Origin of the sequence: Leptospira broomii serovar Hurstbridge str. 5399 (assembly GCF_000243715.2) — a bacterium.
Lineage (GTDB): Bacteria > Spirochaetota > Leptospiria > Leptospirales > Leptospiraceae > Leptospira_B > Leptospira_B broomii.
In genome coordinates this window covers 1,208,691-1,322,270 of record NZ_AHMO02000008.1, presented here as the reverse complement: position 1 = coordinate 1,322,270, position 113,580 = coordinate 1,208,691, and the positions used below count along the sequence as shown (strand labels likewise).

Genomic DNA, 113,580 nt, shown 5'->3' with positions numbered 1-113,580 from the left:
CCTTCTCGTATCCGGTATACGTACTTTTTTACAACATTCCATTTCCCAATCTTGGGAGATTTTTGCGGTTTCGAAAACCGCTTTAATTCTTTTATTGCCCGCTTATGCGTTTCTCTTGATTCGTTTGCTCTTTGAGCGTGTGCAAAAATTGGTTTCGAGAAAAAAAGCGTTATCGCCGCGAAACCTGGAAGAATCCTTCGGCGCCCTGCAGTCCGCATATCGAACTTTATCCATAGAAATTTATTCCGAACTGGATTCAGTAGGAGGCGGACCGATTTACCGCAAAAGTAAATTTCTACCGGCGTTAAAAGAATTAGAAGAAGCTACTGTGGGAATGCGTCGCTTATTGGAAAAACGAAAAATTACGGAGAATATTTTAAACTCCGGAGACAAAATCGATCGTTAAAATAGCTATTCGGTCGATTTGAAGAGATCTTTCACCGCGTCTTTAGCTTTTGATTGAGTATAATCTTCCCGATCGATCAGAATGAATTCCATTCCTTCTTTTTCAATTCGGGCCAGGACTTTTGCGATTTCTCCCGGGGCTTTTAGATTCGTGGCAAGATATTTAAACTTGGAGCCGCATTTAGGACAAGAACGATCCTTTGTATAGTTCAGTCCTAAATGTTTACAATTTCCGCAAGTTCCGTATAGATCATCGATTATTAGTAGGTGCGAAGTGACTTCGCTGACGCTCATCTTTTTCCAGACTCGAATGTATTTTCCGTCGTCCACTTGCATGGCTTTTATAAGTCCTTGAATCGACAATTAGTCAAGGGTTTTACGAACCGAATCGGAGATCATTGCGACCGCGATCTGGATCTCCTCTCCGGTAATACATAAAGGAGGTGCAAAGCGAATCGTATGATCATGAGTTTGTTTAGCGAGTAAACCTCGATCCAACAAATCATAGCATATTCTTTTAGCTACGGACCCTCCCGATTTTTCGGGCAAGAATTCAACGGCATTGAGTAGGCCTTTCCCGCGAACTTGTTTTATCTTATCAGGATATTCTTTATGCAGAATTTCCATCCCTTCCCGAAATTCAACTCCACGTTGTTCGGCATTCTCCGGAAGTTTTTCATCGAGGATAACTTGAACTGCGGTCTTTGCCACCGCTGATGCCAAAGGATTCCCGCCGAAAGTGGACCCATGCTCTCCTGGTTTCAAAGTCAAAATAACTTCATTGGAAGAAAGAACGGCAGATACCGGTAACGTTCCACCCGACAAAGCCTTTCCTAAAACGAGCAGATCGGGTTTCACGTTCTCGTGATCAGCGGCTAATAATTTTCCCGTTCGACCCAGTCCGGTCTGAATCTCGTCAAGGATAAGCAATACGTTTTTTTCTCGGCATAATTGAGAAATTTTCTTTAAATATCCGAAATCCGGCAGGATAACTCCTGCTTCGCCCTGGATAGGTTCGACCATAAATCCAGCTACATTAGGATCTTCTAATTCTTTCATTAATGCGTGAATATCGTTATAAGGTATAACAATAAATCCGGGAATAAATGGACCGAATTCTTTTCGACTATTCGGGTCCGTTGAAGCTGAAATTGCACCTAAACTTCTTCCCCAAAAATTACCCGTTGCGAAAACGATTTTTGCCTTATCTTGGGGAATTCCTTTTACTTGGTAGCCCCATTTACGAGTCAATTTCACCGCCGTCTCGGCGGCTTCTACTCCGGTATTCATGGGTAACATTCTATCAAAACCGAAGGTCTCGCATAAGAATTTCTCGGTGATACCTAATTGGTCGTTATAGAAAGCTCTAGAAGTTAATGTCAGCCTCTCGGATTGCGAGATTAAACTTTCGATGATACGCGGGTGGCAATGCCCTTGGTTTACCGCACTGTATGCAGATAAAAAATCGAAATATTTCCTTTCTTCGGTATCCCAAAGGTAAATTCCTTTTCCTCTTTGTAATACGACGGGAAGGGGCTCATAATTGAAGGCGCCGAACTTTCTTTCCAAGTCAATATATGATTGTGCGGATTGCGTAGGCATCGATACCTATTTCTATCTTATACATGAAGCTACAAGGAGATTTCGAGATTTCCCTTGACTTTTGAATGACGACGCAATGAAAATTAGCGTATGAAAAATTTTCTTTCTTACATGAGAAGATTAATGTCGCTTAGCGCCGGTCTTATGTTCCTTTCATCTTGTTTATATACTAATATTAAATCTCCAGGATGGTATTATTCTCAAAGCTATACGGATGTTCGTGGAATGGAGCCCGTAGGACGCCTTACGGGAACATCATGTGGAACGAGTTGGTTATGGTTGGTTTATACCGGCGACGAAAGTTATGAAAGTGCCGTTCAAAATGCTGTTAAAGATAGGGCGGACGTGCTTTTCGACGTTCAGACCGATTACAGTTATAAGTCATTCGTATTCGGGTTGTATTTTGAGAAATGTACCCGTGTATCCGGAATCGGAGTTAAGCTTCCACAACGGTTATTGAAAAAGGAATGAACCTTTTGTCTCCACGAACGGTCTTTGCGTATTTACTACTGCTCATTCTGGAACTATTGAATTTTACTTCATGTATTCAAACAGGCGGTACAAGAACTCTGACTCGTAGAAACCCCGAACCATATCCGTCCGGTTTAGGTATTCCCCCCGAAAATGAAGTGAAGTTGAACGGCTTTCACTTTCGGGACCCTTCCATTCATTATGGTGCAGGTTCGACTGCGTTGAAAACAGGCGGTTTCGATGGATGGGTTAGAGCTACTATTTCCTTTCCGTTTAAGGATATGTTCCACACGTCTTTAGAAGGATGGGATTGGTCGGAGTATCGAATCGTTCGATTTGAAGGAGAGAGCAAAGGATGCCAAACCGGAATCCGATTGGTATTGCCTCTTAAACAAGGATCGAGGGATAGTTATATACCGGTTAATTTCGTTTTCGGCCCTACTAGCTTTTATGAAGAATTGCAAGGTAAGATGAAAGAAAATTCGATCGAGGCACTTTTTGATAGTCGCCTCGATTTGGAGAATACTGCATACTTATTCGGAATTTTTCGAAGGAAATGCATTCGGTTTCGCAGTTATGGAATTCAAAAATTCTAAAAATCTTCCGTTATTTTTGGCAGCCTTTTTCGGATTCACCGGGGTTGCGTTCGGTGCCTTTGGAGCTCATGGATTAAAATCGATCTTAAGTCCGGATTTACTGACCATCTTTGAAACCGGGGCGCGTTATCAACTAATCCATTCCGTCGTTTTAATGATATTATCGCTTAGTAATAAATGGAGCGAATCGAAAGAATTAAGAATCGGATATTGGCTAATACTTTCCGGAATTTTAATATTCTCCGGTTCGCTTTATACATTATCAATTACAGGAATTAAAATTCTGGGAGCAATTACTCCACTCGGAGGAATTGCTTTTCTTCTTGGATGGGGATTCTTGGGTTATAGCGGAATAAAAGGACGATGAACTTCGGGCCAAAAAGTCAAATTTGGCCCTCGATTTTACTTTGTTATATGAAAGTTAAAATTGGAATTTCCGAATTTTCCATAAAGTCGTAGCCAGATCGGAAGAAGCATCTCTGTCGATCGAGCGCCGGTAATATCCCCTAAGTCTAATATATTCTTCCAGCCGAAGTCTTCGGATAGTATCTTCGCGACCGTCGCTTTTGCGGCCGCGTCGTTTCCCGAAATGAAAACATCGTGGTCACCTTTCACCAAACTAGAATCTACCATGAGATTACAGTTCATCGTGTTTAACGTTTTAACCACGGACGTCTCGGGAAATTCTCTTTGAATCGCTTCTCCTAAAGAATCAGTGTTGCTGATGAATAGAGACGGGGGCATACCGTTGGAGAAATCCAACGGATTGGCAAGATCTATAAGAATTTTTCCCGTAAGAGCTATCGATCCTGCTAACCGTAAGGCATCGACGGAGATATCTCCTTTTGTGCAGTTAAAAATAACCTCTCCGAATTCTGCAGCGTCCTTAAAAGTACCGTGCGAGGCATTGCTTCCCGCCGCTGCCACCCATTGAATAGCCTTTTCGTTCTTTGGGGTTCGAGAGCCCATTTTTACTTCATGATTTCTTTGAACCAGTTTATTTGCGATCGTATTGCCGACTATTCCGGTTCCAAGTATTCCGATTTTCATAGGTTTTTCCTTCCTGATTAGACCCGTAAGCTTTCTCAAATAATAAGTCGGATCGTTAAAATTCGTTATCGGTTTAGTAAATGTAAGGAATGGAAGAATGGAAAAAATCTGTATCTTAAAAAGAGCAGGAATCTGTAGCTTTTTTTATTATAGTCTTTTCGTATAATAAGCTCCATTCTTTATCGATTAAAGAGTTGTGATGGATTTTTCCTAACGAAGATAGAAAGGAGAACGATCGAATGAGCAAAATAGCGTACGAAATTTTTCAGGTAGATGCGTTTACGGATCGATTATTTTGCGGAAATCCTGCGGCCGTAATTCCATGGAAAGGGGAGTGGCCGAACGACCGGTTGTTGATTCAAATTGCTGCAGAAAATAATTTATCTGAGACGGCCTTCTTTCGCCCGACGAAGAAAGAGGGTGAGTTCGAGTTGAGATGGTTTACTCCCGAGGTCGAAGTTGATCTCTGCGGTCATGCTACTTTGGCGACTGCAGCAGTCATTTTCGAATATGGGACCGATTTAAAAATCGGAAATAGGTCGATTCTCCGTTTTCATAGTAAGAGTGGAGCGCTGGAAGTCGAGAGAGAGAACAAATTGTTTTATTTGAATTTTCCATCACGCCCTCCTAGTTCCTTGGATGTTAATCAGGAACTTTTAAAATGTTTTTCGTTAAAACCGCAATATTTGTTACAGGCAAGAGATGCCGTTTTTGTTTTCGAGAAGGAAGAAGAGGTTCGACAATTGGAGCCGGATTTTGATGCAATTAAACGAATCCCTTTTTTTGCGATCATCGCCACGGCGCCTTCCACATCGGGCAAAGAATATGATTTCGTTTCTCGATTTTTTGCGCCAGCGAAGGGAGTGCCGGAAGATCCTGTAACCGGTTCTGCCCATTGTACTTTAATTCCATATTGGGCGAAAAGATTACAAAAAAAGGATTTATCGGCTTTCCAAGTCTCCACGCGCGGAGGTCATTTAATCTGTGAGGATAGAGGAGACCGAGTTAGAATAGGTGGTAGATGCGTTCTTTATCTGAAAGGGAACGTTTTTCTTTAAGCTTTAGAATCGGATTAAAATTCGATCGAGGGGCGCTAAGACGGTCCTACGAAATAAAACCTTACGACCTAAATAGTAATTTGCGACTTAACTTTCGAGGAATCTTTTACCGTTTTCGAATTCCATTCATTAGCAATCTGACTAAGGTTTTCGCGGCATCTTTCGCGTTGTTTCGGGTTAAACCTAAGTTGTAAGTAAGTTGTTGTTCATTTATTAAAGTTGAAAAACCGTGAACAATCGACCATGCGGCGGAAGCCATTTCTACGGGAGGATAATCAGATACCTGCTCTTCATGGCAGGCTAAAACCGTCTCCCATAGTCTGAGAAAAGCCCCCTTACCAGCTTCTTGTAACTCCAATAGATCATCTTTGGGACCGAGATCAGTATGCCACATAGCTCTATAATATCCCGGGTTCTCCACGCAAAACGATACGTAGGCTATTCCAATTTTTTCAAGTCGATCGATCGAATCTCCGGGGATTGCAGTTGCTTCAGCCTCTAAAAAAGCTTTTGTAATCCCTATGAATCCGTCCTTTGAAATTTCCGCCAGAAGATCTCTTCGAGAAGGAAAATGGCGATATGCAGCCGCGTGACTGACTCCGGCTTCCCTTGCTATTTCGCGAATGGTAAAGGCGGAATCTTTACTCTCTTCTAATCTCTTTAAAGCTAGAGCCTTTAACGTTTCCGCTAAGTTACCGTGATGGTATGCGCGCTCCGGCTTTTTAGTCTTTTTTTTTGCGGGCATAAAAATTTCCTAAAAAAATGTTGACATCGGTAACATCAGGTGTTACCGATAGTAACATTCCTTAATGCTATCCGAATTGGGACAAGTATTTCCCATTTTCGTATTTGGGAAAATAGAGGTTAATATGTCTGTGGAGTTGGTTTTTACGGTTCTTAGTCGTTTTTCACTAGTAGGGTGGTTGTTACTTGCTATCTTACCGAATTTGAAACTCACTAAAGTCCTGGTTCGTAGCGGTTTATGGTCGGCAATACTTTCGGCCGCCTACTTCTTAATATTGGCGACTAACAGAGGATCGGACGGGAATTTTCAATCTCTTGCCGGAGTTGCTGCATTGTTTTCTAATTCTTGGGTTCTCTTAGCCGGTTGGGTACATTATCTCGCTTTCGATTTATTATTGGGAATTTGGGAAACGAAAGAGGCGGAATCGGTCGGACTTTCCCGATGGATTCTTATCCCCTGTCTGTTTCTTACTCTTATGGTTGGACCAATCGGTTTTTTAATATTCTATGTTATACGTATCATTAAAGGAGGATTCAATGTCAACTTATAGCATCGCCTTTCCATTATTGCGAGAGTCGGAAGATTTTCTTTCTACTTTAAGAAGTAATCGGCCTCTTTCCTTTTTCGGCGGCATCATCGGTATATTGGTGCTACCGGCATATTTCCTACTCATGGGATTTGATAATAGAACTATATCCGGGATTAATCCATGGATCAAACCGGTTAAGTTTGCAATTTCTATCTGGATCTTTCTTTGGACGATGGGATGGATTCTAGACTATCTGCAGGAATATCCTAAGTTTCGGGACCGAGTTGAAAAATACTTCGTCGTCGGAATGGGGGTCGAGCTCTTTCTAATCACTGTTCAAGCTGCGAGAGGCGTTCCGTCCCACTTTAATCAATCTACGATTTTGAATTCGATCATTTATGGCGTTATGGGATTGTTTATTTATCCGGTCATTCCTGCCGCCATCCTGATTGATCGTAAGTTTAGCAACCCGATTAAAGGATTAGATATTAGGTTAAAAACCGCGATTCGAATTTCATTATGGGTATTTGTCTTTGCATCTTTGATAGGCTCCTATATGACCGCGATTTTCTCGCATTCCGTCGGTGTATCCGACGGAGGCGAAGGTCTTCCGTTTTTGAATTGGAGTCGCAACGGCGGTGATATTAGGATTGCGCATTTTGTGGGAATTCATGCACTTCAGATCTTACCCTTATTTGCTTTGATAGCAATCAAAAGGGATTGGTCGCAAAAAAGCATCAAGTACGCGGGAGTCACTTTGGCTTTCTTGACTAGCGGGGTCTTTATGAATGCTTTGCTCGGCAGGCCCCTACTGTAGCGATGCGATACTATCGAGATTTACGATTTTACGTTGGAACGGATTAATTTGCTCGGAAATTTATCATTATATAATCCGGTTATTGCCTTTCCGTTCCAAAGTAAAATTTACCTTGTTTGCGAATTAACTTTCTAGTAATTAAACCTTCGGCTATGATTAGCAATCCCTGAGCTGCAGCATGCTTCTTTTCGATAGGCATATCTTGCTGCTTTGTCATAAGGTCATGGACAAAGGCTCTCCTTTTAGGTTCCAAAACCCCGAGCATCGAACCGCAAACTTTTTTATCACCAACCATAAAGGCTAACGCCAAAGTTTGGGGTGGTGTCTCGTTACAAAGGTAATGAAGAGCTAAGTTATCGAAAAAAGATAGTTCTTCGAACGATTTTAGAGTTAGTTCTTCGTCTTCTTCTTGGCTCATATATTACTCCTGTTCCTCTATCTTTGAAGAAAGATAATCTATTAAGTATTTTGCGTTTGGACCTTCGCCCGTTGCTTGACTGACGATCTCATCCGCTTGAAATTTTCTGCCTTTTTGATGAACGTTTTCGCGTAACCATCGAAGTAGCGTTGCAGTCTTTCCTCCGCGCAATTCATTCGGAAAATTAGGATGCTTGGATAGGAAACAGGAATAAAGTTGCGCTGCATAGATATTTCCTAATGTATAGGTAGGGAAGTATCCAAAAGCGCCGCTACTCCAATGGACGTCTTGAAGATAACCTTGGCTGTCATTTGGTACTTCAATTCCGAGTAATTCCTTCATTCCGGCATTCCAAGCTTCCGATAGATCTTGGAGCTTCAGTTCCTTTCGTAATAGCGCCCGCTCTAATCGAAATCGAAGGATTATATGCAGATTATAGGTGACTTGATCCGCTTCTACCCGGATAAGCGAAGGCTTTGCTCTATTCACGAATTTATACAACATAGCGAAAGGAAGATCTCTTTCGGAAATATTCAAGCCGCCGACAAACCTAGGATATACTGCCTCCCAAAACTCCCTAGATCGCCCTACTTGGTTTTCCCAGAGTCTACTTTGCGATTCGTGGAGTCCGAGTGAAGCGGAATCCTTTAATGGAGAATAAGCGCCTTCTATTAACGAAATTCCCGTTTCATAAAGCGCATGTCCTGTTTCATGTAGGACAGAATATACCGAGGAAAGGGGATCGTCTTCGTCATATCTTGTCGTTATTCGTTTATCAAAGGAGCCCAGCGAGGTGGAAAATGGATGAGCGCTTGCATCCAATCGGGAAATATTTTTCGGTAAACCGAGTAGTTCAGGCAATCGTTCGTTAAAAGGTTTCTGCAAGGAAACAGGAAATCTTCCTTTAAACGGAGAACTTACGTCTCTAGATTTACTAACGAGAGGAACGAGAGATTTACGAAGACTTTCAAACAGACTGTCTAACGATTCGGCCCTTGCACCTGCTTCGTAATCCTCCAATAAGGAATCGTAAGCTTCGGTTTCATAACCGAGATAATCCGTTTTTTGAAGAGTTAAATCCAGTAACTCTTGGAGTATTTGAATAAAAGCCGTTGAATCATTTTTTTTCCTTGCTTCGGTCCAAACCGAATGCGCTTGGCTAGTTAGCTTTGCAAACTTTTCTACCCAAGAACTTGGAACGGAAGACGCACGTTTTAGATCCCTGAACAAAAGTTCTAATTCCCTGCTTCGCAGTTCCTTTCCAGGGAGATTTCGTTTATTGTTTTCTTCGAAAGCTTTCTCCGCTAACGCTTTAAAAGTATCGATTGTAAATGCTTCGTGAGCCATTCCGGAAAGCAATCCGATCTGCTCAGCTCGCTCTTCTTGTCCTGCTTCCGGTAAGGTGACTTCCATGTCCCAATGGAGAACGCTCAAAATATTTCTAAGGTGACTGATTCGTTCGAACTCTTTTCGATACTTCCAAAAACCGGGGAGATCCTTCTCCCAATTTCCCAACTCAATTTCCCACATACAAAAATCATTCTTTTCGATTGACATCCTCCTAACCAACAAAAAACTATCCCTATCTTATCGCGGGCATGGTGTAATGGCTAGCACCGTAGCCTTCCAAGCTTCTAGTGAGGGTTCGAGTCCCTCTGCCCGCAAGTTTCTCACTTCAGCCCGGATCCTAAGATCTTTCCTTAAAAATACCCGCATCGCAACGATCTTCTGGACCCGCCGTCTTCGAATCGCCTACCGTTATACGGTTTGAATACTTTATAAAATAAACTTTAATGCGTGATCGCCGCTCAAAAATTGCGGGTCGTGCCAATCCCAAACTCGGGAGGGGTTTGCATCTATACTTTGTGGGCTTCTATTCCAGATAGTCGGACCTAAATCCGCCGATGCTCGAAAATGAAAAATAAAACTTAATAGGCAGGCGATAAGCCAGAAAGTTCGAACGGCTTTGTTCGATCGAATATGTTCAGAAAGTTGTAATACACCTTTTAAGGTAAACCATAGAAAGAATGGAATCGTTTCCGTTAACAATCTCGGCCCGATGGAATGACCTCCCCACCACATATCGAAGCTGGAAAGGAGAATCAAGTGCAGCGCCATGCAGATCAGAAATAGGATTGAAATAGGCGAATCCTGATCTTTGTTAATTCGTAGAATCCCTAGAATCGATAAAGCCAGGAAAGGCGACCAGATAAATAATCCTCTGTTGGGACTAAAAAGTAATCCGGCAAAAGCTTCTCCGAATTTTTCGAATCGGAAAATTCGAGCAGAATGATTCGAATAATAAGCCGGTAAAAAACTTTCATATATGTCAAAAGTATAATACATAAAAAGAAGAAAAACCGGGATCGCAGTAACAAACACCCAGACTACCTTTCTTCTCTCCCTAAGTAATAGAAAGAAAAATGTCGGAATGGAAACCAAAAGGGTGGTGGGGCGAACCCATATTGCGAAGCCGCAGATCAATCCGATCCAGAGCAGTTCTTTCTTTCCGTAAATTCCTCGAATTAGAATATACATTAACATCGTATTAAGTAGAAGCGCGCCGCTCTGCTGCCAAATGGCCCGACCCCCCGTCGACAATGTCGGGGTCGCAAATGCAAAGAGAATGGCGAAATAAAGCGCTTTTTGATAACCGAATTTCTTTTTAAATCCTAAGAAGATGAATACCGTTGCCAGAGCCATCCATCCAGCCGCGACGAACTTTCCCGCCTCGATAGAATGGTTTAATATTTCTTTCGAACCGTTTATTTGGGTCATCAGGAATAATTGCGGAATCGCTAGAATCGAAACTCCGATCGGAAAAATATTATACTCTTTACCTTTGAGATTTATTAAACCGTAATCCGTGAACTCTTTGCGCAAGTCCTGGAACTCATCCAAGTTGGTATCGCCATGTAGAATAATACTCATCCCGGTCGGGACGTTCCAAATCGTATCCGAACGTGGTGTAACCGGTAGTAGCACGTTTACAAAGAAAACGATAGAAAAGAGAAACGGAATGCTATTTTTTTTCATTTAAGAGTTGGTCGTTCTTTCAATCAATCAGAGAAACTTTAAATTAACAAATCGGTTAGGAAGCTTCTTTTTCCAGTCTATCGGCTGCAAACGCTTCTTCCAACTGCTTGACCGCATTCTTAGAAAATGCGATGAGCTCTTTTTCATTATGGCGAACTTTGTATTGTCCTAATAACATTTCTTCGTCGTAATCTCTAAATTTCTGCAGAATCGCTTCCACCTCCGACGGTAAGAAACCCAGTTCCATCAGGACCTCCCCACCTATCTCGAGTGACGAAGCAAACGTGTCCCTACGGATCGTCTCCACTCCCAGATCCATTAGATTAAAATAATGGGCTCTGTTTCTTGCGCGAGCGATGATCTGGAGATTAGGGAAATTTTTCTTCACGAGTTCCGCAATCTTTAGGGATAATTCCATATCCTGCACGGCCAGAATCAGAATATCAGCCTGGGCGGCTCCTGCCGAGACTAGCAGATCCAATCGACTTGCATCTCCGTAATAGATTTTGTGACCGAATTTACGTGCGGCGCTAACCTGCTCGGCATTATGCTCCAGTGCGGTGAATCCGATTTTATGCACGTAGAGCATCCTGCCGATGATTTGGCCGACACGACCGAACCCAGCGATGATGACTCGATTTCTCTCGTCGATTACATCTGCGGGCATTTCCTCTTCCTGATTGAAATAAGGGTCCAGTAGCTTTTCTTTTAAAATCGTAAAGAACGGGGTTAAAAGCATCGATATCGTAACGACTACGATGGAATATTCCGATATTTGTTTACTAAGAATTCCGAATTGAACTGCTACATTCAGAATAACGAAAGCGAATTCCCCGCCCTGAGATATATTTAACGATAAGTTTATAGCTGATTCGCTATTTAAATTATTGAATCTACCGATGATATATAGAATTAAGCCTTTGACGAACATTAAGCCGATTGCAATCCCTATTATAAAAAAAGGATCCATTGCTAGTATATTTACATTCATAGACATACCTACGGCCAAGAAGAATAGGCCAAGAAGTAATCCCTTAAACGGCTCCAAGTTAGCTTCCAGCTCGTGACGATATTCGGAGTCGGCTAGAAGCACACCTCCCAAAAACGATCCAAGAGCCATCGATAGACCGACCATTTCCATAGCTAAGGCGACTCCTAAGACGAGCAGAAGGGAAAGCGCTACGAAAATCTCATGGTTCCCGGAAGAAGCGATAATCCGAAATAAGGGTCGCGTCAGGTAACGGCCTCCCAAAACGACTAATAGAATTGCAAATAAGGCTAAACCGAATTTAGCAGAGTCAAAGGCGACCTGATGGTCTGTAACGGAATTATTCAGTGCAGCGAGAGGTAGGATCGCCATGACGGGAATTACGGCAAGATCCTGGAATAATAGGATGGCAAAGGCCGATCTACCGTGCGCAGTCGTTAACTGATTTTTTTCGGCCAAAGATTGGAGTGCAAATGCTGTAGAAGAAAGCGAAAGACTCAGGCCTAAAAGAGAAGAGGCTACCCATCCGATATGAAACGTCCATTCTATCAAAAAAGTTAATATACAGGATGTAATCGCGACTTGTGCAAAACCCATCCCGAAAACAGGTTTTCGAAGGACCCAGAGGGTTTGTGGGCGAAGTTCCAAACCGATTAAGAAAAGCAGTAAGACGACTCCGAACTCCGCAAAATGAAGTATTTCCGTTCCTCCGGTTACTAATCTTATTCCATACGGACCGATTAGAATTCCTCCGGCTACGTAACCGATGATGGATCCGATTCCTAATTTCTTAAATATGGGAACGCAAAGGACCGCCGTTGCTAATAAAATAATCGCCGTGATTAAAATGCTCTGCTGTTCCATTCGAAATTACCTCGTAATTCTTTTTTGTTCGGACGTATGGCGACTTCCGATTAATGGGAAGTGGATTTTTAATTTTCTAAAACTTAGAATATTCCGGTTATACATAAAAAATCTAGAGTTGTACCGTTAAAATATTAATGCTATCGTATCGACTTTAGGTTTAACTTAAGATTCTTTCTCGCAATAAAAATAAATGGACTTGATCCATTTATGAATAATTCTCGGAAACCTAAATCCGAGCGTTAGGCTGCGATCCCGCTTCGAAAAAATATGAACAATTTAAAAGTATCCATTGCGATCTGTATCTTCGGATTTTTCGTTCTCGGTTCTTCTCTTTATTCTGAGGAAAATCAGAAGGTTATTTCTTCGCAGGACTTAAAAATTTCAGAGAAAAAGGAAAATGTTCCGTCTGAAACGAAGGAGACGGATTCTAATTCTTCAAAGGAACTTCAAGTTGAAGTAGAATCTGAGAAGAAACCGTCTCTTACCGCGAAGGATATTGCAAATTTGTTTCCTTTGAAGTTAGGATTTTTCGTAGATAGTTACTACAATGCAAGCTTTAATCGGCCAAATTCCAAGGAAGCTTCGTACACTACTCAGGCAACGCGAACCAACGAATTCAACATCAATTTGGCGTATTTGGACGCTAATTTTGAAACGAATAAATATCGGGGACGGTTCGCCGTTCAGTTCGGAACTTCCGTAGCGGCGAATTACGTCGGGGAAGGAACAACAGGTAAAACGAGTAACGAATTTTCAGTTCGTAATATGCAAGAGGCCTACGGAGGTATCAAACTTGGTAAGTCCACGTGGTTGGATATGGGTATTTATTTTGGACACTTGGGATATGAATCCTGGGTCTCTCACGACAACTTTGTTTATACGAGAGCCCTTTCCTTAGATAACGTACCATATTACGTTTCCGGTGTTCGTTTAAGCGGAAAAATCACAGATAAATTGAAATACCAATTACACTTGGACAACGGCTATCAAGTCGTAACGGACAATAACAAGGACGTCTCCGGAGGATTTCGATTGGAGTGGACTCCAATGAAAAGCCTTATGTTTCGATGGAATACGTTTATGGGAAACGAGCTGCCGACCCCGATTCCAAAGGAAGTTCGTTATTATAATAATTTTATCGCGGAATGGAAACCTTCCGATACTTGGATAATCGCTTCGTCGTTCGACGTCGCATATCAGCGCAGAGCGGACGATCGCGACTTAATATATCTTCCCAACGGGCCGGCCTACTTAAATAGGGATAGTTCCGCTTATCGCCAACTATATGTCGGAAATCTTTGGGTGGCCTATCGATTTTTACCTGAATGGAGGATCGGCTCCCGTCTCGAAAGATATGTGGACCGGGAGCAGATGATCGTTCAAACCGGAACCGTACACGGTTTTCAAACCGGCGGGACGACGACGACTTTGGATTATATTCCGAACGAGACTTTTCTGGTTCGATTCACTTACCAGTATCGACTTTCGAGAGACTCAGTTTATCCCAGGGAAGCTAGTATGTCGAGACTGGACCGTCAATTTATATTCTCTCTATCCATCAAGATCTAATTTTTTCTTAAATCGACTATGTAGGCGTTTATTCACCGGACAACCGAACGATGAATAAATTTCGCTCGATTTCATTCTTTGAACTTTAGTCTAATCATTCATTTTTAATAATAGAGCCATTAAAAATCTCTCTACAAAGAAAAATAGATTGCAAAAAATTAAATTGTATACAATATAAATATATAAATCTGGAGAAATTGCACAATGGCGCAGAATCTATACGAATTAACCGCTACTTTGAATAGCGGAAAAGAAAAGAAATTGGAAGACTATAAAGGAAAAGTACTTCTTATCGTCAATACGGCGAGTGAATGCGGTTTTACCCCGCAATACAAAGGTCTTCAAGAAATGTACGACAAGTATAAATCGGAAGGATTGGAAATTTTAGGTTTCCCTTGCGATCAATTCGGTCACCAAGAGCCCGGAACCGACGATGAAATTCAAAATTTCTGTCAGGTAAACTTCGGAGTCCAATTCCCTCTTTTCAAAAAAATAGAAGTAAATGGCGATGGGGCGCATCCTGTTTTCAAATATTTGAAGAATGAAGCTCCGGGACTTTTAGGAAAAGCAATCAAATGGAATTTCACCAAGTTTCTCATAGATAAGCAGGGCAATGTGATTAAACGTTTTGCCCCGACTACTCCTCCGGAAAAAATCGACGAGAAAGTGAAGGAACTCCTTAAAAAGTGAGAGAGAATTCGTTAAGTCTAGATCGGCAGATATGCTTTCCGCTCTACGCGTCCTCTAGGGTAGTGACGGCATTGTACCGTCCTATCTTGGAGGAATTCGATCTAACGTACCCGCAATATATAGTACTTCTGGTTTTGTGGGAAGAAGACGGAATACCGTTAAAAGAAATCGGCGATAGACTATTTTTAGATTCCGGTACGTTAACCCCGCTGCTAAAAAAAATGGAAACGCAGGGACTTTTGACGAGAGAACGTTCGAGTGAAGATGAGCGCTCACTTGTCGTAAAATTAACGACTAAGGGACGAAATCTTCGCAAAAAGGCAGCGTGCATTCCCGAAAGACTTTTTGCGGAGTCCGGACTTACTCAGGAAAAAGTGACTAAATTAAAGCGGGAGTTGGATGAGTTTCTGATATTACTCACCGATAAGCTGGGAAATTCCGCGTGACAAATCCCTTTACTTGGTAAGAATTGATACGCTTTAAAGACTGCCTTAGAAAAGGCATAAAGGAGTGAAGAATGAAAAAAATTCTTTCCATGATCTTGTTTGTTTCAACGATTCTCTTTCTTGGCGCTTGCTCTTCCGAGGTAAAAAAAAGCGAACCGGCTTATCAACCAAATTCGGATCTTCGCACAGTAGAAGCTAGCATGATTAAAGAAGGCGATAAAAGGTTAAAAGCGGAAGCTTTACTGGGTACGCCGACTGTCGAGCAAAATACTCAAGACGGATCCCTTTTGGAATGGTATCTAGAATCGACTACTTATCAAAAGAATTCGTACAAGACTTTAGCCGAAAAACCTTCAAGAATTAACGACGATACCAAGTTCATTAGAGTGGTCGTCGATAAGAAAGGCGTTATCAAAAAATACGAATATAAACTTTAATTCGCGTTTTATACGTTCTATTTCAAGGAAGGTCGCTATACTTTGCGGCCTTCTTTTATTAAATATCGTCCTCTAATATATCTAAGCCCGTAAAGCCGATCAGAAAATCCAATAACTCAGCCACGTTAAATCCGATACGAATTCCGTACCGAGCTCCTACATAGAGTTCTAATTGAAATAAAAATGCCTTTGGATAATCGTCTTTATTAACGGGGTTTTCCGCTAAGAAGCTTTGAAGCGCTTCGTTCTTTTTATCCGGATCCAGATTTTCTATGTACTTTCGAAAGAACGCCTCTTTCTTTTGCTTTCGCCTTTCTTCTACGGGTATATTATAAAACTTTAGATATCGAATATCGAAGCTTTTCGCTTTTTGTCTTTCATCCAGAGTATCGATTTCCGAGTTCTCATTATTATTACCCTCTTCTTCCGGGAGCTCCGGAAATAATAATCCTGGATTAGCGTTACCCCCCTCGGGAGCTTGCACATCCACATCGGGAACTTTCGGAACTGGAGGCGCAGCTTTAATTCCTTTAGGGAGCGCATGAAATTTATCGCTTCCTAAGATCCCGAAAATGAGTTGTTGTGAACGATAGGATCCGATGCTGCCTCCTCGGATTCCGTATCCAGTCCCTAAATTCTTCTTTCCCGGCTCCGTTTCTCCTCCTTGAAAAACGAATCCGGCAGCTAAAGGACCGACTCTCACTCCGAGGCCATAACCCGGGTTTTCAACCCCGGCAGTGAATACGTCTTGAAGATCGTTCTTTCTTTGTGACCAGTATGTTGCACAATTGAAACAGAAAACGAAACTCAATAAAATCGGAAATAATCGGAAAGGAATTTTCATGAAGTAGGGACCGGAAAACGTTAAGAGCGGATCTTCCAATCCAAAGTATGGCTCTCGAACAAAACTCAGGTCTAATTGCGGAAAGGCAACCTGAAAACTCAAAATTGATTTATTGGTTTTCTTCTCCGAATCTTAAATGAAACTATCCCGGAAGTTAGAAATTTTGTTACGGAAAAAAATGATGAGCGAGATAGAAAATCCCGAAATCCTTTATCCAAATGTGGCAGTGTTTGGTGGAGGGCCGATGGGGGTTTTTCTATCTACCGTTGTTTCCGCAAAAGCAGATCGGGTCTTTTTGTGGTATGGGGATCGTAAAAAAGCGGAACGAATACAAAAAGAAAGATCAGCAGAACTTTTGGATGATAACGTATCTCTCCCGAATAATGTTACCGTGGTTTATGATACCGATTTTCTATCGACCGGATCGTGGGTTATCGTTTCCGCTGTCCCGTCTAGGCTGAAAGAAAACATAATCGACAGTATTTGCGCTTCCCTCTCTCCCAATGAAAATCATATAATTCTTTCTTTTACGAAGGGAATCGTTTCAAGTTCGACGCGACGGAAAACGGGGAGTATTACTTTTTCAGACTATTTACTTTATACAAAAGATAGACTGAATATTTCCAATCTTGAATACGCATCTGTAGCCGGACCTAATCTTCTTTCCGAAATGAGCAAAGATCAGCATAGTTTTTTTTCGGTTGCCTCGACAGGAAAAAGAGCTTCCTTTGTTCTGGAAGAATTATTCTCCGGTTCGCACAATCATACAAAAACTTACGACGATATACGTGCGGTTGAAATCATCGGCGTCTTAAAAAATCCTATTGCTATCGCTTGCGGTATTGCCAGCGGAATTCCCGAATGCGGAAGCAATTTTGAAGGCGAGTTAATTCGACTCGGATTCGCCGAAATTCTGGAATTATTGAAAGCATTGGAGCTTTCCACAGAATCGGCTATGGAATTTGGACTTGCCGATCTGATTACGACTTCGACGTCTCGCTCGAGCAGAAACCGAGCTTACGGCCAGAGATTCGTTCGTAAGCTGATATCCGGGGAAGATGAGCCGAATTTATTGGAGCGTCTAGAACTTTTTTTTAATCCGAAGGAGTTCATTCAAAAAGAGGTGATTCAAAGCGAGTCTCATGTGGAAGGTGCATATTCGCTATCCACAATTCTCGATTTAGCTAACGAGAACGGAGTATCGCTGCCGTTGTTCACGACGTTATTCGAAATCTTAACGAGAAAAGTTTCACCGACGCAAATCATTCGATTTGTATCGAAATCGACTAGTGACAAAATTCGGACGATCTCAAAATTTGCCGGCAAGCGCTCAGGTTTATCTTTAGCATCGGGTCAGGAGTTTCAATATGCCCTCAGGCGAAGAGTTCTCAGACATATAAACTCGCAGCCCGGAATGGCTGATCGTATTTTAAAACAAGCGGGTCTACAAATAAAAGGATTAGAAAAAAGATATGGCGAGGCTATTGAAAATAAATCAGGTACCGATTTGGCGCAACTTCCGAAAGAAATCCAACTTTGGAAAGAGGCCAATAGCGCCTACGAAACGAGAGGCGCTAGAGATTTAGAAAAGATCGTCGAATTTTACGTTTCGGAAATCGCCGATGATTACCGCCCATTTTTACGGGAGTCGCTTATACATTTGGTGGCTCCCGCTCGGTTTGCAATCGGAGGGTTTAAGCCTGGAGGAGGTCTTCCTAAGATCGGAGGATGTGTGAAAGAGGTTAAATCACTTGCATCCAGATATGATATTCTTTACACGCCGACTCATAGATCTCATTTGGATTCCATTGAAGTTGCGTTCGGGCTTAGATGGTTAGGATTACCTGTTCCAAGATATGCTGCGGATAAAAAAGTCATGGGAACACCAGGTCTGGCAAGAGTGTTAAAGGCACTCGGCGCCTATATGGTGGATAGGAAGAGAAATCGGAATCTTCTTTATTTGGATTGTTTGACTCAATATTCGACGATGATGCTGGAGGCTGGAATTCCAACATTAGTCTATCCTGAAGGAACTCGTTCTCGGACCGGCGGAATCATTCCTATAAAAACCGGAATTCTTTCCACATCCGTAGAGGCATTTAAGCATACCGGTAGCGAAGTTCTAGTAGTCCCCATCGTATTATCTTACGAGAATGTTCCGGAAGATATCGAATTTACCGGAAAGGAAGAGCATCTTTCGTTTAAGGATTTTTTGTTTAAGAGAACCGAAGTGTTTATGGATTTATGTGAACCGATTCCCGTTTCGAAATATATTCACGAAGACGATCCGACTTTATCCATATCGCTGGAAATTACGCGCTCATGGCAAGCGCATCATCGGATCCTACCTAATCAATTAATCGCTAAATTAATTATGGAAGAGGGTGGAGAGATCGGGTTGAATGATTTAAGGTCGCTTATTTCCGAGACGATTCTATCCCGTAAGGGAAATTATCTTACTAAGGATGTGGATGAAATTCTAAATCGTGGAATAAAAGTTTTGAAAGGCAGAGGTTTTATAAGCGTTGACCGGGATATTGTCGCAGCGAAAGATCGGGAACTTTTAGAATATTATGGAAATATGGTTCCCGATCCTACCTAATCTATTCCACCCGTATCTTGGAAGCTATCAGAACCGCCCTTTTTCTCAATGAAGATATGGATTCTTCCTTGTTCGAATAAGCTAAGGCGACTCCCATTCTCCTGTATTTTCTTGTTAACGGTTTGCCGAAAATTCTAAAATCGGAGTCCGGCATTTCGGCGGCGATATCCAATCCACTTACAACCGGAACGCTGCCATCTGTTTCGGAAAGGATTACGGCACTTGCTCCTTTCCGAACTAAAGCGATCTCTGGAATCGGTAAACCAAGAATAGCCCTCAAATGTAGCTCGAACTCGTTAAAGGTTTGAGTTCCTGCAAGAGTCACCATTCCGGTATCATGAGGACGCGGAGAAAGCTCCGAGAAATAGACTTCGCCCCTTGTCAGAAAAAATTCCACACCCCAAATTCCAAAACCGCCCAATTCTTTTGTGACTTTAGCGGCCATATCTTGGGCGACTTTTAATTGCGAATCGGAAATTTCGGCGGGCTGCCAACTTTCTTGGTAATCCCCTCTTTCTTGTCGATGGCCGATCGGGGGACAAAACAGAGTCTTTCCGGATTTTTGAGTTACTGTTAATAATGTTATTTCAGATTCGAACGGAATAAATTCCTCTACAATAATTTCCGACGCGCCTGCCCTTCCTTTCGTTTGCGACGCCGTCCAGGCATTTTCAATTTCCTCGACTGTGTGTATAACCGATTGCCCTTTTCCGGAAGAGGACATCAGTGGTTTAACGACACATGGAATTCCAAGATTTTGTACTGCTTGCTTTAGCTCATTTAAACTAGTAGCGTACGAATATTTTGCCGTCCTTAAATTCAGGGATTTTGCAGCTAAATCGCGAATGGATTTTCGATTCATAGTAAAATTCGCCGCTTTAGCGCTCGGCACGACATGAAATCCTTTCGATTCATATTCGTACAAGCGCTCCGTCCGAATCGCCTCGATTTCCGGAACGATGATATCGGGTTTGTGCTTTTCGACGATGCGATCAAGCGCCGATCCACCCAGCATATCGACGATCTCCCTTTCATGGGCGACTTGCATGGCTGGAGCTCCATCATAACTATCCACAGCGATTACGTATTGCCCGAGTCGTTGGGCTGAGATGACAAATTCTTTTCCCAGTTCGCCTGAACCGAGAAGGAGTATTTTCTTTTGCATAGGGTTGTGGAAAGGATTTCCGAGAGGCGGCAAGAAAGGGAAGGAAAAAATCAGCTTGAAATACGCTATAAGCCGATCCGGATCGATTTGCTATTTGGGATTTTGAACTTTCTTCTTAGTGCTAATTTGAAAATTTTTATATTCCACGAAATCTATATCTTTTCTATCCAAGCGAAAAACCCCTTGCGGTGAATGGAGGATTAGAGTATCTCCGATTTGAGTAAGAATTGCCCCGTTCAATTGGGTTTTATCCGTTTTATGGACCGTCTCGAGAACGTTGTAGAAATTATGAATTTCCATTTCTGATTCTAGATTTTTTGAAGCCGCTTCGGATTCGATTTTGGAAAAGGCCGAATTTAGTTTTTGTTCATGGTCTTTGCGAATCGAATCCTTTAATGACATCGAATCTTTTTTAGTATCGGAATTAAGAGTTTGATCGATGATTTCCTGGTCGACAGATACCAAAGTATCCAATTCTGCTTTTTCTTGCGGGCTAATTTCGATAGAATTTTTCGAATAAGACTTCACATACTCTTGTTCATCGAGTTCAAGAATCCCGTTATTGCCCTTGTTCAATTCGATGCGCGTTAATACTAGATGGACTAAATCTTCGAATTTCGGCTTTACGGTAGCTTCTTCGTTTTCAGAAATCACGACTTCGTTTTCGGATAAGAACTGTTGGAATTTTTGAAGCAAAGGTTTTCGAGCGATCATTTCTGGAGTAATCTCTTTGCTCATCGGAAGTTTAAGAGTCATTGCAACTAGACCTTCATAAACTTTGATTTTCGGGAGTTCCTCCTCTATGATTTCAAATGAAAATGCTGTTCCACGGACTGCGGCGATGGCGGTAGGCGCCGAAATTCTAAAGTTTTCATTGTTTCTTAATTTTCCTGCCCGGATCAAAACCCCTCCGGCACGAAGAACTAAGTTGATACCCGGCGACTCTTTAATTTGAAATGAGTCCAGCCTTAGTTTACTGAACGGTCTTACGCGAATGATATGGCCCTCTCCGGTTTGAATATCGATCGATCCCGAATTTGTTATGATTTCATCTTGGGGTTGAAGAACCGAGCCTGTCTGCAACGGCAATTGTTTAGTATCTCGATAGGCGTGGACAGGACCATTATGGAATACTACTACGGCGCCCGACTTTAGGTGTTTCCCTCCGATCCAGCTCTTTATTTTAGAACAAGATGATAGAATGATGAACGAAAACAAAATAATCGAGAAGAAATGAATGCGGAAATTCCAAAGTTTCATTTAGTAAGGACCCTTTTTATGTATTAAATAACAATCAGCCCGAGCGTTCTTCTTAGTTTTTCTTGGAAAACAGAACCGAATAATAAAAAATTGCCGAAATCGATTTCCGCCGTCTAAAGATGAAATGTACTGTTTTAGCACGGTTTATAAGTTATTCCTTCTTTGCGTCTTGCTTCTTTGCCCTATATTGGAAACAAGATCCGATTCAGTCCCTCAGCGAATCGTACGCTTTTCGGGGACTGCTTACGAATTGGAAACAGGTAAATTATTATATAAGGATATGCACGAGGAATTCTGGGAGAACGGTAAACATGCTCGTTCCATTGTTCAATATATTAATCCCGAAGGTAATATATTTGCCACTAAGCGAATTTCCTTCCTAAAAAACCGATCCTTACCTGATTTCAATTTAGAGGACTTTCGAGACGGCTATTTGGAAGGCGGCGAATTCGAATCAGGAACGAGAGTTCGATTATTTGCAAGGCGCAAAACGGGAGATCCTATTAAGGAGAAAGTTGTGGATGGTGGGGATTTATCCGCCCTGGACGGCGGCTTCGATTATTTTGTGGAGGATCATTGGAGCGAACTCTTGGCAGGAAAGAGAATAAACTTTAGAATTTTTGTCCCAGTCGAGTTAGATACATTCCGATTCTACGTGGAGAAAACGAAAACCGGATCGTTTAAGGGGAGATCGGCGCTTTTCTTAAGGATGAGGATCGAAAATTCGATTCTATCGGTCTTCATCAAGCCGATAGACTTGATTTACGATATCGAAAGTAAACGGATTATGGAGTATAAAGGAACTAGTAATATCAATAATGAAAAAGGAAAAAGTTATAATGTAAGAATCGTCTATGACTTTCGGTGAGAGTAATTGTAATTCGATTTAAGGCTAAAATCCGAGTCGCCAGTAAGCGATTCCAGATATTCCGATTTCGCGACTTAGTTTAATCCAATCCGTCTCGTCTAAAATCAAACTCGATATTTCGAATTCGTTCTCAACTATATAAATGCCGTCTTCTTTCCTCCCTAACTTTGCCATTCTAACCGAATCCAATTTTCGGCTGATTACTTTCGGTTTTGATCTTCCTTTCATCCAAGAATATCCGTAGAGAGGAAGTCCGAGCCAAATTTGATTCGGTTTATACGTTTTTCCGAGTAGGTCAATATTTTCTTTAGCCCAGGATAATCGAGTGACGGGGCCCGGCTTCGTTCTAGGGGAATGAAAGTCGTAGGCCATGAGAACCACTTCGTCGGCCAGGTTCGCGTGAAAAACATCTTTATGAAACTCCGCAAGTTCCGCCGGAAAATGAATCTGCGGGAAAAGGGCGAGAGTCAGGATCTTTCCTTTCTTTCGTAAGCTAGGTCGGAGGTCCATTAGCAAATTCTTAAACTCGCCGGATAAGGAAGAAGGTAATCCTTCCACATCTAAATGGATTCCGGCGTATGCGGGATGTTCGGAGAGAAATCCAAGTAGTGCCTCCTGCATCGCAAGTTTCTTTGCTGGGACGGTCAGTATCGAAGCGCCTGTTTTAGATTTGAACGCAATTAATGGGATCCAGCGAACCCCTTTGGAAAGTCCTAAAGTTAACAGTTTGTCGGGGGGATTCCTATATCGTAACTTTGCATCGCTTTGAATTATGGTACCTGTAAAACAAATAGTTACATTGGCGCGCAAATGCTCCTGCCAATACGACAAATCTTTGCTTTCTAAATCTTCCCCTAACACATAAATCCAGGTCGGCGAATGTCGTTCGGCAGATAGGGGACATAGAAAAAAGCTTAAGACGATAAAGATTGAAATATAAAAGAGCGAAAAGCGAATCATTTCTTCGTCCCGTAATATTAGGGAAACCTATTTAGGATTTTTCTTCAATCCGGATTGTCCGTTCTCCGATTTTATAGGAAGGACCGGAACGACGGGATTGGGAAGGATGCGAACGATGGCTCTCATAAACACAGGAACCGAGGAATTAATCCGAGACGGGTTAGAAAGACTCGGACTTCTATCCCCGGCTAAAAAGGCGGAAGTTTCATTTTACTCTTCTAGCCTCTTTGAGCTGTATTCGGTCAAGTTACAAGACGGTTCCAGAGTAGCCGTAAAAGTTATACCAAAGAAAGAAATGGCGGAATCCGAAGCTGAAGGTCTTGAACAACTTTGTCGCTTAGGTGTTCGCGTCCCGGAATGCTTTGGAACGGTGAATTTGGGGAAAGTTTCCCTTCTTGCCATGGAATTTATCGAAACCGGCTCTTCGACCGGGTTTCGAGACGATTTAATTGCTAGTCTTAAGAATTTGTACCGCGGTGAATTCGGGTCCTGGGGTTGGAAACGAGATAATTTTATAGGATCCCTTCCGCAGCGGAACGGTTGGTTTTCAAGTTTCGAAGAATTTTTCTGGCAAGATCGCCTAAAACCCCAAATAGAATTAGCGCAAACTAGAAAACTTCTCACAGAGAAAGATATAATCTCCATCCGAAAGGTTTTTGATAAATTTACGGAAGAATGGGGATTAAATCGAATTCAACCTAGAATGATTCATGGAGACTTATGGTCCGGCAACGTATTACAGGGAAAAAACGGGTACGCGTACTTGATCGATCCGTCCGTCGCATATTCTCATCCGGAACAAGATTTGGCGATGTTGCAGTTGTTCGGTAGTCCTATCAACTTGGATGATATGCAGGATATTCTTTCCACTTGCGGATTGGATGATCCTATGCATCTTAAAGATAGAATTCAATTTTGGCAAATTTATCCTATCTTAGTTCATGTTAATCTTTTCGGCGCATCTTACCTGACAAGTCTACGACATATTCTACGGTACTACGGTACGATTTAATACTTTTCTTGAAGGATTCTTCCCGTCATAGTCTTTGGGAGGAAGCAATAGATTTTCGGAGAAGATCCGTTTGACCAAATCAATAAAACCTGGGAAAACAGGGGAGCCTTCCTCTAAAGCAAAACCGTCCGAGTTGGAACCAAGAAAGGCTCCCTCTCAAAAACGAGCCATCCAACGTGTGCAAAATATATTGGATGTCGTGGCCTCTCTCTTGGACGAGGTCGGAGCGGAAGCCATCACGACGAATCTGATTGCACAAAAGGCCGAAATTCCCATCGGTTCCTTATACCAATATTTTCCGAATAAACATGCGATTTTAAACGCTGTCGGTAAGCGACATCTTGAGCGAGTCAATGCCATGTTCATGGGTTTTCTTTCGGTTGAAGTGGATGGGACCGGTTGGCCGGAACTGATAGACAATGTAATCGACGCGTTCGCTAATCTCTATTTAACCGAGCCCGGCTTCGTACCTTTATGGTCGAACATCAAGATGGATCCCGAGTTGGTCGAGATCGATCGGGAAAATAATCGCTATATTGCATCCAATGTTTCGAATTTATTTTCTCGGATCGTTCCCGGAATGAAGGAAAATCCGGAGGCGGAAATCATTTCCCGAATCATAGTGGAAGTGACCGATTCCGTTTTATCACGTTGGCTGCGGGAAAAGGAAGATCCTGTTCTTGCGGATAGCATTCTTAGAGAATTAAAGGTCATGTTGAAAGCATATTTGACTCATTATATCGAGGGAAGAACATCGTGAGAGCCTTTCTCTTCGAATTTCCGCTGACTGCGTTCTTTGTTTTGCTCATTACGATTTCTCAAGTCATACTGAACGCTTTCGTTCCGAACGAAATGCTTGAAGCTTTTTTCATTAGTCGTCCGGGAGAATTCTATCCTTGGAAGTGGATCGGAATGGCGTTTTTTCACGCGGATTTCACTCATTTGTTTTGGAATATGCTCTTTCTTTTTTTCTTGGGAAGGATCGTTGAATATAAAGTCGGAAAAGCAAAATGGCTTTTGTTTTTCTTCATGGGGGCTTTTGTTTCCGGATTTTTGGATTCGTTAGTAAGAGGGTTGTTTCTGAGCGATTCTAGTCCCGCAATCGGGGCTTCGGGAGCGGTTTCGGGATTAGCCGCTGTCGCAGCACTTTTATCCCCATTTTCGATGCGTATTCGAAAACGAAGCTATCCGTTTCCGATTTTTGCTCTTGCGTGGCTGATGGTATATTCGGATATAACGAATTTGTTTGCTAGGGATCAAGTAGCTCACTGGGCTCATCTAGGCGGATTCTTATCAGTGGTATTCGCGGCATATTTTCTGAATAATAAAGAAAGGCAGCAATTGCATACGGGATTCATATTAAATCTAGTGTTCGTGATTTTGCTTCTGATACTTGGATTTCTCGTGGGAGGAAGATAGTTGGAAACCGTTCAATTTTCAGCATTTGACTACAATCGAGACGACACTTTTTCGTTATCCGAATATCGCTTAGAAGGGAGCGAGAAAGACGGGTGGAAGATCTTCCGCAATAAAGACCTTTATCTTTCTCTCGGGAAAGGATATAAACTTCTTAAGACGAAACTTTGCGGAATATGTTCTACGGATTTAGACCGAAGATTTCTTCCATTCGCTCTACCGCAAATTATAGGTCATGAGGTATTAGCCTCCGACCCGATTACAGGAAAGAAATTCGTATTAGAAATTAATGATACTGTAGCGGCGAGAGGAGAGGAGGGAGATCCGTTTTGCAAACGAGGGCTTCAGACCCACAGCCCCACTCGCCAAGTATTAGGTATAGATCGGCTTCCCGGGGGATTCGGGAAATTTCTGTTAGCTCCCGTCGGGACCTTAGTGGAAATAGGAACTTTAGAAGATAGGGAGGCGATCCTGCTGGAGCCGTTTGCAGCCTCGTTGCATGGCGTGGAAGTTTCGTTGGAAAATTCATCCGATAAGCCGAATCGAATCGCTGTGCTCGGTCCAAGACGACTGGGATCGTTACTATTGGCGGGACTCGAGGTATATAGAAGACGGAACAATCTGGATTTTAAAATCGTCGCCATTCTTCGCAGAAGGGAACTGAAAGACACCTCGTTTGGAGTCGGTGCTGATGAGGTACTGGTCTTTCCCGGACTAAATACTTCGTCGAGAGGTTCGCTTAATAAAGGGGAACGTTATTACAAGGAGACCCCTGCAAACGCGGAAGAAGTCTCCTGGAATGATCTGCTGGATACTTTCGACATCGTATTCGATACGACGGGAGCAATCGACGGGCTGGAACTATGTATGGATTTAACTTGCAAGGAAATTCATCGCAAGACAACGAACGGACTAGGTTCTCTCGGAATTTCAAATTTAACTGAACTCGTAGTCGACGAACTCTCAATTTTACCGCTACAAAAAGGGTTTCAGAATCTTTCTTGGGGAGTGAATTCCGCACTTGAGACTTGGGTCTTTTTAGAAGATGGAATTCGACTCTCTAACGAAGAACAGGACTGGATCGATACTGCTCGAAAAGAAGGAATCCGATTCTATTCGGGTTCTATTCAGGAAGGAGAATCTTTTTTAGAGTCCCAAGAATTTACCGGGGATCTTCGTCGATTTGATTTTACAATTTTGAAATCAGCTTCATCGGTAGATTTAGCGATTAGGCCAGGTGCGAAGGAAGCTCCTTCTTTGCTCCGACCTAGAGGTTTTATTCTTATTCCTGTCAATTCCGGATTATCCGAATCCAATCCGTTCATTAATTGGGTTGTTCGTGGGGGAGTTTTGCGATCTAGCCGGTGCGGGGATTTTCGCAGGACTCTTTCTTTTCTAGGACCAGAGAAAGGTTTTTTGAAAAATGTTTCCGCTTATCTGCTTGGAGAAGAGTTTTCCGCTTCGGACCTTCCTAAGGCCTACGAAGAGGCGAGAAAACCGACCAATATAAAAGTGATTGTCAGACACGACCCATATTGACCGATTATATGCGGTCCCCTTGGAGGGGAAATTTTTGAACAAGCACGGTTTTTTCCAAATTACGCAAAAGGTTTTTTTAAGAAGGGGACCGGAACTTCTGATTCTAAGAGACCGGAAATCAGGTTATGGTGATTTGCCGGGCGGAAGAATGAATGAGGACGAGTTCTATGGAGATTGGCAGGAGAGTCTTTCTCGCGAGCTAACCGAAGAAATGGGAAACCGATGTGAAATTAAAGTTCATCCGAGACCGATCTTCGTGCACAAGCATCGAGTAAGCGACGGTAATCACCCATGTATCATCATCGCCTACCATGCCGAATTTTTGGGAGGGGAAATCGTTCTCTCCGACGAACATGATTATATTTCTTGGGTAAATGTAGAAACGTATGATCCTAGAGGGTTGTTTTTTGAATATATGTTGGATGCGATTTTATTGTATCAAAAGGAATATGCTCCTCTTTTACCGAACGGAAAATTAGAATTAGGGGGAAGGATCCTATGAATCCATTTTGGAGGAATGCAATCGCTTCTCTTTTCTTAATTCCGATTTTTCTCGGAATAGGTTGGCTCCTGTCGGGAAAGACTATAGGAGAAGGAGAATTTATCTCCGGCTTACCTCAGAGTGGGATACAGTTTTATTCTTCGGGATTTAATCGGAAATCGGGCAACATTCTCTTACTCCGACTGGAATTTAAACCGGAATATTATTCGAAGGAAGATCGCCTACGAACCTGGCTGGAAAAACCTCTTATTATCGCAAAAGAAAAGGACTTGTTGGATAAATCCACGGTCGTCGTCTACCCTCCGGAAATAGGAAATTATTTATTTCTGATGGGGCAACGCTCGGAAGTGTTTCAAGCGGATTCTGAAATCGGATCCTGGAAACGAGCGGTTTTCTTTACAAGAATTTCCTATGGCGGATTGAGAAACCGTTTATTGTTCGAGGACGAGATCGCTAATTTTCTCGCTAAGACTTCGGTCGAAAGATACCAGAGGATTTTCGCCACCCTTTCGAAGACTTACGGCGTTAATATCGTTGCCGGTTCGATCATACTTCCTTCTCCCAAAATAATGGAAGATCTTATTTCGATTTCTCCCGGAAATTGGGAAGAGCGGGCTTATCTTTTTACTCCGGATGGAAGGCTTTATAACGGTTCTTTAAAAAGAACCAAATTTAAGGATGGTTCTTTATCGTCTTATCTAAATTCCCAACCTAATAAGATCGAATCGGAGGTGTGGACGATTCCGTTCAATTTTGCCAAGATCGGCTTTCTGAACGGAGAAGAATTCGGATCTCCCGAGATGGAAGATATCGTAAAGAAAACTTTCGTTTCTCGCTGGATCGCCTTAGGATCTCCTACCGAGGAAGGAAAATTTAGGGAATGGATTTCAAAATCGAATTTCGAAACAAGCGGCGAGATCTCATTCTTCGGTACAGCGTGGGGACGAAAATTGCCGGGAACGAGTTTTATAAAAACTAGATACGGCAATCCCGAGCCTAAGGAAAGCGGAAAGGGAACGATCCTTTTGAATATCTATCTATAAAGAATTTTATTTATTTCGAACTTCTTCGTAGAGTTTCAAAAGCGTCCAGTCGTCATCCGTAAATTCCAGGCCTGTTAGATAGAGTCCGCCCACTTCCGTTTCACAAAGAATTTTTTCGGGATGAACGATCCACGTTCTTTCGCATAATAAGGGCAATACCTGGCTTTTTCTTAAAGGACCCCACAGATGTACCTTACCTGAGTAGTTGGATAAATACTCGTTCTTTGCGTTTAGTTTCCAAGGATTCGATTCTTTTCGACTTACCGTGAAGAGCTTGGTAACGCTCGGCTTTCCTTTACCGTATTGAAGTCTTCGCAAATGGAGCCGGCCGATCGTGCCGCCTAAATAAAACGCCGAATCACTCGGACCATAATAAAGTAACGGACTTATCACTTCTTGGTCGAGTTTATCCACACTTCGTTTATCAGGTTGAAAATAGTAGAGCGTATAGGATCCTGCATTTCCCGAAAACAACAGAAAATCCTTTCCGATCGGATATAAAAAGAATCTAGATTTTAGGTTCGGAAAAGGTGGAGCTATTTTCTCCTTGCTCAAAACAAGTTTTGGAGTTCTAGGCTCCACGGTTCGTTCTTCATACAACTGATTGTCTACGAAGTAAAAAATTTTAGACCCGTCGTCCGAGATTCCGCCTCGATTACGACAGGAAATCTGGGCGCCGGATTCGTAAAGTAGGGAATTGTCCGTTAGAGAAATTGCAAATAGTCGGCAACCCGTCGCCATCGGATATTCCGAAAGTGCAAATTTTGCATTAAGTGAAACCGCCATTGACGCCGGAATCTCATCTAGCTTTTTCGTTTCCGTTTTTCCTTCGGACAGATCTTTTACGGTCAGTTTATTATCTTCCACGTAGACCAACCGTTTTCGATCGTGCGAAAGTTCCACGATACGAACGGATTCGGGTTTTTCTTCCGATAGAATTTCATCATCCGATTTAGGATGCAGAAGATAGTTCTTTAATAGCTCCGTCGCTTTCTCGTATTTTTCCTCTTCCACAAGTCCTTGAATTTCTTCGATTAGACTTTCCTGTTTACTTTTGCAATTCGCGAGAATGAAAAGGAAAAAAAGAACTGGGATAAAAATTCTCCGCAATAAATCGGAATTGTTCATGCTGGTCAGGCTGTTTCCTCCGTCCAAGGTTCGTCGGAAGGAACCGAAATGATTTCTTTAGAAAATACTCGTTGTGCTCGGTCCGCGATTTTTTGCGTTTCGCTGTAAGAAAGACCTCCGGAAACGGCGGAACCTATTAGAGGAAGCCAAAAACTCCTCTTTCTGGCTTGTAGGGATTTTGAGCTACGCATCGCTGCTGCGGCTCGAAAAATTCCTTGGGTGAGTAATTCCCACGTAGCAGGTCTAACTAGTATTCTCGCCCCGACTTCTTTTAGGAAATTCCTGAAAAAGGAAGTTTTATCTTTAAAGAGACAGTACGCCATCAGCTCGGAACTAACTTGCGATTCTTTACCGTATAATGCGGCTATATCTTTTACAAGTTTACCTTGGATTCGAAGGACCAAAAAAATTTCAGGGGCAACCGTCACGGCTCCGATTCCGCCGGTCGGTAAAGAAAGAGCAGCGCTTGCTAAAGCGGTTTGGATCGAGGCCGTTTGGGTTAAGCTTTGTATAAAATCGGAGGGTTGGCCGATCGTCTTGGCGTATGGGCTTCTATATGAGTTTAACCCGGAAAGAAGTGAGAGGATTCGATCGGAAACCTCGGAAAGAAGTGAATTATAGTTTTCCATGGAAGAGAGTGGGGTAATAAGGCAATGGGAACCTGTTTCTATGTTAGATAGACTAGAAAAAATACAACAAAAATACCTTAAAATCTCGGATGAACTGACCACGGCGTCCAATCCGGAAGATTTAAAGCGACTTTATAAGGAACGGTCTCGTCTTACTCCTTTATTTGAAAAGATTTCAGAGTACCAAAAATTAATTCAAGATAGAAAAGAAGCCGAGGAACTCCTCAAAACGGAAAAAGATGGGGAAATGCGTTCGATGTACGAAGAGGAGAAACAGTCGGCTTCCGAACGAATCGAATCCCTTGAAAAGGAGCTGGAGGTCATGCTACTCCCTCCCGATCCGAATTCCGGCAAAAACATTTTGGTGGAAATACGTGCGGGAACAGGAGGGGACGAGGCAGGGCTTTTCGTTGCCGATCTATACCGCATGTATACCAAATACGCCGATAAACAGGGAATCAAACATGAAATTATCGATTCTTCCCCGACCGGAATCGGCGGGTTAAAAGAAATCGTTTTTGCCTTAGAGAACGAACGAGCTTACGATCTTTTTAAATTCGAAGCGGGAACTCATCGAGTCCAACGCATTCCTGCGACCGAATCCGGAGGACGAATTCATACAAGCGCCGTAACCGTCGCCGTTTTGCCGGAAGCAGAAGAATCCGAAATTAATATCAACGAAAACGATCTACGAATCGACGTCTATCGTTCTTCCGGATCCGGTGGGCAGCACGTAAATACGACGGACTCTGCAGTACGAATCACGCATATTCCGACCGGTATCGCTGTCGCCTGTCAGGACGAGAAATCGCAACATAAGAATAAAGCTAAAGCGATGCGAATTTTAAGCGCTCGAATCTTGGAAAAGCAGGCTGAAGAAAAGAAAGCTGCGGCAGATGCATTGAAAAAGCAGATGGTCGGAACGGGGGATCGATCGGAGAGAATTCGGACATACAACTTTCCGCAGGGGCGCTGTACGGATCACCGCATCGGCTTTACTAGTCATAACCTTTCTGGTATAATGGAAGGCGACCTAGATGATTTAATCGGTGCTTTAACGGAAGAAGATAGAGCCAAGCGACTGGCAGAATCTCAAGCTCATTGAGGAAAGTTCGGTTTATTGGGTTGAAGTTTCCTAGTTGGGGTTTGCGATGGTAAACGGATTATGTTAAAGGAAGTAGAAGAATCATTTCGAAGAATTTGCGGAGAAAGAATTCCGTTTTCCAATATTCACGCGGTATCGATGAGCCTTCCCCAGGTTCTCGACGTCGTAGGCTATGAAGAAAAGCGAGTCGAAACTCTTTCACGTTTAAAGGCGGGTTATCCTAGATTTATAGCCCACGCTTATGTCGAAAGGATTCTGGATTATAATCGGGAAACAAAAGGAATCGAGGGCCCTCAATTCATCCTAAATTCTCGAAAAGCCGCCGACCATATTATCAATCTTTTTAAGATAGAGAACGCTCTTATTTTCGAAGATGAAGGAATCGTTACGTTAAAGATTCCTGTCGGGAAGGAAAAAGAGGGCGAGGTGCTTTCTTTTATCCAACACACAGGATGTCTTGTTTCCTCTCGAAAAGCGGAGGACTATCTGTTCAAAAAAGGACTCATCGATTCCATCTTTCCTGAAGAAGCGCGCACGCAGGATGCCGAGAAACGAATTATCCGGGATCTCAAAAACTTATATCCGGGAAAAGGTTTGGAAGTCTTTCTCACTAATTCCGGTATGAACGGAATCTATACGACCTTCAAGGTTCTGGATGAGATTCGAGCAACGGAAGGGAAAGATCTTTGGCTTAGGCTCGGTTGGCTATATGTGGATAATATTCGAATATTGGAAAAGTATTCGCGGGGTTCTCATATCTTTCACGAAGTTGGAGATCTTACCGAGTTGGAAGAATTCCTAAAGAAAGAAGGAAATCGCGTCGCAGCGATTCTAACGGAGTCCCCAACTAATCCGCTAATCCAAGTTCCTGATTATCCTAAGCTTAAGGAATTACTCGCGCAATACGGAATCCCTTTAGTCGCTGATATTTCCGTAGCTGGATCGGCGGTCGTCGATCTAACGCCTTTTGCGGACGTGATTGTAGAAAGTTTGACTAAGTTCGCGTGCGGGCACGCGGACGTAATGATGGGGGCGATCTTTTTAAATCCTGTTTCGCCTTACTTTCGGCAATTGAAGGATCGATGTCCGAATTTTATCGAACAACCTTATGTTCGCGATATGCAACGTATGGCTTTCGAGGTGGAAGACTATCAGGAAAGAGTTACTGAGATCGGTAAGAATGCGGCAATTCTTGCGGAATTTTTCCAAAAGCATCCCAAAATCAAAGCCGTACATTGGAGCGGTTCTGAAGAAAATCACGGAAATTTCTCTAAAATTGCCCGGGACAAAAATCTGCACTGTGGCGTGATCACTATAGAACCGGGGATTCCTCTAGAGGAGTTTTATAATTCTTTGGAACTTTTAAAAGGACCGAGCTTTGGTACGGAATTTACATTAAATATGCTTTATATGTATTTGGCACATTATGAACTCGTTTCCACTGAATCCGGTCGAGGATTCTTGAAAGAAGTCGGACTAGATCCGAGTCTTGTGAGAATTTCGGTTGGGCGAGAAAACCCGGATCTTCTCATCGCTGAATACAAAAAAGCCCTAGGTGATTAAACTAGGGCCGAAATTTTTGAATCATTCCCGATTCAAAGAATCGCGAAAATAGCGGTTTAGACGGTCGAACGAATAAAAGTTTGAGTCGATTTCTCTTCCGATGGAAGTTGAAGAACCTTTCTATACAAAAAGGGAAATATCCCGAACTTTCCGATTCCTACTATGTAGATCGCGATGGCGGACGAAAGTCCGCCGATCAACCAACCTAGTTGGTGGATAAGTAAACTAGAAATAATCGCAAAACCGAGCGAACCCACGAACACCGTTGCAAAGAACGCCGCGGTTGATCCCGTCGCCGAAGGCGATACGATTATTGGAAGCTCCGAAGAAACGGAGGTTTCCCATCCTTCCCGTTCGATCTTTAGTAAGGAGACGATTAAAGTCGGGATTAGGATAATTCCCATTACATATAGAGTCATGGCAACATCCGATAAAAGCCAATGTTGAGCGGTTAACAAAGTCCAATTATTCTGGAAAGCATCCTTGGTCGGAGAGAAAAATCTCATATAACCTGATCCGTCCCACCCGTGAACGAGCAGGAAAAACATTCCGAAGTAACCGAGAGGAATTTGAAGATATGCCCAGAAGGTTTTTCCTGCTTTAAGGAGAGCCCAGACTACCCAAAAACCTAAAATTCCCTGTGAAATATTCGTTAAACCGAATAGAGCTACAAGCCAGCCAGGCATTCCTTTATCGCCTGCATGCATTGTTTCCCAACTAGTAAACTGCCAAACAAGGTATAACCCCGAAGGTGCGAATAGCAGCGATAAATAAAGAAGGTTCGCTATGAAATAAGTGTTATTCCAGAAAGAAACCGGCTTTTGCTTTTGGGAAACGGATGCCAGTGTTCCCGGGTTACTCTCTCCTTTCTGTAATTTTCTGATTTGCCTAGCGGCAGCTATAGCATAACCGGCTCCTAATCCGTACGACCAAAAAACGTCTACTTGAACCATTTCAATTGCCTCCAAAAGGAATTAAATAAGAATGACATGTCATTCAGTTTTGTCAATGAGGAAATCGAAAATTTAGAGGGTAGGATTTGAAAAAGGAGAAATTAAAGTAAAATCGACTTTACCGACTATTCTCAAAAGACTTACATGTAGCCATTGGATGGGTTAGCTTAGTTAATGAGGTAATCCTGTGAATCGAAAGAAAATATTTGAAATAAAGAAACTTCTCCTTACTTTTCTTTTGCTACTTGGTTCGTGTCGATTTTTGGGTGTGGGCTCCATTCCCTTAGATGAATTGAAATCTAAGTACGCGAATTCCGAATCGAAGTTTGTCCAAATCGACGATCTTAACATCCATTATAAGGATGTGGGAAACGGCCCTGTTATCGTTTTGTTGCATGGAGTTTGTTCGTCTCTCCACACTTGGGACGCATGGAATGAGAAACTAAAGCACAAATATCGCGTCATAAGACTTGATTTACCCGGACACGGATTGACCGGGCCCAATTCGGATATCAATAAACTGGATCTTGCGGAAGCCGTTCAAACTCTAAACAAGTTTTTGAAAGCGTTAGAGATAGATAAGTTTTATTTGGTCGGTAATTCTATGGGCGGTTATATATCCTGGAATTATGCCCTTCAATTTCCGGAAAAAGTTCAGAAATTAGTCTTAATCGATGCAGCCGGATACGCGCAACCATTACCTCCTATGATTGCGTTCGGAAGTCATCCTTTAGTAAGTCCTTTTGCAAAGCATATTCTACCTAAATTTCTGATAGAATCGAGTGTGGAGCAGGTATACGGAGATAAGAGTAAGGTCACTCGGGAAATCAAAGATAGATATTCGGACTTGTCGATGAGGGAAGGTAATCGCAAGGCATATAATTACTTCTTCGTACTTGCTCGAGAAAAATTTACGAATCCGAAGTTGTCGGTAGGAATTAATCGAATCAAACAACCTACCATGGTGATGTGGGGAACGAAAGACGAATGGCTTACTTTCGAATATTTCGGAAATTGGAAACAGGATTTACCCGGAGCAAGATTCGAAGTATATGAAGGTGCGGGGCATATTCCTATGGAAGAAATTCCGGATAGGACTGTAAAGGATTTCGAGGATTTTATCGCCTCTAAATAAGAAACCGCCAGAACTATGAAGAAGTACCGGACGAAAAGACCCTCGTTCGGTACTTAATTTTTTTTCATCCCTTCCAGCATAAGCTTAGGCATCTCTTCCATCCAACGTCTTGCGAATTTGGGATCCTTGCCGGATGAGACGCTGATCCGAATACCTTCAAACATCATCGCATTAATCGCTTGGGATGCGATTCGAGTATCCAAGTCTTTTCGGAGAAATTCTTTACGGACTCCGTTCTTCAAATAAAGTTCTGTCAGTTTTGCGCTCTTATCGATTCCGAGTCGGACCTTTCTTTGAACCGCTTCATCTAAACCCATCGCATCGAAAAAAACGATTTTTCCTAGTCGAGGATCGTTACCGAAAAGCAGAAAAAATTTCTCACCTATATTGAGAATTTGCTGTCGATATTCCTCGAGGGTGTTGGATTTTTCCGGGCTTTCGTTTCGAACCACTTCGATCATTCCGAATAAAATTCTATCCACGATTGCATGGAGAATATCGAGTTTATTTTTGAAATATCTGTAACAAGTCCCGTGGCCGATATTTAATTTTCCGGCGATGTCGGCAATTCCAGCTTCATGATACCCCTTTTCGGAAAATACCTCTAAGGCTGCTTCTAATATTTGTTCCCTCCGTGCTTCCGCACGATTTGCAATCGAACTAGGGGGCTTTGCTTTCATTGCAATCCTTACTCGTACGAAAGCGAGAGGTGTGCAAGGACTTTTCTCTTCAAGGAATTGCGAACCGAATTCTGAAACTCGTTCCTTTACCCGCAGAACTTGAAAAGTCTAATTTCCCCTTTAGTTGGCGCGTTAAAACTTGTACTAATGTTAATCCGAAAGATGGACTTTCGAACGGATCTAAGTCGCTAGGTAAGCCTAGTCCATTATCCGAAACTTCCAGAATTCCGGTTTCCTTTTCTTTTCGGATTCTTACTGTAACCATTCTTTCTCCCGACTCGGGCCGGAGCCCCGAGGGAAAGGCATATTTAAAACAATTTGTGAGGAGTTCGTTTAACACTAGCCCGAGCGGGATCGCGATGCTTACCTCCAAGTTTAAGCGTTCCATCTCCATTTTTAAGGATACTTCGGGCTCGACCTTATAGGCTGCGCGAATTTTTCCCGATAAGCGTTCCGCATATCCTGAAAATTCTATATCTCCTAAATCTTTAGATTGGTATAACTCGTCATGAATCAACGCCATTGTTTGAATTCTATGCTGGCTTTCTGCAAAAGCCTCATGAATTTTCGGGTCGTTGACGTATTCGGCCTGTAGGCTGAATAAACTTGAAATCGCTTGCAGATTATTCTTTACCCTATGGTGAATTTCCTTTAGCATTACGTCTTTCTCGCGCAATGAAGCCTTTAATTGTCGTTCGGCTTCCTTCTTTCCGGTGATTTCTTCGGCCGTTACGATTACGGACGAAAAAGTTTTTTCAAATTCCGGGGGAAGAGACCAACGCAAAGTCGCTTCGAATTTCGTTCCGTCGCAGGAAATCAAGAACGTATCGTACTCGAAAATTCTGGATCCTTGTCGAATGCAGTATAAAAGTTTAATAAATTCCTTGGACTCTTCTACGTTATAAATGCTTCTCGATGCGGAAAACGCCTCCTGCTTGGATTTGGCACGAAACATTTTTACCGATTCACGATTTGCGTCGATAACTCTTACGGATCGAGAACATTCCCTCACAAAAGATAAATTCCTGGAAAGAAATCGATAAAATTCTAATTTCCCCATGACTGGAAGAGAATCTAAAAGCGCCTTCACTTGGCTGTAATCGCATTCGAAAATTGCGATAGGTACGTTTTCGAAAAGGCCTTTATATCTCGCCTCGGTTTTCCCCAGCGAGACGTTGGATTTTCTCAATTCCTGCGTTCGATCGTTGATTAATTTCTCCAGTTCTCCGTGAGAAAGAATTAGTTGTCGTTCGGCTTCTCTTCTTTCTCGAACCACCGATAAGACTAATAAAGACGTAATAGAAAGAGCAGATAAAAAGCTTTGCAATAGAAGTAAGGACGTTTCCCGGGACGAAGCTAAGAATTGGGAAGATCCGTGAAAAGCGCCGAAAATCGCCAGGCCTGAAATTAAGGTAAGCGATAACGAGGACTCACGAATTCCGAACTGAAGCGAGGACCAAACGACCATAGCGATGAGCAAGTACGAAATGGGAAAATCAACTTCCAACGTGTGAATACGAAAGACGTTAAAAATTACGGCGGCGAATAAAAGTAATAGAAGTATAACCGGGAAAGTTTCCTTCAATGTACTTTTTTTAAGATAGGATCGTTCCGGTTTCAGCCATGCAAGGAAGAATGGAAAGTATAAGAAAACGCCTAACGAATCTCCAAGCCACCAAAAGATCCAAGTCGAAGGAATTGCCGTTGCGGGAACGATTCCCAATAGATAGAGTCCGGTGTTTGCAACTGACGCACTAACAGTGCAGACTAGGGTTTCAAACCATAGAAAGCGAATTACGAAGGACGTCTTTTGCGTAAGATCGATATTGGGTATAAATTTATGATAAAGAATTGAGCCGAGGAAAGCTTGAGTGCCGCTCCCGAATCCGATAATTATGGCTCCCCAGAACTCCGGCGCAAAAGGCGTGGACAAAATAATACCGGATTTGATTGAGATATTATAGAAAAAAGATCCAAGCATTACGCCGAATGCCGCCTTTCGTCCGAACAATATCAACGCAGCAAGTGCCCAACCGGAAGCAGGCCAAACGGGGGATGCATATCCCGAATATGCTGCCGTATAAAAACCTATGTGAGCGAGAAGGAAGTATATAAAGGCGGTAAATAAGATTCTTGCTACCGACGAAAATATCTTACTTTCTTTGTGGGATGTGAAAGGTTGAAGAGAAATCATTTCGCTTTATTTACCGGACTTCTTTCTAAAAAAAGGTATTTAACCGTCTCACTATGAATTGGCGCGAGCGTAATCATTTCCAACCTTTTGTATTTCTTGGGAAAGGCTTTTCTCCGGAAGAAAAACCTATTATAATTTTTCCGAGAGAAGTCCTTACTACTAATCGACGAAGTCAAGTACGTAAAATCCTCCGAGAAATTGATTTAAAGGTCTTAAGCGGGTTACAGGCGGTCGGTTGGCTCTCGTACGAAGCCTCATCCGTCTTTTTGCATGACGATCAATGTGTGGAAGACCGGCATTTCGACTCTCCTTTAATATGGTTTGGAATCTTCGACGAATATCAGACCTTAGAAGAGGATGATTTGGTCGAATGGATGACTTCTTTTAATAAGGAAGGTTACTTTCTAAACTTCAAATCTTCTTTGGATTTTGACGAATTTGAAAATTCCGTTCTGGAGATAAAACAATTCCTTCAAAAGGGTGACGTATATCAAATTAATTACACGTTTCCCTTGAACCTTACTCAATCGGGTTCTTTAGGGAAGCTTTTCTTCGATCTGCGGAAAGCGCAGCTCGTTCCCTACGAAGCTTGGTTTAGTGTCGGAAAATCTGATTTAAATAATATCGGGCACGATATCTTATCTTTCTCTCCCGAGCTTTTCTGGAGCCGTAAAAACCGGGAAATTCGGACGTTTCCGATGAAAGGTACGAGACCAAGAGGGGAGACAAAAGAAGAGGACCTTCGTTTAAGAAAAGAACTGGCTGATTCTCCCAAAGATAGAGCCGAAAATTTAATGATCACAGACTTGCTTCGAAACGACTTGGGAAGAATTTCCGAATTCGGTTCGGTGAACGTTCCTAGACTCTTTTCGATCAAAGAATATTTTACCGTTTTTCAGATGGTAAGCGAAGTGCAATCGATTCTACGAAAGGAAATAGGCTTATCGGAAATTTTCGAGGCTCTTTTTCCCGGCGGTTCCATTACGGGGGCTCCTAAATTAAAGGCGACTGAAATCATCTCCGCTTTGGAAGGAGAGAGGGGTATTTATACCGGCGCTATTGCGCTTCTTTCACCAAACGGTGAAACGGTTTCTATTCCGATCCGTACTTTGGAGTTTGTGGAACGAACTTCGGGAATACGAAACGGAAGGTTAGGTATAGGAGCCGGAATAACGATCGATTCCGATCCGCAAGAAGAATGGAACGAATGCTGGGCCAAAGCAAGGTTTATGACGGAATCCTTAAATTCTATCGGAGGAAATTTTTCTCTTTTTACTTCGATGATTGCAAAGAGGGGAACTATTTATTTTTTACAAGATCATAAAGAAAGGATGAGTGTATCCGCACGAGAATTGGGGTTTCCGTTTTCAGAAGAGATTTGGAACGAATCGATCGCGGAAATTAGAAAGAAAAGCGAAATGGAGAATAAAAAAAACTTTCGTATTCGTATGATCTTAGATGCGAAGGGCGGACTTTCAACGGAAATAGAGCCGGTTGGAGAAAATAAAAAAGAAGGACCGATCTTAATTTCGGGTAAAACCTTGGAGAGCGAACCGTTGAGTAAACATAAAACGACCGTTCGAGAAATTTTCCAAGAGGCGAATCATAAGGCGGTCGAGGCAGGATATCTGGACGTCATTTTTATGAGCGATAAAAGGATTCTCTTAGAAGGGGCAATACATTCCATTTTTTTAAAAATCCAAGGAAAATGGTTCACACCGTCGTTGAAATCCGGTATTCTCCCTGGCGTTTATAGAAAGAAATTATTAAGTAAACTGAAAGTCACCGAAGCGGATCTTTTGTTGGAAGATTTTGATCGCGCGGATCAAGTTATCTTAACGAATGCCGTTAGAGGAATACGGAGAGTGACGAGGATAGATCGGGAATGAGAATTTTTTTGGGTATTTCCGTTCCTGATCCGACGCGAGATGTCCTGGCCGGAATCTGTTACGGGTTGGAGGGAGCCCGTTGGGTTTCTCCGGAAAATTTTCACATTACTCTCGTTTTTTTAGGTGAGATTTCTTCCGATAAGGTCGAACAAGTGCATGAAATTTGTGCGAGTATCATCGTAAAACCTTTCTCAATAAGTCTCCAAGGGTTAGGTTGGTTTAGACAAAAATCGCCGTCGATATTATACGTGGGAGTTGATCGATCCTTAGAACTGCAAGGGTTACAAAAATCATTGGAATCGGGATGCAGGCGCTCCGGATTTTCCGTTGAAAAGAGGGAATATATACCGCACGTAACGATCGGAAGATTAAGGGACGTTGCTCAAGACAAAGCCATGATTTATTTGAACGAATTTGAAAGTATAAATATTCCTGCTTTCGAAGTGAGCGAGTTTCACGTTTATTCGAGTCGAAGCGGCAGCGAAGGACCCATCTATCGAATAGAGGATTCCTTTCCGTTGGGAGAATCCTAAGTCATGGAATTTCCTAGAGAAGATTCCTATATTCCTAAAATTCGCGATTACTCGGATTTTTTTGCCAATCCTAGAGTCACGAAAGATGAGGTAGTAGGAATCGGAGGTGATTTAACTATCGATCGCCTTTTATATGCCTACACGCACGGGATATTTCCATGGGCAGATAAACCCCTTCTTTGGTTCTCTCTAGATCCCCGAGCTATTTTCGATCTTAACGTCCTTCACTTAAGTCGCCGCGTTCATCGAAAAATTCGACAAAAAAAATATACGATCACGATCAATCGAGCCTTCGATCAAGTTATGCGTTGCTGTTCCTATCGCCCAGAGGAGCAAACTTGGATTACCGATACGTTTCTGAACGGATTTGCGAGATTTCATCGGGAAGGTTACGCGCATAGTTTGGAAGTATGGAGCGAGGATGGAAGATTAGGCGGCGGCATTTATGGGGTGGCGATCGGAAAATTCTTTGCGGGAGAATCGATGTTCTCTTTCGAACCCGATTTCGGAAAGATTGGACTCTATCATTTATTTCAGCTATTAAAAAAAGACGGTTTTACTCTATTCGATACTCAGCAAATGAATCCGGTTACGTTAAATCTTGGGGCGTACGAAATACCTAAATCCAAATTTTTGGATCGTCTAACGGACGCCGTCGAGACTCCTTCAAAATGGCGACCCTCTCGCCTGGAAAATTAATTTTTTGCTAAATTCGATTTGATTTGCCTTCTATCATAATAAAAGTAAGGCATTAAAACCAACCTAAGCATAGGTAGACTACTATGACCCTATTCAAAAAAATTCTAGCTTCCCTACTCGTTTCCGCGATTGCTCTTTTTGGCTTCAACGGACTTACTGCAGAAGATGCAGCAGCCGACGAACCTGCTCAAACTCACGATTCCAGTGCTGCGAAATCCGAGCATAAAGGTAAAAAGGGTAAGAAAAAGAAATCGAAGAAGAAACATCACAAAAAGGCCAAAAAAGGAGCTAAAAAGGGGAAAGAAGAAGGAACTAAGTCTGAGACTACTCCTCCAGCTCACTCTGAAACAGAACCTGCTGGCGAAGAACAATAATCTAACTACTTACTGCATTCCGTCCGGCAATTGTCGGACGGAATTCCTATTCCTAACTTTACACCTACCCTAATTTTGCAGCGCACCGTTTTCCTTCTTTTCTAAAATTTTCTTGACGCTTCGCCTTCGCGCAATAACGTAAACGCTCTTTTTACCCAAGTTAGCAAAGGGTAATGTATCCCTTCTTCAAAAAGGAAGAATTCCAATGTATAAGAATTTAGCAGATATGTACCTCAAGGCGGCCCAGGCCTATGGGGACAGACCAGCATTTTGGTCGAAAGATGAGACCAAAGAATATCGGGCAACGTCCTTTAAACAGCTGGTTGATTTAGGCCTTAATTTAGCGGAAGCGCTCATTGACCTAGGTGTAAAAGCACGCGAGCATGTCGGAGTCATTGCTGATAATCGTTTGGAATGGATTATCGTGGATGCGGCCGTATTGTTTACCGGCTCAGCCAACGTTCCTCGCGGGACGGATGTTACTGATGCAGAAATGGATCATATTCTAAACCATTCTGAAGCTGAAGTCGTTTTCTTAGAAACCGACAAAGTATACGAGAAATATTCCAAGAATAAATCCAAACTGAAGGGTGTTAAGACTGTAATTATCATGGATAAGGACAGTAAGACCAAAGCTAAAGGGGTCTTACATCTTTATGATTTGATTGAAAAAGGTCGAGAGCTTCGCGCACACGGCGGAAAGAAGACGGAAAAGAGGATCGAGGCTATCAAGCCTGACGATTTATTTACTTTGATTTATACTTCGGGAACAACCGGCATGCCTAAGGGCGTAATGCTAATGCATTCGAATATGATTCATCAGATGGAACACGTGGTTCCTTTGATTTTGAAAAAATCCATGATCAAAGATGATGATAGCATGCTATCGATTCTTCCCGTTTGGCATATTTTCGAAAGAGTTGTCGAGTATTCTGCAATATCTCTCGGGATTGCTACCTTCTATACGAAGGTATCGGATTTACGGAACGATCTTGCCAAGGCCAAACCTTCCTTTATGGCATCGGCACCGAGAGTGTGGGAAAGTATCTATACCGGAATTTACAATCGGATTAACGATCCAAAGCAGACTCCTCCAGTTAGAAAATTTCTATTCAATACGGCATATCTGTTTTCCAAAAACTACCATGCGGCTATTCGTTTCTTGAGCGGTAGAGAGGTCGATTACGAAGGAAGAAATATCATCCAATCCTTTATTCTCGGAATTCGGGCGGTGATTCGGTTGGTTTTAACCGGCCCATTTACGGTTTCCTTGATTGCGGGTGCATCTTATTTCTACGTAAAAACAGCGCACCCGAATTTACCGCTTATCCCTGGTCTTTTATTGACGGTGGCCATTCTTGGTCTGATCTTTAATTATAAAACCTTGGATGCGATCGTACTTTCAAAAATTCGTCAGGCGACTGGCGGACGACTTCGTGGAACTCTTTCCGGCGGCGGGGCTCTCCAACGCCACGTTGATAATTTCTTTAACGATATCGGGTTATTGGTTCTCGAAGGTTATGGAATGACTGAGACTGCTCCGGTGATTTCGGTTCGTCATTACGATTATCCAATTATCGGTTCGGTCGGATACATTGTTCCGAAAACGGAATTACAGATTCGTGACGATAGTGGAAAGGTCCTTACTCATATAAACGATAATAAGGAAGTTCTGGCCGGAAGGATCGGATTGAAAGGCATCGTTCATATTAAAGGCCCGCAAGTCATGAAAGGTTATTATAAAAACCCGGAAGCGACCAAAAAGACTATCTCAGACGGATGGATCAATACGGGAGATATAGGCTTCATCAATTTCAAGAAGACCCTGACTCTGACCGGACGAGCCAAAGATACGGTCGTTCTCCTTGGCGGAGAGAATGTCGAGCCTGTTCCGATCGAAAATAAGATGGATGAATCACCATACATCAAGCAATCGATGGTGTTCGGACAAGACCAAAAAGTATTGGGTGCGATCATCGTCCCGGACTTTGAAAATTTGAAACCTTGGTTGGAAGAGAACGGGATTTCCGCTCACGATATTAAGGATTTAATCGATCATCCTAAGGTTCTGGAATTTTATAAAAGGGAAGTTCGCGAATATAATAGCACGAAAGAAGGGTTTAAATCGTTCGAGTTAGTGCAGCATATCGTGATCGCGCCTAAGCCGTTTGAAATCGGCGATGAGCTTACAAATCTACTTAAAATGAAAAGACACGTTATAACCGAAAAATATCAGAAAAAGATAGATAAGGTTTATAAATAATCCGTAATTTGTCGGCTTTTAGATGACGAAAGGCTTCGGGAAACCGAAGCCTTTCCTTTTTTATCAATAAATTTTAAAAATTCGAGGGAAAATTTCGGGATTCTGTTCCAGGATGATAGGGTCGTGGAAGGTAAAAATTTTCGCGCCCTGCTCGGCCAATAATTCGACGTAATGCAAAAATTCCCGATTGTTGCGGACTGAAGAAGCCGACGAGATGGGAAGCCCAGTTCCTTCAATACAATGCTCTATGAAATAGCATTCATCCCCCGTGATTAGGACGCGATTTTTTGGAGCTCTCAACCATTCCACTGCGGAATGTCCGGGAGTATGACCTCCTGTGAATATGATTCGAAAATTCGGAAATAATTCGACGCTCGATTGGAGGAAGATCACCTTCCTATCATTTTCTTTCGCATGCAGAATTTTAGCCTGATTTACAAACCAGTTTGTCTTCTTTAAAAGTTCCCATTCTTGCGGGCGAACATAAATTCTTGCATTGTGAAACAGATCCAATCCTCCTGCATGATCGAAATGAAAATGAGTTAGAATAATATCCGTTACCATATTCGGACGTATTCCTGCTTTTAGTAAGATCTTATCAGGCGAAATCCAATTTTGAATACCGTACTTACTTCGGGTCTCCTCGGAGGAAATTCCGGAATCGACTAGAATGATTCGTTTATTCTGTTTTATTAAATAAAAAAAGAATGCAAGTTCCTGCTCTCCTTCCTTTTCCCCCGAGTCCGTCAAATAATTCGGGTACTTTCCTTTTCCATAAAGCACCGCATACAAACCGTCTTCTAGCCCTCCGAAAACCGAAGTAGTTGCGGTTTTACTTTTAATTTCTCGCGGAAGATTTTCTGGAGTCGGTTTCGATGCCGATTTGCAGGAAATAAAATACAGCAAGATAAAAAAAGTAAGAACAGTTTTCATGGATGAACTTCCCGAGGTGGGACCGAAAGTCTGGAAAACCCTTTTTCTACCGGTTCCCGATATTCCAGCATTTGAGTTATAAATAATCGTCTGTCGAGTTCCATCCATAGGCGAAAAGAAAGTAGAGGCTGGACATTATAATGCAACGGAAACTTTGTAGGGTACTTTTCGCCGTCGGGAAATCCGTATACGTCCTTTGCTCGATTTTGTATCGTTCTTAATAAAATTCCTTTTTCGTCTGTCGGAAGTGAAATAATATTCTCACGAAAATTTCGAGGATAGGAAAAGTATTCCTCGGCGTTGGATAAATATACGACCCGGAATGGAATACCTATTTTGCTCATAGCCTCGGATATTTCCCGAACGGTCCCGTTTGCATTTAAGTCCGCTTTACGAATTTTAATTCTTCCGTTTATCACCATGTTTCGAAGATAATCATAATCGTTCTTATCATGAAGAAACGTTTGCCATCCGAATTTTTCTTTGCTACGTTCTAGCTCAAGCCAACGAGTCGGCACATCCGCTTTTCCTCGGAAAGCGACTTTCCAGGCTTCTTCATACCATTTCCAATCGGTCGACTCGCCGAATTCTTCTTTTAAAATCCTTAAAGAAGAACCGAAGTTTTTCCTCTCCCATAGCTCTTTATAAGCGTCGGGAGTTTCGCTTTTCTTTAAGAAAAATAGATGGATTCGATTGATGTAACAAACGACAGGATCGAAGTCCACTAACCAAGCCATTTCACTTTTTGCCCAAGCGATAAAAGTAAGGTTTTGATCGGTTCCGACTCCGAGATAGGCGCCTCTGAGATCCTTAATGGAATTCTTAAAAAGATCGATTCTAAGTTCATTGGAGGCGGGATAATGACGGCCGTTTAAATTCTTTTCTTCGAAATTTTCTTCCCTTACCGAATCTAGAATTTTCGATTCTCGAAGCCCAAGCGGGTGAACTACAATTATGTCCGACTTGGAAAGAGTACTACAGGTAGTTTGAAAGGTTAAGAAAAGTACTATTGCGGAGATTGAAAATAGAGAACGAGTTTGCATAAGAAAGTGAACGTTCCTTTACGTTCACTTTTGATTTTTGTACCAATTCAGCCACTCGTTTTTAGAAAAGAACTTTTCTCCGGTAATAGCACGGAGAGCTGCCGTCACCATTTTTCTATTTCGTGGCGTCTCGTTATCTTCTAATAGAGAAATCAAAATCGGGATACTCTTCGCGTCTTTACGAGCTCCCAACTGGCTGACTGCAACTTGGTGAAGATTCCAGTTTTTATGTCGGGCGTATTTTTCGAGAATTTTTTCGGCTTCTTCTCCTCGAATCGACGCAATCGCTCCTAATGTACTTGGAGCAAGCTCCGGAAATTGCTCGGTTTTGCGATCCAATAATGTTAGCGATCGGGGTGAAGCGATCATACCTAAGCTTTCGGATGCGATTCTAGCTAGTTTGAGATCCTTCGAATCAGCCGCTTCTTCCAAGAGAGGTAATGCTTCGGAACTTCCGATGCCACCGAGAGCCCAGGCCGCACCGTATCTCGCTTCGTCTGAGGATTCTTTCAATACCTTTGACAAAATAGGAATACTTCTTCTATCACCCATGTATCCCAATGATTGAGCGATGATTTCCCGGTCTGGTACGGAAGCATCATTTAAAACTTGTTCGATCAATTCACGAGCGGGGAGATACTTAAGACGACCCAATACATGAGAAGCGGGCCCCTTTGCTTCAGGTGTACTTTTACGGAGGACTTCGGAAAGACTTTGACCGGTCATTGGAATCGGAATCCCGATTAATACGTCAGCAGCCCTATATCGAATCTCCCTGTTTGAATCGCTAATTAACGGCAATACTAACGGTACGGCTGAAGGGTCATGGATGTCGATTAACGCTTGGGTCGAATTTTCCCTTCCTTTATCGAAACTCCGTTTCAATGCGGATACTAGTAATGGTACGGCCCTTTTACTTCCGATTCTTCCTAAAGCAAGATAAACGGCGGCTAGGCTAGGACTCGGTTCAATCGTATTGGCCAGCCGAAGGAGAAAGGATTCTCCTTCTTTTATTCGCAATTTACCGATCGCCATCGCGTACGTTTTTGCTTTTTCAAGGTTACTATTCTTGGCTGCTGCGCTTAATAGAGAAGAGCTGACGTTCGTCGCTTTTATCCTTACTAGGGTCTCGACTGTTAATAAGCGAATTGTAGAATCCTCGCTTTCCATTAACGGAAGCAATTTCGAACCGATACTCGGGTCTTCCATTCTTGCTAAAGCCTCGAGTATGGTATCCTGACCGACGCCGGAATTCTCGTTTAAAAAATTTAATATATTCGGAATAGAAGGACGATCTTTATAGATGCCGAGTGCAAGCACCGCCGGCCCGTGTAAAGTTCGATCTGGATCGTTCATTAATCGTCTAATTTCGGGGATAAACTTTCGTTCATTTCGGTCAGCGAGTTCTAAAATTGCCTGGGCCTTCCGTTGCGAATTCTCCGATCGTAAATCCGTTTCGAGCTGTTGCAAGCTTGAAGGTTCCCTTTCTTGAATTTCCGGATATAGATCGGGTTTAGGCGGTCCGCTACATTTCAGCCCAAATAGAATCAGAATAAAAATATTGCAAAAAGGAACATATAAAAATCGAATCATATTAAGAAGAAGGAACTCCATCTAAGGCTTGTCGCAGTTGTTGCAATTCGTTTTTCCAAATAGAGATATCTTGATTAGCTTCCGAAATTTGTGACGGGTCTAGTTTGCCCTGCTGAATGGAATATTCTATGAGTTGTATCCTTGATTCCAATTCTTGGATTTTATAATCAAAATAAGCTTTTTGTTGCTGAGGAGTGACTTGCGGCTCCGTTACTTGAGACGGAGAAACTCCAGGCTCGGCGAATTTTCCCGCATTTCGCGAAACCGCAAATTGGGATTCTGCCGCAGTCACCAAATCCAAACGTTCTCTCGCTTTTTTTTCTTCATCCTGCGTTAAGGGGGTCCGAAATTCTGCAGGAATATAAATATTCTTCGGATATTTAAATGCAAATTCCACCCATTCCTCGCGAATTCGTTCTCGATCAGCATCCGTTTTTTTCGGACCAAACGCATGAGGCCAAAGTCGCTTTGCCTGACCTTCTAATTCCGGATCTTCTGTAAACGGATGAGGCGCATCGGGGAATTCGATTCCTGATGTCAAATTCCTCCGTCGTTCCAATACCGATTCTGTTTCTTGGCTAACTGATTTTATTTTCTCGGTCTTATCCGGCCAAAAAATAAAAATTAAAAGAAGTAAAAGGACGATCCCCGCTAAGATCCAGGAAGCGTATTTTCTATAGGGAATCATACTTTTATGATGCCACCTTGTTCAAACTAAGGAAAGATTATTTTATTGAAGGTTGTCGGATAAACCCGGGCCGTTTCGACCCGGGTTTCGACATTTGATCTGGGAGCTTAGACAAAGATACCGATGACCCAAGAAATAAACTGTCCGAAGATTGTTTCGGTCAGGAATTTTTTCAAGTCGATCGGATTTCGGTTAAGACTGTCGTAAAACCAAGCGTTGTATTCGCTGACTAAAGGAATCGAATATCCGTATTTGGAATTGATTACTTTAATTAACTCGTTAGCAAAGAGAGAGTGTCCGTATTGATTTGGATGAACTCCATCTAAACCAAAAACACCGGGTTGACCCGGGAGAGGCCAGTTTGCTCGCGCATAGCCGGGACTCCATCCGGAAGGGCTGCTGATCAAACGGCCGTTTTCTTTTAGATCATCGAAAACAACTTTCAAATCCGCTACTGCAAATCCCATAGCCACTGCTTGTGCTTTAACTTCATTATTCAACATCGTCAAAAAGCTTGTGATAGTATTTACTTCGCCTGCATCCAATACTTGAGAAGGATCGGATACGGAAGATCTGAAAAATGCTTTTAGACCGGTGTAGTTCGCTCTTCCTTGAGGATCCTTATACGATTCCAAGAATGCAATTGAAGTTACATTAGGAATTGTGAAAAGAACACCGCCTTTGATCGAGCCGATCGCGGCCATTCTACGCATTGTTTCCCGAATGTCGCGTTTATAGCGAGTTTCGTCCAGACAAGCTGTAGAAGTGCTCAATGCAGTACATAGGACATGGTTTGCAGCCGCAGTTCCGAACAAGAACGACGGTCTCACCTTTTCCATAATTTGCATCTGGGTTCCAGCGTTGCCTAATCCGAAACGATGGAACTTATCGGGAGTCTGACAGTCGGCTACTTCGACCCAACGATAGGTAAACCAATACCAAGTTGCCCAATACCATTGTCTGGCCCATTTAGTCGCATTGATATCTTCGCACTGGCCTGATGTTTTTAGTACTGTCGTATAATCGGCTCCCGTAATCCCTGCATGAGTCGGAAGGCCGACCGTGGATTCATTTCCACCGATGACACTAGCTGCGATACAGAAAATACCGCAATTGCCTTTGAGAACATCTTCAAAGTTAAGATACGGACCTTTCAAAACGTTATAGCTTACACCCGAACCGGCTTGTTTGGAAACTAAAACAGGGAATGCCCAGTCTTGCGTTTTCTTTTGGACGGTCGCACCGAAGAAGCCTTGGCTCAAGGAGTCTCCGATAACACCGGGTTTCGCGAATACTTGTGATTGACTTTGCGCGGAAATAGAAATCGAGCAAACACTGATCCCTATCGACACGATTATTTTCCAAATAGTGAGTTTTCCCATTCTATTTTTTATCCTCATACGGATTAACTTTCTATAAAATGAAAGTGATCCAATTCTCTTGTCGTCATTGTAGCAGTTAGTCGGTAAAAAGTCAATGTCACTTGAGAAACATCGAATCTATATAAAACATTTGGTATATTATAAATTTTCCGAATTTTATTTGTTTGTAATCAAAGTTTTAAATGGCGATTTGAATTTTCTTCCGAGGGAACTTAAGAGCTATCTAAACTCTGTTAGTTATCTTTTTATTTTGGTTCCGCTTTTGAAGATGAAAGAGAGTGCGGCTTAAAACACTGTTTGCTATATGATCTATAAAAGTAGCTGAGTAATCTTCATCTGTTTGATTTTTTCGGCGAATTTCAAAGTCCATTCTTCCTGAAAACATCTTGAATTCTAAGAACCATTCCTCAGATTGGACGTCTAACTTATATCAACGGGGACGAATTTGGTTTCGACTGTTGTAGTTTAAGTGTGGTGGCATGTAGGGGTGAGGGACCTCTTAAAAACCTTCAAAACAATAAACGCTAACAACGAATTAGCACTAGCAGCTTAATCCCTGCTACGGATAAAAGGCTTACTCTTCCGGTGGCTTTTTTTCCGACGTAAACGGAAGACGTGATTCATCGGTGGCCGGTTCTCGATGAATGATGTATATGAATCGGATTGGAAAAACACACCTGCTTGTGGGTTAAGGTTTTCTGAAATTTTAAATCACAAGACAAACATGTAGAGGCCCCATCGAGGCACAATAGGACCCGGGTTCGAACCCCGGCGTCTCCATAAGTAATCTACCATATCTTACCGTCGGGGTTCGAATGCGAACTCGAGTAAGCGATGATAGCTCGCAGCGGGAGAGTATTCATCGCGACCGAGCAACACGATGTTGCGAGGCTCGAGAGAGACGCCGCAGAGCCCGATCGGAAAGGACGTTCGATCGCGACGCGGCGAACCCCGGCGTCTCCATAAAGCAATCTTCCGTATTTTATCAACAGGGTTCGAATGTGAAATTCCATTAATCTTCGGGTGGGCTAGTAACTAGCTTATATACTTGAGTTTCTTCTCCAATCCAACTTTGAAGGAAAGGAACTTTCTTTACTTTCCAGCTTCTTTCTTTCATCAACTCTCTGATTTCTTTATCTCGGAATATTCCTTCGGAAAAAACAATTTCCCCTTCGTCGGTCGCTCCTTGGAGTTTAGCGGCAAAGTTTACTGTGTTTCCGAAGTAATCGATATTGCTGTTTAGATTCACGGCAAGGCAGGGCCCGCTATGCAGGCTGACTCGAATTCTGATCGGAGTTTCATCAGTCTTATCTGAAAAATACTCTTGCATCTCCGTTGAAGCTATCAGTGCGTCTACTGGGGACGTAAAAGACGCCATTACTGCGTCGCCGATCGTTTTTACAACCGCACCTTGGTGTTCCCGAACGATTTTGTACACTTCCACAAAGTGTTGCCGAACTTCTGCAAACGCACCCGTATCTCCCTTTTGATGATAGAAGCGCGTAGATCCGACGATGTCCGTAAAAAGAATCGTCTGAATCCCGATATCCAACTGTAAATCGGTAGAGAGAGCTTCCTGTGAAAAAAGTTCTCGGAAATTTTGAAAATTAAAAAGATCGGAAGGTCGCAGACTATCCTGATCTTCTTTCCTTTCCTCAATTATGAATCCTTTCCTTTCGGACGTATTATTCTTCAGTATGAACGTCGGCTCATTTCCGATTTCAAGTTCGTCCGGCAGGTCCGACGGTGCCCATTCTAATTTAGTGTTATTCTGACTCTCACTTATGTCCAATAGGGAATATTTCTTTTCGCCATTGATTCTTAAACGATACGTTCCCGGATGAAGAAGAAGATGCGACTGATAAGATTCGTTCGGCAGCAAATATTTTTGAAATCGGATATGCGATTTTGTGGCCGGTTCGGCCGCACAGAAATATCTCTTTTGTATTTCTCGTATGGACGGATGGACATGAAAAGTAATCTCCACCGAATTGATTTGATTCGCATCGAATTGGATCTCACATACGTCGCAAGAATCCCGAGCAGGCAGGTCTCCTAAATGTTGGGCCTCCGTCCTTACACCTCTGCAATGAGGACAAATAATATCCCAAGAAAGAGTAAATAAACCTAGACGACATCCATGCAAGAAAATTAATAAAAGGTCCTTAAAGGGAACATCCCAAGCCTTAGCTAGGGACTTTATGCGAATTCGATAGAGGTCGTTTTCATCGGCATCGAAAATGTAACTTAATACTTTATTAACGAGTTCTCTTGGTTGACCTTCTCTTACGAAACCGACTCGAATTTGCTGAACTCGAGCGGGGAAGATCGGATCCTTTTGCGACTGAGATTCCTTTAATAACGCTAACGCGGTCGGACCGGTCCAACCGTGATTCTGAACTTTTTTAAGATCTTCTATCACGCCTGTCAGCCCGTTTAAATAGGATTTTTCCAATTGCTTCATTCCGATCGGAAGAAGATTTTTTCCGATAAAACCTTTCGGAATCCATCCGAAGTAAACGAACAATCGACTCCGATCTCCTCCTAACGGAAATAGTAAATACCTTGTTCTTACGTAATGGGCAAAACCTCTAGAGTAGATGCGGGCATTATTCAATTGTTTGCAGTATTCCCATTCCCAGGGGACTTCCTCCCATTCCATGGAAATTCCGGCATTTTTAGAAGTGCCGAACAGCTTTCCGTTTACTTCTTGAAATTTCATTTCCGGTACGCCGATACGTTTGTTAAAAGAAGAGGTATCCACGAGCCAGGGCCAGAGTTCCGACGGCGTTGCATTTAGATCGAATTTCCAGAGCCGATCGATCGGATTAGATAATGAGGTCCATTTGCTTTCCCACGGGAAAGCTTCTAAGAATGCGGCAAGATCTATATTTTCGGGATCTAAAGTTTCCCAAGCTGCGGAAGGTATCCGAGTCTGCATGAATTTCTCCGAAGGTTCATTTGGACGAATCGTAGAAAATTTTCGCCACTAAACTTAGATTATCTTTCCTGAACTTCGGCGGAAAGAAAAGTGGAATCTATCTATGAACCGGAAATTCTACACATCTAAGTTCGGGACAAAATTTAGACTGCAGACCGGGATCGGTCAGCTCATGGAAGATCTGGGGGATGTAAAGCATGGAGTCAGTATGCTCGGGGGAGGTAGCCCCGCTTTAATTCCCGAGGTCGAAGAAGTTTGGAAAGAAATTCTCTCTAAGTTGACGTCCGGGGGCAGCTGGGAATCCATTCTCGGAAAATATGAATCTCCGTCAGGTAAGGAGGAAACTCTCGAGGTTTTTGCGGATCTCCTTCAAAAAGAATCCGGCATGACAATAACGAAGGATGAGATTGCGATCACCAACGGATCTCAAAATGCGTTCTATTTACTTTTGAATTTCTTTTCCGGTACATTTCCGGACGGTTCTAAAAGGAAGGCTCTTTTCCCTACAGTTCCCGAATATATCGGATATATCGATCAACCCATTGAAGAGGATTCAATCTATTCTCTTCCCGCTAAATATAAGGAAACCGGAATCGATACCTTTCGCTACGAATTGGATGAGGAATCGCTTTCTAAATTACAAGAATCGAATGATTTATTGGGTTGCACCGTTTTATCCAGACCTACGAATCCTACGGGTCGAGTAGCTACGGAAGAGGAAATCGGCAAACTCCTAACTTTTTCCCGAAAAAAAAGCATTCCTCTTTTACTGGATAATGCATATGGATTTCCGTTTCCGGGTATCGTTTACGGGAACGGAAAATGGTTTCATAGAGACGGAATGATTCAGGGATTTAGCCTTTCAAAAATAGGGCTGCCGGGAGTAAGAACGGGTTTCGTATTGGCTAATCCGGAAATTATTGCCTCATTGAATAAAGCAAATGCGGTTTTAAATCTAACTAGTGGAAGCTTAGGGCAATATGTCGGTTTAGAATTTCTCAAATCCGGTGCATGGCGTTCTTTGAGTAAAAATGTCGTCCTTCCATATTATGCCCGAAAGCGATCACTCGCTTTGGCTATCATCCGTCAGGAATGGGGAGGAAAATTCGATTATCGAATTCACGAGAGTGAAGGCGCGTTTTTCCTTTGGGTAAGAGTTAAAGGTTTAACCAAATCGTTAACCGAACTCTATCCGATTTTGAAACACGAAGGAGTTATAATAGTCCCAGGTCGGTATTTTTTTCCAGCAGGAGCTCCCGTCGACCCTTCGTCGGAAGAATGTGCTCGTATCAGCTTCGCTAGAGAAGATGGAGAATTGCAGGAAGGCCTCCGAAAAATCGGGAAAGTTTTCCGGAAGTTTATGAAATAATCATTTCCGCTTATTCGTTTCCTATCCGTTAGTTTTCCTGCAATAAAAGAGTTTTAATCTCCTTTTGAATTCGGGAATCTGGTCCAGGAATAGACTGAAATTTCCTATCTTGGATTGTTATTCCTTACGGGCGCATTTATGGAAACCTTGGAGCAGCAAGACATATCCTTCGAGGAATTATCCTCGAGCCAAGCAAAAGCCACCGATCTCGAGGGTCTGCAGCCGGACTATATTTTCTTAAACGACGGCGCAGTGGGCTTATCTACGACTGCTCGCTGTATCATTGACGAACTACGTGATTGGCATAAGAAAACCGAGAAGCACGGATCAAAAAGCGTTCACCCTTCATACCTTCTTACCTTGGATAAGCTGGGAGAACTTCTGAATAAATATCGGAATTTGAGCGAACAAGCCAAGTCCCCTCAATCCGTAGATCAGGCGTTACGTCAGATTCTGGATTTTGAAAAGAAAGGCCGGAATAAATCGGCGCTAATGTACCCTTTTTTGGTCCGTAACGGCAACAAAGTGCAGGCTCGAATCGCTCTTGCATCTCCGCAAAAGGAAGCAAAGACGGACGTCACACCTTACAGGCAGGCCTGCTTTCAATTTTCGGAAGAGACGATAGATTTAATTTTATCTAATCGCGCCAAAAAGCCGCGAATTCTAGAAGAGGATCGACCCGGCGCTATCATATTACATAAAAATAAAGCCGGTCAACTTTGGCTGTATCCGAAGTTGGCATCAATAGAATCCGAAATGGCAAGTTTATTGCGCCGCGGCTTTCACCCGTATCATTATATTCCTATGATAGACTTCCTAAGCGATTTTGTAAGCTACGCAAAGGCAAAGGACGCGTTGACGCAAATCCTTCCCGATTATCATATTATTATAGACGACCTCCAACTGAATGCGGATGGAACTTACTTACATCAACCGGAAGTGATTTCCCATTACAGGGCTCAAGCCGACGGTTTGGAAGTCTTTGCATTAACATATCTGAAGCAACTTTCGGAAAGGGCAGGGTATACGCTTTTTCGGTCCCGCATTCAAGATTTTGAATCGACCCATGGAATGGCGGAGCCGGGTAGAAAACAGAATAGCGATAAGGTGGACGCTTTAATTCAATTAGTCGAAGATTTTCCCTTCGATCGGGAAAAGGACGATTTAGGTAAACGAGTCCGCGAAACCTGTAATCTTTCGATTCAAATTTTAAGAAAACTGATCGAAGAAAAATCCAGATTGAGCGAACGGAAAATCGACGGAGCTTTTAAGAGCTTAGTTCATCGGATTCAAATTCAGATTAAAGAACACACGCAAGGGAATCTAGCGTTATACAAATTCAGTCCTGAAAAACGATTGGAAGCCGTCGGAATTATCGGTTCGGAGCAAATCGCAAACTATTCAGAGACATTAAAGAAAGAACTAACGGGCAGTTTCGGTTGGAAGGAAATAAAGAAAGATGACGGATCTACAGAGGTGTATGCGGTAGACCCGGGATATATGGCTGCAGTGATTCACAAGCTTACTGCCGATGCTAAAGCAAATCTTTCCTATCAAAGAGAATTGAGTATCGCGAAGGAAATCAACGCAGCATTATCTAATCCGAAGCATCCCGATTTGAATTCTAAACTGAAAGGCGATCATGTCGTAAAGCTTCAGCAAGATTCCTTCTTAATGGAAAGAGAAGTCGAAGAGCGAGAAAGAACCGAAGCGCTCGCCAAGAAATTCAATTTATCTATGGGCTTACTTGGCTTTGTCGGAACGATGCTGTTTTTTTTGATCGCCTCGGTTCATTTTAATACGGTCGGAATTATTTTCGTCGGAATTCCTGTTTCTCTCATAATCGGTATAATGCTTGCACTCTTTTTTCGAGAACGAGAGAAGTTGGATTTAAACACGGGGAATACTAAGTCTTTTGGTTCCGGATTCAAAGGAGAATATTCCAATCCATCTTCAAACGAAGAATATTACGCGGAAGACTCGGATGATTCTAATGAGCATTTTGGAAAAGGTGAAACTCCTAAGGAAAAAAAAGTAAGCCTGATCGCAAAAGGTGCGGAGAGGTTCGTTTTCCCGAACCGGTTCACTAAGATTCAGGATAAAATCCATGATGCCAAATCTCTTCGTAAGAAAATCTGGGATAACCTGGATAATATCCGTCAAAGCGTAACGCATCTAAAGTCGGAACCGGACGATGATAAGGTCGCGTCAACAGTCGAATATGCCTTACTCCAAAATGCAGCTACGATAGCGATTCCTGACGAGATAGTCCCTCCCGGTATGCCGAGTTCGATCATTCTTAGTCATTCCGATTTAAAAGCGCCGTTAATCCGTGATCAACTCTCGGAATTTCTTCGGAACGAGGCTCAAAAAAAGAAATATGATAAGAAGTTAGTAAAATACTACACTTTCCTGATCAATACGATAGAAGTAGAATATTTCAAATACTTGCCGAACCGGAAGAAGAGATAGAAACATTTTCTTGACGGAGTCGGCTCGGCAAGCTTCAATTTCGTATGCCCGAATTGCCGGACCTTGTCATTATTCGTGAACGTCTCTTGCCAAGCCTGGCCGATCGAAATATAGAAGCGATCGAGATTATCGAACCGGTTGTAGTTAGAAATTTACTCGGGACTCCGGTTGAAGAAGCGTTTGTCGGCTTAGCATTCCATAATTTAGAGCAGCATGGGCCGTTTTTAAATTTCGATTTTGGGGGGAAAAAAATAATTATTCATCCGATGCTTGCGGGTCGATTTTCCTTAAATTCCGAATACAAGAAAAAAGATTTGTGCGTTCGTTTTTCCTTTAACGGCTTAGTCTTAAATTATGCCGACGACGTAAAGATGGGAAAAGTTTATTTTGCCAATCAGGATCAGATATCACAAATCCCGAAATATTCCGACCAAGGAATAAATCTACTTTCCGCAGAATTCACTGAAGATAAATTTCTGAGTTTGATCGATAAAAGTCGGCAGCAGACTCGGGTTTTTTTGATGGATCAAACGAAGCTAAGTGCTCTCGGTAATGCATACTCGGATGAGATTTTATTTGCCGCAGGAATTCATCCAAAAACCAAATGCCATCAATTATCGATCGAAGATAAGAAAAAACTTTATCGTAGCGTTAAGGAAGTTCTCGACTATTCCATTGATTACATCCGGAAAAAAGAAGCCCCCTTGGATTTTAAAGTAAGGGATCATGTAAAAGTGCGTAATCGAAAGAACGAGCCCTGTCCTCGGTGCGGAGCGAAAATCCGCCGAGCCAACGTTTTGGGTTATGACTCATTCTTTTGTCCCGTTTGCCAGCCGCTGGACGGCGAACAGTTTATTAATTGGCGGCCGGCGGAATAGGAGTTAGGTAAAGCAGAGGACAGACGCATTCGCTTTGCTCACGCTAGACAGAAGCTGCGCGAAGTCGGAACGGTAACGGAGGGCAGAGTTCTGAGTTCAGAATCCTGTAGGAGCTCCAACAGAATTCATTTTGAAAAAGTTCTTGTCAGGAGGATTATTTTGTGGTACAGGAATTTTTCCACCGCTTCGCTCCGGCCCCCACCCGAGGGCGGGGTTTGTTAAGTAAATTCTACTCTCCGGGTTCACGATCCAAGCGGAGTTCCTACACGAATTTCAGACTGAAACTGTTTACCCCCTTTCGATTTTTGTGAAATAAGCCATCCGGCACCCGCATATGAATTCTAAACTTGTGGGTAACGATAGGAATAACTGGGGCCTTTTCTGTTTCGCATAGCCTATACTCCATAGAATTTTGCGTATTTTTTCTTGACTCCATAGGTGGTACTTGCACCTTGGCAAGAGATTCTCGGTGATTATAGAGAGAGGGTCACACCCGTTCCCATCCCGAACACGGAAGTTAAGCCTCTCATCGCTGATGGTACTGCATGGTTCGCTGTGTGGGAGAGTAGGACGTCGCCGGGTTTTTCTTTTTTTCCCCTCCCTCGACTTGAATAAGACCGAAACTCCCTAGGGGAAACGGGTTGACTACCCGATTTAGGTGGAAAACTCTACCTGAAGGGGATAATCCCCGGGTCACAAATCGCAATAGTAGATATTACACAGGGATTTATATGAGAAGAACTTACCAACCCAGCCGGATCAAACGCGCCCGTACCCACGGCTTTCGCGCCAGAATGGCGACTCCGGGTGGCAGAAAAACTCTCTCCCGTAGAAGAGCAAAAGGCCGTTATAAACTGACTGTTTCCGACGAAAGAGTTGGAAAGAAGTTCTAACGAAGTAAAATCGAAGAGACACTTACATCCAGGAAAGACATCCGTGAACTTTTTCAATCAGGGAAGCGAATCTCAAAATCGCCGCTAACTCTGATTTATAAAGCGAATAACATTGGCTACGACAGATACCTTTACTGCCCCGAGAGGTCGGTGGGTTCGGCAGTCCGAAGAAATCGCATCAAGCGAAGATTAAGGGCTGCAGTTGCTGAACAAGTCAAGGGTTCTTCCAAGGGATTGGATATCGCAATACTCGCAAAGCCTTCGCTTTTCGAACTTAGCTATACCGAGCTTCTTTCCTGTCTTGGACATCTTATGAGTCGAATTCAATGAATCGGTTAGTTATTTTCCTAATTAAGTTTTATAAACGTTGGATATCACCTATTCTTCCAGCAGCATGCAGATTTACTCCAAGTTGTTCGGAATATTCGCTTCAAGCTTTTACAGAGTACGGCTTTTTTGACGCATCTTATCTCTCAATGAAACGTATTCTTCGTTGCAATCCTTTGTTCGCCGCAGGCGAAGACCCCTTACCCCCCAACCCTAGAAGGAAATAGGAATGGAAGACAGACAAAACAGGCTTTTTATCGCTTTAATGCTCAGTTTAGGAATTTGGTTCGTAGCGAACTACTTTCTAAATCCGGATCTCGGAAAACCGAAACCGCAAATCGCAGATCAAACCACCGAACATAAACAGGAAGCTTCTCAAACTCTTAAAGAAGCCGAAAAGAAAGTTATTCCGATTACGGGTCCGAAAGTTGACGCGAAAGATATTCGCAAATTTACGATTAAAACCGACTCGCAAATTATCGTTCTTTCCAGCTTAGGAGCCAGGATCGAAAAGCTATACGTAAAGGATTACACTAGCGTCGAAGGCAAAGAAGTTAAGGTAGCAAGAGCCGATTACGAAGAAATCGAAGTCGATGGCGTCAAATATAAGGCAATCGAACTTTCTCGAGGAAAGGGATTCGATTTCAATTTCTCTCACAGCAAAGAATCGATTGCTTCCTCCGAATGGAATCTGGTTAACTTCCGCGCAGAAGAAGATAAAGCGAATCTTACTTTGGTATTCTCCGGAGTTAAAGAAAATATTACTTTAAAGAAAACTTATAGATTTTTTCCGAAGGAAAATTATTTCAAAACCGAAATTTCCATCAAAAATTCCGGCAAAGATAAACTGGTCTTCTCTCAGCGCGAAAAGCCCGCCTACTTGAGAACTTTCGGTAGTCTCGGTCCGATACCGCATTTGCGGGAAGCAAACGACCAGGAATTGTCCAAGTTCTTCCGTGTTTATCGCATGGATGGAAGTGTAAAAGATTTCGTCGATGGCGGTTCTGCTTGGGGATTTTTCGAAGGAATTAGAAACTTCTTCACGGGCGTTCCGGGCGGGGACGACAGATTTAAAGACGAATGGAGCACAGGAGAAGGAGTCGATTTCGTCGGTACCGGTAGCCGCTATTTTCTCGCAGTTTCGGATCCATTAAATCGTCATGCCGAAGGGATTCTCTTGGACAATCGAAAGAAGAACGAGTCGGGAGTCATCTTAGCTTATTCGAATATCACCATTGATCCGGGTAAGGAAGAAGTTCTCGATTTTGCAAACTACGTAGGCGTCCGCGAATGGGATGGGATGCTTTTCAGGGATGCGAAATTGGATCCGTTCCGTAATCCTAAATCCACGTTTGCCGGAATCAGTTCCGATCTCAATAAGTCTTTTAACCAAGGGATTTTTACTCCGATTCGAAATGGAATCGTTTGGTTCTTACAGCAATCCTATCATTATACGATACCGAACTACGGTTTTGGCATCATTCTATTCGCACTTTTGTTTAAATTGGTTTTTTACCCTTTAAACCAAAAACAAGCAGAGTCGATGAAAAAGATGAGCGCTCTATCTCCCGAACTGAAAAAGATCAACGAGAAATACGCAAAAGATCCTGAAAAGCGCCAACAGAAGATGATGGAGCTTTATAAAAAACATAATATGAATCCGCTCTCTCAGTTGGGTGGGTGTTTGCCGATGTTAATTCAGCTTCCGATTTTTTTCGCTTTATATGTTGCATTTGCGGATACGATCGATCTTTGGAAGTCTCCATTCCTCTGGATCAGGGATTTGAGCGAGCCAGACTTCGTTTGGACTTCCCCGGCGATTCCGTTTCTCACAAAAGACGGCCTCTCGTTGAATCTCTTAGTATTGTTAATGGTCGGAACTCAATTCGTATCGATGCGGTTAACTACAGTTCCGACGGATCCGAACCAAAAAATGATGATGTACGTAATGCCTTTGATCATGGTATTCTTCTTATGGAGCATGCCATCAGGCCTTACACTTTACTGGACTGTCACTAACTTGCTTTCGATCGCGCAGCAGTGGGTTACTAACCTTCGTAAGAAGGATGAGACCCCGGCGAAAGCCTGAACTCATATATCGAGGAAAACGATATGGAAAACTACATTTTCGAAGCCGAAGGAAAAACAAAAGCCGAGGCTGAAGAATTCACACTTTCTACTCTGAGATTAGAACCAGGGGATGTTAGATTCGAGACCGTAGAATCCGGTAAATCCGGATTCTTAGGACTAACCCAAAAGAAACCGGCCGTTGTACGTGCATTCGTTTCGAACGTCGACTTACCGGCCGAGAAGATCATTCACGGCGTGGTAATCACTCTTCTCCGCAAGATGGGAATCGAAGCGGAAGTGGTGGGCATGGGCGACGTGGACGGAAAGATTTACATCGAAGTAACCAGTCGGGAATCCGGATTGATCATCGGAAAACGAGGTGCGACACTGGATGCGCTTCAGTTTCTGGTGAACTTAATGGTCGATTCAAAGATCCGTCACGGTCGTAAGATCGTGCTGGATACCGAATCTTATCGAGACAAGAGAGAGCTCTCTCTGATTCGATTAAGTAAATCGGTCGCTTCCTCCGTCGCTAAATCCGGGAAATCCAAGCTATTGGAACCGATGAATCCGTTTGAACGTCGAATCGTTCATATGGCTTTGCAGGAGAACGAAAAAGTTTTTACCCGTTCCGAAGGAAATGGGACTTATAAAAAAGTCCGCATCATTCCGATGAAAGATCGCCACAAATACAAAGACATGGTTGATAAAAGCCCGAACGGCGATCTTCTCGAAGAAGTAAACGACTACTGAAACGGTAGTGACGGACACAATTGCCGCAATTTCAACAGCTTCCGGAGCCGGAGCCATCGGAATCCTAAGAGTTTCCGGACCGGACGCGTTGAATATCTCACTTCTCCGTTTATCTCAAAACGGAAAACAGTTCGATCGATCCGCAATTCAAGCTAGGCGCGCTTATACCTGCGAGTTTATAAACGAAACGAAAAAGCTGGACCAAGTCGTCTTTTTATATTTTGCAGGGCCGAATTCTTTTACCGGCGAAGATCTTTGTGAAATTCACACTCATGGAAATCCGATTTTGTTGCGAGAGGCTTTGGAATCCCTTTTTGCTGCCGGGGCTAGACCCGCTAAGCAGGGCGAATTTACCAAGCGGGCATTCCTGAATGGGAAATTGGATTTAAACGAAGCCGAAGCAATCGGTCGTATTATCGGAGCACGTTCACGATTCGAATTAGAGTTGGCCCAAAAGAATGCTTTCGGAGAAATTTCCAGACTAGCCTCGAATCTTCGAAGCCAATTGATCTCGCTTAAGGCGGAATGCGAAGCGGAGATCGATTTTTCCACAGAAGATCTTACCTTCGAATCTTTACGGGAGCGCAAAGAGAGAATTGCAAACGTTCAAAAAATTTGCGAGGGCTTGTTAAAGAAATCAGGCCAAGCAGAAACGCTTCTTGAAAGAAGCCGTGTCGTATTATACGGGGAACCGAATACTGGAAAGTCCAGCCTAATGAACTTGATCCTCGGGCGAGAGCGTTCAATCATCTCCGACATTCCCGGTACGACGAGAGATTATGTGAGCGAGGAGCTCCTTCTTGCCGGCATTCCGGTCCGCCTTACCGACACGGCCGGTGTTCGAGAAACGGGCGATTCGATCGAAAAGATGGGAATCGAAAGAAGTGAGAAGGAATTCTCATCGGCGGACGTAAAAGTATTCGTGATCGATACCTCGATCGAGCAGGATTGGAAAAAATTCCTTCAGGCCAATCGTTCGAAATTGGAGGGGGCGGTGATCGCCGCGAATAAGTCTGATATCAAGCATCCCTTATGGAACCCGCAAATTCTCCGTGCTGAGCAATCGTCGGGAACGATCATTTGCGAAGTTTCTTGCAAAACGAAATCGGGAATAGAAGAACTCATCGGAGAAATTTCCAAAAAATTGCAAACCTTAGAGAGTTCCGAAGATTATGTCCTTTTAGAAGAAAGAAATCGCTATCATTTTCTCGCAATAGTAAGATCTCTAAATGCATGTCTCGCTTTAATCGAAAGCAATGCGCCAGCGGAAATTTACATTAAAGAAATAGATTCAGCTCTTTCTGAAATTGGCGAAGTGAACGGTCGAGTGGATACGGAAGAAGTGCTAGGAAGAATTTTCAGTAAATTCTGCGTGGGTAAATGATTTTGGAATTCAGCAACACAAACTTAAAGATACTATTCATCATAGATCTAGAAAGTAAAAAGGCAAGGAATCTTCCGGTACGCGGAATTAAGATGGAATCTAGGCCTATTTCCAAAAAAAATGGTTCAATCTTATGAGAGAAAAATCGCTCGAATATCATTCCGTACATCCTAAAGGTAAAATTCAAGTAGTCCCGACAAAACCGACTAAGGATTCCTTTGATTTATCTTTGGCTTATTCCCCCGGAGTTGCTTATCCTTGCCTGGAAATTAAAGATAACCCAGAACTTGTGTACGAGTACACCAATAAGGGAAACCTGGTTGGAATTATAACGAATGGAACCGCAATTTTAGGTCTCGGTAATATTGGCCCGGCCGCCGGAAAGCCGGTGATGGAAGGAAAAGCGGTCCTGTTTAAGAAATTTGCAGGAATAGACGTTTTTGATATCGAGATCGATGCTAACGATCCCGAAGAATTCGTAAAAGCGGTGAAGATGCTCGAGCCGACTTTCGGCGGTATAAATTTGGAAGACATTAAAGCGCCCGAAAGTTTTTATATCGAAGAACAACTCATCGAGAGGATGAACATTCCGGTGTTCCATGATGATCAACACGGAACTGCTATTATTACCGTCGCCGGTCTTTTAAATGCGTTTGAATTGAACGCAAAACGTCCGAGCGAAGTGAAGATGGTGATTTGCGGAGCCGGTGCCGCGGGAATTGCAATCGCAGAATTAGTTCAGCATATCGGAATCCGGAAGGAACATATTTTTCTGGTGGATACGAAGGGAGTGATCCATCATGAACGATCCGATCTCAACGATTCTAAGAAAAAATACGTTCAAAAAACTTCCGACCGAACTTTGGCGGATGTCATGAAGAATGCGGATGTTTTTGTAGGAGTTTCCGTCGCCAATATGGTCGATGAGGCAATGGTTCGTTCCATGGCAAAAGATCCTGTGATCTTCGCTTTGGCAAATCCGGATCCTGAAATTCCGTACGCAGTCGCAAAAAAAGTCAGGCCAGACATTATTATGGGAACTGGAAGAAGCGATAATCCGAATCAGGTGAATAACGTATTAGGATTTCCTTTTATTTTTAGGGGAGCATTGGACGTTCGGGCTCGTCACATTACTTTAGAGATGAAATTGGCTGCTGCGCGAGCTTTGGCCGAATTGGCTCGATTGAAAGTTCCTGAAGCAGTCAGCCTTGCTTATGGCGGAGAAAAATTCTCATTTGGCCCGGACTATTTGATCCCAAAACCGTTCGATCAAAGGGTTTTGTATCATGTTGCTCCTGCTGTAGCCGAGGCTGCAGTTCAAAGTGGAACCGCGCGAAAGCCTTACCCGGGAAGGGAAAGTTATGTGGCTTTCTTAGAGGGTCTAATGCGGGCTTGACGTACGTCTGTTTCGCATAATAATAAGGTAAACGAAGTCGAACGATCGACGTGCGCTCAAGAAAGAAGATAGCGGTTCCGAAAATATACTAAATAGGCCGAACCGCCATGGATCTTCCGGGGCCGAAGAGGGGGAAGCGAATGCCCGAAGCGGACAATAATCCAAGACCTTCCTCAAATCCACCCGTACCGGCTTTCGATTTAGGTATTATTCCTCCGGAAAGAATCGATTTAATTCCGGAAGAAGAACTCCGTAATCTTTTACTACAAACGACCCCGAAAGCGATGCGCGATCTTGATTTAATCGAGAAAGGCGTGGAGAATTTCTTCCTATTTAATTACTCCCCGTTTGCTCTCGCAAAATTCGAGCAATTGCAGTTTCTAAAGCCTGCCGATCTTACGTATTTTGAAGGAAAAAACGGTTTTGTACTATATCAATACTTATTCGTCTCGGAAGACACAAAAGAATTAGGTCTTTCTAATATTGTTCTAAGACCGGCCTCTCGAAAAGCGGAGCAGGTTCAGAAAATAAAACTTGCTTGCTTGGCTCAGAGCGTAGCCGCGTTCCTTCAGTTCATTCATCGTCGTGATTTTATTCTCGGGGAAAAGAAAAGCGCGGGAGAGCTCCGGGAATGGGTTCAAAGACAATATATAAATGCGGACGATAAGGGGAATATTCTCGATTTCCAAGATTCAAAAAACCTACCGATCTCGATGAGAAACGTAATTACTTTTTCCATAGAATCATTTCTACAACGAAATTTAAAATTGAAAGACGAGATATTGACATCGTTCATCTCTATTTTATCGAAAAAGCCCGCCGAAATCATGGAATTCATCAGCCAGGTGAAAACCGAAAACGAAGCTTTGATTGCATTGGAAAAGCGGGGTAATCGATCTCCTTTATTGCAGCTTCATCCTGATTTCCATGTTATACAGCCTTCTCTCGATGAACTAATCTCCGAAGCTTCTACCGATCCGAAAATCGTCACAAAAAACGAAGAAACGGAATTAGAGATTATTTATGAACTTTTTATTTCTCTTGCGAGGAGAATCTTAACTCACCTACTTCCTGCCGAACAGTCCGGCTGGATTCAACCAGCGGGAACACAGCAGGGGAGTGAATTCATTCAAGAATTGCGCCGACATCCCGCTTTCACTTCGGGGAAGCATTGGGAAGGTTCTGATCTATTCTTACAAGCATTCGAAGTCTTAACACAGTCGATGGGTTCGTTATCAGTATTGAGAAAAGAATCCTTAGTGAATGTCGCGTTTACGGATATCGTAATTCGAATTCGAGAAACCAAAGAACCGTTGGTAATAGACCAATCATCCATCAAATTAAAAGATGCAGCTATCCAGGCCGCAGGGCTTTCGAAGTCCGACGTCCTTGAACAGACTCTGGAGAGACTAAAAGCGCGTACTGATATTCTTAAAAGAGAAAAGTCGATAGGAGATTCTCCGGGCCTCCTAGTTCTCGCGGTTGAGAACGTCTTACCTGCATTCCTATATAATAAAGAGAAACGAACTTCGGTTCATAATCTCATTAGAAAAAGCGGACAACCGAAAGGTATTTTCGCATTTCTACGCGAAGTTTCGGAAGGAATAGATTCGGAAGTCGCGATCGACGAACAAATTCGCTTATCAAAAGCTATTTCCGAATGGGAAAAAGAAAACGAAAAGTTAAAGCGAAAGGCCGAACAGGATTCGAAATCCTTGCTAGTAAGACTAATAGAATGGATTTTGGGACTCTTTGGAATTAATGTTTCCGGAGGGGATAAAAAAGATTTCGAAATATTAGAAGATACCCCTGTGCAATCTAGGGGGCCTTCCAAGCAGACGTCTTCAAAAACGGAAGAACCGGATCAACACCCCAAAAAGAAAAAATCTTTGGGGGTCCTATTAGGCCCCAAGGAAAAAGCGACTTTGATCCCCCCGAAACTTCAGAAAGTAATCGATTATGTTGATCGCAAGAACAACGGAATTATTTGGCTGGACGAGGTGGTGAGCACGAGCGCGTCTCCTGAATTCGGAAAAGACAAAGTTGCCGACCTCATGTATTATGACCAGAAGCGGAGATATATCGAAATTCGCTCAATGAATTCCGTTCGACATGTGTTTATTCGGAAGGAATTAGAATTCGATTCCGCCTGGTTGGACTCCACTCTGGAATATCTTGAGAACGTCACGGCAAAGAAACCTGAATTTGCCGCTTTGGCAGATACTCTTCGCAAGTTTCGGGACGAATAGTTAACTATTCAAGTTCGACAAAAATCATAACTTACATAGCAACGGAGGATCCATGAAAACTAGGATCGAAACCGACTCCATGGGAGAAATCGAAGTAGACGATTCGAAATACTGGGGAGCGCAAACCGAGCGATCACTGCATCACTTTCATATCGGCAATGATCGTTTCCCAAGGGAAATGATACGCGCATTGGGCATATTAAAGAAATCAGCTGCGATCGTCAATGCCGGTCTCGGTTTACTTTCGGAAGATAAAAAGAAACTGATCGTTCAGGCTGCGGATGAAGTCATCGAAGGGAAACTCGATGAACATTTTCCGTTAAGCGTCTGGCAGACAGGTTCCGGTACGCAGACCAATATGAATGCGAACGAAGTCATATCCAATCGCGCCATTGAAATTGCGGGAGGAGAAAAGGGCTCGAAAAAACCCGTTCACCCGAACGACGACGTAAATAAAGCCCAGTCATCCAACGATACCTTCCCGACTGCGATGCATATCGCTACCGCGGAACAACTTGTACACAAGCTTATCCCCGCTCTAGAACAATTAAAAGATACGTTGCGTAAAAAAACGGTCGAGTTTAAAGATATTATTAAAATTGGAAGAACTCACTTACAAGATGCTACACCTTTAACATTGGGCCAGGAATTTTCGGGATACGTTAAACAAATTGAATATAATATAGAGAGAGTAAAGTCCGTGCTCCCGTCCGTTTATAGATTAGCATTGGGCGGCACTGCGGTTGGTACCGGCTTGAATACGCATCCTGAGTTTGCTCTGCGGGCTGCGGCGCAAATTGCAAAGGAAACTAGTTTACCATTCGTTTCAGCCGAGAATAAATTCGAGGCTCTGGCAGCGCACGATTCGCTTGTTGAGGCGCATGGCGTTTTAAAGACGATTGCGGCCTCTTTTATGAAGATCGCGAACGACGTGCGATGGCTTTCTTCCGGACCGCGCTGCGGAATCGGTGAAATTTCGATTCCGGAAAACGAGCCAGGTTCCTCCATTATGCCGGGCAAAGTAAATCCGACTCAATCCGAACAAATGACGATGGTATCGGCACAGGTAATCGCAAACGACGTTGCGGTAAATATAGGCGGCGCTTCCGGAAATTTCGAATTGAACGTTTTTAAACCGTTAATCGTCCATAATGTTCTAAATTCGATTCGACTCCTATCGGATTCGGCTGTTTCTTTTGAAGAGCATTGTGCTCGCGGGATTTTACCGAATAAAGAAAGAATTTCGGAACACTTGCAGAATAGCTTGATGCTTGTGACAGCATTGAACCCGCATATTGGGTATGATAATGCCGCTAAAATTGCCAAGAATGCGCACAAGAAAGGAACCAGTTTAAAGGAATCCGGAATTGAGCTAGGTCTGTTGACAAGCGATCAGTTTGACCAGTGGGTACTTCCGGAGAAGATGATTTCTCCCGGCGTCGACTGAATATTTTTATAACGATTTCAGCAATAGATAAAAAAAGGACGATCATAACGACCGTCCTTTTTTTCTAATCTAGGGTTTATTATCCCCTATATTATTTATTGTTGCTGAGGTGGAGGGTTACTCGGAGCCGGCGCCGGAGCAGGTTCGGCAGGAGCCGAAGCGTTAGCGTTTTCTACAAAACTAAAAGTAACTCGGCGATTCTTAGGATCTTTTGCATCTAAGCCGGAAACAGGAGAAGTGGAGCCTGCGCTTTTTGTTACGATACGATTTGCAGGTAAGCCCTGTTTAACAAGAGCTTGTTTAACCGCTTTTGCACGAATGTCCCCGTAGTAGACGTTTCCTTTTTTATCACCTTCCGCCTCTTCTGGGCCGACTTGATCGGTATGTCCGGTGATTTCTAAAGCCCAAGAATCGGGGAGCTTGCTGATAGCGTCTTTCAAAACGGCAATATTTACTTTTGCCCATTCGCTAAAGTCTCCGGCGCTTACATCAGCTTTTTTATAGCTAAAACCGGGACGTGTAATTCCATCGGGATAGCGGAAATCTTTAAGTTTCTCGTTAAAGGTACTTGCGATCCCTGCAGGAGAGTCCAAATCGACGCTACGCGAAGCTGCAGCGGTTTGCCCTTGTGCTGCCTGCGGTTCGGGTGCCGGCTGTTCTTTCGTTTCGGAAGAAGAACAAAACGAAATTGAAAAAGCCGTTGCACCGACTAACAGGAGGTTGAGAATTTTTTTAACCATGTTGTATCCGTCCTTTGATGGGTGAGGGTAAAGTTTACGATGAATTTATCCAAAATATATGAATTCTGAGAAAATGGGAAATCTTTTTTACCGATTACGTAAGAATGAAATTCTTGATAATGGTCGTTTAATTTAAGGAGAGATATTGATGAATCTAGAGCTACGTGCTCAAGCAGATCCGGAGTGGGAAGGGTCGAGAATCGATAAATTCCTGAAAGCGACTCTCGGAGATGAGATATCTCGTGCCACTGTGCAGCATTGGATCGACTCAGGCTGGGTTAAGGGGAATTCCGGAAGGATTATCGATAAATCTTCCTATAAAGTAACTTCCGGAGAAATTTTCGAAATTTCGGTTTCTCCAAAGCCTCCATTAAATCTTGAGCCGATTCAGATGGATCTGGAAGTGTTGAAAGAAACGATCAACTATATGATTATTCGAAAACCGCCTGGAATCGCTTCTCACAGCGGGCCTGGTGATCGCTCGGCTACCCTAGTTAACGGACTTTTATATAAATTTAAGGAATTATCTCAGTTAGGAGGGGAAGCAAGACCAGGTATTGTCCATCGCTTGGATAAACCTACGGAAGGGCTAATGCTTATTGCAAAGAATGATGTCGCACATGCAAAATTGTCCGACCTTTTTAGAAAACGGGAAATCACTAAAAAGTACTTAGCATGGACCCAAGGATCTCTTCCTGAGGGGGAGGGAACGATCGATCTACCGATAGGTCGGCATCCCACCGAGAGGCTTAAGATGACAGTGTCGCCAAAAGGCCGTCCGTCGGTGACACATTATAAAGTTTTAAAGACGCTAGTATCGAAAAGTGGCCGAAAATTCTCCCTTGTAGAAGCGCTCTTGGAAACCGGAAGAACCCACCAAATTAGAGTTCATATGCAAAGTCAAAGATCTCCCGTAGTCGGGGATTTGCTTTATTCCCGAAATGCACCTATTTTCGAATCTTTCGGACTATTATTGGTTTCCTACCATTTGGAATTTACGGATCCCTTTTCCGGTGAAGAAGTGAGAATCATACTGCCGATTCCTGAACGTTTTATTCGATTTGAGACGAGTACGGATCGTTTCTAATATTTTCAATCGGCTCATTCGGAACAAAGGTATTTTAAAGAAAGGAATCGATTTCATCGATCTCTTCCCGAAATTTGTCTATCGATCTTCATCATAAAGGAGCGGTTCTTGAAATGCTAATTGAATCGACAAAATTTACTCATCAATTAGCGAAACCGATTTCTCTTAACAGTTTGGATTTATTCCGTTTTTTTGATTGGCTCTTCCGAAAATCGATCGTAATCTTAGAAACGAATGGATGAAAATAAGATCGAAAAAGTAAAGCGAGGATTTTGGCCGAAGGTTAAAAAAGTGGCAGGTAAAGTTCCATTTTTACCCGATGCAATCTCGTTATATTTTGCTATGTTGGACCCGGAAACGCCTCTAAAAGCCAAATTAACGATCGCCGGTGCATTGGCTTACTTTCTGACGCCTTTCGACGCGGTTCCGGATATTCTTATCGGAGTCGGTTACCTAGATGACGCGGCCGTCATTGCCGCGGTGATTAGTGCTGCCACGATTTATGTCAAAGAGGGACATAGAAAGAAGGCAGGGGATTTTCTGGATTCGGAATCGAAACAGAATTAAGTCAATAATCCTTTCCGGTAACTTCCTTTACTAAATACCGCCTTCGGTCAGCTTGAACGAAAACCTCAAAGTCCTTTTCAATGAGCTACGAAAACGAGATAAAAATTCGATACCAGCATTTCTTAAACTTCACACCGAAAGTTATGGATTTTTTAATTCATACTCATCGGGATGAGGACCTGTCGATTTCTTACAAAGGAAATATAGAATCGGATCTCGTCACGAAAGCAGATAGAGGTTCGGAAAATCTGATCGTAGACGAGATTCGAAATGCATTTCCTCAAGATCATATTTTAGGTGAAGAAGGTTCTTCGTACCAAGGAACTACGTCATTTAAATGGATTATAGATCCGCTGGATGGCACGGTGAACTATTCTCATCGAGTTCCGCTCTACTGTACTTGTATCGGTTTAGAGGATATGGAGAGAAGAAAGCCTGTTATGGGAATCGTGCCTCTACCTGCGTTGGGACAGATTTATCATGCGATGGAAGGTGGGGGAGCATTTAGAGATAAGTCTAGAATCTCGGTCTCTAAAACGAAGGAAATAAAGCACGCTCTTCTTTGCACAGGTTTTCCTTACGATCGTGAAGATCGAATTGATCGACTCGTTTTTAATCTCCGAAATTTTTTGTTAAAGTCGAGAGGCGTTCGTCGTACGGGTTCCGCGGGATTGGATTTATGCTGGGTTGCTGACGGTAAGTTCGACGCATTTTGGGAAGAAGACTTAAAACCCTGGGATATGACTGCCGCTGCGGCCATTTTGCTTGAAGCCGGCGGAAAGCTCAGCACGTATGATAATAATGACTTTCATCCGTACGTATCGAATGTTGTAGCCTCAAACGGGAAACTACACGATAGAATGATTGAAATTTTGGAAGAATTTCTGAATAAACCGTAGAGCCGGATTTCGTAATAAAAATACGGAATGCTCGACTTTTTTCTTAGAAGATGAATCGTTCATTCCTTTCGTTGGGTCTAATAGTTAAGTTACTTAATTATTAAGTAGGTAAATAAAAATGGCTCGGGCCAAAACAGACAAACTCCAGGAATTATCGGAAAGGTTTAGAACCTTTTCCAGAGATTTGAAAAAAGAATTCAGCCAGGTAATTTCTCAGGAAGGATACACGATGAACGAATTTATCGTGCTTCGAAATCTTTTTCTCAATCGACTTCGGTCAGCGGATCTTGCGAGAGAATTGGATGTTAGCCCGGCTTACATAACGGTTTTGATTGAGAAATTAAGAGCGAAAGGACTTTTAGACGCGATTCGAAACGAAGGGGATCGACGGGCCTGGGATTTGGAACTAACTTCTACCGGGAAGAAAATTTTCCAAAAATTGGATTCGAAAATCACGGATTGTGTAAGTGAACGCTTTCAGATGTTGGACGCCGCCGAAATCGAATCCTTAAACAAAATGATGATTCGTTTGTCGGAAAGAAAGGATTCATAAGACTCGTAACTACTAAGGCTTATAGAAGGTCGATGCAAAGTAACCGGTAAGGCGCGAAAATAATTCTTCCAGATAGAAGCGACTAACGGAACTTGGACTTCTATGAATTGGATATTATTAATTACTGCGGGTCTTTTCGAAGTCGGTTTTACCACCTGCATGAAACTTTCCGACGGATTCAGAGATTGGAAATATGCGATAGGGTTTCTGATCTTTGCATGTTTAAGTTTCTTTTTTCTGAATCGATCCACTCAGACGATTTCCTTAGGAACTGCATATGCGGTGTGGACAGGAATCGGTGCAGCAGGAACAGTAGTTATAGGAATTTTCTTTTTCGGGGAGTCTGCTCAGGCCTGGCGAATATTCTTTTTATCGACGTTGATCGCTTCCGTCATCGGATTAAAGTTTGTAGCGATAGAATAGATAGTAAGATTATTCAGAATATCTGCGGCGAATCGTTCGTTCGACTATGTTGATCAATTTCTTTTCGACGATGTCCGGATTAAAATTCAATTGAACGTACCTTTTTCCGTTGATTCCCATAGTCTCTCTTTCTTTCGGATGAGAAACTAGATAATCCGCGACGGCGGCAAAACTCTGCTTATCGATATAGTATAGTCCGCCGTTACTTCTCAGGCAATGACCCTTTAATACTTCCGATTTTCCGTTCACTAATACTGCAGTTCCCCGGATCCATGCTTCCATTAGAATTATAGAAAAACTTTCCATTGGCGAAGGATTGATGAGCACATCCGCTTCTAAAATGTAGCGAGCCTTCTTGGATTCTTCTATGAATCCTAAAACTTGAAGAAACGGATACTTCGTAAGTTTGTGGAGTAATTTAAGATCGCCCTTTCCGGCAAGCAGAAGTTTATCCCGTCTTCCGGTTCTTCTTTGCCAATCGGCAAAAAATTCCACAAGCTCGGAGACACCTTTGCCTTCGTCTATTCTACCTACGTAAAGAAAATCAAAACAATCCGTCTCTTTCTTTAACTGTTTGCGTTCGAGCATTTCCGGTTCGGGAGTCTCAAGGTGCATCCCGATTACGTTTTCCAAAGTCGGAGAAAAACCGTATATATTCTTAAAGAGAGTTCTTTCCTCCGGAGTATTGAAGCTGTATGCGGAATCATCCTTGAAAAGATTTCTGTAGATGGACAGTTTCGCAGGAGGCTCGTCGTGCAGCGTGGGTATTACCAAAGATTTTTTGGCGACTAATGGAAGTCCGTAAACCATCGGATAATATAAGTATGAAACGAAAACGAAAACATCATAATCTCGTTCATTCGTTTCGATATATTGTATAAGGTCGGGGCAATAGGGCCCTTGCATTTCTACCCAAATTCGTTCTTGATCCTCTTCGGATTTGAAAGCATTCTTAGAAAAGGGACCGTACGCGCGATCGTTCAATATCCGATCGGAATACTTGTTAAATTTCTGAATTTGTCGTTCCTTCTCGACTGAAAAGCGAAGTATTCGAATTCGATCTTCGGAATTTGTTTCCAACCATTCGGAGGAAATTTTTTTTTCTATATCCGGTCCCAATTGAACCGGGGTAATTTCCTTAACTGGAATCTGATTTTTCCAGCTTATATAATCCAACGAACGAGTTGATAAAACCGTTACTTCGTAGAACTTGGAAAGCATCAGAGTATAAAGATAAATTAATCTTTCCGAGCCGCCGGAAACTCGCCCTGAAAAAATCGGAGTTACGATAGCTAGGCGTCTACGAGAATTCTGCAAGGATCGGCCTCAAAATGGATTCGGGACGGACTGTCGAAAAATTTCGGATTCGCTTTTCCTGAGTATCGAGTACGGCTCTATTCAGTTTAGGGTCCGTGATTATCTTATTGGCTAGTTCGGCGAGAAAATCCATTTTCTTCTCTTTAAATAAAATTCCCGCGCCGGACAAAGTTTCACTGACAGCACCTGCGTCGAATGCCATAACCGGTATCCCATGAACCATAGCCTCCAGTAAAGGCACGCAAAAGCCCTCGTGCTCGCTCATCGAAATGAACAAATCGCATTCGCGGTACATTTTTTGCAAGCCTTCGTCAGTTAGAAAATCGGTTATGATAACGTTCCTGCGTAGTTTATAAAAATCTAACATTCTTTCCAATTCTTCCCTGTATAAGTAAAGTTCTTTCGAACTAAAGCCGACCAAGAAGAGTTGAAAATCCTCGCCGAAAGCATTCAAATAATAATAGGCGAAGCGGATTAGGTCATCCTGTCTTTTATTCGGGGAAATCCTTCCAACAAAAAGAAACCGAGGTCCTCTCGCTTGTAATTCGGCAATTCTCGGTCCAAAGAAAATCGGCTTTGAGGGAATTTGATATGTGATCGGTAAAAGTTTGACGTTTTCGTAACCAAGTTCCTCTAATTCCTTCTTATTGAATTCCGAGACTGCAAATGATAGGGAAAATTCGTCTTTGATTTGCTTTAGTTCCTCTCGACCTTTCCGGAGAAGATAGGTTAGTTTTAAATCATACTTTTCAAAGTAGGAAGGAGGAGTAACATTATGATAAACGAGAATTTTCGGTTGCTTAGTCTTCCGAATAAAGTCCAAGACGTTTGAATGAATCGAATGATGATAGAATAAAATATCTCTTCCTTTCGGTTTAAAATATTTATATTTTCTAACATAGGTGGCGGTCCCAGGGCCCGTGTTCTCGGCAAATATTTCGGAGGAATAACCTAGCCTTCGAAATACGGATCTAAGCGACGACATTTCATTAGAAATGGCATCGCCTAAATTAAAACCAGCTGCAAATTGATGAATTCCCTGCCTTCCCATCTTAATATGCCGACGAGCTCGGTTCTCTAACTGTAAGCAGTTGTTTAAAGAAACGGTCAAAAGGAATCGAGTTATATTCCTCCACGACTTCTCTGCGTTTAACGGAGGCTCCTTCTCCTGGTAAAGGTTTTCCCGAGCCTTCCGTTTGTAAAACTAGATGAATCCATTCTGCAAGTTTTCGAAGACTATTTAAGTCTTTGTTTCTAAAAAGAAAGCCAGCCCCTCTTAAAGTTTCCGGAACGGAAGTGCATGAATACGCGAATACCGGAAGATCTTTGCTTAACGCCTCCACAAGAGGAATACCGAAACCTTCATGCTCGCTCATACTCACGTACGCGTCCATGTCATCCCAAAATCGGACCATCTCATGATCGGTCGGACTCATTCTAAATTGGACGTTTTCCCCTAACCCTAAATCCCAAGTCATCCGCTTTAAATGAGAGAAATATTTACCGAATATCACCGGAACGGATCCACAAATTAGAATCCTATATTTGCTATTAATTCGCTTAAGAAAATATATTAATAGTAATAGATCTTCGACTTTTTTATTAGGCGCTATTCTTCCCACAAACCCAAGGGTATAACCGTTTTTTCTTCGGTCGCTTCGTCCGGACCATTGGTATTTACGCACTATGGGTAAAACCTTAGAATTCATTATATTCAAATCTTCCAGATTGGAAGCGCTGTATTTGGAACTCGGAATGAATGCTTCAACGGAACGGCTGAGTTTATGAAGTTCCAAGATAGAGCGCTTAAATTCGAGGGAGAATAGATGAAATAAATCTTCCTCAACGAAAGGTTTAAAAAAAATCGGAGGTGTTACGTTTTGGAAACGAACGAATTTCTTCCCCGGTAAGGCCAAAAAATCATCCAACGGATAGCCTGGCCCCCCGTACTGAAGAATATGGACTTGATTTCTATTTTCGTACTCCCGCCAATTTTCGTCCAAAAAACTTCGGATCACAAAATCCGCTGAACTAAAATTCGAAAGGCAGACGATTTCCGAGGGAATTTGTATCGAGTCTAACGTCGACGAAATTCCTTTCATATCGTTTCCGATTCCATCGTAATCGCGGAATTCGGTGATATGTTGATAGACTTTCATTTTCTGAAACTAAGTACGGCAAAGCCGTCGCCGACTTTAGTTTCCACAACGTTCTTAAATCCCAATTTTCTAAGGAACTCTCTTAGTGAAGATTCTCCGACCTGGGTTAAAAGAACCGGTTGGAAGGGTGAAGCGAATCGGTTCGAGAAATTCGAATATCTAAATAAAAATTCAGTGCTCGGAGCCGCTTTTTGAGCTAAAGTTCTAAATAATTTTTCTAGAACCCAATTCGGCAAAAAACATAAATTCGAAGGTAGGACGACTTTAGAAGGAAGCGGAGGTTGAGGTAGTAGTTCATCGAAGGAAAGCAATTCGACCGAATTGAAAACCTGTTCTTTTATGAAATTATAATGATTTGCATTCCAGGTGACGCAGCGGAACTCGATTTGGGCTTTCAGTAAATGTTTTAGGAATTTTCCCCATTCAGGATTAAGGACTAAGACCGAATTTCCCGGTGAGATCAACGATAAAAGGAGCTTTTCACTTTCTTCTAACGTTTCTTCTTCGTAAAGAAACTCGCTGGACCAAAGAAATTCCGGTTTTATTTCCCTACGCAAAGAATAGTTTAATTCGATAAATTCGTTATAGAATCGCTCGAATTTACGTTTCAATTTTTCATGATCGCCGCGTAGAAGGATTAATTCGTTTAATACGCTATAAAAAGCTCGAGTTCGATTTTCAGAAAGTTTCTTATCTAAGAATGCGTAAAATTCTACGAGGCTGATAAAGACCCATCTGAGCGGACCTCGAATGAAGCGAAATTTCGGGTTCGTAAATTTGGGAGGTGCAATCCCTTTTTCGAATAGGTGAGCGGTCTCTGCGGCATCAAACTCTCGATATCCTTCCGGAGACTCGGGAGCAAATTTCCATCGGGAAAGTTTTTCAAGCTCCTCTTTCGTGACAGGGCGTCGAGCCAATCTTGACTCGATTTCTTCCATCAACTCCCGGACATTCACGGAAGTGTCTTTGATTTCAATAATATCGGGAGATCTTTCTTCCATAGAACCCGGGACTTTTATTCGATTGTTTTTTCCTCCATCGACAAAACAATCGTATTTTTGTTCGGTTTTTGCCGATCATTCGTTCCATGAAATGTCTCGTAACTGGTGCAGAGGGATTTGTAGGGACATATCTGGTTCGCGAACTCCTAAAACGGCCCGGGTATAATGTCCTTGGTTTGGGGGTTCGGGATCAAAGCCGGAATCTGCCATTCCCTTTCCGTGTCTGCGACTTGCGGGACTATAATAGCCTTTCGAATTTGATACTAGATTTTGTTCCCGATTTAGTATTTCACCTAGCCGGCCAGGCATTCGTTCCTAGGGCCATCGAAGATCCGTCAGAAACTCTGGAAATCAATGTCGGTGGAACTCTTAACCTACTAGAATTGCTTCGACGTTCGAATCGAAAAGTTAGGTTTTTGTACGTTTCTTCCGCCGATGTTTACGGAAATCTTACTCCGGAAAGTCTCCCGGTCCGAGAAGAAACGACGCCTAAGCCTTTGAATCCGTATTCATCCTCAAAAGTTGCCGCAGAAACATATTGTCTTCAATATGCTAGGTGCAATCAGGGTCTTGAAGCGATCGTTTCTAGACCATTTAATCATATCGGCATCGGTCAAAATTCCAAATTCGTAGTTCCGAATTTTTGCAAACAGATTTTAGAAGTTGTAAATGCGGAAAATACCGAACTTCCGAAAGAAATTTTAGTCGGAGATTTAAATCCTACTAGAGATTTCTTACATGTTCAAGATGTGATAGAAGCGTATATCCTGCTTGCCGAGCGGGGTATGACGGGAGAAATTTATAATATATGCTCCGGTACAGAAACGAAGATTTCCGAAATATTAAATTGGATGATAGAATTTAGTAAAGTTTCAATTATTCCGAAAATCGATCCTTCGAGAATACGTTCGGCCGAAATGCTTCGCTCTGTGGGAGATAATTCTAAATTAAAATCCCTCGGTTGGGCGCCGAAAATTTCGGTTAAGGATGCCGTTCGTGAAATTTTCGAATATATTCGATTATCTGAATTTAGTTAATTATTAAAGAACTGATCCTTTCCAGGTTTTTGTTCCACTTCCCTCTATCGGAAAGGGATTCCCTAAGTATTTGGGCGCCGTGTTTGTCAGATTCATATCAATCCATGCAAGAGTTCTTGCGAAGAATTCTCTAAAACGGCTAAAAGGACCGCTGACATACGGTCGCCGGTCCGATTCATAGGATTGGAATTCCAAGCCTATTTTTTTCGCGATGAATGCGGCCCGAGGCTGGTGGAATTTCTGGCTTACAAAAATCGCGTCCTTAACTTGAAAAATTTCCTTGGCCCGAACTAAGGTATCAAGAGTTCGGAATCCTGCATGATCTACGAAAACATCGCGTTGATTTACATTTCTTTCTAAAACATAAATCAACATGGGTTTCACTTCATTGTAATAACTGCTGCCGTTATCGCCGGATAATAGAATTTTTCTAACCTTACCTTGATGATATAATTCCAAAGCACAATCTAAACGATCTTTTAATACCGGGGACGGGACGTTTCTATAAACTGAAGCTCCGGGAACAATTGCTACTGTTGCCGGTTTTAGGGATCGATAATTTCCGGCATGAAGAGTTCTTAGCTCATATTCTCGTTCGATGGATAGATCTATCGAGGCGGGGATTCCAAAGCTTAGCGCGAGTATAAAGACTGCAACGAGTCTTTTTTTACCGTTCCAAAAAACCCTTTGTCCAGGATTAGATTCAAAGGTTGAGGGGAAGGCGGGCATGCGTAAAAGAATTTAGATTTCAAAAGAAGGGGAAAGGATTTTTCCTAAATCTCGCTCTGACCCGAAAGAATTATGTTCTCCAATCCGGAAGCTAGCTCCGTTTTTTTCAAAAAACTATATTTTCGGGTCGATCAGAGGAAACGGAGTTTGTAAAATGGGGTCTCAGGAATAGAAGACTATGGACAGAATCGGGCTTATGTTTCTATCGAATTCATTTGTCAGAGTCGTTCTTACCGCTAGCTTCATAACGCCAGCCGCGCTTTTTGCAGAGGAACCTCCTCGCGCAAAAGTCATCCATGCAAACCAATATCGGAGCGCATCGTCCGTTTATCGTACGGAGAGAGCCGCAGGTGTCGTTTTCGGAGATATAGAATCTTTAAGAAATCGTTATACTTTAACCGAGCCGCAGCTCGAACAAATTGCGAGAATAAACCGTAGGTACAAGAAGGAGCATGAAAAATGGCTACGCCTTCTTTCTCCAAAGCAAGTCGAACTGGAACTCTTGCTTATGGAGGAAAATCCGGATCTGGTAAAAATCCGGGTTCTTGTACAGTCGATCGGGAAATATACATCCGAAATTCGGATGAACCAGATCGCACATCGGCTCGCAATCGAAAGGGTTTTAACTTTTGAACAAAGAAAGCGGGGGAAGGAAAAGGAATCCGTAACCCTACCCGAGGAGCATAGGGAAGCTCCCGGGTTCCCCTTGAACTTATTCGTTCCCGAAAGAATTGTGCTGCCCTTACCGGGCATCCTTCACTGAGGAAAACAGACAATGGAACAAAAAGAATTTGCCATCTTGATCGATTCAACGAAGCACATCGTGCTTTCCGCTATTAAAAAAAACTTGTACGAGGAGTTTTACGATTCGATCGACGACGTAGCGCAGGAAACGTACATTCGAGCCTATAAGAGTTTGGCTGCGAACAAGTTTAGAGGAGATTCTTCTCATAGTACTTGGCTTTATACGATAGCAAGAAATGAATCCCTTCGCATGAATCAAAAGCGGATGCGCCAAGCGAATCTCGCTACGAAGCTCAAGGAAAAAGTCGTTCAAGACTCCATCTTGAATCCAAGAGATGAAATGGATGAAAGTGGAGCCGAATTGGAACTCAAGGATTTGATTTCTAATTTACCTTGGAAATATAAATCCGTCTTGGCTCTAGTTTCGGAAGGATATAAGGAGCAGCAAATCGCTCAAAAGCTCGGTATTCCCGAGGGAACGGTAAAGTCTCGCTCATTTCGAGGAAAGCAAATGCTGAAAAAACTATTTTTCCAGGAAAGCTGAGGAAATAGGAGTTAACTAGGCAAAAATGAAAGGGAATAAGAAAGACAAACTCGAAGAGGAAATTTCTCGTCGTCTAGATAGCCATTCATGGAACGACCAGATTTCGAATTTGGTTTTTCAGCAACGCAAAACTTCGCGTATTCGATGGATTGCGGGAATCACGATAAGCGGATTTACTATCGGAGCAATTGCTTTCTCTTCCTTAATGGTTCATCAGCCGGGCGAATCCACCCAACCGAATTGGCAGGTTTGGGTGGAGGAGCAGATTGAAGGAACCTATGAAGATGCTGAAACTAGCATGCAAACTCCGGATCTTAGCAATGAGGAATTGCAGGATAAACAGCTACCAAATTCCCCTTTAATGGATGTTGAAACGCTTATTGAAACTTCCTTCGAGCAAAGGTAGATTAGATCCCGATCGATTTTTTTTCTTCGGGTGAAACTACGCTTGATATTGTAACAAACACTATACACTCATAAGCGCGGATTGGTTGGGTGACAAATCCGAGTTAAAAATATCCTTCATAAAAGGATAGGGAGTAAGATCCAGTGTTGTCGCTAAAAGAAACAAATCCGAGCCGCCCTGTTCCAAATCTTCCGCCAGGAACCTTTGGATTCCCCGCCTTAAGATATCTACCGTTTTTAAGCAGAGATACGATTGGCTTTTTCCGAATGCTTCATGCGAAGTACGGTAAGACTGTCCGATTTGGAATTAGAAAAATCGTAATTCATCTTATTACTCAACCGGAAGATATTAAGCGGGTTCTTCAAGAAAATAGCCAGAACTATCATAAGGGTGTTTTTTATAAAGAATTAGGAAGAATTCTAGGAAGAGGACTCTTGAATAGCGAGGGAGAGTTTTGGAAGAAACAAAGAAAGTTGATTCAACCCGCTTTTCATCGTCAAAGAATCGCCGAGTTTGTGGAAGTAATGGCAAACGAGACGGACAAGATGCTAGAGACTTGGAAACCAAAGTCGTCCATAGATGTTTCTAAAGAGATGATGCATTTAACGTTCGCGATTGTCGGAAGAACGCTTTTTAAAACCGAAGTTACAAGTTATGCAAATCGGATCGAGTCAGCTTTGACAATTGCGTTGGAGATAACCACGAAGCGAATTAAGAAGTTGATTCCGCCACCGTTTAACTGGCCGACACCAGGAAATATAAAATTGAAAAAAGCGGTTCAAGAGATGCATTCGGTTGTGGAAGAATTGATTGAAGAAAGAAAGAAAACTCCATCCAACGATATCATATCGATGCTGCTCGAAGTAAAGGACGAAGAGACCGGCGAAAGAATGAGCGAAACTCAAGTGAGAGACGAAGCGATCACTTTGCTCTTGGCCGGACATGAAACGACCGCAAACGCGCTTTCTTGGGCTTTTTATCTCCTCACTCAAAACCCGGATGCTTATGAAAAAATCAGACAAGAGTCGATAAACGTATTAAGGGATCGTAATCCGACATTGGAGGATGTTCAAAATTTAACTTACACTAGGAAGGTCTTGGATGAGACTCTAAGGTTATATCCTCCTGCATGGGTGATAGAACGCAGATCGATGGGGTGGGATACTCTCGGCGGATACGATGTTCCTCCTGGAACGAACGTATCCATCTGTATTTTTAATTTGCATCGAAATCCGGATTTTTGGGAAGACCCTGATAAATTCGATCCGGATCGATTTGATGAAGAAAGGTCCAAGGACAGACCTAAAAACGCGTATATTCCTTTTGGCGGCGGCCCGAGAGTATGCATCGGCAATATTTTTGCGATAACGGAGGCCGTGTTTGTACTGGCTCTGGTTTGCAGAAAATTTAAGTTTCAATTGAGAACTGAAAAACCTGTCGTTTTGGAACCTTTAGTCACATTAAGACCTAAATATGGAATTCACCTAGATCTAGTTTCCACTTGACCGATCCTTCCAGGTCGAAATCATTCTTTTGAGAGGATTTCGACCATGGAAAAGATGATTAAAAAGCGCATCGACCAGGTTAAGGAGAAAGGTCACCAAAGGTTAACCGTTCTTCTGATTCCTCACGGATTTGATAAGTCCTTTCATTTTCAAATATCAATATTTACCATTTTCTTCTTAGTCGGACTTTTGTTTTCAATTGTCGGCATAGCTGTTTTAGGGATCGTAAAATACAATAACACGCGTATTCAAATCAATGCGCTTGCTTCCGTTTACGGAAAGTATTTTGACGAATACATCGAGTATAGTGCCAAACTGGATGATATTCAGGATGATTTTTTAACATTAACGGAAAATCTCCAAGAAATCCATTCCCTGACCGATGGACAGTCGGAGGAATTACTCAAGCTACCGGACGACTCCGATATCGATGGGGTTGCGTTTACCGAGCTAAAATCGGAAGAAACTGCGGATAAAGACCTGATGTTAGGACGATCCTACCTCTCGGAAATATACGGATATCGCACCGTTCGAGTGTCCATGGAAAAAAATCGAGCGCTGGTAGATTCGGTATACGACTTTTTGGATACCCGTTACGGAATCATGAACGCGCTCCCGTTCGGAGAGCCTCTAACATCTTACAATCTTACTTCGTACTATGGGATGCGACGATCTCCTACTTTCGGATATATGGAATTCCATGACGGCGTCGATTTGGCAAACGTTCCTAACACGCCAATCTATTCTACGGGTGATGGGCGAGTGTATCGCGCGATTCATTCTCCGAGAGGCTACGGTAATCATATAGTAATCCAACATGCAAACGGCTACTATAGCTTGTACGGCCATTGTACTCGTCTTTTAGTGAAGGAAGGGGACACGGTTTACAAAGGACAATTGATTGCAACCGTAGGCTCTACGGGAAACGTCACCGGACCTCACGTCCATTACGAAGTTTGGATTGGCGAATCAAATCGTACGGATCCGATGGATTATATGAAAGTCGGGATCGGACAATATTAAAATAATATAATTTAGTATGCCTAGAAAAACTTCCGTCGAGGAAAAAAAAGCTAATAGTAAAAATTCCTCCAAGAAACCTCCTGCAAAGAAGGCGACGGCTGTCGACGTCGTTCCTTCGCCGAAAGACGCCGAAAAAGAAATGCGCGTTTTGGAAAAGGAAATTCGACATCATCAATATCTTTACTATGTAAAAAATAAACCGGTAATCTCGGATTTTGAATTCGATAAAAAATTTAAACGGTTACAGAGCCTCGAGCACGCGTATCCGAAACTTATGGATCCTGCTAGTCCGACGTTAACGGTCGGTTCGGATTTAGATAAGGACTTTCAGAAATTCACTCATAAGTTACCGGTTCTTTCCCTTGAGAATACGTATAGCGAAGAAGACCTCTTGGATTGGATTCAAAAAACGGATCCAAACGGTCTTTATTCCGTAGAATGGAAAATAGACGGTGCTTCTTTGATGCTCTATTACGAAAATGGAGTGTTAGCAAACGGAGTGACTCGAGGAACCGGAGGGATCGGAGACGATGTCACTGATAATATCAGGACAATTCGAAGTATTCCGCTCAGATTGGAAGAAACTATATCCGTATATCTCCGCGGCGAAGTGTATATGACATATAAGGATTTCGAGGAATTTAACGAATCGTACGAAGGTAAATTCGCTAACCCTAGAAATCTCGCTTCGGGCTCCCTCAAACAAAAAAATTCGATGGAAGTCGCTAAGCGACCTCTACGTATTTTTACGTACGACGCTTTTTTTCCGGATACGAAGTTAAAATTTAAAACTCACGCTGAGGTAATGAAAAAGGCGGAAGACTTGAAGTTCCCGCTTCCTCCCGATACGAAATTAATTCCCGGCGCCGAGGTCGCTGCAGCGATTCGCGATTTCAGAAAGAAAAAGGAAAAGCTTGGTTTTCCTACCGACGGTTTGGTTATTAAGTTAAACGATTTAGCGCAACGGCAGGCCTTAGGTTATACCTCTCATTCTCCACGTTGGGCTAGAGCTTATAAATTCGATTCTCTTATGAAGGAGAGCAAGATTGTAGGTATCGATTATGCCGTAGGTCGAACCGGAAAAATAACGCCGCGTGCGGAAATCGAACCTATCAATCTCGCCGGCACAACTGTGACGTTCGCAACCTTGCACAATCAGGATTATATCGACGAACTCGGAATCGGAATCGGCGCGACGGTTAGAGTTTCGAAACGAGGCGAAATTATCCCGGCGGTAGAGGAAGTGGTCATACCAGGCAAAAAAGTTTTTAAAATTCCCCATATTTGCCCTTCATGCGGATCGCAAACGCAGAAGCGGGAAGATTCTGTAGATCAATTTTGTCCGAACGTGGAATGCCCGGATAGAGTGAAAAACGGAATCATTTTCTTTTGCTCTCGAAAACAAATGGATATAGAAGGATTGGGTGAAAAGCAGGTCGAGTTTTTATATGACCAAGGCTATATTAAAGATCTTGCGGATCTATATAAACTCGGCAATTACAAGGAAAAGCTTTTAGAGGAAGACGGATACGGAGAAAAAAGCGTAAACTTAATTCTTAACGGAATAGAGGACTCGAAAAAGAAAGATTTTCGATTCGTATTGTCGTCTCTCGGACTTCGCGAAATCGGTCCTAAGGTAGCTGAACTTTTGATAGAACACGGCTATGAATCGATGGACTCTATTATAGAAGCTGCAAATAGTTCAAGTAAATCGGAATCATTATTGGAAATACCGGGGATCGGTCCGTCCACAGTCGAAGCGATTGTTGAAAGCTTTACCGATAAGAGAATTTTAAAGTTAGTTGATCGTTTAAAAAAAGTCGGGGTCAAAATGAAAGCGGACCCGATCGCAAAAGCGGATAAGCAACCGTTCGCAGGTCAAACTTGGTGTGTTTCGGGTTCTTTCGAAAACTTCCAACCTAGAGAAAAGGCAATCGATCTAGTAGTTTTTTACGGAGGTAAAAAGGTAGGATCGGTGTCTTCAAAAACGACCCATTTATTAGCCGGTCCCGGCGCTGGATCTAAGCTGGAGAAAGCGAAGGAATTAGGAGTCATCGTCATATCCGAAGAGGAATTCCTGGATTTATTACGCCAAAACGATATCGTATTTTCTTAAAAAAATGACTAGTAAAAGATGCGCAAAATGTTCCGGCTCCTTCGATTGTCGGGCCGATAGCGAAGGTTGCTGGTGCGAAACGATGCTCCTCAGTCCTCAAGCCTTGAAGGACTTACGCGACTTATATACTAATTGTTTATGCCCTATTTGTCTTAAGAAATATGAGACTTCAAAGGAAGTATCATAACAACTTTTATTTCTTCCTATATCTGATCGCTGTTCGTTGAACGTTTGTTTACAAATGATTCGGATTTTTTAATTCCACGAAAAATGGATTGAATCAAGCGTTGTCAAAAGTAGAGTTTCCGTCCTAAACGGTCGCTGTACTCGGCCACGAACCGTTTCGAGGGGAATTTGGAAGACAATCGAAAGTATTTTTACGACATGCTGGAAAAGACCGCGTCGTTATTTCCGCTAAAAGAAAGCTTTTCTAAAAGAACGAAAGCCGGTATCCAGGGACGAACTTTCTCGCAACTAAAGACGCTGACGGATCATCTCATAGGAGGATTGATTCAAGCCGAAGTCGTAAAAGACGATAAAATACTCTATCTCTGTGACGCTAGCAGTAATTGGATTTTAGGAGATATCGCCATTATTAGCGCCGGCGCAGTCTCGGTTCCTAGGGGAACCGACGTTGTCGACGAGGATATTCTTTATATCGTAAACCATTCCGAAAGTAAATACGCTTTGGTTCAAAAAGAGAAGGATAAACAACGCATCCTTAATCTGGCTTCTAAGCTTCCTTCCTTGAAAAAGATATATGTGTTGGAAGATGATATAGGAGAGTTGAAAACCGGAAATGAAAGCGTCGGCGAATTGATCGAAAAAGGAAAAATCTATCTATCTCAAAATCCGCATTGTATTAAGAAAAGATTAAAGGAGAAAAGCCCCGACGAATTGGCTACTCTAATCTATACCTCTGGAACGACAGGAGCTCCTAAAGGAGTTATGTTAACTCAGACCGGATGGATTTCCGCAGTCGAAAAGGTGATCGGATTCGTAGGGCTTACGTCTTCCGACTCGGGAATCAGTCTTTTGCCTCCCTGGCATGCGTTTGAGAGAGCGATTGAATACTGCATTATAGAACTTGGCGCAGCATTTCTAGTATCTAACATTAATAATTTAAAAGAAGATTTAAAAGAATTCAAGCCTACCTTGTTTCCTTCCGTTCCGAGAATTTGGGAATCTCTATATAATGGAATCATGAATAAGGTAGCTAGAGAATCTTCTTTCAAAAGGGCGCTATTCGATTTCTTTCTGAAAGTCGGTATGAGCTGGGCTGAAAAAAAATCTATTCTATTCGGTTATGATTTCAGAATCATGAAACCCAATTCGATGGTGCGATTGATGCAGAAATTAGGAGCTTTCTTCGGTCTGGTTTCTTTATTACCGCTTAAGCTCGGCGCGATTCTGATTTTTAGAGGAGTTCATCAGGCTCTTGGCGGCAGGTTACGGGTATCCGTTTCTGCCGGTAGTGCGTTACCTTCCGTAGTGGATAAGTTCCTTTCAGGAATCGGTTTGATCGTTCTAGAAGGATACGGTATGACGGAGACGTCCGCAGTGCTTTCTATCCGAAAGGCTAACCGACCTTCGCCGGGTACAGTCGGTACTCCTATAGCTGGATACGAGTGCATCATTAAGGACGAAGCAGGAAATCCGGTGGCTCAAGGAAAAAAAGGAAGCCTTTGGATAAAATCTAAACAGGTTCTTATAGGCTATTATAAACGCCCCGAACTCAATGCTGTTGTCTTCGATAAGAATGGCTTCTTCGATACCGGAGACATTATGCGGTTCAATTACAGGAATGAATTGGTTTTTACGGGTCGAGCCAAGGATACTATCGTCTTGGCAGGCGGGGAGAACGTGGAGCCGGTTCCCGTAGAGGATCAATTACTGAATTCGCCCTATATTAACCAAGTTATGGTAACGGGACACGAAGCTAAGCATCTCGTGGCATTAATCGTTCCGGATTTCGAAAAACTACGAGCGGAATTTCCCGACCTACCCGAAGACCCGATTACTTGGAATGATCATCCGAAAGTTAGGGAAATTTTCAAATTGGAAGTTTCGACTCGAATTTCCCGGAAAAATGGGTTTAAATCGTTTGAAGTTGTTCCGCAAAACGCTTTTTATATCGTGCCACGACCTTTCGATCCGGATAAAGAGATGACAAGGACTCTTAAAATGAAACGAAACGAAATTTTAGATAGCTTCAAAAAAGAGATAGATGCGCTTACGAAAGTTTAAAGTACATTAGGAGATTATTATGTTCTTAAATCCATATTTGAATTCATCGGATCTTGAATTTTACGAAATGGTAAAAAAATTTTCCAAAGAAAAGGTGTCTCCCAGCGTGGAGGATAGGGACGAGCACGGGACCTGGGGAGACGATATTTGGAAAGAAATGGGTAATATGGGCCTTCTCGGCATGGCCGTTCCGGAGGAATACGGAGGACAGGGTGGTACCTGTTTACAATGTTGCATCGCTCAGGAATCCTTTAACGCCGGGAGTCTGGATGGAGGCTTCGGTTTGTCCTGGGGTGCGCATATGATTATCGGAACTCTACCGATTTTGTTTCAAGGAACCGAGGAACAGAAGCGCAAATATTTACCTAAGCTAGCGACAGGGGAATGGATTGCAGGTTTGGGTTTAACCGAGCCCGACTCAGGGTCTGACGCGGCGGGGATGCTTACTTTCGCTCAAAAAGTAGAAGGTGGATTCATTTTAAACGGAAGTAAAATGTACATCACGAACGGACCGATCGGTCAGGTATTCATAATTATGGCACGCACCACTAAGTCCAGAGGACCGATGGGAGTGTCCGCCTTTATTGTAGAATCTCATACGAAAGGATTCTACGTTAGCAAAGTACTAAAAAAACTCGGACACAATACTTCTACGACCGCCGAGCTTTCCTTCCAAGATATGTTCGTTCCGGATGAAAATCTGCTCGGTCCGTTAAACTCGGGATTCCTGCGAATCGGAAAAGCGACTTTGGAGTGGGAACGTACGGTTTTAGTTGCCGCCGTGCCGGGTGGAATGGAATTTTCACTCGAAGCAGGAATAGAATATGCTTGGAAGCGGCATCAATTCGGTAAACCGATTTTATCTTTTTATGCTATTCAGGAAAAATTGGTGAAAACTTGGATCTATCTTTGCGCATCCCGCAGATTAATTTATTTTGTCGCAAACAAGAAAGATAGTGATCCTTCGTCAAGCTTGCCTTTGGAAAGTTCCGCTTTAAAAGTATTCGTTACTGAAACGTCGGAAGAATTAGCAAGCGAAGCAGTTCAACTCTTCGGTGGAATGGGTTACATGAGGGAATGTCCCGCAAGTAGATTGTATCGGGACGTAAAGTTAGGTACGATCGGCGGAGGAACTTCTGAAATTCAGAGAAGTATCATATCCTCGACGTTTAACGGATTTGAAAAATTTTTAAGCGTTTTAGAACATTCTCATACCGAGGAAATTCGCCAAAAGGCCGAAAAAGAACTAGCAGATTCTCCTCAAGGTAAATTCCTTACTTCGGCAAAGCGATTAGTTCGATCCATTGGACAAAATCCGGAAAGAAAGAAAAAACAGGCCTGGGAATTTGCATTCGCGGATCTTCTCGTTTTGACTGCGGTCCTTCAACTCGGATTCTGGGATGCAGTTCAATCTACTTCCGAATACGAATCTAAGGAACGTATTCGAGATCTTAGACTTCTGACTTTCTTTGCCGGAACCCGCTTTTTGAAAAACGCTTCGTACCTAAAAGACCTGGATTCGCAAGGAACGAAATTTCTTTTGCAGGAGTTTTACGAGTTAGATACCGTAGATAAGGATGTAGTAGATTGTATCGAATTCTTAAAATCGGGAATTTTAGGCGCCGCTGTCGCATAGATATTCGGCTTAAATAAATTTATAAGGAAAGTTGAATGTACGAAAAAGGAAAGACCTTTGACGAAATTTCAATCGGAGATTCGGCGAGTTTTACTAAGACGATTACTGAAACCGATATTTATTTATTTGCGGGAATTAGCGGCGATTTTAATCCGTTGCATGTTGATGAAGAGTATGCGAAAACGACTTCTTTCGGAACGAGGATTGCACACGGCGGCCTGGCGGCATCTCTACTTGCGCCCGTCCTAGGCATGAAACTTCCCGGGTTAGGAACGATTGCATTAGAAACGGTAACAAAATTTCGGAAACCCGTTTTTCCCGGAGATACGATTACCTGCAAAGTTGAAGTGAAAGAAAAAATTGCGAGGCTTAAGGCAGTTGCGATGAATATCGAGTGGAAAAATCAAAAGGGCGAAATCATCGGTAAGGGGGAATGCAAAGTTATTCCTCCCGGCACCGTCCGGTAAATAAATTAGGAGAACTAAGTGAATTATCCTGTACTTTTAGGCGTTGCAGATAGCACGATCGATGATTTTTCCGAATCGGAATATGAAGATTGGAGCAATGATAAGAAAGTCTTTCATCACTATAAGAAATCTATAACGGATTTGCTCCGTTTTTTAGAATTGAAACAAGGGACACTAGCTCGGGAGATTACCGACTTCGTAAGCATTGAGCCTGCTTCACTGGGAAAGCAAGGATACGGGCATAGCGTTCGCATCGCTAACGAATTAGGTTTTACGGGAATGCGCGCACATTTGGTAGATCTAGGAGGCGCTAGTGTCACAGGTGCGATCGGGCAGGCGCGATCCATACTTCTTTCCGATCCAGAATCGGTCATACTTATCGCGGCGGCGGATATTCCTAAATCTGCTTTTAAGTTGGTTTCCGATTTGAAAAGGGTTAATGAAACCGTATGTCATCCGGAATTTGAATTGGATAACGGAGCCACTTTGATTTCCATGTACGGGCTTTTGATGAAGCGGATGATGTTCGAAGAAGGGATAACTCAAGGCGATTTAGAGGAAATTACGAAGAAGTTTAGAACGAATGCGATTACGAATCCGCGCTCTTATCATTATCAGCGGGAAATTACTGAAAAGCAAATTTCTCGAGCTATCGCAGACCCTTATCCTTCTCCTATGATAGCGATTGTGACCGATCATGGGTTTGCAACTTTGCTAATGAGCGAAAAGAAAGTTGATGAATGGAAAGCGAAAGGTTGGATTAAGAAAGATCTTTCACCGGTTTATCTTGCAGGTGCGACGCATACCGCTCATAGCGAATACTTTATTTTGAAGGGGGGCTTCAAGACGCCTGCAACTAATTCGGGAGAAAAATTATTCGCCCAATCGGGCTACGAACGTGACGAACTTGACTACGCCTGGATCTACGATTGCTTTACCGGAATGATAATCCTGCAATCCGCGGAATATTTTCAACTTTCGAAGAAGAAAGTAACCCAATCTTTAAAGGCAGGAAAAATTTCTTTTAAAAATGGAAAGACTATCCCGGTTAATTTATTAGGTGGGATTTTAAATTACCAAGCCGCAATGTCGATTTCTGCAGCGGCAGGACTAGTGGATATCGCAAGCCAATACGGACTTTACGCGCAGCCTAAGCTGCTCGGTAAACAGAATCCTCTTTACCCAAAACTTTCCCTTCTCGGTGGAAACGGTGGAATCGATAGCATTAACTCAGTGGCTTTATTTTCTTCGGATCGTCCGGGGAAAAAGCGCATTCAAAGAAAGCCGAATCTGAAACCTCTTACTCTGAACAAGCTTGGTGCTGACGAGGGAGAAGTCGGAGTCGTATGGTCTTCCACGACCGTAAATATGAACCCCGGTTTTCCATGGAAACCTCCGTATTCACTTGTGCTAGTGAAACTAGGAATCGATAGATTTATTCTTGCTAACTTACATGAAAAAGGTGGAAACTTAGTAAAGACGGGCGATCAATTGGAATACGATAAAACCAAAGTGACGATTGCTCGGGAAGGACGAAGATGGAAGGCGATTCTTTCTTAAATCGATCGTTCGTCTTGCAAAAATCAAGTAATTAAAAAAACAGAATATTCAGAAAAATTTCAAAATATCCGAAATTTAAAGAAAAAGAATTCAGTCCTATTCTTGCTCTAGCAATGAGAAAATTCGAATTTGAATGAAACTCTAATATAGCATAAAAACTATTTTCAGAGAGATGAGTCTAAGCAGTACTGATCCGGATTCAATCTGGAACATAATTTTAAAAATCCAAGCGAGAACCGTTTCCAAAAAATTTCAACCTGCAATGGGAGACGAGTTCCTTGTTCATTACCGCGGAAAATATACGCACAGGCGAGATTAGAACCTTTCTGGGAAAGGAAAGAATTCTTGTACCTAATACCAAGCAATTGGAGCCATCTCCTTCCGTTTCTGCACATTGGGAAAAGGTGGAAGATTGCCTGGACTTACGGAAATACTCTAGATTCTTTTATGTTTCCGAATCAGACGGAGTTTGGAAAAAAGGGGAAGATGTTCGGATTCGAATGACCGACATCGATAGCAAAGGAACTCGGAATGCGGAATTACCAACCGAGAGTATCGAGAGCTATAGAGTGCTGGGAATTTTTTTAGATCGAGAATAAAATCCTGCTGGAAGGGGAATAGGGAGAAACTAAGATACGAACCCGCCACCTACTAGATATTGTTATGACCCTAAAGAAACCCAAAAAGAAGGCAGCTAAGAAAGCCGTAAAAAAGAAAAGCCCAAGTAAAGGCACAAAGAAAGCTTCCTTCTCTATTCCCCGTGAAAACGACGTTAAAATGACGGAAATGGTGGACCTCGCTGCAGAAGTTTTCGTGCATACTCTGGAAGTCTCTTCTCGAATTCCCGATCGTATGAAAAGTCGTTTATTAAAAGCGATTAAGGAAGCCGCAAAAGAAGCGCTTTCGTAGTCATTGTAGATCATAATCCAAACGGGTTATTTTCCGGATTCCGTATCAGTGAATTCTTTATTCGTAGAATCAAAATTCTATGAAATTTTTTTCCAAAAACTAAATTGTTCTACGTAAGATTCCGATGACACTTGCCGTCGAAATTGTACATGGAAACGATTTTTTTAACGGCAGCTCTCTCGCTGATCCTTTTTGAACAATACAAGGAAAGGAAAAATCGCGAAAGAGTATTCGTAGAGCCACTCAGCAACTTCTTTCACCGATAATCTTCGGTAGAAGGGCCGGGCGAATGGATGCCCCGGCTTACTCCTTTTTTCCACCCAATTACACGAAGTAACCGGCTTGAATCTTCTCTTCTTTTAGGAAGAATGGTCCTTATACCCGAGGTTGCCTACCGTGAAGAATCAAATCTTAACCCCTATCAAGGCAGTTGAAACATTTATTAAATGTAAGAAGGATAATGCTCCGGTTCCTTTTACTGTTTGGGATACTCTCAAAACTTACCATACCTGGAATCAGGTCGAATTAACCGGGCTAATCAATGCCAGCGCATACTTTCCGGACATTCTATTCGAGAAAGGAATGGAGACAAAAATCCAATCTATCCTCGATCGATTTAATAAACGAATTGTAGAGATCCCAATCAGATGAAGGAAGTTTTAGAACCTAAAATTGTATACCAGGAAGCGAATCCATACGGCTCCTTTACAGCTTATTTGGAAGACGACGGACAAACCGTTTATCTTTACTTGCAGGCGGAAGAGAATCCGGAATTTTCAATGAAATCGGTTTGGGTATGCAACCGTGTACAGGCTCCGAAACATCGTAGCGAGGAGGACCTCCATTCAGGCCTAGCCCCCTTACTTATCGAGACGGAGGTAACGGATCCGTCTCCTCTTCCAGCATTTAACCAAGAGGATATTCACTTTATTTGGACTGAAGAAGGGACCGGAGTCTCTTTTTTTTATAAGGAAGCGCTCATCGCTTATCTTCCGCCTTGGTCAGGGGTAAAGGACTTTCACGGGTATTCAATTTATGCGAAAGTCGATGCGATTACGGCATACCCGTTAGGAAATGCGGAGTTTGGAATTATCCCGGATCGGATTCGACGAGATCGTAATCATTGGGAATCACGGGCTTTTGATGGAAGTTGGAAGCGAATCCAAGAGCTTCGTCTTGGATTTTTAGAAAATGTTTTCGGAAAACATGAGAAATATTGGTCCGCTGACGGAGGAAAGTTTCCTCAACTCGGTATATCCAGATTCCGGTGGGATTTACTTCCCGATGTCTATATTTATTCGACGATCGGCATGAGTGCACAGAATATGCCCGGCGTAGAACTTTATCGAAAAGATTATGAAGATTATTCGAGAGTCGAACTCTTATTTGCCGCGAAAATTTCGGACGAAGATCGGTCGGAAAGTTGGGTACCGCATCAAATAGGAGAGATTATCCGATTTCCTTGGAGCATGGGGAAATGGTTCGGGCACGGTCACACAATCTCAATGAGTCGTAGAGATCCGGAAGCTCTTCATCTTACGTTTACTTCACTTTTATTAAAGGAATTGGATACCCGAAAAGGACATCCATCACTCTCAGGTTTACTCGCCGAAAACGGCAGACCGATTCGGTTCCTATCGTTATTACCTGTATCCGAAGAAGAAAAAGAAGTGATTCAAGATCGCGGTGCGAACGAATTTCTTTCGCTTTGGGAAAAAGATAATCCTGTCTGGATCCATGACCCGGAGAGAACTTCGGTCATTTAAAACCGGAGAGTTCTCAAAGGCGAAAGGTACTATCTATGAACGTTTTTATTTCGGAAAGGAAGATCGGAGAAGCATCTAGATGGAGAAGTTTAAGCCTATCTTTGGCGCTTCTTCTCACTTTGCTGCTGGTAGATAGTCCCTGGGATCTTTTACCGGAAGATTCGGTAAAGAATACGGCAAGCGTCGATAAAATTTGGGAAAATATCTACTCTGAAGACTATATTTCCGCTAAAAAACTAGTTCAAAAGGAATTACAAAGCGGGAAATCCGATTCTTTACACCTCTTATCTCTCCTCGAAATCTGTTTGAACGGACTGGGTAGGCCTAAACAAGCCGATGAAACTAGAAAAAAGATCCTTCAACTATGGGAAAAAAATTATAAACGATCTTTCGTTGAGGAGAACTATCCTTTAAATCTTGCTACTTGGACTAGAATGGCCGTTGTAACGCCAAATATTCTAGTTTTAGGGTCAGAATATTATATTCCATATCCGATAAACCCCAAAAAAGACGGGTTCTACTATCATAAGTTCACCGCTTATAACCGTTTTACTAAGCGCGCGATCAAGTTTTTCAAGTTAGAAAAGTCGTCCAATACAGAAAACGAGTATCGATTGTATGAAATTTCATCCGAAGGCGAGGCCATTTCGATAAAGAATTACGGGAATGCACTCCCTGATTTACGCGAAGAGATGAAAGACGTAACTCGACACCTTAAGTTATGATCAAAGTCAGGGCTTCTTACTAGAACAACGGACAAAAATATTCGATGATCGTGCATGAATCGATGTCGATGTTGTAAAAATACAACACTGAAAGGTTTGTTTCTGTCTTTTAACAGAAAATATTCAACGGAGTGGCCCTAAAAAGAAAAAACCCGCTTACTGGAAGCGGGTTTTAAGCTCCATTCCTTCTATAAAATGTATAAAAGGAGATGTTATTAAAGTTGGTTATTTCTTTTTCGCAACTTTCTTCTTAGCAGCTTTTTTCTTTGCTACTTTCTTTTTAGCTGCTTTCTTGACTGCTTTCTTTTTTGCAACCATTGACGTCCTCCATTGTTTTGAACTTTTCAGACCTCCGTTATTTGCGAGAGATCAAGAATGCTCTTGGATAGGGACATAATTAAGCAATTAACTTTTCATTGTAAAGTATTTTAATTAATTTTATGAAAAATTTTTTAAAGAAGTTGATTTGGAAGAAAACAATACTTAATCGGACACTTCCAAACATATAAACGAAACATCATCACTAGGTTCTTTATTATTTCTGTACTCTTCAAGAGTCTTTCTTACTAGATCAGCTAGATCTTGCGCACCTAAATGATGATGAGAAGACAATAAACGTTGAAGATTTTCTTCTCCGAAGATCTCTTCGTTATCGTTAAAGGTCTCCGTTACTCCATCTGTGAAGAGTACTAACTTATCTCCGGCATTTAAATGTATGGTAAGAAGCTTATAATCTGTTGGAAGAACACCTAAAACTCTTTGAGTTTCGTTTCGAAACTCTACTCTTCCTCCTTTTCGTATGCAAATTGGAGGAGTATGGCCGGCATTTACGAATGAAAAAGCACCATCGGAAGAATTATAGATACCTGCAATAGAAGTCATGAACTCGCTTCCTCTATATCTTTCGATCAAGAAGAGGTTGATCGCGCGAAAAATCTGCGGTAATGAAGATGAATCGCCCAAGTATCGGCGGATAATTCCTCTTACTGCGGAAACTAGATAACCGGAACCTAATCCATGACCTGATACGTCTCCGAGAAACAATAATTGTCGTTCAGGATCTATACGCAGAATATCCAAGTAATCACCCGAGATTCCAACTGCAGGAATGGAGAAATAACCGACGTGAGTTTCCGGAATCGTTTCCAATTCGGGTAAATGAAGCGTTTTATCCAAGATAGAAGCCATATTCAGATCTCTAACGATCCGTTTTTTTTCGACTTCATCGACAAGCAGACTGTAGTTTCTAATCAGAAGAGACGCTAAACGAGTGCATTCTTTAAGAAAACGCAGCTCTCCAAGCGTAAAATTTCTGCGATTCCGCTTTTCTCCCACCAAGAAGACCGCAATTACTTCCTTTCCACGTTCAAAATTGAAGAGCGGATAGGCCAACTGGACTTCCATCTGGTGCAAAAACTTGAATACGGATTCGCGGATTCCTAGGCCGTAAGCTAAATGCGAGGTCACTGTGACCTCCGTGTGATCTTCGAAATACTTCCAAATCTCGGAACCGAAAGGGATACGCACAAAATTCATATTCCGAAGGTCGGTTCGAGGGAATTTATCGGTCGGAATTAAAACTTGGAGCTTATATACCTCGAGAGCTTCCTCTAAGCGACGTATAAGGTTATTAATGGTTGCACGCATTGAAATCGGCGCACCGATCATCACCGAAAGCTCTTCCAAGGCCGTATGAAGTTTCGGATTATTTCGAAAACTCCAATAATCGATCCACGAGTATAGTTTATTATTCAGAGAGCCTAGGAAGTAAGCGGATAAAATCACGTAGAACAAATTCCATTCCGTTTGATGAGCCCCTAAAAATTCCGGATTCCAACGTACAAAAAATTCCAGACCGAAAAGATATCCTAAAGTGAGAATCAGAATGGAATAAATCGAAGTCAAAGAAGAACTAAACGCAATCTGAACAGGAACTAATGAATAGGTATAGGTTCCGTAAATGACTAACGGTGGAAAAAGGATGAATGCAACGATCAAGTAAGGGCGAATCATGAGCGGCATTTGAGCGGATCCGATTTTTGTCATGAAAAAAGGTACGATCGTTGCGAAGAAGAACGCCAACACAAGACAAAGTTTTTTAAACACAGCCTGGAATTGAGTAGGGTTCCTAAACGTATGAAAGATCAGTTGAATAATGCAGATTGCCGCTGCAGCCGCGTTAAAGTGAATCCCTGCATTGGAAAGAAATTGAAATAGATCCGGATTTGCTTTTTGAGAGGCTCCAACATAGGAGGCTACGATGGAGAAGATCACCTGAGGTGCGAACCAACGAGACGGGATTTCTTTGCCTCGAAGTCTGTAGGAGACATCCAAAATCAAAAAACCGCTAAAGTAGAGAAAGAAAAAGAAAGGGAAAACGAAATCCTGAAAAGCCAAGAGGAAAAAGTTAAATAGAAATAGGGAAGAAAAGGACCCGAAAAGGAGAAAAATAAATAAATCCCTTGTATAAAAGAAAAACCATATCGCCACCGAGAAATAAAGTAGTGATAGGCCGATATCCCAGGAAAAATCCCGTAAGACGTCGAAGGCCGAACGGAAAATAAACGAAACGTCCCTCGAAAGACTTCGATCTTTTCCATAAAAATGAAATGTTCGATTCGTCTCGGCGTTATCTTCCCCTAATTTACGCGATATTTCGTATTCCAAAAGATCGATTTTTAAACCGACGAGATCGGTATATTCTCCGATCGATAGCGCGATCATTCCATTAGGATAAAAATAGAAAGGTAGTCTGGATTCCTTGGAAGATGATTTTAATAATCCCGCAAAAAGAATTACACTGAAAAGAATTACGGAAACGAAAACTAAAAGAATATTTCTCAAGAAGGTATCCCTATCTCTTGAAAAGAAAGGATCTTACGTTCATTCCAGCTTAGAAAGAGAGGATCTTTTTCAGAGATCTGGACGTTTTCCCAACCGACCGAGGCGAGATTTCGTTCGGGATTGGACGACTTAAACATTTTGAAATGTTTTCCCGAAAATCGAACTAAAATTTTATTATCCGACTTACCAACTTTTCCTACTGCGAGATCGTATTTTTCCATCCAAGAGATTTCCCTAAGATTTTCTTCGATCAACGTTTTCAACTGAATTAAATCTTTTGTCTCACCTCTTAGACGAGAGGCGTACAGAGTTCCAAGAATATAGCAGAGTGCAAGTACTGAAACCGCGTTTGTAACGCTTAATCTAAGGAATACAAAATAGAAATCGCCTGTCGGAGATTGAAAGAACTCCAACAATTCTCCGGGTTCTCGCGAAAGTAAATCGACCTTCGTATTTCCCACCAAGGGCGGTTCGGCGGGTTCTAAAAATCTACGAATCTTACCCGCGTTTTCGAATTCCTTTCTATACTTTTTATTTTCCGCAATTTGCGAAGAGAGTATATGATTGTGAACTGCTAATGCACATTTTCCGGCAAGAAATCCCAATTCGTGCCGCACATCATCCTTAGGAATATTTGAAACGGCCAAGAAGCCGAATAATTTTTCCCTAAATACGAAAGGAAGAATGAAATTGGCGCGAAGGCTTACGAAATCCTCGTTAATAACTTTGTTCTGATCCGGCTCCCCAATTGTCGCCCCTGATCTTTTATTCAGGATATATTTCAGAAGAGGAGAGTGAGGATTGATTCCGTCTAGAGTATTTACTTTTCTCTGTTTTTTATGTGCATAGGTATAAAGGTCGTAGTAGGTAAGATCATTTCTAAGAATTGCTAGTTTACCGAAATTACTGTTAGTAAGTCGTACTAGTTCCGGAAAGACATTCTTTATCAAACCTTCCGAATCGAAGCGACGATGAGCCATTCTGGACGAACCGGGATCATTACTCAAATATTCCGAAACGAATGTGGCTTTTAAAAATCCTCCGATTTTTTCCTGAATCGGCAAAACTGCAAAAACTCCGAACATTAAACTAGTCAATACTCCGATTTCACTTACGAATTCTATTTCTCGAGGAAGGAAGTTAATACAGACCTCGTAAATGCTTAGGACAGCGAGTACGCCGAAAATTCTCACCGAGAGAGTGATTATAGCGGAGGAGATTCTATGATCCGAAAAAAAAGATTTCACGGTTTTGGAGAAACAGGATGATTTAGGTTACGTCGTGTAGTAGGCGTTTTCTTTAACGTAACCTTCAGTAAGGTCACAGCCCCAAAATTTCATTCCGCAATTTCCAGTATTCAATACCACATCTACCTGGATCTCGGAATTCTTTTTCAGATATTCCGATAATTTTTTGAGGGTATCTGGATCGGCTCCTTTCACCGCTAATCCGCCAAAATAGATCTCTAAACCGTCAAACGGGATCGGTTCGTCAAAAACTTTCCCGATTGCCATGACCAATCTCCCCCAATTCGGATCTCCGCCGTAAATGGCCGTTTTAATCAAAGGAGAATTCAAAATCGATTTTCCGATTTTTCGAGCCTGTTCGGTAGTCTTCGCTTTTTCGACTCGAACTTCGACTAACTTCGTAGCGCCTTCGCCGTCTTTCGCAATTTCTTTGGTCAGATCGATACAGATTTCGAGTAATGCCGCCCTAAATTCTTCGGCATCGGCTTTTCCAGCAAGACCGTTACAAAGCAGAGCAACCGTATCCGAAGTGGAGGTGTCGGAATCGATAGAAAGACAATTAAAACTCTTATCCACGCAGTCTTTTAGAATTTCATAAAGTTCTCCGTCGATTTGGGCGTCGGTAAGAATGTAAGAAAGCATAGTAGCCATATTCGGCTCGATCATTCCTGCGCCCTTGGCCATTCCGTAAATGATAGCCTGCCCTTTGTCGGTTCTGATCGTTCGGAAAGATATTTTTCTTCTAGTATCCGTCGTCATTATTGCTTCTGCGACCTCTTCAAGATTGCCGGGTTTTAGTAAAGATTTTGCTTTCTCACAGGCAGTTAATATTAATTCCATCGGTAAAGGAACGCCGATGACTCCGGTAGAAGAGGGAAGAACGAACGTTTCCGGAATACCCAACGAGACCCCGATTTCTCGACAAATTGCGCGAGAATTTGCAACACCTGCGGATCCGGTTGCCACATTGGAATTTTTTGAATTAATAACTATTGCTTGGAGAGTCCCGGACTTTATATGTTCGCGACCGACGATTACGGGTGCGCCTGGAAAATTATTCTTGGTAAATACAGCAGTTGATTTACAAGGAACTTCCGAATAGATTACGCCGAAGTCCTTCGTTTTATCCTTAATACCTATATTGGTTCCGAAAGAAAAAAAACCCTTTGGATGCGTCATTATCCATCCTCATTTTAATGTTAGTGCGAGAATTTCAATCTTCCCTTCGGGTGATTTTTAGAAAAGCGGAATACGAGAAAAGGCTCGGTTTTCGAGGCTCAAGAATCTACTCGGTCGGAGTAAATGATAGGAATGGTCACAGAAAAGATAGTCCCGCCTTCCGGATTATCAAAGACTTTTACCGTTCCGTGATGAAGTCGGACAATATGTTTTACGATTGAGAGACCTAATCCGGTTCCGCCTTCCTTGCGAGATCTATTTTTATCAACACGGAAAAAGCGTTCGAATATACGTTCTTTATCTTCGTCCTTTATTCCGATTCCTTGGTCCTTAACTTGGAAATTTACTAAGTCCGATCCCAATTTAACTACTTTGAGTGTGATCGTTTTTCCGTCGGGAGAATAGGAAGATGCGTTGGAAATTAAATTTAAAAGCATATGCTCCAAAAGAATCCAATCCGCAGAGACAGTTATCGGTTCGTTCATTTCCACTACGAATTTTTGTTCCTTCGGGGAAACGACTCCGTCGACGGTAAACGAAAGATTATCGACCAAAGATTTAAGCGTAAACTCTTCCCCTCTCGCAATCGCCGTTTGATTCTCGATTCGAGTGATTGTAAGCATGTCTTCGACGATGCGCACCATTCTATCGGTATTTCTGGAGATCGCATCTAGAAACTTTTTCTCATGACTGTCTTCTTGTAATTTTAGACGACCTAAAAGTGTTTCGGTATATCCTTTAATGGAAGTGATTGGCGTCTTCAATTCGTGCGAAGCATTTTGAACGAATTGTTCCCTAATGATATGCGATTGTTTCTCCTCGGTAATGTTTCTGATAACTACTATAAACATTAATACGTTCCCGTTCGTACGCAACGGGTACATCTTAATCGCATAGAAATTCTGACTTAAATCTAGTTCCGTTTTAGGTTCCCCCTTACCGGAAAGATTCCGTTGGATAAAATCCAGCAGGCGTTCATCCTTGATAGCATCGGCGATTTTGCGGGAAGCGGAATTCGGTTCGATTAAAGAATTTGGAATACTTTTATTTTGAAATAGAATCGATCCTTCCAGATCGACCGAGAAAACTCCTTCTTTCAAATTCTGAAGAACCGAATCGAACTTTTCCTTCTCGATCGTAAGATCTACGAATTGATGCTTGAGGCGTCCCGACATCCGATTGATAGAAACCGCCAGGTCGGCCAATTCCCGAATATCAGGTAGGCTTAGCTCCGAACCGAAATCGCCGGCGTTAATTTCGCCTGTTTTTTTTTCGATTTGATTGAGCGTTTGAGTGACGCTTCGGGCAATCGAGTACGAGACGTAAAACGTTCCGAACATAGCGAGTAGGATGTAAAATGAGAATAGAAGAATTTTAAGATCGGGGTGAATTATATCCTCCAAGAAGAGGACGATTCCCGCGACCGACATTAGGATAATGAGTAGAAGCCAGTTACTTAAGAGAAGTTTCGAAAATAAGCTACGCCTCATTGAATCTGTAACCGATCCCGCGGATAGTTTCCAACCTCTCCTTCTCGTCACCGAGTTTATCTCTTAGGCGCTTAATATTTACGTCGACGGCACGATCAGTTACGTAAATATCCTTTCCCCAAACTTTATCCAGGAGTTTATCTCTTGTGAATGCTACGCCGGTATTAGTCATGAATAGGTAGAGAATTTTATACTCTATTAACGTTAGATCTATCTCGGCTCCGTCGATAAATACTTTATGCGCCTTAGGGTTTAAGAAGATTTTTCCTACGCTGATATTTCCTTCGAATTCCTGTTCTTCTTCTCCTTCTCCGGAGCGGCGTAGAACCGAGCGAACCCTCGCCACTAATTCTCGAGTAGAGAAAGGTTTACGAACGTAATCGTCCGCTCCCAATTCTAAGCCCAAGACAGCGTCGGTTTCACCCGATTTAGCGGTCACCATGATGATAGGAAGAGCGTATTTTTCTTTTATGCGTTTGCATAGATCCATTCCTCCGATTCCCGGAAGCATCAAATCCAATACGACTAAGTCGGGTAGATTCTTTTCGATTCTAGGTAGAACCTCGAGTCCATTTTGACAAGTATCGACTTGATAACCGTTTTCCTCTAAATGGAATTTGATAAGGTCGGCAATATCCTCTTCGTCGTCTACTACGAGGATCTTTTGGCTGGGGCTGCCTGAAGCATTTTTCATAAATTCGCTGAAGCTCTTTTTCCTGCGCTTTTGGGGAACTTTACCCTGATCATGGGGAGAGGGTCCTTGTACTTGGATCGGTTCCATATTTCTACAATGTCTGAAAATGGTTACAAAAAGTTTACGCTACGGTTACGATCCTCGGAAAAAGAATAGTATGACAATGGCACTTATGACAACCAGTAAACAATTCGGAAACCGATTTCGAATCGGATTCCGACGATTGGTACGCGAAATTAATAGTAATCGGTAAATCGGGTTTTGAAAGCCGAAATTAGCGGTTTTTTAGAAGTTCGTTTAGTTCCTGAACTAACTTTCTTTGGCGATAAAGCACATAACCTACGAATCCTCCGAATAGGGCTAAACCGAGGATATAAACCCATATCAAACCTTTGAGTCTGGATTGTTCCTCTTCGATTGCACTGATCGTAGAAAGGTGATTAACCAAAAAATAGAACTGATCTGCCTGAGACCAATTTTTACGAGCTTCTTCTCGAATTTGCGAGATAAGAACGTCGGCTTCCTTCTTTTTTAAATCCCGAATTAGCGGAAAAACGGAATCCAGATCTTTCGACAGGAATTCTTTCGCAGTCAGTGGGCTCCTTTGTTCTTCTGCGGTGATTGGGAGGAACTGCGAAATTAAGACTATGGCTGCCACGACGGTAAGAATCTTTTTCATTCATCGAATCCTAACTTATTCTTCCATTCCTTGGTATAAGGGCTCCTGTTTTGGACAAGATAAATCCCGATTAAGATCGCGAAAAGGAGGAAGAGCAATCCGCTAGTCGCCAAGATTCCGTGAAGGATTCCCGTTTCTAGTAAGAAATTCCAGTCCATAAAAAGGAGCACGGTTAACGGCGAAAAAGCCAAGAGGAGAGTGGTTATCAGAATCACGCGGATGTGTTTTAAATGTATTAAATGCAACATCACTCTTTTTTTAAGTTCCGGCGGAACCGATGCTTGGTCAGCGTTTAAAGTCGGAGGATCTACGAATAAATCCAGCCTCTCTTTGAGATCTGGAGGAATATTAATCTTTTCCGGTTTCATTTTCCTTTTTCAACCATTCACGGAGTATTTCCTTCCCTCGAAAAATATAACTCTTTAAAGTATTCATTTTCAAGTTCAAATTTTCTGAAATGTCTTTATAGGACATATTCTCGAAGTAATGCAACGATATGGGTTTACGGTACAATTCCGGGAGTTTATCAACTAGAGATCTGATTTTTTCCTTTGTCTCTTTTTCCAGAAGGTGCGATTCCTGTGCTGAGGACTTTTCGGAGCTCAGTTCGGTCGAAACCTCTTCGAAAAGAGGAGTTTCTACTTCAGGGTGATCCTTACGGTATCGACGTATAATCTCGTTACGTGCGATGGAAAAAATCCATGTGGAGAATTTGGCCCGACCTTTAAAAGTGGATAGCCCTTCAAATGCCTTTAGAAAGACGTCTTGTGTAAAGTCTTCTGCTTCGGATTCGTTCCGGAAGGCTTTACGTGCTTGGGAATAAACAAGGGATTCATAGCGTAAAACGAGTTCTTCAAACGAGTCGTAATCACCGGCCAAGACTTTTTGAATGCACGCCCAGTCCGCCGGATCGCAAAGAATAGGCTCCTCTTGCTTCATGAAAAAGTTCACTCACCTTACGCGGGAGGCATAGGTTGACCCGAAGTTTTCAAACTTTCGGCGACCATTTATAGTAGCATAGTAGTCCAAGACCTGTTCCCAGCGGAACGAGGCCGCCAAGCATAGCGAGAGATTTTCCTAATACGAGTATAAATGAAATCGATAGGGCGATTCCGACGAAGGTCAAAACTAGGCCTAGGAAAAAGGAATATAATCGGAGATCGAAAGGCTCTTTCTTATAGAGCCCGGCTTTGATGATCGCCATTCTTTGGCGATACCACCAGAAGAATAAAAAGAAAAGTAGAATGCAACCGAAGATAATCCCGACGATCGGGATCGAGTACAATACGATTTTATATTCCCCGCCGGATTGATGGCCGCTTTGTAAGGTTAGGAGAATTTGCTCCAGGCTTCTAAAAAGCGTTTCCTTTTCTTCCGGTGTCATCTGCTAAGAACTGGTTCCTGACGAAGATTAGAAATTTCTTCCTTACGAAAGAATGGAATCTTTTTTTCGATTCCGGGACGGTCCGCTAAAGAAGCGTACCAATCTTCTTCCTTCCAGCTCTCTTTTAGGTAACTAGCACGAATGGTCGAATCAAATAAATACTTAAATTTGCTCATTGAGATTTCTCCTAATCATAGAATAGTATGATGATTTTTATATTCTTTCGCATTTAGAGAATCTTGCGAATTCCCCGGTTTTAGTTATGTCGTATTAGATATCGACCTATTTGGGCTAAGCCTAAATACCAAAAACAATCTTCGAACTACATTTTTTAGAGACGAATTGCTTAGAAGAAAAAATGGTCTTTATTGAAAAAAAAAAGACCAAGCGATTCGATTCCTATTATCAAATATCAATCTTTTCGAGGATCTAGAAACGGAGCCGCCAACAAGTTCGGTTTACGTATGATCGGTTCTCGCCGAAAGTCGGCGTGTTCCCTCAGAAAATCTACGAGAATCCGAGCAGTTGCGCCCCATAGAAGGCCTTCCTTCAAATCAAAATAGTATACTTCCAGTAACGGTCCAGCAGGATTCCGTTTTACTTTAATACTATAAAAAGGCGCTTGGTATAATCTATTTAATTCCAATCGAATGATTTGTTCCACTTCTTCCGGATTAAAAGAGAACTTGAAATCTCCTTTATAGAGGGAAAGGAACGGAGTGATATGATATCCTGTGCTCGTGAACATTCCCTTGTAATTTCCGATGACTTCCAGATGATCCGAAGGAACTCCCATTTCTTCTCGCCATTCGCGAAGCGCAGTCTCTAATAAGTTTTTATCTTCCGGGTCTTTTACTCCGCCTGGGAAGGCAATTTGACCGGGATGGGCGATTAAATTAGGATTTCTTTTTTGCAGTAAAAATCCGTCCCCTTCTGCGGTTTGAAAGATCGGCATAATTACGGAAGAGGCAGCTATATCCTCCGGAAGATTTTCTTCCCCCTCTAGTTTGAGAGTCAGGCTTCGTTTTAGTTCTTCGAGATCGAGTTTAATCAAATTTCTTTTTAATCGGCACTAAATTCGTCAATGTTGTTTCGTAAGGTTTTGATTGAAGTGCATTCAATATGGAAGGTCCATAGTTTTGAACTTTCCATTCCGAAAAAATTCCCAATTCTCGAAGCTCTTCAATTCCTTTGGGATTATTCTTTGCGATTTCCGCGATATTCTTATTAGACGGCATTAAATTGTGACCCATCCGTCGAATCGACATTATCGTCTCTCTCCATTGTCTTAGTCGCTTGAAGCGATCGGCATCCTCGCCGACGAGATCCTCCGTCGCCCTCTTAAATAGGTCGTTTTTTTGAATCGGTGGTCCGCTGGGGGTATTATAGATTTGAAGTAAATGATCCGCGTCTTTCTTTCCGACGAGTTCTATTAATTTATTCAAATCTCGACGGAATTTCACCAACTCCAGTACTTTATCGTTATTCCAGACTCGAAAAGGCGCCTTGTTGGCTCGCTTTGCTTTTTCGTCTCTGAAAACCATCGTATCGTATAGAGCTCGACGTTCGTCGGAGCTCAAATCCAAAACATTCGGAAATTTTTCGAGCGTAATGGAAAAGCCTTCGAAAGGTTCCGGGACTTCTTCTGCGAGTTTTTGAAATTCGGACAACGCTTCCTCTAACAATTTCCGTTTTGCGAGTTCTTCCCGCATCTTTTCCCAAATCGATTCCAAGTAAACCGTGTCTAGGGCAGCATATTGAAGTTGGCTTTTATCCAACGGACGTTTTTCCCAGTTGGATTTTTGTTCTTTTTTCGATAATTTTACTTTGTGATAATGCTCCACTAAATAGAGCAAAGAGTTCTGTTCTAAGTCTAATAAGCGAGAGCTGAACATCGTATCAGCGATGTTTACAAATTTGAAGGAGAAATCCCGCTTAAGTGCCTTGATATCGTCGGATGCAGAATGGAATATCTTTAAGATCGCAGGATTTTCGAACAAAGGCCCTAACCCTGATACGTCGGCGAGCCTAATTGGATCGAAGATATAGTTCTTCCCTTTAGATGAAATTTGAATTAAACAAACTTTTGAATAGTAAGTATAATAGCCTGAGGATTCCGTATCTATCGAAATACAATCCGACTGGCCTAGAGTGATTAAAGCCAATTGAAGACTTCGGACATTATCGACTACGATATAATCGGATTGTATTTGCATCTAAACCGCGACCTGGGAGACTAGCGTCGGAAGGGGGACCATGAGCTCGATTCCCAATAAGTCCAATCTACGGACCCTAGTCCGGGAAGACAAACCAAAAGAAGAATGCGCTATTTTCGGGATTTTTAATTCCTCTGAAGCTGCAAACTTCACTTACCTCGGTCTTTACTCTATGCAGCATAGAGGCCAAGAATCCAGCGGAATCGTTTCCTCCGACGGAGAACATCTATACCGTTATGCAGGAATGGGTTTAGTCGCGAATATTTTTACCGAAGGTAAGCTCCGAGAACTTGTGGGTTATTCCGCAATCGGTCATAATCGCTATTCGACTACGGGCGCTAGTTTTCTTAGAAATGCGCAACCGCTTCGAGTCGAATCTCATCTTGGGCCCATCTCTCTCGCTCATAACGGAAATCTAGTCAATTCTTGGGAAGTAAGATCTCAACTTGAAAAAGACGGATCGATTTTTCAGACGACCATCGATTCGGAAGTCATCGTACATTTGATGGCAAGATCCGGCGAAACCGATCTTCTATCCGCTCTTTCCTCCGCGCTCAAGAAGGTTCGTGGAGCTTATTCTTTAGTCGTACTTACTAAGACTCAACTCATCGCTGTAAGGGATCCGAACGGTTTCAGACCTTTGGTTATGGGAAGACGCGATGACGGGTCGTATGTTTTTGCATCCGAAACTTGTGCATTCGATATCACGGATACTACTTACGAGAGGGACGTCGAACCCGGAGAGATGATTGTTGTGGATAGAACCGGAGCTCGATCTTTTTATCCGTTTCCACAAGCAAAGCCCGCTCTATGCATTTTCGAATATATCTACTTTGCTCGCCCCGATTCCAATATTTTTGGGGAATCGGTGTACAAAGTTCGGAAAGCATTAGGAAATCAGCTCGCGCAAGAGCTTCCGGTAGAAGCCGATGTCGTAATTCCGGTTCCTGACTCCGCCAATATCGCCGCGTTAGGATATGCGGAAGCTTCCGGAATTCCTTTTCAATCCGGCTTAATTCGGTCCCATTACGTAGGCAGAACATTTATCGAACCTGACCAGAAAATTCGCGATTTTGGAGCCAAGATCAAATACAATGTGGTTAAGAACGTAGTGGATGGGAAAAGGGTCGTGATAGTGGATGATTCCATCATGCGAGGCACGACGAGTCGCAAGATTATCAAAATGCTGCGCAATGCGGGAGCTACCGAAATACATTTAAGAGTTTCGGCTCCTCCAACGATCTCCCCCTGCTATTACGGGATCGATATTCCGACCCATAAAGAATTAATCGCTGCAACACATACGATAGAGGAAATTCGAAAGTATTTGAGAGTCGATTCAATCGCCTATCTTTCCGTCGAATCGATGCATAAAGCGGTTAGAGATCATAAAGGTGGCGGATTTTGTAATGCTTGCTTTACGGCAGAATACCCTGTCGATTTTCAAAGCGATATGGGAAACCAGAAAAGTCTATTTAGAGAATACGAAGTGGAAGAAAGAGTTTAACGCCGGGAAAAACCTCGCCGAAAATCTCCCTCTCCTCTGATATACGCGCTTAAAAGATCCTTTTCGGAAAGACTGAGGTGCCCGTTTTCTAGAAGCATGGAAAGAATTTCTAGGGCAGCGTCCTGATCCAAGGAATGCAAGTAATCTAAAACCGCCTGGTGTGCGTTTTTATTTTCCTTATCCTGGAGAAGTTTAAGAACGGATTGCCCTGCGTTTATTAAGACTTTCTTTCGTTCAACCAGAGCCTCCATCGTCGATAATATCAGAGAAATCTCCAGATCGTCCGCGAACATCCGCAATAGGAGCGGATAGATTTCAGGAACGTGAATCGGAAATTCGTAAATTCCTTCTTCTAAACCGGCAAAAAGCTGTTTTTCTTCAAGATCTGTTAATCCTGTCTTTTCCTTTAAATTCAACAAAAAGTCTGCGGGCAAAAGATAAAGAAATTGAGCGGCAAATTGAGAATCGTTTCTCTCTCGAACGCAATAAACGATGAAGTCCGAAATGCGATCGACAGGTAAGTTTTTCCAATACTGAACCATTCTCGAATCTAGGAAGTTTACAATAGCCTTAGCGGCTCTTCTTTCTTTCCGTAGATCCAAAAATAATTTAAATTCTTCCTTTACGATTCTATAAAGTAATAGATTGCTCATTTCGAAAACGGTGGCTTGCACCTGCTCGGGGGAGGAAATCAGTAAAAAATATCCTATTAACTCAAATCCGATTTCCGATTCCGAAGAGAATCTTTCCAGTATTTCAGACGGGGCTTGATGGAAGGCTGAAGCTCCTACGGTAAGGGAATTTTTTCCTTCAAGAAACTGTTCGAGCTTTTCATAAGCCGTGCATCCTGCTTCAGAATGAATGCCGGAGATATTCTTTCGAAGATTTGTTCGACAGTTAACGGGGCAAGGTTTCGATATGAGAATTCCTACTTCGCATGCACTTGCCTTTGTTTCTGTAGATCTCATGATCATTATAATCTAAACTATCCGAAGAATTTCGATTTCAATATTTATTTTATTAAAATTCGATATTCATCTATTTGAAAGCATCTTTCTTACGGTATTAAATCTCCGCAATCCCTCATTTCGGGAGCATAAGGATTTCGAATTTTTTTACCGGAAACGACCCAAGTCTTTTTAACCATCGGACAATAAAAGCGATTTCTTCCGTAATCAAGACTTCTCACTTTCATAGTCGTCGCAAGTATCTCGCTAAAACTAGAATATGCGAGGAAAGAACCTTCTACATCGGAGGTCTTATGATCCGTTAACGCTTTTTTCATTTCGATTGCGGATTCTGCAAGGCCTCCGTTCGCGTTAATCAAAGCGTCCAAGGCTTTTTCTAATTCCTTAATGTCAGGAGCTTGATTTTCCGATTTTAGAAGGCCATTAACAATGGTCTCGTTCTGTTCGATGAGGGCTTCGAATAGAGGTTTTTCCGTCTCTAGGATCGGTTTTACTTCCTTCTTCCCGCAAGTAACGGATAGAACAATCAGACAAAATACCGGAGCAAAACTGAATTTCATAAATGACCTCGAATATGAGCTATGATTCGTTTTTTTGCCCTTGAGTACAAAAAACAAATCTTTATTCCTTTAATTGGTTGGAATTCCGAACAAAAAGGAAAAGGAAAAAAATGATTCTTTCCTTAAGATATATTGGAAAGTAGGGAGATTCGGATGTTCCTAATAAACGGGATTTTTTTTCGATTTTGAAACATGTATTATAAAAAACACGTCTTCGCTTGTGACAATTTTCGGGAGGAAGGCGAACGCCCTTCTTGCGGCCGAGCAGGTTCGGTCCTACTAATCGCTCATATGAAAAAGAGACTAAAAGAATTGGGTTTAAAGGATCGAATCCGAATTCAACGAGCTGGATGCTTGGATCGTTGCGAACTCGGTCCGGTTCAGGTTAGCTATCCTGAAGGATTATGGTTTTCTATAAAGACCGAAGCGGATGCGGAAGCATTCATAAAGAATTATATAGTGAGCGAAAATTTGGACTCCATCGCCAACCTTCTTTTAGCGGAAGAAAATTAAATAAAGGAAAGAAATATGTCTAAAAAATTGGAAGTACCTAAAACGTACTTGGCTTACGAGTTGAAAGAGTATACGGATCAACCAGGCAGAGCTAAAATCGTAGAAAAGGAAGTAAAGCCTCTAAAGAAAGGCGATGTTTTGATCAAGATTCATTCCGGCTCCATTAATCCGTCCGACCTGATGTTCATGAGAGGTTTATACGGTATTAAGAAGAAACTTCCTGTCGTTCCCGGCTTTGAAGGAAGCGGGATCGTCGTTGCTAGCGGCGGGGGCTGGAGAGCCAACTCTTTAGTCGGGAAAGCGGTCGCATGTACTGCTCCAGGCAAAGGTGACGGGACCTACGCCGAATATATGGTTACCGACGGCTTCTCTTGTATTCCTTTGAATAAGGATACTACCCTGGAGCAAGGCGCTTGTCTGTTCGTAAATCCGATTACAGCACTTGCTCTTACGGAACAAATCGTTCGAGAAAAAAATAAAGCATTCGTTCAAACTGCAGCAGCATCCGCATTGGGAAGAATGGTTCTTAGGCTTTCTGTCAAAAAAGGAATTCCGGGAATACATATCGTTCGAAGAAAAGAGCAGATGGAACTTTTGAAATCGCTTGGTGCGGAACATATTCTCGATTCTTCTTCATCCAATTTTGAACGGGAACTTAGGGTTCTTTCGGGGAAATTAGGAGCTACTATTTTACTGGACGCCGTCGCTGGAGAATTGACCGGAAAGGTATTAGCAGCAATGCCTTACGGAAGTAAATGTGTCGTTTATGGAGCTCTTTCGGAAGAACCGATTTCGTTTCATGCCGGATTAGGAATATTTCAAGATAAGAAAATTGAAGGTTTCTGGCTATCTTCTTGGTTGCCTGCTCAGAGCCTTTGGAGACTCTGGAAAATTACTTCGGAAGTACGGTCTTTGTTAGGAAAAGAATTCCAAACGGATATCGCGTCCAGAATTCCTTTAAAGGATTCAGATAAAGCGATCGAAGAGTATGCTCAAAATATGACGCGAGGAAAGGTACTAATCCAAAACGGATGGAATCCTTAAGAAGAGAGAATATAGTAAAGTCCGTCGCTCCGATATCTTTTAAGATTGTCGGAGTCGTACTTTGCCTATCGTTGCTGGGGCTTTCTTGTCTCGAGCTTAGGCGGAATGTTAAAAAATTAGAATCCTGCAAATTCCGAGTCGTTGACGTTAAGGCAGAAAAGGTGGAGTTCATTTCGTTTCCACCGGTTCCGAAAATTTCTTTGTTGGCGACTCTGGAGATAGAAAACCCGAACGATTCGGAAGTTACTTTGTATCGTTTTGATTTATCCGCGACTGCCCTCGACCAAAACGGAGAGGAAGTCGAGCTAGCAAGAGTCGCCTCAAATGAAGAGACCGTTGTCGCTCCTTTTTCAAAGAAAAATATAGGCCTAAGCATCGAAACTAGGTTTGAAAAAAGAATGAATCAAAACCTACTCTTGATTGCCGCCGTTCTGGCCCGAGATATTCTTTCCGGAAAAGATCCGAATATGAGAATAAAAGGAACCGTAAAATACAAATCTATTTTTGGGGAAGTGGATTTACCTGTGGATGAAAAAGTAAAATTACAGCCCAAAAACAAGAGTTAGTCCACTTGAGTCTGAAATCTTTTACGTTACTTCTAATATCTTTAACAATCGTCACATGCGCGAAACCTGATGACGATTTCTATTCTTTCGAAGAATCAGCTTCGAAATTGCTATTGGCTTACGGTACGAAGGATATGGAATGCGGATCAAGTCGCAGGATAACGCATCTTGTCCCCGGTCGTTCCCGAAAGAAGGACGTGGACAATTGCATTCTTTCCGTAGCCGCAGAGCAGTGTAGTTTTTGGATCGAAGCAGGAGATCCCGTACCTTTTACTTGTAAGGCGATAGAATATCGTCTTAAATAGACGTAATGGACTGGTTTTCTCGCCATTTTGAATTCCTAATTTTTGGGGCAATTTTTCTCTCCGGAGTCCTCTACCTTTACATCTTATTGACTCGAGGGCGGAAGCCTGTAAACAAATCGCTCATTCAATATAATATCGACCCGGATGGATACAAAGGTCCGGATTCGGACGCAAAGCCTAAGAAAAAAGAACCGAAAGTAAATGTGCTCGAAGTCTTCGATTATAACGGAATTAAGATTATGCACGAGAACGGTCTTTACACCGTAAATCATGCCGGCGAGATTCAGGTTTACGGTTCTTGGGCGGAGCTTCCTTCCAGATACCAGGCCATGGTTAAAGAAATGGATAAATCCGCCCTCGGTCAGAAGAAACAGGGAAATTATTATATGGAGATCCTGAACGGGACGTACTACGTAATCTTTCCCGACGGTAAGAAACATAAGTACCCTAAGTTTGAGGACATTCCCGAAAAGATTCGTAAAGCATTGGGGTATTGACCATGATAGATAAGGATTTTCTGTTGAAGGTCTACTCAGAAACCGAGTATATTCTTTACGACTTTCCAATTATCATCGGCGTGAATCTTATTAATTCCGATTTAGATCTGCTACTTACTAAAAAAGGAGTCTCGTCCTGGGCGTTTCTAACCGCCTGGAATCCGGGAAGCCGAATTTTTTCCAGCGAGGAAAACCGGAGAAGGAATCAATCTCTTAAAAATAAATTGAGCGATTATACTTTGTTGGACGGAGCGGGTAAACGGGGCGATTGGCTGGAAGAAAGTTTTTTAGTTTTAGGCCTATCTTCTAACGCAGCTCTCGAACTAGCGGAAGACTACGAACAAAATGCGGTTCTTGTAGGGAGCGTTGGACAAACCTCTAGTCTTTTATTAACTACCCGTTTTAGATAAGAAAAGATTTCCTTAAAAACGGGAAAAAAATTTCTTCCCTGCGATTCCTAGTTCGTATAAAAAGATTCATCCGAGATGAATTTTGTGCGCACTCAGCTAATACTCGTTCTATCGGTTCTTAGCTTATCAAGCTGTAATTTCCTATTGGAATCTAGATTAGAACCAATGAATGCAAGAATTCCTTCGGACGGAAAGACGGTAGCAGTGCTTAAAATTTCGAATCCGTTACTTGGAACCGCAGATTCCTTCGATATAAGCGGGCAAGCCGACTGGCCGGTTATGATTTCTTCCCGAGAAGCGACAAAGTTCGGAGAGATTCTTAGGATTCGTTCCGGAACTGTTCCCGCGAAATTTCAAATTCGTACAATTCTAGGAAAATCGGTCGATGTCGAACTCTTCAGTTTAGAAGGCGATTGGGACGAAGACGGATTTCCGGATTCCGCAGAACTTAAATCGGAAACGGATCGCCAGTCGTTTCGCGATTGGTTTACGAGGATTGCACTTTCGCAGTATCTAAAGACGAATCCCAACTGGAATAATGCGGAGAGAGATTGCAGTGGTCTTATCCGGTTCGCTTATAAGGAAGCTTTAAAGGAACACGATCTTAGTTGGCAAAAGAATGTGGGAATTCAGCTAGATAAAAATATACCGGATATTCGCGAATTTCATTACCCTGCTGTTCCGATCATCGGATCAAAGATATTTAGGACAGGGGATGGAAAGTTTAGCGCGTTTTCCGACGCTGAGAGTTTGGAGAAATTTCATACAAGTTTTGTGTCTAGAGAGATTTCTCAAGGATTACCGGCCGATATTCTATTCTTTCGACAAGATACAGGAATTCGTACGAATTTTCATTCCATGATTTTGATCGACGGCGACAAGGAAAATCCGTTTCTACTTTATCATACAGGGTCGGATAGAGGCATTAAATTAATTCGGGCAGATGAATTAAGTAAAAGTGATACGTTTTTTCCCGGACCAAAGAATCGGTCGTTTTTAGGCGTGTATCGATTTCGTATTTTAGAATAAGGTGAATAGAATGAAAAGGCTTAAATATTTTCTTCCTGCGTTTGCAATTATTTCGTTGATAGCGAGTTATTTTATCTTACGAACTCCAATACTTGGAAATCCGGTCTTTTATCTAGGAACGGATCGAAGTTTCGGCGCCGAGGAAAATGCGTACGTAAATCTGGAAGGAAACGGTCGCATTAGTTATGAATTTCGGGTATATAGGATTGCGGACCCGAAGGCCTTTTTGACGAAGAAAGTTAAAGAACGGTTGGTCCAGGAAGATAACGAAAATGCATTCGGAAACCCTCTCGCGTTATTTTCCCGGACTCTACGGAAATTTCAAAGCGAATTTCGAGGTGTAGCCAGACGCGAATTTAATTCGAATACCCGTTCGGAGCTAAAAAAAGT

At 42.5% G+C, this 113,580-nt stretch carries 114 protein-coding genes, 1 tRNA gene, 1 rRNA gene and 1 other RNA gene (2 of these 117 running past the window's edge); 73 read left to right on the top strand and 44 right to left on the bottom strand.

The features are described 5' to 3' along the window. On the top strand, positions 1-406 hold the 3' portion of the coding sequence (locus LEP1GSC050_RS11805; RefSeq protein WP_010571417.1) for a hypothetical protein. Its footprint begins 230 nt before the window's first position; 406 of the gene's 636 nt are visible here — the last part of the coding sequence; the start codon falls outside the window, past its left edge; its stop codon occupies positions 404-406. A gap of 5 nt (positions 407-411) precedes the next feature. Here LEP1GSC050_RS11805 and LEP1GSC050_RS11800 read toward each other — a convergent pair whose 3' ends face one another. Then, positions 412-741, bottom strand: coding sequence for a hypothetical protein (locus LEP1GSC050_RS11800; RefSeq protein WP_020987262.1), 330 nt, complete (start codon positions 739-741; stop codon positions 412-414). A 27-nt stretch (positions 742-768) separates the two neighbouring features. After that, the gene (rocD, locus tag LEP1GSC050_RS11795; protein WP_010571415.1) at positions 769-2,007 is read right to left on the bottom strand and encodes an ornithine--oxo-acid transaminase; all 1,239 of its coding nucleotides are present in this window, start codon (positions 2,005-2,007) and stop codon (positions 769-771) included. A gap of 111 nt (positions 2,008-2,118) precedes the next feature. Between rocD and LEP1GSC050_RS11790 the strand changes: the two genes are divergently transcribed. Genes LEP1GSC050_RS11790 through LEP1GSC050_RS11780 form a run of 3 tightly spaced genes read left to right on the top strand, consistent with a single transcriptional unit; the run spans position 2,119 to position 3,441 of the window. Further along, positions 2,119-2,478, top strand: coding sequence for a TRL-like family protein (locus tag LEP1GSC050_RS11790; RefSeq protein ID WP_156895995.1), 360 nt, complete (start codon positions 2,119-2,121; stop codon positions 2,476-2,478). Then, on the top strand, positions 2,475-3,074 hold the full coding sequence (locus LEP1GSC050_RS11785; RefSeq protein WP_010571413.1) for a hypothetical protein: 600 nt from the start codon (positions 2,475-2,477) through the stop codon (positions 3,072-3,074). Before LEP1GSC050_RS11790 ends, LEP1GSC050_RS11785 begins: the two co-directional genes overlap by 4 nt. Next, on the top strand, positions 3,055-3,441 hold the full coding sequence (locus LEP1GSC050_RS11780) for a DUF423 domain-containing protein (protein ID WP_010571412.1): 387 nt from the start codon (positions 3,055-3,057) through the stop codon (positions 3,439-3,441). The genes LEP1GSC050_RS11785 and LEP1GSC050_RS11780 overlap by 20 nt, the downstream gene beginning before the upstream one ends. Before the next feature lie 35 nt (positions 3,442-3,476). Here the strand turns inward: LEP1GSC050_RS11780 and LEP1GSC050_RS11775 are convergent, their stop codons facing one another. Beyond that, positions 3,477-4,124: an NADPH-dependent F420 reductase gene (locus LEP1GSC050_RS11775; RefSeq protein WP_010571411.1), complete on the bottom strand. Its 648-nt coding sequence runs from the start codon at positions 4,122-4,124 to the stop codon at positions 3,477-3,479. A gap of 239 nt (positions 4,125-4,363) precedes the next feature. Here LEP1GSC050_RS11775 and LEP1GSC050_RS11770 point away from each other — a divergent pair, with 239 nt between their 5' ends. Then, the gene (locus LEP1GSC050_RS11770; RefSeq protein WP_010571410.1) at positions 4,364-5,182 is read left to right on the top strand and encodes a PhzF family phenazine biosynthesis protein; all 819 of its coding nucleotides are present in this window, start codon (positions 4,364-4,366) and stop codon (positions 5,180-5,182) included. A 106-nt stretch (positions 5,183-5,288) separates the two neighbouring features. Here LEP1GSC050_RS11770 and LEP1GSC050_RS11765 read toward each other — a convergent pair whose 3' ends face one another. Then, on the bottom strand, positions 5,289-5,927 hold the full coding sequence (locus LEP1GSC050_RS11765; protein WP_010571409.1) for a TetR/AcrR family transcriptional regulator: 639 nt from the start codon (positions 5,925-5,927) through the stop codon (positions 5,289-5,291). Between the two features lie 124 nt (positions 5,928-6,051). On the opposite strand from LEP1GSC050_RS11765, the gene LEP1GSC050_RS11760 reads away from it, so the two are divergent. Then, positions 6,052-6,477, top strand: a complete 426-nt coding sequence (locus tag LEP1GSC050_RS11760; protein ID WP_040911646.1) for an ABA4-like family protein — start codon at positions 6,052-6,054, stop codon at positions 6,475-6,477. After that, positions 6,464-7,273 carry a hypothetical protein gene (locus LEP1GSC050_RS11755; RefSeq protein ID WP_010571407.1) on the top strand — a complete coding sequence of 270 codons (810 nt, stop codon included), beginning with the start codon at positions 6,464-6,466 and terminating at the stop codon, positions 7,271-7,273. The genes LEP1GSC050_RS11760 and LEP1GSC050_RS11755 overlap by 14 nt, the downstream gene beginning before the upstream one ends. Positions 7,274-7,352: 79 nt before the next feature. On the opposite strand, the gene LEP1GSC050_RS11750 is transcribed toward LEP1GSC050_RS11755, so the two are convergent. Together LEP1GSC050_RS11750 and LEP1GSC050_RS11745 are read right to left on the bottom strand one after the other, a co-directional pair. Next, complete coding sequence (locus tag LEP1GSC050_RS11750; RefSeq protein WP_010571406.1) at positions 7,353-7,691, bottom strand: hypothetical protein; 339 nt, start codon at positions 7,689-7,691, stop codon at positions 7,353-7,355. 3 nt (positions 7,692-7,694) lie between these two features. After that, complete coding sequence (locus LEP1GSC050_RS11745) at positions 7,695-9,221, bottom strand: carboxypeptidase M32 (protein ID WP_040911317.1); 1,527 nt, start codon at positions 9,219-9,221, stop codon at positions 7,695-7,697. Positions 9,222-9,283: 62 nt separating this feature from the next. On the opposite strand from LEP1GSC050_RS11745, the gene LEP1GSC050_RS11740 reads away from it, so the two are divergent. After that, a tRNA-Gly gene (locus LEP1GSC050_RS11740) sits at positions 9,284-9,355 on the top strand. Positions 9,356-9,467: 112 nt separating this feature from the next. On the opposite strand, the gene LEP1GSC050_RS11735 is transcribed toward LEP1GSC050_RS11740, so the two are convergent. Both LEP1GSC050_RS11735 and LEP1GSC050_RS11730 read right to left on the bottom strand, forming a co-directional pair. Then, on the bottom strand, positions 9,468-10,727 hold the full coding sequence (locus LEP1GSC050_RS11735) for a glycosyltransferase family 39 protein (protein ID WP_010571404.1): 1,260 nt from the start codon (positions 10,725-10,727) through the stop codon (positions 9,468-9,470). Between the two features lie 55 nt (positions 10,728-10,782). Further along, positions 10,783-12,579 (bottom strand): monovalent cation:proton antiporter-2 (CPA2) family protein, encoded by a 1,797-nt coding sequence (locus tag LEP1GSC050_RS11730; protein WP_010571403.1) that lies wholly within the window; start codon positions 12,577-12,579, stop codon positions 10,783-10,785. A gap of 270 nt (positions 12,580-12,849) precedes the next feature. On the opposite strand from LEP1GSC050_RS11730, the gene LEP1GSC050_RS11725 reads away from it, so the two are divergent. The 4 genes from LEP1GSC050_RS11725 to LEP1GSC050_RS11710 all read left to right on the top strand — a co-directional run bounded on the left by LEP1GSC050_RS11725 (position 12,850) and on the right by LEP1GSC050_RS11710 (position 15,724). Next, positions 12,850-14,151, top strand: coding sequence for an outer membrane beta-barrel protein (locus LEP1GSC050_RS11725; RefSeq protein WP_010571402.1), 1,302 nt, complete (start codon positions 12,850-12,852; stop codon positions 14,149-14,151). A 204-nt stretch (positions 14,152-14,355) separates the two neighbouring features. Next, positions 14,356-14,841 carry a glutathione peroxidase gene (locus tag LEP1GSC050_RS11720; protein ID WP_010571401.1) on the top strand — a complete coding sequence of 162 codons (486 nt, stop codon included), beginning with the start codon at positions 14,356-14,358 and terminating at the stop codon, positions 14,839-14,841. Next, complete coding sequence (locus tag LEP1GSC050_RS11715; RefSeq protein ID WP_040911315.1) at positions 14,838-15,287, top strand: MarR family winged helix-turn-helix transcriptional regulator; 450 nt, start codon at positions 14,838-14,840, stop codon at positions 15,285-15,287. The genes LEP1GSC050_RS11720 and LEP1GSC050_RS11715 overlap by 4 nt, the downstream gene beginning before the upstream one ends. Before the next feature lie 71 nt (positions 15,288-15,358). Further along, positions 15,359-15,724: an LIC13410 family lipoprotein gene (locus LEP1GSC050_RS11710; RefSeq protein ID WP_010571399.1), complete on the top strand. Its 366-nt coding sequence runs from the start codon at positions 15,359-15,361 to the stop codon at positions 15,722-15,724. Positions 15,725-15,782: 58 nt separating this feature from the next. Here the strand turns inward: LEP1GSC050_RS11710 and LEP1GSC050_RS11705 are convergent, their stop codons facing one another. Continuing rightward, positions 15,783-16,568 carry an LIC13411 family adhesin gene (locus LEP1GSC050_RS11705; RefSeq protein WP_040911645.1) on the bottom strand — a complete coding sequence of 262 codons (786 nt, stop codon included), beginning with the start codon at positions 16,566-16,568 and terminating at the stop codon, positions 15,783-15,785. 181 nt (positions 16,569-16,749) lie between these two features. On the opposite strand from LEP1GSC050_RS11705, the gene LEP1GSC050_RS11700 reads away from it, so the two are divergent. Then, the gene (locus LEP1GSC050_RS11700) at positions 16,750-19,170 is read left to right on the top strand and encodes a 1-acyl-sn-glycerol-3-phosphate acyltransferase (RefSeq protein ID WP_010571397.1); all 2,421 of its coding nucleotides are present in this window, start codon (positions 16,750-16,752) and stop codon (positions 19,168-19,170) included. A gap of 1 nt (position 19,171) precedes the next feature. Here LEP1GSC050_RS11700 and purT read toward each other — a convergent pair whose 3' ends face one another. Together purT and LEP1GSC050_RS11690 are read right to left on the bottom strand one after the other, a co-directional pair. After that, the gene (purT, locus tag LEP1GSC050_RS11695; RefSeq protein WP_010571396.1) at positions 19,172-20,335 is read right to left on the bottom strand and encodes a formate-dependent phosphoribosylglycinamide formyltransferase; all 1,164 of its coding nucleotides are present in this window, start codon (positions 20,333-20,335) and stop codon (positions 19,172-19,174) included. 90 nt (positions 20,336-20,425) lie between these two features. Further along, the gene (locus LEP1GSC050_RS11690; protein ID WP_010571395.1) at positions 20,426-21,595 is read right to left on the bottom strand and encodes a FecR family protein; all 1,170 of its coding nucleotides are present in this window, start codon (positions 21,593-21,595) and stop codon (positions 20,426-20,428) included. Positions 21,596-21,845: 250 nt separating this feature from the next. Between LEP1GSC050_RS11690 and LEP1GSC050_RS11685 the strand changes: the two genes are divergently transcribed. Next, positions 21,846-22,463 (top strand): hypothetical protein, encoded by a 618-nt coding sequence (locus LEP1GSC050_RS11685; RefSeq protein ID WP_232225705.1) that lies wholly within the window; start codon positions 21,846-21,848, stop codon positions 22,461-22,463. A 24-nt stretch (positions 22,464-22,487) separates the two neighbouring features. On the opposite strand, the gene LEP1GSC050_RS11680 is transcribed toward LEP1GSC050_RS11685, so the two are convergent. Next, complete coding sequence (locus LEP1GSC050_RS11680; RefSeq protein ID WP_010571393.1) at positions 22,488-23,423, bottom strand: glycosyl hydrolase family 18 protein; 936 nt, start codon at positions 23,421-23,423, stop codon at positions 22,488-22,490. Positions 23,424-23,538: 115 nt separating this feature from the next. On the opposite strand from LEP1GSC050_RS11680, the gene LEP1GSC050_RS11675 reads away from it, so the two are divergent. The 6 genes from LEP1GSC050_RS11675 (at position 23,539) to LEP1GSC050_RS11650 (ending at position 28,935) form a co-directional block, all read left to right on the top strand. Next, positions 23,539-24,435 (top strand): fructosamine kinase family protein, encoded by an 897-nt coding sequence (locus LEP1GSC050_RS11675; protein WP_010571392.1) that lies wholly within the window; start codon positions 23,539-23,541, stop codon positions 24,433-24,435. An 82-nt stretch (positions 24,436-24,517) separates the two neighbouring features. Beyond that, positions 24,518-25,195, top strand: coding sequence for a TetR/AcrR family transcriptional regulator (locus LEP1GSC050_RS11670; protein ID WP_040911640.1), 678 nt, complete (start codon positions 24,518-24,520; stop codon positions 25,193-25,195). Further along, a complete protein-coding gene (locus tag LEP1GSC050_RS11665) occupies positions 25,189-25,854 on the top strand; it encodes a rhomboid family intramembrane serine protease (protein ID WP_040911313.1) in 666 nt (221 codons plus the stop codon). Before LEP1GSC050_RS11670 ends, LEP1GSC050_RS11665 begins: the two co-directional genes overlap by 7 nt. Beyond that, positions 25,855-27,390: an MDR/zinc-dependent alcohol dehydrogenase-like family protein gene (locus tag LEP1GSC050_RS11660; RefSeq protein WP_010571389.1), complete on the top strand. Its 1,536-nt coding sequence runs from the start codon at positions 25,855-25,857 to the stop codon at positions 27,388-27,390. Positions 27,391-27,424: 34 nt separating this feature from the next. Then, complete coding sequence (locus LEP1GSC050_RS11655; protein ID WP_020987559.1) at positions 27,425-27,892, top strand: NUDIX domain-containing protein; 468 nt, start codon at positions 27,425-27,427, stop codon at positions 27,890-27,892. After that, positions 27,889-28,935, top strand: a complete 1,047-nt coding sequence (locus LEP1GSC050_RS11650; RefSeq protein WP_010571387.1) for a hypothetical protein — start codon at positions 27,889-27,891, stop codon at positions 28,933-28,935. The genes LEP1GSC050_RS11655 and LEP1GSC050_RS11650 overlap by 4 nt, the downstream gene beginning before the upstream one ends. 6 nt (positions 28,936-28,941) lie before the next feature. Here LEP1GSC050_RS11650 and LEP1GSC050_RS11645 read toward each other — a convergent pair whose 3' ends face one another. Then, entirely contained in the window at positions 28,942-30,063 is a 1,122-nt protein-coding gene (locus LEP1GSC050_RS11645) for a hypothetical protein (RefSeq protein WP_010571386.1), read from the bottom strand. Between the two features lie 5 nt (positions 30,064-30,068). Further along, complete coding sequence (locus tag LEP1GSC050_RS11640; RefSeq protein ID WP_010571385.1) at positions 30,069-30,692, bottom strand: hypothetical protein; 624 nt, start codon at positions 30,690-30,692, stop codon at positions 30,069-30,071. Positions 30,693-30,732: 40 nt separating this feature from the next. Between LEP1GSC050_RS11640 and prfA the strand changes: the two genes are divergently transcribed. Together prfA and LEP1GSC050_RS11630 are read left to right on the top strand one after the other, a co-directional pair. After that, positions 30,733-31,797, top strand: coding sequence for a peptide chain release factor 1 (prfA, locus tag LEP1GSC050_RS11635; RefSeq protein WP_010571384.1), 1,065 nt, complete (start codon positions 30,733-30,735; stop codon positions 31,795-31,797). A gap of 60 nt (positions 31,798-31,857) precedes the next feature. Next, positions 31,858-33,360, top strand: coding sequence for a PLP-dependent transferase (locus tag LEP1GSC050_RS11630; RefSeq protein ID WP_010571383.1), 1,503 nt, complete (start codon positions 31,858-31,860; stop codon positions 33,358-33,360). Positions 33,361-33,416: 56 nt separating this feature from the next. Here the strand turns inward: LEP1GSC050_RS11630 and LEP1GSC050_RS11625 are convergent, their stop codons facing one another. Next, positions 33,417-34,313, bottom strand: coding sequence for a hypothetical protein (locus tag LEP1GSC050_RS11625; RefSeq protein ID WP_010571382.1), 897 nt, complete (start codon positions 34,311-34,313; stop codon positions 33,417-33,419). A gap of 187 nt (positions 34,314-34,500) precedes the next feature. Here LEP1GSC050_RS11625 and LEP1GSC050_RS11620 point away from each other — a divergent pair, with 187 nt between their 5' ends. After that, complete coding sequence (locus LEP1GSC050_RS11620) at positions 34,501-35,448, top strand: alpha/beta fold hydrolase (RefSeq protein WP_010571381.1); 948 nt, start codon at positions 34,501-34,503, stop codon at positions 35,446-35,448. A 53-nt stretch (positions 35,449-35,501) separates the two neighbouring features. Here the strand turns inward: LEP1GSC050_RS11620 and LEP1GSC050_RS11615 are convergent, their stop codons facing one another. Both LEP1GSC050_RS11615 and LEP1GSC050_RS11610 read right to left on the bottom strand, forming a co-directional pair. After that, positions 35,502-36,128 (bottom strand): TetR/AcrR family transcriptional regulator, encoded by a 627-nt coding sequence (locus LEP1GSC050_RS11615; RefSeq protein WP_010571380.1) that lies wholly within the window; start codon positions 36,126-36,128, stop codon positions 35,502-35,504. A gap of 49 nt (positions 36,129-36,177) precedes the next feature. Further along, on the bottom strand, positions 36,178-38,322 hold the full coding sequence (locus LEP1GSC050_RS11610; protein WP_010571379.1) for an MASE1 domain-containing protein: 2,145 nt from the start codon (positions 38,320-38,322) through the stop codon (positions 36,178-36,180). A gap of 53 nt (positions 38,323-38,375) precedes the next feature. Between LEP1GSC050_RS11610 and LEP1GSC050_RS11605 the strand changes: the two genes are divergently transcribed. The 5 genes from LEP1GSC050_RS11605 to LEP1GSC050_RS11585 all read left to right on the top strand — a co-directional run bounded on the left by LEP1GSC050_RS11605 (position 38,376) and on the right by LEP1GSC050_RS11585 (position 44,080). Beyond that, positions 38,376-40,211, top strand: coding sequence for a bifunctional chorismate-binding protein/class IV aminotransferase (locus LEP1GSC050_RS11605; protein ID WP_010571378.1), 1,836 nt, complete (start codon positions 38,376-38,378; stop codon positions 40,209-40,211). Further along, complete coding sequence (gene thpR, locus LEP1GSC050_RS11600) at positions 40,208-40,744, top strand: RNA 2',3'-cyclic phosphodiesterase (protein ID WP_010571377.1); 537 nt, start codon at positions 40,208-40,210, stop codon at positions 40,742-40,744. Before LEP1GSC050_RS11605 ends, thpR begins: the two co-directional genes overlap by 4 nt. A 39-nt stretch (positions 40,745-40,783) precedes the next feature. Next, positions 40,784-41,443, top strand: a complete 660-nt coding sequence (gene aat / locus LEP1GSC050_RS11595) for a leucyl/phenylalanyl-tRNA--protein transferase (protein WP_040911639.1) — start codon at positions 40,784-40,786, stop codon at positions 41,441-41,443. Between the two features lie 83 nt (positions 41,444-41,526). After that, on the top strand, positions 41,527-41,817 hold the full coding sequence (locus LEP1GSC050_RS11590; protein ID WP_010571375.1) for a hypothetical protein: 291 nt from the start codon (positions 41,527-41,529) through the stop codon (positions 41,815-41,817). A gap of 205 nt (positions 41,818-42,022) precedes the next feature. Next, the gene (locus tag LEP1GSC050_RS11585; protein WP_010571374.1) at positions 42,023-44,080 is read left to right on the top strand and encodes an AMP-dependent synthetase/ligase; all 2,058 of its coding nucleotides are present in this window, start codon (positions 42,023-42,025) and stop codon (positions 44,078-44,080) included. A gap of 63 nt (positions 44,081-44,143) precedes the next feature. On the opposite strand, the gene LEP1GSC050_RS11580 is transcribed toward LEP1GSC050_RS11585, so the two are convergent. The 5 genes from LEP1GSC050_RS11580 to LEP1GSC050_RS11560 form a co-directional block, all read right to left on the bottom strand. After that, positions 44,144-45,013, bottom strand: coding sequence for an N-acyl homoserine lactonase family protein (locus LEP1GSC050_RS11580; protein ID WP_010571373.1), 870 nt, complete (start codon positions 45,011-45,013; stop codon positions 44,144-44,146). Next, positions 45,010-46,056: an LIC_10091 family lipoprotein gene (locus LEP1GSC050_RS11575; RefSeq protein ID WP_010571372.1), complete on the bottom strand. Its 1,047-nt coding sequence runs from the start codon at positions 46,054-46,056 to the stop codon at positions 45,010-45,012. Before LEP1GSC050_RS11575 ends, LEP1GSC050_RS11580 begins: the two co-directional genes overlap by 4 nt. A gap of 24 nt (positions 46,057-46,080) precedes the next feature. Further along, on the bottom strand, positions 46,081-47,649 hold the full coding sequence (locus LEP1GSC050_RS11570; protein ID WP_020987599.1) for a HEAT repeat domain-containing protein: 1,569 nt from the start codon (positions 47,647-47,649) through the stop codon (positions 46,081-46,083). Position 47,650: 1 nt separating this feature from the next. Continuing rightward, positions 47,651-48,337 carry a hypothetical protein gene (locus tag LEP1GSC050_RS11565; RefSeq protein WP_020987575.1) on the bottom strand — a complete coding sequence of 229 codons (687 nt, stop codon included), beginning with the start codon at positions 48,335-48,337 and terminating at the stop codon, positions 47,651-47,653. A 107-nt stretch (positions 48,338-48,444) separates the two neighbouring features. Further along, positions 48,445-49,719: a hypothetical protein gene (locus LEP1GSC050_RS11560; protein ID WP_010571370.1), complete on the bottom strand. Its 1,275-nt coding sequence runs from the start codon at positions 49,717-49,719 to the stop codon at positions 48,445-48,447. A gap of 435 nt (positions 49,720-50,154) precedes the next feature. Between LEP1GSC050_RS11560 and ssrA the strand changes: the two genes are divergently transcribed. Continuing rightward, positions 50,155-50,502: a transfer-messenger RNA gene (gene ssrA, locus LEP1GSC050_RS20660) on the top strand. Between the two features lie 5 nt (positions 50,503-50,507). On the opposite strand, the gene LEP1GSC050_RS11550 is transcribed toward ssrA, so the two are convergent. Continuing rightward, on the bottom strand, positions 50,508-50,732 hold the full coding sequence (locus LEP1GSC050_RS11550) for a hypothetical protein (RefSeq protein WP_010571368.1): 225 nt from the start codon (positions 50,730-50,732) through the stop codon (positions 50,508-50,510). Then, complete coding sequence (locus LEP1GSC050_RS11545) at positions 50,732-52,660, bottom strand: adenylate/guanylate cyclase domain-containing protein (RefSeq protein WP_010571367.1); 1,929 nt, start codon at positions 52,658-52,660, stop codon at positions 50,732-50,734. Before LEP1GSC050_RS11545 ends, LEP1GSC050_RS11550 begins: the two co-directional genes overlap by 1 nt. 103 nt (positions 52,661-52,763) lie before the next feature. Between LEP1GSC050_RS11545 and LEP1GSC050_RS11540 the strand changes: the two genes are divergently transcribed. The 13 genes from LEP1GSC050_RS11540 (at position 52,764) to fumC (ending at position 67,898) form a co-directional block, all read left to right on the top strand. Continuing rightward, positions 52,764-54,029: an aminotransferase class I/II-fold pyridoxal phosphate-dependent enzyme gene (locus LEP1GSC050_RS11540; RefSeq protein ID WP_010571366.1), complete on the top strand. Its 1,266-nt coding sequence runs from the start codon at positions 52,764-52,766 to the stop codon at positions 54,027-54,029. Positions 54,030-54,167: 138 nt separating this feature from the next. Then, positions 54,168-56,501 carry a hypothetical protein gene (locus LEP1GSC050_RS11535; protein ID WP_020987439.1) on the top strand — a complete coding sequence of 778 codons (2,334 nt, stop codon included), beginning with the start codon at positions 54,168-54,170 and terminating at the stop codon, positions 56,499-56,501. A gap of 44 nt (positions 56,502-56,545) precedes the next feature. Further along, the gene (locus LEP1GSC050_RS11530; protein WP_020987629.1) at positions 56,546-57,379 is read left to right on the top strand and encodes a DNA-formamidopyrimidine glycosylase family protein; all 834 of its coding nucleotides are present in this window, start codon (positions 56,546-56,548) and stop codon (positions 57,377-57,379) included. A 465-nt stretch (positions 57,380-57,844) separates the two neighbouring features. Next, positions 57,845-57,961: ribosomal RNA gene (rrf, locus tag LEP1GSC050_RS11520) — 5S ribosomal RNA — on the top strand. A gap of 149 nt (positions 57,962-58,110) precedes the next feature. Beyond that, positions 58,111-58,272, top strand: a complete 162-nt coding sequence (gene rpmH, locus LEP1GSC050_RS11515) for a 50S ribosomal protein L34 (protein WP_010416069.1) — start codon at positions 58,111-58,113, stop codon at positions 58,270-58,272. Positions 58,273-58,281: 9 nt separating this feature from the next. Beyond that, complete coding sequence (rnpA, locus tag LEP1GSC050_RS20655) at positions 58,282-58,602, top strand: ribonuclease P protein component (protein WP_084695321.1); 321 nt, start codon at positions 58,282-58,284, stop codon at positions 58,600-58,602. Further along, positions 58,599-58,826, top strand: a complete 228-nt coding sequence (gene yidD, locus LEP1GSC050_RS20650; protein ID WP_010571362.1) for a membrane protein insertion efficiency factor YidD — start codon at positions 58,599-58,601, stop codon at positions 58,824-58,826. Before rnpA ends, yidD begins: the two co-directional genes overlap by 4 nt. A gap of 2 nt (positions 58,827-58,828) precedes the next feature. Beyond that, positions 58,829-60,688, top strand: a complete 1,860-nt coding sequence (yidC, locus tag LEP1GSC050_RS11505; RefSeq protein WP_010571361.1) for a membrane protein insertase YidC — start codon at positions 58,829-58,831, stop codon at positions 60,686-60,688. Positions 60,689-60,711: 23 nt separating this feature from the next. Further along, positions 60,712-61,422, top strand: a complete 711-nt coding sequence (jag, locus tag LEP1GSC050_RS11500; RefSeq protein WP_010416055.1) for an RNA-binding cell elongation regulator Jag/EloR — start codon at positions 60,712-60,714, stop codon at positions 61,420-61,422. Between the two features lie 7 nt (positions 61,423-61,429). After that, positions 61,430-62,806 (top strand): tRNA uridine-5-carboxymethylaminomethyl(34) synthesis GTPase MnmE, encoded by a 1,377-nt coding sequence (gene mnmE, locus LEP1GSC050_RS11495; protein WP_010571360.1) that lies wholly within the window; start codon positions 61,430-61,432, stop codon positions 62,804-62,806. Positions 62,807-62,939: 133 nt separating this feature from the next. After that, positions 62,940-64,202: a malic enzyme-like NAD(P)-binding protein gene (locus LEP1GSC050_RS11490; protein ID WP_010571359.1), complete on the top strand. Its 1,263-nt coding sequence runs from the start codon at positions 62,940-62,942 to the stop codon at positions 64,200-64,202. Between the two features lie 140 nt (positions 64,203-64,342). Next, the gene (locus LEP1GSC050_RS11485) at positions 64,343-66,451 is read left to right on the top strand and encodes a hypothetical protein (protein ID WP_010571358.1); all 2,109 of its coding nucleotides are present in this window, start codon (positions 64,343-64,345) and stop codon (positions 66,449-66,451) included. A gap of 52 nt (positions 66,452-66,503) precedes the next feature. After that, a complete protein-coding gene (fumC, locus tag LEP1GSC050_RS11480; RefSeq protein WP_010571357.1) occupies positions 66,504-67,898 on the top strand; it encodes a class II fumarate hydratase in 1,395 nt (464 codons plus the stop codon). A 95-nt stretch (positions 67,899-67,993) separates the two neighbouring features. Here fumC and loa22 read toward each other — a convergent pair whose 3' ends face one another. Then, a complete protein-coding gene (gene loa22, locus LEP1GSC050_RS11475; RefSeq protein ID WP_010571356.1) occupies positions 67,994-68,638 on the bottom strand; it encodes an OmpA family outer membrane lipoprotein Loa22 in 645 nt (214 codons plus the stop codon). Between the two features lie 148 nt (positions 68,639-68,786). Here loa22 and LEP1GSC050_RS11470 point away from each other — a divergent pair, with 148 nt between their 5' ends. The 5 genes from LEP1GSC050_RS11470 (at position 68,787) to LEP1GSC050_RS11450 (ending at position 72,167) form a co-directional block, all read left to right on the top strand. Continuing rightward, positions 68,787-69,725 carry an RluA family pseudouridine synthase gene (locus LEP1GSC050_RS11470; RefSeq protein ID WP_010571355.1) on the top strand — a complete coding sequence of 313 codons (939 nt, stop codon included), beginning with the start codon at positions 68,787-68,789 and terminating at the stop codon, positions 69,723-69,725. A 234-nt stretch (positions 69,726-69,959) separates the two neighbouring features. Further along, positions 69,960-70,292, top strand: coding sequence for a YkvA family protein (locus LEP1GSC050_RS11465; protein ID WP_010571354.1), 333 nt, complete (start codon positions 69,960-69,962; stop codon positions 70,290-70,292). An 80-nt stretch (positions 70,293-70,372) separates the two neighbouring features. Continuing rightward, complete coding sequence (locus tag LEP1GSC050_RS11460; protein ID WP_010571353.1) at positions 70,373-71,191, top strand: inositol monophosphatase family protein; 819 nt, start codon at positions 70,373-70,375, stop codon at positions 71,189-71,191. 118 nt (positions 71,192-71,309) lie between these two features. Further along, positions 71,310-71,744, top strand: a complete 435-nt coding sequence (locus tag LEP1GSC050_RS11455; RefSeq protein WP_010571352.1) for a MarR family winged helix-turn-helix transcriptional regulator — start codon at positions 71,310-71,312, stop codon at positions 71,742-71,744. Between the two features lie 102 nt (positions 71,745-71,846). Next, positions 71,847-72,167, top strand: a complete 321-nt coding sequence (locus LEP1GSC050_RS11450; RefSeq protein WP_010571351.1) for a DMT family transporter — start codon at positions 71,847-71,849, stop codon at positions 72,165-72,167. Positions 72,168-72,176: 9 nt separating this feature from the next. Here the strand turns inward: LEP1GSC050_RS11450 and LEP1GSC050_RS11445 are convergent, their stop codons facing one another. The 4 genes from LEP1GSC050_RS11445 to LEP1GSC050_RS11430 are packed head-to-tail and all read right to left on the bottom strand — an operon-like array spanning position 72,177 to position 76,644. Continuing rightward, positions 72,177-73,484: a glycosyltransferase family 4 protein gene (locus tag LEP1GSC050_RS11445; RefSeq protein WP_020987791.1), complete on the bottom strand. Its 1,308-nt coding sequence runs from the start codon at positions 73,482-73,484 to the stop codon at positions 72,177-72,179. Continuing rightward, positions 73,468-74,535 carry a glycosyltransferase family 4 protein gene (locus LEP1GSC050_RS11440; protein WP_010571350.1) on the bottom strand — a complete coding sequence of 356 codons (1,068 nt, stop codon included), beginning with the start codon at positions 74,533-74,535 and terminating at the stop codon, positions 73,468-73,470. Before LEP1GSC050_RS11440 ends, LEP1GSC050_RS11445 begins: the two co-directional genes overlap by 17 nt. Position 74,536: 1 nt before the next feature. Then, complete coding sequence (locus tag LEP1GSC050_RS11435; RefSeq protein WP_010571349.1) at positions 74,537-75,643, bottom strand: glycosyltransferase; 1,107 nt, start codon at positions 75,641-75,643, stop codon at positions 74,537-74,539. Then, complete coding sequence (locus LEP1GSC050_RS11430; protein ID WP_010571348.1) at positions 75,640-76,644, bottom strand: LIC_10202 family protein; 1,005 nt, start codon at positions 76,642-76,644, stop codon at positions 75,640-75,642. Before LEP1GSC050_RS11430 ends, LEP1GSC050_RS11435 begins: the two co-directional genes overlap by 4 nt. A gap of 86 nt (positions 76,645-76,730) precedes the next feature. Here LEP1GSC050_RS11430 and LEP1GSC050_RS11425 point away from each other — a divergent pair, with 86 nt between their 5' ends. Further along, on the top strand, positions 76,731-77,681 hold the full coding sequence (locus tag LEP1GSC050_RS11425; protein WP_040911307.1) for a GDP-mannose 4,6-dehydratase: 951 nt from the start codon (positions 76,731-76,733) through the stop codon (positions 77,679-77,681). 3 nt (positions 77,682-77,684) lie between these two features. Here the strand turns inward: LEP1GSC050_RS11425 and LEP1GSC050_RS11420 are convergent, their stop codons facing one another. Beyond that, positions 77,685-78,410 (bottom strand): SanA/YdcF family protein, encoded by a 726-nt coding sequence (locus LEP1GSC050_RS11420; protein WP_010571346.1) that lies wholly within the window; start codon positions 78,408-78,410, stop codon positions 77,685-77,687. 178 nt (positions 78,411-78,588) lie between these two features. Between LEP1GSC050_RS11420 and LEP1GSC050_RS11415 the strand changes: the two genes are divergently transcribed. The 16 genes from LEP1GSC050_RS11415 to LEP1GSC050_RS11345 all read left to right on the top strand — a co-directional run bounded on the left by LEP1GSC050_RS11415 (position 78,589) and on the right by LEP1GSC050_RS11345 (position 94,058). Beyond that, positions 78,589-79,173: a hypothetical protein gene (locus LEP1GSC050_RS11415; RefSeq protein ID WP_010571345.1), complete on the top strand. Its 585-nt coding sequence runs from the start codon at positions 78,589-78,591 to the stop codon at positions 79,171-79,173. Between the two features lie 12 nt (positions 79,174-79,185). Continuing rightward, a complete protein-coding gene (locus LEP1GSC050_RS11410; protein ID WP_020987584.1) occupies positions 79,186-79,698 on the top strand; it encodes an RNA polymerase sigma factor in 513 nt (170 codons plus the stop codon). 25 nt (positions 79,699-79,723) lie between these two features. After that, positions 79,724-80,104, top strand: a complete 381-nt coding sequence (locus LEP1GSC050_RS11405) for a hypothetical protein (RefSeq protein ID WP_010571343.1) — start codon at positions 79,724-79,726, stop codon at positions 80,102-80,104. Positions 80,105-80,247: 143 nt separating this feature from the next. After that, a complete protein-coding gene (locus LEP1GSC050_RS11400; RefSeq protein ID WP_040911305.1) occupies positions 80,248-81,609 on the top strand; it encodes a cytochrome P450 in 1,362 nt (453 codons plus the stop codon). Positions 81,610-81,654: 45 nt separating this feature from the next. Further along, positions 81,655-82,632 (top strand): M23 family metallopeptidase, encoded by a 978-nt coding sequence (locus LEP1GSC050_RS11395; protein WP_010571341.1) that lies wholly within the window; start codon positions 81,655-81,657, stop codon positions 82,630-82,632. A 139-nt stretch (positions 82,633-82,771) separates the two neighbouring features. Beyond that, positions 82,772-84,748 (top strand): NAD-dependent DNA ligase LigA, encoded by a 1,977-nt coding sequence (gene ligA / locus LEP1GSC050_RS11390; RefSeq protein WP_051184951.1) that lies wholly within the window; start codon positions 82,772-82,774, stop codon positions 84,746-84,748. A 4-nt stretch (positions 84,749-84,752) separates the two neighbouring features. Next, on the top strand, positions 84,753-84,935 hold the full coding sequence (locus LEP1GSC050_RS21325; protein WP_084695320.1) for a cysteine-rich CWC family protein: 183 nt from the start codon (positions 84,753-84,755) through the stop codon (positions 84,933-84,935). Between the two features lie 167 nt (positions 84,936-85,102). Then, positions 85,103-86,995, top strand: a complete 1,893-nt coding sequence (locus tag LEP1GSC050_RS11385; RefSeq protein WP_010571339.1) for an AMP-dependent synthetase/ligase — start codon at positions 85,103-85,105, stop codon at positions 86,993-86,995. Positions 86,996-87,011: 16 nt separating this feature from the next. Further along, entirely contained in the window at positions 87,012-88,631 is a 1,620-nt protein-coding gene (locus LEP1GSC050_RS11380) for an acyl-CoA dehydrogenase family protein (protein ID WP_198012847.1), read from the top strand. A gap of 35 nt (positions 88,632-88,666) precedes the next feature. Then, the gene (locus LEP1GSC050_RS11375; protein ID WP_010571337.1) at positions 88,667-89,098 is read left to right on the top strand and encodes a MaoC family dehydratase; all 432 of its coding nucleotides are present in this window, start codon (positions 88,667-88,669) and stop codon (positions 89,096-89,098) included. 18 nt (positions 89,099-89,116) lie between these two features. Further along, on the top strand, positions 89,117-90,658 hold the full coding sequence (locus LEP1GSC050_RS11370) for a thiolase C-terminal domain-containing protein (RefSeq protein WP_010571336.1): 1,542 nt from the start codon (positions 89,117-89,119) through the stop codon (positions 90,656-90,658). A gap of 278 nt (positions 90,659-90,936) precedes the next feature. Beyond that, complete coding sequence (locus LEP1GSC050_RS11365; protein ID WP_010571335.1) at positions 90,937-91,257, top strand: hypothetical protein; 321 nt, start codon at positions 90,937-90,939, stop codon at positions 91,255-91,257. 64 nt (positions 91,258-91,321) lie between these two features. Then, complete coding sequence (locus LEP1GSC050_RS11360) at positions 91,322-91,567, top strand: hypothetical protein (RefSeq protein WP_010571334.1); 246 nt, start codon at positions 91,322-91,324, stop codon at positions 91,565-91,567. 396 nt (positions 91,568-91,963) lie between these two features. Beyond that, complete coding sequence (locus LEP1GSC050_RS11355; RefSeq protein ID WP_020987161.1) at positions 91,964-92,218, top strand: hypothetical protein; 255 nt, start codon at positions 91,964-91,966, stop codon at positions 92,216-92,218. Continuing rightward, the gene (locus LEP1GSC050_RS11350; protein ID WP_010571332.1) at positions 92,215-93,333 is read left to right on the top strand and encodes a suppressor of fused domain protein; all 1,119 of its coding nucleotides are present in this window, start codon (positions 92,215-92,217) and stop codon (positions 93,331-93,333) included. Before LEP1GSC050_RS11355 ends, LEP1GSC050_RS11350 begins: the two co-directional genes overlap by 4 nt. A gap of 35 nt (positions 93,334-93,368) precedes the next feature. Next, positions 93,369-94,058: a hypothetical protein gene (locus LEP1GSC050_RS11345; protein ID WP_010571331.1), complete on the top strand. Its 690-nt coding sequence runs from the start codon at positions 93,369-93,371 to the stop codon at positions 94,056-94,058. Positions 94,059-94,541: 483 nt separating this feature from the next. Here the strand turns inward: LEP1GSC050_RS11345 and LEP1GSC050_RS11335 are convergent, their stop codons facing one another. From LEP1GSC050_RS11335 to LEP1GSC050_RS11280, 12 genes are all read right to left on the bottom strand, one after another. Next, on the bottom strand, positions 94,542-96,902 hold the full coding sequence (locus LEP1GSC050_RS11335; RefSeq protein WP_010571330.1) for a PP2C family protein-serine/threonine phosphatase: 2,361 nt from the start codon (positions 96,900-96,902) through the stop codon (positions 94,542-94,544). Beyond that, a complete protein-coding gene (locus LEP1GSC050_RS11330; protein ID WP_010571329.1) occupies positions 96,899-98,149 on the bottom strand; it encodes a hypothetical protein in 1,251 nt (416 codons plus the stop codon). Before LEP1GSC050_RS11330 ends, LEP1GSC050_RS11335 begins: the two co-directional genes overlap by 4 nt. A gap of 27 nt (positions 98,150-98,176) precedes the next feature. Then, positions 98,177-99,328 carry a bifunctional glutamate N-acetyltransferase/amino-acid acetyltransferase ArgJ gene (argJ, locus tag LEP1GSC050_RS11325; protein WP_020987377.1) on the bottom strand — a complete coding sequence of 384 codons (1,152 nt, stop codon included), beginning with the start codon at positions 99,326-99,328 and terminating at the stop codon, positions 98,177-98,179. 98 nt (positions 99,329-99,426) lie between these two features. Continuing rightward, positions 99,427-100,818, bottom strand: a complete 1,392-nt coding sequence (locus LEP1GSC050_RS11320) for a HAMP domain-containing sensor histidine kinase (protein WP_010571327.1) — start codon at positions 100,816-100,818, stop codon at positions 99,427-99,429. Then, entirely contained in the window at positions 100,808-101,512 is a 705-nt protein-coding gene (locus LEP1GSC050_RS11315; protein WP_010571326.1) for a response regulator, read from the bottom strand. Before LEP1GSC050_RS11315 ends, LEP1GSC050_RS11320 begins: the two co-directional genes overlap by 11 nt. Before the next feature lie 274 nt (positions 101,513-101,786). Next, entirely contained in the window at positions 101,787-102,191 is a 405-nt protein-coding gene (locus LEP1GSC050_RS11310) for a hypothetical protein (RefSeq protein ID WP_010571325.1), read from the bottom strand. After that, the gene (locus LEP1GSC050_RS11305; RefSeq protein WP_010571324.1) at positions 102,188-102,559 is read right to left on the bottom strand and encodes a hypothetical protein; all 372 of its coding nucleotides are present in this window, start codon (positions 102,557-102,559) and stop codon (positions 102,188-102,190) included. The genes LEP1GSC050_RS11310 and LEP1GSC050_RS11305 overlap by 4 nt, the downstream gene beginning before the upstream one ends. After that, positions 102,540-103,130 carry an RNA polymerase sigma factor gene (locus LEP1GSC050_RS11300; protein WP_010571323.1) on the bottom strand — a complete coding sequence of 197 codons (591 nt, stop codon included), beginning with the start codon at positions 103,128-103,130 and terminating at the stop codon, positions 102,540-102,542. The genes LEP1GSC050_RS11305 and LEP1GSC050_RS11300 overlap by 20 nt, the downstream gene beginning before the upstream one ends. Positions 103,131-103,179: 49 nt before the next feature. Continuing rightward, complete coding sequence (locus tag LEP1GSC050_RS11295) at positions 103,180-103,575, bottom strand: hypothetical protein (RefSeq protein ID WP_010571322.1); 396 nt, start codon at positions 103,573-103,575, stop codon at positions 103,180-103,182. Continuing rightward, positions 103,572-103,751, bottom strand: a complete 180-nt coding sequence (locus LEP1GSC050_RS11290; protein WP_010571321.1) for an LIMLP_16695 family PerRB-regulated protein — start codon at positions 103,749-103,751, stop codon at positions 103,572-103,574. The genes LEP1GSC050_RS11295 and LEP1GSC050_RS11290 overlap by 4 nt, the downstream gene beginning before the upstream one ends. A gap of 236 nt (positions 103,752-103,987) precedes the next feature. Then, positions 103,988-104,626 carry an NUDIX hydrolase gene (locus LEP1GSC050_RS11285; RefSeq protein WP_408605404.1) on the bottom strand — a complete coding sequence of 213 codons (639 nt, stop codon included), beginning with the start codon at positions 104,624-104,626 and terminating at the stop codon, positions 103,988-103,990. Beyond that, complete coding sequence (locus LEP1GSC050_RS11280) at positions 104,622-105,791, bottom strand: ribonuclease D (RefSeq protein ID WP_010571319.1); 1,170 nt, start codon at positions 105,789-105,791, stop codon at positions 104,622-104,624. Before LEP1GSC050_RS11280 ends, LEP1GSC050_RS11285 begins: the two co-directional genes overlap by 5 nt. A gap of 40 nt (positions 105,792-105,831) precedes the next feature. Between LEP1GSC050_RS11280 and purF the strand changes: the two genes are divergently transcribed. Then, positions 105,832-107,298, top strand: a complete 1,467-nt coding sequence (purF, locus tag LEP1GSC050_RS11275) for an amidophosphoribosyltransferase (protein WP_010571318.1) — start codon at positions 105,832-105,834, stop codon at positions 107,296-107,298. Here the strand turns inward: purF and LEP1GSC050_RS11270 are convergent. Next, positions 107,295-108,266, bottom strand: coding sequence for a hypothetical protein (locus LEP1GSC050_RS11270; protein ID WP_010571317.1), 972 nt, complete (start codon positions 108,264-108,266; stop codon positions 107,295-107,297). The two genes, purF and LEP1GSC050_RS11270, sit on opposite strands and share 4 nt — an antisense overlap. 89 nt (positions 108,267-108,355) lie before the next feature. Further along, positions 108,356-108,826: an LIC13259/LIC11441 family protein gene (locus tag LEP1GSC050_RS11265; protein ID WP_010571316.1), complete on the bottom strand. Its 471-nt coding sequence runs from the start codon at positions 108,824-108,826 to the stop codon at positions 108,356-108,358. A gap of 192 nt (positions 108,827-109,018) precedes the next feature. Between LEP1GSC050_RS11265 and LEP1GSC050_RS11260 the strand changes: the two genes are divergently transcribed. The 8 genes from LEP1GSC050_RS11260 to LEP1GSC050_RS11225 form a co-directional block, all read left to right on the top strand. Continuing rightward, the gene (locus LEP1GSC050_RS11260) at positions 109,019-109,339 is read left to right on the top strand and encodes a (2Fe-2S) ferredoxin domain-containing protein (RefSeq protein ID WP_010571315.1); all 321 of its coding nucleotides are present in this window, start codon (positions 109,019-109,021) and stop codon (positions 109,337-109,339) included. A 27-nt stretch (positions 109,340-109,366) separates the two neighbouring features. Continuing rightward, positions 109,367-110,383 (top strand): zinc-binding dehydrogenase, encoded by a 1,017-nt coding sequence (locus tag LEP1GSC050_RS11255; RefSeq protein ID WP_040911637.1) that lies wholly within the window; start codon positions 109,367-109,369, stop codon positions 110,381-110,383. Then, entirely contained in the window at positions 110,371-110,949 is a 579-nt protein-coding gene (locus tag LEP1GSC050_RS11250; protein ID WP_010571313.1) for an NDR1/HIN1-like protein, read from the top strand. The genes LEP1GSC050_RS11255 and LEP1GSC050_RS11250 overlap by 13 nt, the downstream gene beginning before the upstream one ends. Before the next feature lie 5 nt (positions 110,950-110,954). After that, positions 110,955-111,254, top strand: a complete 300-nt coding sequence (locus tag LEP1GSC050_RS11245; protein ID WP_010571312.1) for an LIC13255 family lipoprotein — start codon at positions 110,955-110,957, stop codon at positions 111,252-111,254. 5 nt (positions 111,255-111,259) lie between these two features. After that, entirely contained in the window at positions 111,260-111,751 is a 492-nt protein-coding gene (locus LEP1GSC050_RS11240) for a hypothetical protein (RefSeq protein WP_010571311.1), read from the top strand. Between the two features lie 2 nt (positions 111,752-111,753). Next, positions 111,754-112,161: a DUF3293 domain-containing protein gene (locus tag LEP1GSC050_RS11235; protein ID WP_010571310.1), complete on the top strand. Its 408-nt coding sequence runs from the start codon at positions 111,754-111,756 to the stop codon at positions 112,159-112,161. Positions 112,162-112,236: 75 nt separating this feature from the next. Further along, positions 112,237-113,190: a DUF1175 family protein gene (locus LEP1GSC050_RS11230; protein WP_040911303.1), complete on the top strand. Its 954-nt coding sequence runs from the start codon at positions 112,237-112,239 to the stop codon at positions 113,188-113,190. A gap of 10 nt (positions 113,191-113,200) precedes the next feature. Next, positions 113,201-113,580: the start of an alpha-2-macroglobulin family protein gene (locus LEP1GSC050_RS11225; protein ID WP_010571308.1), read on the top strand. 4,228 nt of this gene lie beyond the right edge of the window; 380 of the gene's 4,608 nt are visible here — the first part of the coding sequence; it begins with the start codon at positions 113,201-113,203; its stop codon lies beyond the right edge, outside the window.

What these genes read in the sequence shown, in the direction of transcription:
- LEP1GSC050_RS11430 (WP_010571348.1), bottom strand. Translation starts at nt 76,644, where the DNA reads ATGGAAGAAAGATCTCCCGATATTATTGAAATCAAAGACACTTCCGTG.
- LEP1GSC050_RS11440 (WP_010571350.1), bottom strand. Translation starts at nt 74,535, where the DNA reads ATGGGAAGGCAGGGAATTCATCAATTTGCAGCTGGTTTTAATTTAGGC.
- argJ (WP_020987377.1), bottom strand. Translation starts at nt 99,328, where the DNA reads ATGACGCATCCAAAGGGTTTTTTTTCTTTCGGAACCAATATAGGTATT.
- LEP1GSC050_RS11230 (WP_040911303.1), top strand. Translation starts at nt 112,237, where the DNA reads ATGAATTTTGTGCGCACTCAGCTAATACTCGTTCTATCGGTTCTTAGC.
- LEP1GSC050_RS11570 (WP_020987599.1), bottom strand. Translation starts at nt 47,649, where the DNA reads ATGATTCGATTTTTATATGTTCCTTTTTGCAATATTTTTATTCTGATT.
- LEP1GSC050_RS11455 (WP_010571352.1), top strand. Translation starts at nt 71,310, where the DNA reads ATGGCTCGGGCCAAAACAGACAAACTCCAGGAATTATCGGAAAGGTTT.
- LEP1GSC050_RS11425 (WP_040911307.1), top strand. Translation starts at nt 76,731, where the DNA reads ATGAAATGTCTCGTAACTGGTGCAGAGGGATTTGTAGGGACATATCTG.
- LEP1GSC050_RS11630 (WP_010571383.1), top strand. Translation starts at nt 31,858, where the DNA reads ATGTTAAAGGAAGTAGAAGAATCATTTCGAAGAATTTGCGGAGAAAGA.
- LEP1GSC050_RS11530 (WP_020987629.1), top strand. Translation starts at nt 56,546, where the DNA reads ATGCCCGAATTGCCGGACCTTGTCATTATTCGTGAACGTCTCTTGCCA.
- LEP1GSC050_RS11765 (WP_010571409.1), bottom strand. Translation starts at nt 5,927, where the DNA reads ATGCCCGCAAAAAAAAAGACTAAAAAGCCGGAGCGCGCATACCATCAC.
- LEP1GSC050_RS11615 (WP_010571380.1), bottom strand. Translation starts at nt 36,128, where the DNA reads ATGAAAGCAAAGCCCCCTAGTTCGATTGCAAATCGTGCGGAAGCACGG.
- LEP1GSC050_RS11490 (WP_010571359.1), top strand. Translation starts at nt 62,940, where the DNA reads ATGAGAGAAAAATCGCTCGAATATCATTCCGTACATCCTAAAGGTAAA.
- prfA (WP_010571384.1), top strand. Translation starts at nt 30,733, where the DNA reads ATGTTAGATAGACTAGAAAAAATACAACAAAAATACCTTAAAATCTCG.
- LEP1GSC050_RS11345 (WP_010571331.1), top strand. Translation starts at nt 93,369, where the DNA reads ATGAACGTTTTTATTTCGGAAAGGAAGATCGGAGAAGCATCTAGATGG.
- LEP1GSC050_RS11610 (WP_010571379.1), bottom strand. Translation starts at nt 38,322, where the DNA reads ATGATTTCTCTTCAACCTTTCACATCCCACAAAGAAAGTAAGATATTT.
- purT (WP_010571396.1), bottom strand. Translation starts at nt 20,335, where the DNA reads ATGCAAAAGAAAATACTCCTTCTCGGTTCAGGCGAACTGGGAAAAGAA.
- LEP1GSC050_RS11785 (WP_010571413.1), top strand. Translation starts at nt 2,475, where the DNA reads ATGAACCTTTTGTCTCCACGAACGGTCTTTGCGTATTTACTACTGCTC.
- yidC (WP_010571361.1), top strand. Translation starts at nt 58,829, where the DNA reads ATGGAAGACAGACAAAACAGGCTTTTTATCGCTTTAATGCTCAGTTTA.
- LEP1GSC050_RS11770 (WP_010571410.1), top strand. Translation starts at nt 4,364, where the DNA reads ATGAGCAAAATAGCGTACGAAATTTTTCAGGTAGATGCGTTTACGGAT.
- LEP1GSC050_RS11280 (WP_010571319.1), bottom strand. Translation starts at nt 105,791, where the DNA reads ATGCAAATACAATCCGATTATATCGTAGTCGATAATGTCCGAAGTCTT.
- LEP1GSC050_RS11710 (WP_010571399.1), top strand. Translation starts at nt 15,359, where the DNA reads ATGAAAAAAATTCTTTCCATGATCTTGTTTGTTTCAACGATTCTCTTT.
- LEP1GSC050_RS11415 (WP_010571345.1), top strand. Translation starts at nt 78,589, where the DNA reads ATGGACAGAATCGGGCTTATGTTTCTATCGAATTCATTTGTCAGAGTC.
- LEP1GSC050_RS11625 (WP_010571382.1), bottom strand. Translation starts at nt 34,313, where the DNA reads ATGGTTCAAGTAGACGTTTTTTGGTCGTACGGATTAGGAGCCGGTTAT.
- LEP1GSC050_RS11650 (WP_010571387.1), top strand. Translation starts at nt 27,889, where the DNA reads ATGAATCCATTTTGGAGGAATGCAATCGCTTCTCTTTTCTTAATTCCG.
- loa22 (WP_010571356.1), bottom strand. Translation starts at nt 68,638, where the DNA reads ATGGTTAAAAAAATTCTCAACCTCCTGTTAGTCGGTGCAACGGCTTTT.
- LEP1GSC050_RS11590 (WP_010571375.1), top strand. Translation starts at nt 41,527, where the DNA reads ATGACCCTATTCAAAAAAATTCTAGCTTCCCTACTCGTTTCCGCGATT.
- LEP1GSC050_RS11265 (WP_010571316.1), bottom strand. Translation starts at nt 108,826, where the DNA reads ATGAAATTCAGTTTTGCTCCGGTATTTTGTCTGATTGTTCTATCCGTT.
- LEP1GSC050_RS11575 (WP_010571372.1), bottom strand. Translation starts at nt 46,056, where the DNA reads ATGCAAACTCGTTCTCTATTTTCAATCTCCGCAATAGTACTTTTCTTA.
- LEP1GSC050_RS11560 (WP_010571370.1), bottom strand. Translation starts at nt 49,719, where the DNA reads ATGGGAAAACTCACTATTTGGAAAATAATCGTGTCGATAGGGATCAGT.
- LEP1GSC050_RS11270 (WP_010571317.1), bottom strand. Translation starts at nt 108,266, where the DNA reads ATGAGATCTACAGAAACAAAGGCAAGTGCATGCGAAGTAGGAATTCTC.
- LEP1GSC050_RS11565 (WP_020987575.1), bottom strand. Translation starts at nt 48,337, where the DNA reads ATGATTCCCTATAGAAAATACGCTTCCTGGATCTTAGCGGGGATCGTC.
- LEP1GSC050_RS11395 (WP_010571341.1), top strand. Translation starts at nt 81,655, where the DNA reads ATGGAAAAGATGATTAAAAAGCGCATCGACCAGGTTAAGGAGAAAGGT.
- ligA (WP_051184951.1), top strand. Translation starts at nt 82,772, where the DNA reads ATGCGCGTTTTGGAAAAGGAAATTCGACATCATCAATATCTTTACTAT.
- LEP1GSC050_RS11585 (WP_010571374.1), top strand. Translation starts at nt 42,023, where the DNA reads ATGTATAAGAATTTAGCAGATATGTACCTCAAGGCGGCCCAGGCCTAT.
- LEP1GSC050_RS11300 (WP_010571323.1), bottom strand. Translation starts at nt 103,130, where the DNA reads ATGAAGCAAGAGGAGCCTATTCTTTGCGATCCGGCGGACTGGGCGTGC.
- LEP1GSC050_RS11470 (WP_010571355.1), top strand. Translation starts at nt 68,787, where the DNA reads ATGAATCTAGAGCTACGTGCTCAAGCAGATCCGGAGTGGGAAGGGTCG.
- LEP1GSC050_RS11405 (WP_010571343.1), top strand. Translation starts at nt 79,724, where the DNA reads ATGAAAGGGAATAAGAAAGACAAACTCGAAGAGGAAATTTCTCGTCGT.
- LEP1GSC050_RS11605 (WP_010571378.1), top strand. Translation starts at nt 38,376, where the DNA reads ATGAATTGGCGCGAGCGTAATCATTTCCAACCTTTTGTATTTCTTGGG.
- LEP1GSC050_RS11755 (WP_010571407.1), top strand. Translation starts at nt 6,464, where the DNA reads ATGTCAACTTATAGCATCGCCTTTCCATTATTGCGAGAGTCGGAAGAT.
- rpmH (WP_010416069.1), top strand. Translation starts at nt 58,111, where the DNA reads ATGAGAAGAACTTACCAACCCAGCCGGATCAAACGCGCCCGTACCCAC.
- LEP1GSC050_RS11290 (WP_010571321.1), bottom strand. Translation starts at nt 103,751, where the DNA reads ATGAGCAAATTTAAGTATTTATTTGATTCGACCATTCGTGCTAGTTAC.
- LEP1GSC050_RS11295 (WP_010571322.1), bottom strand. Translation starts at nt 103,575, where the DNA reads ATGACACCGGAAGAAAAGGAAACGCTTTTTAGAAGCCTGGAGCAAATT.
- LEP1GSC050_RS11310 (WP_010571325.1), bottom strand. Translation starts at nt 102,191, where the DNA reads ATGAAAAAGATTCTTACCGTCGTGGCAGCCATAGTCTTAATTTCGCAG.
- LEP1GSC050_RS11690 (WP_010571395.1), bottom strand. Translation starts at nt 21,595, where the DNA reads ATGAAACTTTGGAATTTCCGCATTCATTTCTTCTCGATTATTTTGTTT.
- LEP1GSC050_RS11775 (WP_010571411.1), bottom strand. Translation starts at nt 4,124, where the DNA reads ATGAAAATCGGAATACTTGGAACCGGAATAGTCGGCAATACGATCGCA.
- LEP1GSC050_RS11720 (WP_010571401.1), top strand. Translation starts at nt 14,356, where the DNA reads ATGGCGCAGAATCTATACGAATTAACCGCTACTTTGAATAGCGGAAAA.
- LEP1GSC050_RS11550 (WP_010571368.1), bottom strand. Translation starts at nt 50,732, where the DNA reads ATGGAATTTCACATTCGAACCCTGTTGATAAAATACGGAAGATTGCTT.
- purF (WP_010571318.1), top strand. Translation starts at nt 105,832, where the DNA reads ATGAGCTCGATTCCCAATAAGTCCAATCTACGGACCCTAGTCCGGGAA.
- yidD (WP_010571362.1), top strand. Translation starts at nt 58,599, where the DNA reads ATGAATCGGTTAGTTATTTTCCTAATTAAGTTTTATAAACGTTGGATA.
- jag (WP_010416055.1), top strand. Translation starts at nt 60,712, where the DNA reads ATGGAAAACTACATTTTCGAAGCCGAAGGAAAAACAAAAGCCGAGGCT.
- LEP1GSC050_RS11350 (WP_010571332.1), top strand. Translation starts at nt 92,215, where the DNA reads ATGAAGGAAGTTTTAGAACCTAAAATTGTATACCAGGAAGCGAATCCA.
- LEP1GSC050_RS11800 (WP_020987262.1), bottom strand. Translation starts at nt 741, where the DNA reads ATGCAAGTGGACGACGGAAAATACATTCGAGTCTGGAAAAAGATGAGC.
- LEP1GSC050_RS11250 (WP_010571313.1), top strand. Translation starts at nt 110,371, where the DNA reads ATGGAATCCTTAAGAAGAGAGAATATAGTAAAGTCCGTCGCTCCGATA.
- LEP1GSC050_RS11535 (WP_020987439.1), top strand. Translation starts at nt 54,168, where the DNA reads ATGGAAACCTTGGAGCAGCAAGACATATCCTTCGAGGAATTATCCTCG.
- LEP1GSC050_RS11725 (WP_010571402.1), top strand. Translation starts at nt 12,850, where the DNA reads ATGAACAATTTAAAAGTATCCATTGCGATCTGTATCTTCGGATTTTTC.
- LEP1GSC050_RS11465 (WP_010571354.1), top strand. Translation starts at nt 69,960, where the DNA reads ATGGATGAAAATAAGATCGAAAAAGTAAAGCGAGGATTTTGGCCGAAG.
- LEP1GSC050_RS11735 (WP_010571404.1), bottom strand. Translation starts at nt 10,727, where the DNA reads ATGAAAAAAAATAGCATTCCGTTTCTCTTTTCTATCGTTTTCTTTGTA.
- LEP1GSC050_RS11545 (WP_010571367.1), bottom strand. Translation starts at nt 52,660, where the DNA reads ATGCAGACTCGGATACCTTCCGCAGCTTGGGAAACTTTAGATCCCGAA.
- LEP1GSC050_RS11460 (WP_010571353.1), top strand. Translation starts at nt 70,373, where the DNA reads ATGAGCTACGAAAACGAGATAAAAATTCGATACCAGCATTTCTTAAAC.
- LEP1GSC050_RS11435 (WP_010571349.1), bottom strand. Translation starts at nt 75,643, where the DNA reads ATGAAAGTCTATCAACATATCACCGAATTCCGCGATTACGATGGAATC.
- LEP1GSC050_RS11260 (WP_010571315.1), top strand. Translation starts at nt 109,019, where the DNA reads ATGTATTATAAAAAACACGTCTTCGCTTGTGACAATTTTCGGGAGGAA.
- LEP1GSC050_RS11450 (WP_010571351.1), top strand. Translation starts at nt 71,847, where the DNA reads ATGAATTGGATATTATTAATTACTGCGGGTCTTTTCGAAGTCGGTTTT.
- LEP1GSC050_RS11580 (WP_010571373.1), bottom strand. Translation starts at nt 45,013, where the DNA reads ATGAAAACTGTTCTTACTTTTTTTATCTTGCTGTATTTTATTTCCTGC.
- LEP1GSC050_RS11320 (WP_010571327.1), bottom strand. Translation starts at nt 100,818, where the DNA reads ATGAGGCGTAGCTTATTTTCGAAACTTCTCTTAAGTAACTGGCTTCTA.
- LEP1GSC050_RS21325 (WP_084695320.1), top strand. Translation starts at nt 84,753, where the DNA reads ATGACTAGTAAAAGATGCGCAAAATGTTCCGGCTCCTTCGATTGTCGG.
- LEP1GSC050_RS11240 (WP_010571311.1), top strand. Translation starts at nt 111,260, where the DNA reads ATGGACTGGTTTTCTCGCCATTTTGAATTCCTAATTTTTGGGGCAATT.
- LEP1GSC050_RS11680 (WP_010571393.1), bottom strand. Translation starts at nt 23,423, where the DNA reads ATGATTCGCTTTTCGCTCTTTTATATTTCAATCTTTATCGTCTTAAGC.
- fumC (WP_010571357.1), top strand. Translation starts at nt 66,504, where the DNA reads ATGAAAACTAGGATCGAAACCGACTCCATGGGAGAAATCGAAGTAGAC.
- LEP1GSC050_RS11780 (WP_010571412.1), top strand. Translation starts at nt 3,055, where the DNA reads ATGGAATTCAAAAATTCTAAAAATCTTCCGTTATTTTTGGCAGCCTTT.
- LEP1GSC050_RS11760 (WP_040911646.1), top strand. Translation starts at nt 6,052, where the DNA reads ATGTCTGTGGAGTTGGTTTTTACGGTTCTTAGTCGTTTTTCACTAGTA.
- LEP1GSC050_RS11375 (WP_010571337.1), top strand. Translation starts at nt 88,667, where the DNA reads ATGTACGAAAAAGGAAAGACCTTTGACGAAATTTCAATCGGAGATTCG.
- LEP1GSC050_RS11750 (WP_010571406.1), bottom strand. Translation starts at nt 7,691, where the DNA reads ATGAGCCAAGAAGAAGACGAAGAACTAACTCTAAAATCGTTCGAAGAA.
- LEP1GSC050_RS11645 (WP_010571386.1), bottom strand. Translation starts at nt 30,063, where the DNA reads ATGAACAATTCCGATTTATTGCGGAGAATTTTTATCCCAGTTCTTTTT.
- LEP1GSC050_RS11790 (WP_156895995.1), top strand. Translation starts at nt 2,119, where the DNA reads ATGAGAAGATTAATGTCGCTTAGCGCCGGTCTTATGTTCCTTTCATCT.
- LEP1GSC050_RS11235 (WP_010571310.1), top strand. Translation starts at nt 111,754, where the DNA reads ATGATAGATAAGGATTTTCTGTTGAAGGTCTACTCAGAAACCGAGTAT.
- LEP1GSC050_RS11540 (WP_010571366.1), top strand. Translation starts at nt 52,764, where the DNA reads ATGAACCGGAAATTCTACACATCTAAGTTCGGGACAAAATTTAGACTG.
- LEP1GSC050_RS11420 (WP_010571346.1), bottom strand. Translation starts at nt 78,410, where the DNA reads ATGCCCGCCTTCCCCTCAACCTTTGAATCTAATCCTGGACAAAGGGTT.
- LEP1GSC050_RS11360 (WP_010571334.1), top strand. Translation starts at nt 91,322, where the DNA reads ATGACCCTAAAGAAACCCAAAAAGAAGGCAGCTAAGAAAGCCGTAAAA.
- LEP1GSC050_RS11705 (WP_040911645.1), bottom strand. Translation starts at nt 16,568, where the DNA reads ATGAAAATTCCTTTCCGATTATTTCCGATTTTATTGAGTTTCGTTTTC.
- LEP1GSC050_RS11640 (WP_010571385.1), bottom strand. Translation starts at nt 30,692, where the DNA reads ATGGAAAACTATAATTCACTTCTTTCCGAGGTTTCCGATCGAATCCTC.
- thpR (WP_010571377.1), top strand. Translation starts at nt 40,208, where the DNA reads ATGAGAATTTTTTTGGGTATTTCCGTTCCTGATCCGACGCGAGATGTC.
- LEP1GSC050_RS11745 (WP_040911317.1), bottom strand. Translation starts at nt 9,221, where the DNA reads ATGTGGGAAATTGAGTTGGGAAATTGGGAGAAGGATCTCCCCGGTTTT.
- LEP1GSC050_RS11315 (WP_010571326.1), bottom strand. Translation starts at nt 101,512, where the DNA reads ATGAAAAATGCTTCAGGCAGCCCCAGCCAAAAGATCCTCGTAGTAGAC.
- rocD (WP_010571415.1), bottom strand. Translation starts at nt 2,007, where the DNA reads ATGCCTACGCAATCCGCACAATCATATATTGACTTGGAAAGAAAGTTC.
- LEP1GSC050_RS11410 (WP_020987584.1), top strand. Translation starts at nt 79,186, where the DNA reads ATGGAACAAAAAGAATTTGCCATCTTGATCGATTCAACGAAGCACATC.
- LEP1GSC050_RS11485 (WP_010571358.1), top strand. Translation starts at nt 64,343, where the DNA reads ATGCCCGAAGCGGACAATAATCCAAGACCTTCCTCAAATCCACCCGTA.
- LEP1GSC050_RS11700 (WP_010571397.1), top strand. Translation starts at nt 16,750, where the DNA reads ATGAGCGAGATAGAAAATCCCGAAATCCTTTATCCAAATGTGGCAGTG.
- LEP1GSC050_RS11675 (WP_010571392.1), top strand. Translation starts at nt 23,539, where the DNA reads ATGGCTCTCATAAACACAGGAACCGAGGAATTAATCCGAGACGGGTTA.
- LEP1GSC050_RS11730 (WP_010571403.1), bottom strand. Translation starts at nt 12,579, where the DNA reads ATGGAACAGCAGAGCATTTTAATCACGGCGATTATTTTATTAGCAACG.
- LEP1GSC050_RS11305 (WP_010571324.1), bottom strand. Translation starts at nt 102,559, where the DNA reads ATGAAACCGGAAAAGATTAATATTCCTCCAGATCTCAAAGAGAGGCTG.